Origin of the sequence: Paenibacillus sp. DMB20 (assembly GCF_000987955.1) — a bacterium.
Taxonomy (GTDB): domain Bacteria; phylum Bacillota; class Bacilli; order Paenibacillales; family Paenibacillaceae; genus Paenibacillus_AQ.
Window position 1 is genome coordinate 1 of sequence record NZ_LAZU01000015.1, and the last position, 115,343, is coordinate 115,343.

The following is a 115,343-nucleotide window of genomic DNA, read 5'->3' on the forward strand; positions in this document are numbered from 1 at the left end:
CCGCTGATAACTTATAAATTCTATATCTACAAGAAAAACGTCTATCGACGTACTTCACAGAAGACAGACCGCATTTAGCGGAAGTTTTTCTTGCGATATAGAATCCAATCAGCTCCGCTGATAACTTAAAAATTCTATATCTACAAAAAAGGCGCTCTTATCATAAGAGCGCCTTTCCATTCGGAACAAATGTTCGTTTTAAGGGTCATTTCAATTAAAGGGTACGATTTCGGCTTTCATATTATTAGTATAAACCAGGGCTCATTATAAGTCTATATTTTTCCATAAAGTTGTTTTATAGTTTGGAATACCCGGTCGGGGAAACGAAAGAAGACTTCAATATTTTCGCTGTTGCAGGAAGAGAGGTAACCTCGTGCAGTTCCGAAATTGGGATAACAATTTAAAAGTACGGTTACTGGGGGAAGCCTTGTTCAATATGTTGTTTTGGATGTACTTCCCTTTTATTACGGTTTATTTCAGCGGGGCGTTGGGCAGTCACGTCGCAGGGATGTTAATGGCGGTTCCCCCGATCTTCAGCATGATAGGCAGCATGGTCGGCGGGGGGCTGGCGGACCGGCTGGGGCGGCGTCCCATCATGCTGCTTGGCGCCTCCCTTCAGACGGCGATGTTCGCGCTGTTTGCCATGTCTTCCTCCTACTGGCTGGATTATGCCGCATTTATCGGCATCGGGCTGGGAGGGGCGATCTATAGACCGGCGAGTGCCGCTATGGTGGCGGATCTAACACCTAAAGAGGAAAGGAGGCAGGTATTCGCTACGTTTACGACCGCCAACAATATCGGCGCGGTGCTTGGCCCCGGGCTGGGGGCCGTCTTTTTCTTCCATTACCGGCATGAGCTTTTGTGGACTTGTACGGTAATCTTACTGGTTTACGCGTTCGCCATATTTTTCATGATTCATGAAACGAAGCCGGAGTCCGCCAAAACCAAGGAGGGCTCGGTCACCGTCGCCCATATGTTAAGAGACCAGTGGAACGGATATGGGATCATTTTTCGGGACAAAGTGTTTTTGTTGTACATTCTTGCGGGCATTTTCTCGCTGGTGACCATCATGCAGTTGGACCTTTACCTGGCGGTGTACGTGACGGATTATGTTCCTTCCCAGTCCTTGTTTGCCTGGAACGGAGTATCTTTTAAGCTCACGAGCACGGAGATTTTGGGATGGGTGCTGGGGCTGAACGGCCTAATGTTCGTCCTGTTTGTCCTTCCAATTACGAAATGGCTTCGCCATTGGAAAGACCGGAATATATTTATTCTTTCATCGCTGCTGGCGGGTGTCGGTACCTTTGCTCTTGGACTGGGCACCAACATCTGGTTTTTGTTCGGGTGTACCATCGTCTTTACTTTCGGCGAAATCGTACGTTCGCCGGTGACGCAGAGCTTCATAAGCCATTATGCGCCTGAGCATGCCAGAGGGCAGTATATGGGAGCGGATAATTTGCAATATACGATCGGCAGGTTTTTGGCGCCCATGACCGTTTTTTTATCGACATGGATTCCGCCTATGGGTGTTTTCAGCGTTATCCTGCTTTGCGCGTTCATCAGCATCCTTCTGTATATTCGATTGTTTAAAATCTTCGTGGAGCGTCCTGACGCGGCGGTTTCATCGGATCGCCCAGCGAGTTGATAGATTCTCCCATTCTATTGACTTACGGCTCCAAAGGACTATAATTCATACAATAACAAAAAAGATTTTTATGTATATGCCGGAGAATAGGGCTCGGGCGTTTCTACCAGGTTACCGTAAATAACTTGACTACATAAAGATAAGAGATGGGATCTAAGCGCATACTGCAAAAATCCATAAGCGTCTTCAAATCTTCGCCATTTGGAGGCGGGTTGAACATCTTTCTCCATGGAGCGGCCGAACCGAATTTTGCAGGGTGCCCTAGAAAAAAATAGCTTATGAGCCGCTTAGGCATATATTGCCTTGGGCTTGCAGGATAAATTTCCGTTTGACGAGCCTGCTTGCATGAGCCCGGCCGAGCCGGACGGTTGGAACGCGTCCGATTGCGGTCTCGATAAACTCTCTTATTCCTTTATGAACAGTCAGGCAACCCGGGGAAACACCGCCCGGGTTGTTTTGCGTTTATAGCCTGAAGGGAATCCTGAAGCTAAGTTAACTAATAAAGGGAGAGTGCCATAGATGGGTTTGCAGCAAAGACAAAAACGTTATGAAGTGAGCAGACGGTTGGGACAGGTCGCCATGGGGCAGGCTGCCGCGGAAATGGTCATAAAGGACGGCATTCTGGTGAACGTATTTACGGGAGAACTGCAGGAGCATGTGGATATCGCCATAGCGGGCGGAAGAATCGCGTATATCGGCCAGGCGGACCACGCGATCGGAGAAGGGACCCGGGTCATTCAGGCCAATGGACGTTATATAACGCCAGGTCTGCTTGACGGTCACATGCACGTGGAGAGCACCATGCTGACGGTGACGGAATTCGCCAAAGCGGCAATGGCCAAAGGGACGACCGCCGTCTTCATGGATCCGCATGAGATCGCAAACGTGTTTGGCGCCGAGGGCGTGCGCTGGATGCATGAGGAAGGACAGCAACTGCCGCTCAAAGTGTTTACGACGTTCCCGTCCTGCGTTCCGGCGACGACCGATCTGGAGGATGCCGGCGCAGCACTGGGCGTAGCCGATATCGAAGCAGGATTGAAGTGGGATGGCGTAGCCGGACTCGGGGAAGTGATGAATTTCCCGGGCGTCGTATTTGGCGATCCTACCATGTGCGGAGAAATCGAGGCCACGCTGAAGGCGGGCAAAACGGTAACGGGGCACTTCCCGTCCGAAGATGAGCGAATGCTTCAGGCGTATATTGCTTCAGGCGTCAGTTCCTGCCATGAGACGGTGACCAGGGAGCAGGCGCTGCAGAAGGTGCGGCTCGGCATGCACCTGATGATCCGCGAAGGCTCCGCATGGCATGATGTGAAGGAAGTCGTCAAAGTGGTGACCGAGGATAAGGTGCGGACGGACAATATTTCTCTTGTTACCGACGACGTCTATCCGATGACGCTGCTGAATCTCGGACACCTGAACCACGTTGTACGCCGAGCGATCGAAGAGGGGGTTGAGCCCGTGACCGCCATTCAGATGGGCACGATCAACGTGGCCCGTTACTTCGGCATGGAGCAGGAAATCGGCAGCATCGCCCCAGGCAAAGCGGCGGATATTCTGCTGATTGACGATCTGAAGCAGATGGTGCCGTCCGTCGTCATTGCCGACGGGGAAGTGGTGGCCGAGTCCGGGAAGATCGTGAAGGAATTCCCGGCATATGAGTATCCGGCGGAAGCCCGCAGCTCCGTGAAGCTGCAGCGTGTACTGACCGAAGGCGATTTTCTGCTGCGCAGCAAAGGCAGCGCGGCCCAAACCGGGGTGAACGTCGTGCGCGTCATCGAGAACAGCGCCCGCACGGCCAAAATGACCGCCTTACTCCCGGTAACGGACGGCGTGATCCAGCCGGATCCGGCCCAGGACATCGTGCGCATGGCTTGCATCGAGCGCCATAAAGGGACAGGCCAGATCTCGCTCGGCTTTGCGAACGGCTTCCAGCTGCAAAACGGCGCCGTTGCTTCCACGGTGGCGCATGACAGCCATAACCTGCTCGTCATGGGAACGAGTCCCGAAGATATGGCGCTCGCTGCGAATGAGCTGGCCGCCTGCGGCGGGGGACTGATCGTCGTGCAAAACGGCAAGGTTCTGGCGAAAGTCGAGATGTCGATTGCCGGCTTGATGGCGGATCGTCCGGTCGAGACGGTAGCCCGGGAGGTATCCGCGCTCGAGGAAGCCTGGAAGGAAATCGGCTGCCCGATGAACGCGCCGTTCATGACCTTCTCGCTGATCGCGCTGCCGGTTATTCCGGAAATCAGGATTACGAACCGAGGGCTTGCCGATGTGACCGAATTTAAGCTGATCGAAACCGAAATTGGAATTTAGGCAGTATAAAAAAGTTTGTTCATAGCGACACTTATCATTGCAAAAACCAGGGAGATCAACCGCGATCCTCCCTGGTTTTCGTTCTTTTTTACCGACAAAGTGATTTTCGTCACAAATTTATAAAGAATTCAGGCCATTTTCCCCATATGAATGTGATAAATATCACAATTATTGCTCTAAGGGTCTGAGAAAATAATAAAAGATTAATTTTGAAGGTTTACTACGTGATACAAAGGAAGGGGTATATTATGGATCCGGTTATGCTTGGGCGCATCCAGTTTGCATCAACCACCATCTTTCATTTCTTGTTTGTTCCGCTGTCCATAGGCCTGGCGTTTCTGATCGCCATCATGGAGACGATGTATGTCGTCAAGGGCAACGAATTATACAAGAAGATGGCCAAGTTTTGGGGAAAGCTGTTCCTTATCAACTTTGCCGTCGGTGTAGTCACCGGCATTTTGCAGGAGTTCCAGTTCGGCATGAACTGGTCCGAGTACTCCCGGTTTGTCGGGGACGTATTCGGCGCGCCGCTTGCGGTTGAGGCGCTGCTGGCGTTTTTCATGGAGTCGACGTTTATCGGGCTGTGGATTTTCGGATGGGACCGCCTGTCCAAAAAGCTTCACCTGATGAGCATTTGGCTTGTCTCCATCGGCACGGTCATGTCCGCGTTCTGGATTTTGGCGGCCAACTCGTTCATGCAGCGTCCGGTCGGCTTTGAGATGAACAACGGGCGTGCGGAAATGAACGACTTTTTCGCTCTGATCACGAACGGGCAGCTGCTCGTCGAGTTCCCGCATACGATTTTCGGGGCGCTTGCCACCGGCGCATTCCTCGTGGTCGGCGTGAGCGCGTATAAGCTATTGAAGAAAAAGGACATCGAGTTTTTCAAAAGATCGTTTAACATCGCGATTATCGTCGCTTTCGTATCCTCCGTGCTCGTTGCGGTGTACGGGCACCAGCAGGCACAGTATCTGGTGGATACCCAACCGATGAAGATGGCCGCGGCGGAAAGCCTCTGGGAAACGAGCGACGATCCGGCACCGTGGACGGTTGTGGCCGCCATCGATTCGGACAATCAGAAGAATACGATGGAGTTCAAAATTCCGTACTTGCTTAGTTTCCTGTCTTACAGCAAATTTTCGGGCGAAGTCATCGGGATGAAAGAACTGCAGGCCCAGTATGAACAGCAATACGGTCCCGGCGACTACATTCCTCCGGTGCGAACGACGTTCTGGAGCTTCCGCATCATGGTGGCCGCAGGCACCGCGATGATATTGCTCGGCATGTACGGCGTATGGCTGATGTACCGCAAAAAAGTGGAGAAAGCCGGAAAATGGTTCCTGAAAGCCCTGCTTTTCAGCATTTCCCTGCCGTTCATCGCGAACACCGCAGGCTGGATCATGACGGAGATCGGGCGCCAGCTTGGACCGTGTTCGGCCTCATTCAGACGCAGGACAGCATTTCGCCGAACGTGAGCGCCGGCTCGGTATTGTTCTCGCTTATCGCGTTTAGCGCTATCTATGCCGTACTGGCTGCGGTAATGGCTTATCTGTTCGTCAAAGTCATCAAGAAGGGACCGTTCGCGGCGGATAACGAAGCGGATCATGCATCTGACCCGTTTAACAACAAGGAGGGAATCGGCCATGTCTCTTAATGAACTTTGGTTTGTCCTGGTTGCGGTACTGTTCATCGGCTTTTTCTTCCTGGAAGGCTTCGACTTCGGGGTGGGAATGTCCACGCAGTTTTTGGCCAAAAATGATACCCAGCGGCGGGTGCTCATCAATTCCATCGGCCCGTTCTGGGATGCGAACGAAGTATGGCTGCTGACGGCGGGCGGGGCGATGTTCGCGGCCTTTCCGAACTGGTACGCCACGCTGTTCAGCGGATTTTACATCCCGCTCGTCGCGCTGCTGCTCGCCCTTATTGCCCGCGGGGTCGCGTTTGAATTCCGGGGCAAGGTAGGCGACAAGCGCTGGAAAAAGGTATGGGACGGAGCCATCTTTTTCGGCAGCATCCTGCCTCCGTTCCTGTTCGGCGTCGTGTTTGCCTGCCTGATCCAAGGGCTGCCGATCGACAAGGATATGCAGATGCGCGCAGGTTTCTTCGATGTCGTGAATGCATATACGGCAGTAGGCGGAATCACGGTTGTTATGCTATGCTTACTGCATGGACTGATGTTTACCACGCTTCGCACGGTGGGCGATCTCCAGGAGCGCGCCCGCGTTATGGCACGCCGGCTGCTTATTCCGGTTGCGGCGCTGCTTGCGTTGTTCGGCATCATGACGTATTTCATGACGGACGTGTTCAAGGTTCGCGGCGGATGGTTGTCGGCCGTACTGGTGCTCGGCGTGGCAGCCTTCGTGCTGGCCGGATACTTTATGAAGCTTAAGAAAGACGGATGGGCGTTCGGCATGACGGGCGCGGTCATGGCTCTGTCGGTCATGTCCGTATTCATCGGATTGTTCCCGCGGGTGATGATCAGCTCGATCGACAGCGCATTCGACCTGACGGTCTACAACGCGTCTTCCGGGCCGTATTCCCTGAAAGTCATGACGATTGTGGCGCTTACGCTGCTGCCGTTCGTATTGGGTTATCAAATTTGGAGCTACTTCGTTTTCCACAAACGGGTACATGAGAAGGAGCATCTGGAGTACTGATGGGAAAAGATCTGCTGGGATACAAAGGAGTCAAGAGCGTTTTTCTTGTCGTCGGACTATGTACCCTGGCACAGAGCATGGCCATCATATTGCAGGCAAAATGGCTGGCGGAGGTTCTCTCCGCCCTTTTTGCCGGATCCTCTTTACAGGAACAATACTTGAACATGGTATTGTTCCTGCTTGCTTTTCTGGCACGCCACGGCATCAGCCTGCTGCAGCAGGGCATCGCGCAGCGGTTTGCCGAGGAAACGGGTACGGACCTGAGAAAGCAGCTGATGGATAAGCTGTTCCATAAGGGCCCGAGATTTGTCCGGTCCGAGGGAACAGGCAATGTGGTCACGCTCGTGCTGGAGGGCATCGCAAAATTCCGCAAATACGCGGAGCTGACGATACCGCGCATGATGGGGATGGCCTTCACGCCCGCGCTGGTATGGCTTTACGTATTTTCGATTGACCGCATATCGGCGGTTATTCTGCTGGTAACGCTGCCGATTCTGATCGGGTTTCTGATTCTGGTGGGCTTGGCCGCGCGGAAGCAGACGGAACGCCAGCTTCATACGTACCGCATGCTGTCCAATCATTTTGTGGATTCGCTGCGGGGGCTTGCGACGCTGAAGTTTCTCGGGCAGAGCAAAAAACACAGCGAAAGCATCGGGCAGGTCTCCGAAAGCTACCGCAAAGCGACGATGCGAACGCTGCGCGTGGCGTTCTTGTCTTCGTTCGCGCTCGATTTCTTCACCATGCTGTCGGTTGCCGTGGTCGCGGTCAACCTGGCTTGCGCCTGATTAACGGCGGCCTTGAGCTGCTGCCGGCACTGACGATCCTTATCCTGGCGCCGGAATACTTCCTGCCCGTGCGCATGGTGGGGGCGGATTTCCATGCCACCCTGGACGGAAAGCAGGCGGGCGAAGCGATCCAGTCGATGCTAAAGGACGAGATTAACCCTACTACGGGAGGGTGATAATGGGGTTGCCGGGGTTGATAAAACCCGTGAAGGTCAACAAGCCGAACCGGTGACCGAGCTTCGCTGGAAGGATGACAGCGTGCTGGAGCTGTCGGGCATCGGCTTGAAATATGAGGACGGCGGGCCCGCTTCGCTGGAGGGCGTCAGCTTTCGACTGAAAGGGCGCGGCCGGATCGGCATCGTCGGCGAAAGCGGGGCCGGCAAGTCGACGCTGATTGACATCTTGGGCGGGTTCCTTGAGCCCACGTCGGGTGAGATGAGGCTGGACGGGGTCATCATGGACCGTGCCTCTTTGGGAGAATGGCGGAAGAATTGCACTTATATTCCGCAGCACCCGTATTTATTCGGCTGCTCGCTGGCCGATAACGTGAGGTTTTACGCCCCCGACGCTACGCGCGCGGAAGTGGAGGAGGCGGTAACCGCCGCCGGGCTGTCGCAGGTGGCAGCTGCCCTGCCGAACGGGCTGGACGAAATGATTGGCGGCGGGGGCCGGACCTTGAGCGGCGGGCAAGCCCAGCGGGTAGCCATGGCGAGGGCGTTTCTGAGCAAGCGCCCGGTGCTGCTGCTGGATGAGCCGACGGCCCATCTCGATATCGAAACCGAATATGAGCTGAAAGAGACGCTGCTTTCGCTTTTTCGGGACAAATGGGTGTTTCTTGCGACTCATCGCCTGCATTGGATGACGGATATGGATTACATTCTGGTGATGGAGCAAGGACGCCTGGCCGAGGCGGGGACCCATGAAGAGCTTATGTCGCGCAAAGGCGTGTACCACGGTTTGATTACAACGCAAATGGAGGGAGTACAATGAAGCGGGAGCCATGGTTTCGTCCGTATGTCACGGCGCATTTCTGGCGCTTTCTGCTCATTGTCGTCCTGGGCGTGCTGACCATTCTGTCCGCGTCGATGCTGATGTTTACCTCCGGATTTTTGATCTCCAAATCGGCCCTCCGGCCGGAAAACATACTGATGGTATACGTGCCTGTCGTGGGCGTCCGCACCTTCGGCATCAGCCGGGCGGTCATCCATTATGTCGAACGGCTGGTCGGACATGATACGATTCTCCGGATCTTATCCAAAATGCGCGTCCGGCTTTACGCGCTGCTGGAGCCGCAGGCGCTCCGTTTTTCCTCCCGGTTCAAGACCGGCGACTTGCTTGCGGTGCTGGCGGATGACATCGAGCATCTGCAGGACGTTTACATCCGTACCGTGTTTCCCGCCATTGTCGCCCTGGTGCTGTATGGCGGTGCGATTACGGCCATCGGCTTATTCGATCCGCTGTTCGCGCTGCTGATGGCGGGCTATGTATTTTTGCTGCTGTTCGTGCTGCCGATTACGTCCTTGCTCTTGATGAAGCAGAAAAACAGGGAGATCAAGCAGGAACGGGCGGCCCTGTACCAAAAGCTGACGGATGCGGTGCTCGGCATGGGCGAATGGTTTGTCAGCGGCCGCCAGAAGGACTTTCTCACCGGCTACGAGCAGGATGAAGCGAAGGTGGACCGGGTTGATCGTTCGCTTAAAAACTGGGGGCGGCTTCGCGGATTTATCAGCCAGTGCATTGTGGCGGCGACGGTGCTGTCCATGGTGGTTTGGTCGGCACAGGAATATGCGGGCGGCCGCATCGAGGTTACGTTCATCGCGGCGTTTGTGCTCGTCGTGTTTCCGCTGATGGATGCGTTCCTGCCGATTTCGGAAGCGGTGGAGCGGATCCCGCAGTATGAGCAGTCGGTGAGCCGTTTGAACGGGATCGCCGATGCCGGTGCGGACAGTCGGGAAACCGGAGGCACGGAAAAAGGCATGGCGAGAGAGGAAGCGGCGGCCGCGGTTTCCGGCGGCGTCCATGTGAAGCTGGATCATGTATCGTTCCGTTACGGAGATGACCGGGCAGACGAAGTCCCGACCGTCAGCGGGTTGTTCCTGGACGTGCCGAAGGGGGCGAAGGTAGCGGTGATCGGGCGCTCCGGGGCCGGGAAATCGACCATGCTGAACCTGATCCAGGGGGTGCTGTCGCCTTCCGGCGGCCGCGTTACTTTAAACGGCATCGACGCGGAGCGTTTCGGCGACGGCATCGCCTCGGTCGTATCGGTGCTGAACCAGAGCCCGCACCTGTTCGATACGACGCTTGCCAACAACCTCCGGCTGGGCCGGATGAACGCCTCGGAAGAAGATTTGCGGCATGCCGTGGAGCGTGCGCGGCTAGGTCCGCTTGTCGACTCTCTTCCAGAGGGTTTGGGCACCCGGATGCAGGAGACCGGCCAGCGCTTCTCCGGCGGAGAGCGGCAGCGCGTCGCGTTGGCTCGCATCCTGCTGCAGGACACGCCGGTGGTCATTCTTGACGAGCCGACCGTAGGGCTGGACCCGAAAACCGAGCGGGAACTGCTCTCAACGATGTTCACCAGCCTGCAGGGCAAGACGCTGATCTGGGTTACGCATCATCTGGTCGGCGTGGAGCAGATGGACGAGATCGTGTTTATGGAAGAAGGCCGCATCGTCATGCGCGGCACCCATGACGAGTTGATGGAGCGCTACCCGCGTTACCGCAATTTGTACCGGTTGGATCGGCCGGTTCAGGTTTAACCCGTGCACCTTTAAGCCATGCTTAGGCTTAAGGGTGCTTTTTGCTGTGCGATGAGGCAGAGGGGCGTTTTTCTTCTGAATCGGAATATGCGATAATATTTGAGAACATGGAATATAAAGGGTATTTAGCATTCCTGTTATTTGTATGCAGAGGAGGATGAATGAGATGGATTACCGCATTGAAAAGGATACGCTGGGCGAGATGAAGGTGCCTGCCGATAAGCTGTGGGCGGCGCAGACGCAGCGCAGCCTGGAGAACTTCCGGATCGGCACGGAACGCATGCCGCAGGAGATCATCCGGGCCTTTGCCGTTTTGAAGAAAAGCGCGGCTCATGCAAACGCGGAGCTGGGCAAGTTGGATGATGACAAAGCGTGGGCGATTGCAGCCGCAGCGGACGAGGTTCTGGCAGGCAAGTGGGACGATCATTTTCCCCTGGTCGTATGGCAGACCGGCAGCGGCACGCAGTCGAACATGAATGTGAACGAAGTGATTGCCGGACGCGCCAATCAGCTCCTGCAGGAGAAGGGCATCCAAAAGTCCATTCATCCGAACGACGACGTCAATAAATCGCAAAGCTCCAATGACACGTTTCCTACGGCGATGCATATGGCCGCCCTTGTGGCGGTGGAGGACGGCGTTCTTCCGGCGCTGCAGAAGCTGAAGCATACGCTCGCGGTAAAGAGCGAGGAATATAAGGATTTGATCAAAATCGGACGCACGCACCTTCAGGACGCGACGCCGCTCACCCTGGGGCAGGAAATCAGCGGCTGGCACCGGATGCTCGAGAAATGCGAGCTGATGATTGCGTCTTCGCTGGAACCGCTGCGGGAGCTGGCCATCGGCGGAACGGCGGTGGGCACCGGCATTAACGCCCATCCGAAATTCGGGGAGATGACAGCCGCGGCAATCAGCTCGGAGACCGGCAAGAGTTTCTCTACCGCAAGCAACAAATTCCACGCGCTGACAAGCCATGACGAGCTGGTGTTCGCTCATGGGGCCTTGAAGGCGCTGGCGGCCGATCTCATGAAAATCGCCAACGACGTGCGTTGGCTTGCGAGCGGTCCCCGTTCGGGCATCGGCGAGTTGACCATTCCGGCTAACGAGCCGGGCAGTTCCATCATGCCGGGCAAGGTGAACCCGACCCAGAGCGAGGCCCTCACCATGGTCGTCTGCCAGGTAATGGGCAATGACGCGGCCATCGGCTTTGCGGCAAGCCAGGGCAACTTTGAGCTGAACGTGTTCAAGCCGGTCATAATCTATAACTTCCTGCAGTCGGCCCGTTTGCTTGGCGATGCCATGGCGTCGTTCGACCGGAACTGTGCGGCCGGCATCGAGGCCAATCTGGAGGTGCTTCGTGCCAACATGGAACGCTCCTTGATGCTCGTTACCGCGCTTAACCCGCATATCGGCTACGAAAATGCGGCGGCCATCGCGAAGAAGGCGCATAAGGAAGGGCTTACTCTACGGGAAGCGGCGCTGCAGAGTGGACTGCTTACGGGCGATGAGTTTGACCGGATCGTCCGTCCGGAGGAAATGATTCGGCCGAAAGCATAGAAGGGAGAACCGATTCCGGTTGACTTCCGCCTAAGGGTAGGAATACCTGTCTCATCTTGCCTGGGAACCTGTTATCTTTTCACGGAACGGGTTCCTTTATCTTACTCTCGAAAAACGCCATGGTTCTTTAAGAAGGACGTATGGTGTTTTTTTGCTGTGCGGCTAATCGCAATTGAGGTTAATCGTTTTGCTCCGGCATTTGGGCTGGTATAATATGACTGAGCTTGACCTGTTTACTTATCAGAGGAAGGATGATCTCTTGAAAAAACATCAGTGGACCGCAACGTTGCTATCACTCCTGTGTACCGGGCTCGGCATGTTTTACATCGGCACGCCGTTAATGATTCTGGGAGCCGTTATGCTTATGGCCGTACAGGGATTCTCCGTCATCGTTTTTTTCTTCACGCTCGGTTTTCTGGGAGCGGTCGTTCTGCCTGTCATGCTTGGGGCTCACATTACGGGTCTGATCATTACGGCGGCATACTTCACCCGAAAACCGAATGACCCGGTCAGACAGCAGAAAAAAGAGAGGCAGCTCGCCACCCCATGGAAGATCGCGCTCCGTACTGCCATCGGATTGGCGTTGTTCGTCGGTGCGCTTGGTTACGGGTATGAGAGCGGCAAGGAACCTTTTACCAAAACACCGGCTGAAAAGCAGGCCGTACGGGAAGCGGCTGTAACTTACCTGGAGCAAAAATACAATGAGCCGTTCGAGGTAACGGAAGTGAACTATACCTGGGCTGTCGGTACGTACTCTCTATCAGCCCATCCGAAACAAGATCCTCGAATGGAGTTCAGAATGACGGCCAGCGACCGTGAGCCGACCCGGTTTTCCGAAGATTATTACCTTAGCGCCCTCTGGTCCTTCCAGCTGAAGGAGATGCTGACTTCGCTTGTGAATGAACTCTACCCGGACAGCGGATTCGTGGATGCCATGGTATATCAAGGGGAAGAAGGGGAAGTTGTTAAAAATTACAGCGACCTGACCCGCGGCGGCGATCAAAGGGTACGCAGCCAACTCGTGGAATTGATCGTGTTTGCCGACCTGACTGCTGACAATCTTGCTGCGGAAAAAGGACGCACCTTGGCATTGATCCGGGAGCTGCCGGAAATGATGGTGCAGTCCAAAATCGATGTGAAGATCGATTTTTATCCGGGAGCCTTGAATACGGAAGAGAACAGGGCCAAGATCAAGGCGGATTTCAAATCCTTCGCGCGCCAATTTTCCGATGACCCCATCACCCATGAAGCCTATATTTCCGATATCATCCATATCCGGTCTGCGGATGGGATCGAAATCAAAAAGCTGGAAAAGAATACGGAGTAGAGAGGCCGCTCTGGTAAAATGGCTGGGACGTGATAAGGAGGGAGCGGGGAGGACTTCCTCGTTCCTCTTCAGTCATGGTGAATGCGGAGGTTTCATGGGGATATTGCGTATAAAGTACTATGATTCGGTCTTTTTTATTTGAAGCAGCTCAAGGATGACGGTCAACATCTCCTCCAACTGAATCCGTTCATCGACAAAGTGCTGCAGGTTAATGCCATTAAACAGCGCCATGGATGCCGTAGCCAGGGTTCTCGCCTCCAAAGGGCTTCCCACAATTCCTTCATCCTTCATGACCTGGAAAAAATGCGTGAGAAATTGTCTCCATTCCTCCATTTGCGTAACGAGCCTTTCCTTAACCCTGGGAAGCTCATTAGAGTTCAAACATCCTTGAATAAGCAGCAGCGAGGCTCCTTGTTCATACGCCTCATTTACCAAGCGCAGCGAATAGTCCTGGAAATTTTCAAGCAAATTTCGATCCTTTTGCTCCAAAGCGGATTTGAGATCATCAAAGTAAAAATCGATTCCATCTTTAATGATTTTAAGCAGGAACTCTTCTTTACTGGGGAAATGAGCGTAGAAGCCCCCCTTGGAATACCCGGCATGCTTTACGATTTGTTCAATGCTTGTATTGGAGTAGCCGTGGCGAGAAAACAATTCTACGCCGGACCTCATTAACTTTTGGATCGTTTGCTGCGATTGCTCCTGATTTCCCATCCAAAAATCCCCTTTTTATAATTCTGATGCCCTATTGATTATAACATATTCTCTTTAATATAATGTTCCCGTATATACCGACTGGTTGGTATCTAATTTGCGGCAAATCAAGATGACAGAAGCAGCTTCCGGTCTCTTGCTTTGTCAAAAGGGAGGGAATTTATGAGCCAGGCAACCAATCCTGGGATGAGTCCGCAAACGAAGGGGGGGATATTGAAGAAAAAGCCAGGGATGATCATTGCCATTATCGCGGTTTGTTTGATCTTGGCATTCATGCTCTCATCAAGCTCGGCCGGGGATAAACAAGCATCCGAGGTGATCCGGAAATTTGAAAATGCCATTGCCATAGAAGATACGAAAGCGCTGAAAAAGCTGCTTTCCGTCGATGACGAGGCTATGGAGATGACGGATGACCGCCTGCACAAACTGATTCAATATGCTAAGAAAGAACCGGACTATTACGAAGAAACGCTTCAAATCATGATTGGCCAACAAGCGCTGCTAGAAGAAGCCGATCATGTCAACACCGGTTTGCTGGATACGATGTCCCCTGACCAATTGCTGAAATCGGGGGAGCTGTATTTAAAGAAAAAGAAGGGGTTCCTGTCTGACACCTTCACGATTGGCGTTCGTCCGCAATATTTGAACGTCACGCTGGAAAACGATAACGGCACGATCACGGTGGACGGCAAGGAAGCCGGGTCCGTAAGCAAGGGAAATCACTCCGTTAAGTTGGGACCCCTTTTCCCGGGGGAGTATCAGGTTGAATTTAAAACCAAGTTCGATTATGCCGGCAAAGAGATAACCGAGAGCGAAACGGTCAGTCTGTTCGGAGTGGAATCCGAAACCGACTATTCGAGGTTCGTTACCGGCGATCAGGTTAGGATCAACAGCCGATTGGGAGAGGTGCAGGCGTATGTCAATGACCAGCCGACTCCTTTTATCGATCGAAGCCATATCGAAGATGCCTCCGGGGATTACTTTTATCCTGCTTTGAGCGACGGATCGCAGAAGATTTACGGGGTTGCGAAGTTTCCTTGGGGAGAATCCAAGAGCGAGCCCGTCATGATTGATGATTTGTCCGCCGAATATGACATAACGCCGCCTCTACAAGAGCAGACGCGGAAGGAAGTGCTTGATTTTGTGAAGTTGTTTTTGGAGACTAGAGCGAAGGCCTATGCCTCCAAGGATGTCAGCGCATTAGAGAAAATGTATCCTCATCACGAAGGAGACCTGTTAGAGGAAGTGCAGGATAGCCTTGACAATTTATATTTCTCCGGACTTTCTGAAACGACCCTAAAAGCAGTAGAACTGCGAGAAATGAGTATTTCAGGTGATCCAACCGAGGAAATAGAAGTATATTACGATACGGAAAAGGGACATTATTTTGTTCAAGTTACGGATGTACTCGCTGATCATACTTTGACGTTATCGGATGGGGATGTCGATGATTTCGATAATACCCAGCTATTGAATTTTAGCTTGATCTATACCGATGGAAAATGGGCGGTATCGAAAATATTCTAGCCGGCGTTCTGATATTTATCCTTGCATGGGCCGCAGGGAGCATGCAGCATGCGAAAAGACACCTTGTGCTACGAGCACAAGGTGTCTTGCGTTTGCCGTGGTTGCCAAGACGCTGCTGGCTGAGGATATTTAGGGCAGCCATTATTATACGGATACAGGCTCCTGTTGCCGGGCATTCCGTTCATTCCCGGGGTACAGATGGATATGCCATTCCGGCTTCTTTTTCATGAAACGACTGTAACCCGACAGGGCGACGACAAAGTTCCGGAGATCGACGAACTTTTTGATTTCATGATCACACGCCATAAAGTGGCTCCCGGCCGTAAAACCTGTCAAGTAGTCCTCCCACCCGGCATAAGATCGTTGGAGAAGCTCTGCCGCTTTGATTTTAAGGGCCCAAGCCTCTTCCTTGGACAAATAGCCATACACTTGGCCGATCCGGCAGAAATAGATGGCCCATCCCGCTCCTAAGGCTGCAATTTCCGCGGTGGGCAGCTGGTTCATCATTTTGTGAACGACGGCCAGTTCGGCATAGTCCGGCTCTTCCTTCGAAGCTTCCACGTACTGCCTGCGGGCGGCTTGGGGCAGCGCGGCGAGCCGCGCGTGCACGTCCTTGTACTCCTTGCGGAAACCATCCTCCAGCAGCCAGCCTATCCTTTCCTTCAAGGAAGTTGCGTCGGTAATGTTCCAGTACTTCAAGGCTTTTTTCATGGGAGATTTGCGCCATACGCGTTCGCCCTTGTAGAAATTATAAACGAGATAATAATAACCGAGCAAACCTTCGCCGCAGACGCTGGACAGGCAGCGGAAATATAGATTCAGCTGCTTCAGGTGTTTTCGGTTGTATTGATTCAGCATAGGACCTCCTTATGGGTTGATTAACCGAGTTTATACATGATGCGCCAGGTTTTCCATGCGTTCAGCAGAAAAATTCCCGAGAACAGCGCCTTGTAAACAGGATCCAGTCCGAAGAACAAAAACATGCCCAGGCACAGGAACAGGAACAGCCAGCTAAGCCGCAGGAATAAAAACAAAGAGAAATAAAGCTGGCCCAAGAAAAGTTTTATTTTTTGATCTTTAGGAACAGGTTCTTGGACGTAAAGATCTTTGTTCCTGCTCTTCATCAGGCCGATGATCGTCCGCACATGCATTCTGTCCAGCTCGTTGCCCTTTTTCAGGCATTCCCGGGCTGCCTCCGCTTGTCCCAGACCCAAACGGCAGCTTCCCGCCATCCACAATGCATCCAGGTTTTCCGGCTCCCGGTCCAGAATGAACTCATAATGCCTGAGCGCTTCCCCGTACTCTTCACGGTCATGCAGAATCCGGGCGAGCAGCCATCGGGCGTCCCCATCATCGGACCTAAGGGATAGCACCGTTTCAAAGCATTGCAGGGCGGCCCGCGTTTCGCCGGTTTCCGCAAAATATTTTCCCCTCATCAGCTCCAGATCCGGGTCCGCCGCAAACATTTCGTGCGCCTCTTCAAGATACTCGGCGGCTTCCTCCAGTTCGCGATTCATCAGCATGTCCCGGGCATCCTGCCGAAGCTCCAAATACGCCTCGAAATCAAAGCCTTCCGGAAGGCCGCTATTTCTAAAGCAATCGTACCCCATTTCCATAGAGCCGCTGATCTCGTGCAGCATGTATTTGACAAAATACTCAGGGTGTCGCTCCATCAGTTCATTCCGGTTTTCGGTCCAATGGAACATCATGTCCATCAGCTCCCATACCGGCCGGGGAAGATGATGGCAGTCCTCCAGGAAAGAGATGAGCGCATCCTGAAGTGCCTCGCTGTGCTCCACATTCCACACAATGTCCGAGTTCAGGAGCGTTTCCCAGTTGGACGTGTCGATGCGTGCGTAAAAATCGCTGTACAAAGCATCCAACCGGGCCATGAAGCCTTGGATCGGATGAACGGGGGGCTGTTCCGTAAGGGTCGTTTCATGGACGGGATTTCTGTAAAGCTCGTACTGTTCATACGGCACGTCCATGCCGTCGGCAGAATCCGGATCGTTGGAATACTGTTGTGCATAAGGACGAAGTTCTTCTTGCTCCCGGTAGGGAGCACTGACAACCGCCTCGCTATTCCTGTACTCGCCTGCCAAACGCTTGGCCTGCTTCATGGCGCCGTCATAGGCTTCTCTTAACCGCTGATAGCCTTCGGGATCATCCTCGGGATGATGCAGCTTGAGTTTTTTGGCATAGGCTTTCTTGATGGCCGAGACGTCCTCCGTAGGATCAATCTCCAATACCTCCCACACGCTCATGAAAAATCCATCCACCCTTCCATCTGCTCCAGCCGCTCTTTCAACTGTTCGGCGGCTTTTCCGATCTGCCTGTCATCCTGGGTTTGCAGCGCGCCCTCGAATTGCCGGAGCGCCGCCGCTATGTATTCCCGTCGTTCTCCAAGCGCCTCCTCGTACAGCCTTTCGCCTCTGGCGATCAGGAGCCGGTTCTCGGTGCGGTCCCGGGGATGGATTTTGATGCTTTCGAGTTCCTTCAACCGGGCCTCGATTTGCTCCGGCGTGAGGCTCCCTTCATTTTTTTCGATGATGGCCCGTTTCTTTTCCCCGGTGGAAACGCTGGTCACCTCAACCTCAAGGATGCCGTTAATGTCATACGTGTAACGGACATCGATGCTTTGCTCCCCGGCAGGCGCGGGCGGAATTTTGATATTCAGCTCTCCGAGCTTGATATTGTTATCCACGCGCCGGCTTTCGCCCTGGTAGACATCCACGGTGAGCTGCTTCTGTTGATCCCGGATCGTATAGAGACGTTCCACGCGGCTAACGGGAATCGGCGTGTTACGTTCGATGATCGGGAGATAGTGACCGGTTGAATAGGCGCCGTTCGACATCTCTTGCGCGACGCTGGTTCCCAAGGTGAAAGGGCAGACATCGGTTAAAATCATTTCCTCCAGCGCCTGGTCTCGCTGCTTTAGGGCCGTCTGTATTGCCGTACCCAGGGCTACCGTTTCATCGGGGTCGATGTTTGTGTACGGCACCATGCCAAACATGCGGCCGATGACGTTTTTGATCAGCGGCATTCGGGTCGCTCCGCCGATCATAATGACGGCGTCCAGGTCGGAAGGGGAAAGCGAAGCGTCCCTCAAGGCGCGTTCGATCGGTTGGCGGAGGCGCAGAAGAAGGGGTTGAGCCAGTTTTTCGTAGGTCTGGCGGTCCAGCGGGAGCTCATGCAACTCCTTGCCGATCCGGACGTTCATGACAGCCGAAACGTCTTTGCCCAGATTCAGCTTGCACTGCTCGGCCTGTTTATAGATGACGGATAAAGCTTTAGGATCGAGCGATTCCGGAGAAAGCCCGAAGGTTTTCAGGAAATGGGACACAAGCAGACCGGTAAAATCCTCTCCGCCGAGGAAGTTGTCGCCGGCAATGGACTTGACGTCCATGATGCCTTCGAACAGCTCCAACACGGATACGTCAAACGTTCCTCCGCCAAGATCGAACACGAGAAACTTGGTCTCCGGCTTTTCCTGGTGAAGGCCGTAGGCGATGGCAGCCGCCGTCGGCTCGCTGATCAGCCGTTCGACTTTGAATCCAGCGATCTCCGCTGCGCGCTTGGTGGATTTTCGCTGCATATCATTAAAATATGCCGGGACGCTGATGACCGCTTCGGTAACCGGTTGGCCAAGGCAAGCCTCCGCATCGGCCTTCAGCGATTTCAGGACGAAGGAGGAGAGCTCTTCCGGGGTAAATGAAAATTTGCCCAGCTTATATATTTTTTCAGTTCCCATAAAACGCTTGAAGGTGGATGCCGTCAGATGGGGATGGGTTATGAGCCGTTCCTGGGCGATGCGCCCGACCACGATCTCGCCGTTATCGTCCACGCTCACGATGGAAGGAGTCAGATGCTCGCCGAGGATATTCGGGATGATCACCGCCCGGTCGTCGGACCAGTAGGCGGCCAGACTGTTGGTCGTGCCCAGATCAATGCCTATCGTTGCCAAGTAAATCCCTCTTTCTCCGAGTGTAGGTTCATTTAACCATTTCTCTTTAACGGATTGAATAGTCATATCAAATAGAGCCAGAAATCGGGCCCTGTCTCTTATTCTACCAATATGACGAAAGCAAGGCCAGTCTTGCAAGATTGTTCATATCAAAACAAGCGGTTATAAAGGAAGTCTAGCGGGGATTCTCATAACGGCAATATCCCGTGCCTGGGAAGGCACGGGATTACGGTCTATCGTATTTCGGGTTTTATTTTACATGCTGACCGTTTGCTTGGCATCCCTGTAAAGGGAAAGTTTATTGACGAAAAACGTAATCAGGAATGAACAGAGCATGCTGGCCGTCATGGAAATGAGAAAGCCGGTTGTATTATTGGAGGTGACAGGTCCCAGAAAAGACGGGACATAAGCGGTTCCGCGAACGCCGAACATCCCGACGAGCAGTCCCCCGAGACCGGCCGATGCAATGGCGCCCGCAAAGACAAGCTTGTTCGAGAACATGAACGGGTAGGCGGCCTCCACAAAGGTACCGAAGCCCATATTGATCGCGAACCCCGGGGCGGCTACGGCCGCTTCTCCTTTGTCGCGGGGAGCGATGATATTGGCAAGCGTAATGCCGGCGGATACCATCACCAGACCGACCATGTCGACGGCGCCGAGGAAGCTGTTGCTTGTCAGCTCCATTTCCAGCAGAACGATCGGCAGAATGGCGGCATGGTACACGCCTCCGATAATGGCGGGCCAGATCAGGAGCCCTGCAATCAGCCCCGCAATGGCCGGGCTCCAGGAAACCAGCGTTTCGATGAGGGAACGCACCGACTCTCCTGCCGCCAGCGCAACCGGGGCAATCAGGAAGTAGACGAACAACCCTGCAATCAGGCCCGATATGCCCCCGGCGACAATATTGACCGTCGTCGCGGGGAAACGCCATTCCACGCATTTACGGAATACGTAATGGACAATGATGCCGGCGCCGATGCCGCCGATCATCCCGCCTATGATTCCGCCTTCCACGGAAAGGATGCCCGCCACGATCCCGGCGACGATGGACACCTCGTCCAGCTCGGAAATTTGCTTGGCGGCAATGACGGCAAGAATGACGGGCAGCCCTTTGATCATGAGATCAAAGACAGCGGTAAGGGAGGAGAGCCCGGGGATTTTGCTGGCTGCGAGTATCAGCGCCATTCCGATAAAGCCGGGCAGGGAGGCCATCATCATTCCGCGGAGGTTGATCCGTTTCCATGGCGACTGAGGATCGGCTGCTCCCGCCGCGGCAGCAGCCGATCCTCCAATGACGGGACGATAGGGTATCCGCCAGTGCTTGCTCAGTGAAGTCACAAAGGCCACGGCACGCGTGCGGTTGGTTGTACCGGTCGTTCCGGAGGCTGAAATCACGTATGCGCCTCTCGATTGGAGGAGTGCCATGGAGGTGCCTCCGGTGCCCGCGACCGGCAGCTTGTGATCGGCAGCGGCCTCAAAGGCAAGCCGATTGCAGCCCTCGGGATCGGCACTCATCGTTATGATGCCGTCGATTTCCCCGAGTTCGATCTGCTCGGCGATTTCCGCGTCCAGTCGTTTTGCTGCCTCATTGACCTCTTGAAGAGTGCCTTTCGCCAGGATGACCGGCTCCCCCTGAGACATGTTCCAGCTATATAAGGCGGCTTCTGTTTCGGCCTTGGCGGAGTCCATTGAAGCGTCTGCGGCGATAAACTGAAGCGCGGTACAGATGAGGCCCGCACTTTCCATTTGAAGCAGGATTTCTTGCAGAAGCTTCCGCGGATCCTTGCCGCCCAGGTTGTATAGATTCCCTCCGCTGCTTCCGATTATGGCGATTTGTCGATTCATCTCTTTTCGGCCTCCCAATCATATTGACCTTCACGTTTCTATATTACATTAACGGATTATCATATTAAAGCGACGAAATGGTGCGCAGCATGCTCCTAAGCTTGATGACCTCCTTTTTTGAATCGTTTCGGATAAATCGCGTGGCATGTGTTTTTTCATGGTAACCCCCGGTTCTTGAATACCTCTAAATATGTTATATTCTACCATTCATCTCGCTCCATGGAATAGAGTGAAATGAAAAATAGGATAACATGTTCCATGAAGCTCGCTCCTACCAGAACGTCCCGGAGGGAGGGAATTGAACGCGAAAAAGCGACGCCCCTTGAGGACGTCGCTTTGGTTAATCAGATCAATACTCCAGTTCTTCGGCTGCCGCTGCTTCCGTTTCGGAAGCCTCTTCCGTGTTCTTTACAATTTCGAGCTTCGTATACCGATGGGTTTTCTTCTCCAGCACCGTAAAGGTAAGGTCACGGTAGGTCCAGGTGTCGCCTTTGACCAGCTCCGAATTATGGCCGTACAGCCATCCGCCGATCGTATCCAGCTCATCCGTGCTGAGATCGCTGTGCAGAAGATCGTTTACGCGATTAATCGAGACCTTTCCGTTTACGATAAGACGGTTCGGTTCCGGTTGCACAAGATCCCGTTCCTCGTCGTCGTCAAATTCGTCGCGGATTTCGCCGACGATTTCCTCCAGAATATCCTCGATGGTAATCATGCCGGAGGTACCGCCGTATTCGTCAATCAGGATGGCCATGTGCGTGCCTTCCTGCTGCATTTTTTTCAGCAACTTTTTGATCGGTATCGCCTCGGACACCGTCATGGCCGGGTGAATCAGCTTGGTAAGATCAATGTTGGAATTGTCGTCGAATTCCAGGAAGAACTGCTTTGTGTTCACCATGCCGACCACTTGGTCCTTATCCCCCCGAACGACGGGGAAACGGGTGTACTGCTCACGCTTGATAATCTGCAGGTTAGCCGCCAGCGGCTTATCTATATACAGACATACCATATCGGTACGCGGGACCATGATTTCCTTGGCGAGCAGATCATCGAATGCGAAAATGCGGCTGACATAGCCGTATTCGCTTTGATTGATCTTGCCGCTTTCGTAGCTGTCGCTCAAAATCATCCGCAGTTCCTCTTCGGAGTGGGCTTCTTCATGCTCGCTGGCCGGGTGAAGTCCGAAAATGCGGACAAGACCGTTCGCGGAACCGTTCAAGAGCCAGATAAACGGATACATGATGCGGTAAAACCAGATAATCGGCTTTGCCGTCATGAGCGTGATTCGTTCGGCTTTTTGGATAGCCAGCGTTTTTGGCGCGAGCTCGCCGATCACGACGTGAATATAGGTCATAAAGATAAATGCAAATACAAAGGACATATACCCGGCGAACTCAGTGGGCAGACCCAATGCATCGAAAAGGGAATGGAATATAACTTCAAACGTACTTTCCCCAAGATAACCAAGTCCGAGGGCAGTGATCGTAATGCCCAGCTGGCAGGCGGAAAGATACCCGTCAAGATTCGTAATGACTTTCTTGGCGTTAAGGGCATTTTTGCGTCCTTCCAGTACCAATTGGTCGATCCGGCTGGTACGAATTTTTACAATAGCAAACTCTGTCATGACAAAAAAGGCCGTAAAAGCGATAAGTAATACCACTAAGAAAATATTTAAGCCTATACTGTCGTCCAATCTAAACACATCCTTTATGATTTTTGGCCCGAATATACGTTTTAATAGCTTACTGCAAAGCAAGGCGTAAATATGCATGGCTATTCACATAATTCGACCTGAACTTTAAAGGTTCTAGCAGCATGTGCTTTAAAATCAGAAAGATATGAGCGGTCTGCTGACTGAATACATTCATGCGCGTGGACATCAGATAAACCGGTTTAGTCGTTTCAAACGTGGTCCGTTCCGGCAGAGGAGTTGTCGGGACCGGGGCGGGAACCGTACGGGCCACCTTCGATAATGCCAATTCCTGCTGCGGTACGGCCGATTCCGATACATCGTCTCCTGTCAGGGATATGGATGAGATCAGCATGAACCATCCAAGTGCCCAATATATGACTCTGCTTCTCCTTCGAATGGGGTCGTCCAAATCGTCACTCCTATTAGCTTAATGGGTTTGATGTATATTAAACGAAATGATTGCCGTTTGACTAATCTTGTCCGAAAATATTTAAAAAAAACGTCTTTATTGACCCTAAAAAACCTGTAACCGAAAATAAGGTATATTATACTTATAATAAAAAAAAAGTAAGTGCTGATGTCAAACGGACGGATCCAAAACCTGTCAGCCGTCGGCACGAGAGGAGACTCGAAAGTGGACATACGATTTAAGCGGGCAAGCGAATTGAGCATGGAAGAGCTTTTAAGGATCTGGAATGCATCCTTCGAGGAATATCTCGTCAATATGAAGATGGACTTGACTCCTTTTATCCGCCGGGCCGCCTTTGAAGAACTTGATCTGGAAGGCTCTGTCGTGATGTACGTGGATGATGAACCGGCAGGCTTGACGCTGAACGGATACCGCAAATACGGGGAGGAACAGAGAGTCTGGAACGGCGGTACCGGCATCGTCAAGGCCCGGCGCGGCCAGGGGCTCGGAAAGCCATTGATCGAAGCAAGCCTGAATACATACAAAGCCCGGGAAGTGGATACGGCATTATTGGAAGTTTTTACGCAGAACGAGCCGGCTGTGAGGTTATATAAGTCATGCGGCTATGAAGAGGTCGACCAGCTTCGGGTCTTGACGGGGCCGGATCAGCTTGAGGCTTCGGCTTTTGGCGGCGAAAGCAGCGCATTCGATTATAAAGTCGGCGTTCCCGCCGAGGCTGGCGCTTTGGATATTTACGACCACAGCGGTCCATGGCAGACCCACTGGCAGTGTTTGAAAGAGGGGCAGTCGGTCATTTTGACGGACGGAAATGAACCGCTGGGTTACGCGCTTTACCGGAACGGGTTTGACTCGGAAGGCAAGCATGTGTCCGTTGTCATCACGAACGTTGGCATCCACCCCGGAACGGAGGATCAAACGGCCGTCCTGAACGGGCTGCTGCGGTTCGTCATGAAACCGGGAGTAGAGCTGAAGCGCCATGCGAACCATGTCCGTTCTTCGCGTCCTCAACTGGGCGTGCTGTTAGAGCAGGCAGGGTTTAAGACAAGCTTGGAGCTGCTGCACATGAAACGGAATATGATGGAAGGATAATTGTTAGCCACAGAAATATAGGGCGAGTGTAAGCAATGAAGGTACCTGATAAAAAAGACTGTTCGTCGGAAAGGCATAAATTTCCGGAACAGTCTTTTTTAAAGAATTATATGCTTGCCTGGCATTTCTTGAGGAGGCTCTCTTGACGAAAGTCGGAAAGACGTATCTGCTTGGGTCGATCCATCTCTTCAATAAACCTTTTTCGTGGCATGACCAACCGATTCGCCTTCCACCAAAGTAACGTAAATGCGTTCGTTTTCAACCGTCTCACCCGCGATCAGCTTGATTAGCTGTTCGGCGGCAAGGGCTCCCCATTTGCGTTTGGAATAGTCGATCGTTGCCAGACGAGGCTGAAGATAACGGGTCAGCTCGATATTATCGAAGCCGATCAAATGAATGTGCTCGCCGATCGCAAGTCCCGTATCCGTTACCCGGTTGCACAGCCCTACTGCCATTTCGTCGTTCAGGCAAAAGACGGCCACAGGCTCCTTATACTCCTTTATAATCCGTTCGGCCGCTTTTTCCCCGCCGCTCTTTTTGAAGTCGCCCTCGATTTCGATCCATTCGACGTGATCTACCCGGTCCAGCGTCTGCTTGACGGCCTTCATCCGCTGGTTGGAGTCAAAAGAGCCGGAGGGCCCGGACACGATATAGATTTTTTTATGTCCCCGGTCCAGCAGATATTCCGTTGCCAAAGTGGCGCCTGCTTTGTTGTCCAGAAGCACCTGATTGATGTTTTTATGCTTGAGCTCCCGGTCGAGAACGACGATTTTGTGATTGCGGTCCGCATATTCCAGCAGTTCTTCGCTTGCAAATGCCTGATCCAGAATAATGGCTCCGTCAATCGCACGCTCGGGAAGCATCCGGTGGGATTGCTTGCCGCTGCATACGATAAGGTCATATCCTTGCGCATTGGCCAATTCCTTCATGCCATCGAGAAGGTCTCCGTAGACGTCCCCCTTAAAATCCGTCAAGAAAACGCCCAGTATTTTGGTTTCCCTTTTCTTTAGCGTTCTCGCTGCCGCATTCGGGATATAGTTCATCTCTTGGGCAATCGCCAATATTCTGGAGCTCGTCTCATCCGTTACTTTACTGCTTCCGTTGAGGGCATAAGATACTGTTGATATGGAAACGCCAGCTTTTTTTGCGATATCCTTAATACTAACCAATTTTCTCGCTCCTCTGCTTGTAAACCAATCCATAATCCTGTAAAGATACGATCTTTAAAGGCTGTGGAAGTGTTATGGAAAACGGCGATCCTTATGGGATCGCCCTTAAAATTACATGAAGATTTCAATAACGTTCCGTTCCTTCACCATTTGGTTGAAGTTATCCCTGGAAATACGCAGCCCGCCTTGGCGATAAGGGTTCGCGATGCGCTCCGCAGGCAGCTCTTTACCGTTCATGAGGACTCGGTCGGCTGCTTTTCCTGTAATGCGGTAGACAAAGGTTACCTTGACGCCGGAAAATTCATAGTCGAAATGCAGGCCGTTCAGGCTTGCAGGCACAACCGGATCCAACACGAGATCGCCTTGGATCTGGCGGATGCCGAGGGCATTGGATATAAGCTGGTTCATATAGATTCCCGGACCGCTGGAATAGATCCGCCAGCCGCCTTTGACTTGAACGTTGCCGTTCCGCAGTTCGTCAAAATGGTCCTGGGCGTCGTAACGGGTATTGAATTTGCCGTCGGAGCTGCTGAAGTAAGCATTGCTCTGACGCAGTTCGGCATTGGGAACCACGTCCCGGATACCGACAGGGTTTATGGTTTCCAGCCCCTTCCATACATCCTCCGCTTTGCCCAGCTTCGCCATGGCCTCCACATAACGGATATGTGCGTGTACATATTGGAGTCCAACCTCTCGTCCGAAGTTAGCTGCTTGCTCGGCTCGTTTGAAGTGCGTGCTGACGCCGCCCTCATAGGAAGCCGGACGATTCATTAGCCGGACGCCGTCCGGGAACAGCAGTTTGTTGTGAATTAGTTCATAATGAGCACGTGCCTGCTCCGGATCAAGCAGCTCCGCGATCATACTGCGAGTCATTGGAAGCAGCCGATACTGAATACCGGTTTCCTGATCCTGAGGATGCAGCATCAGCTTCGCTTGTTCCGGATCTTCAAGATAGAGGAATCCCGGGATAACATCATTGTTCAGCATATAGCGCTCGAAATCCTGCTTGATGCCCGAAGCCATTTTGACCAGTTCATCGGAGAGGCCTTGATCAAACGATTGCAGCGCGGAAGAGAGCTGGCTGACCGTTTGATAGGTCAAGGCTACCGTCCAACTGCTGACCATGTACTGTTTCAGCTGTGCATTGGCCGGCTGAAGAGTGTCGTCCCAATCGCCGTCCCCGTAGGAGGACAAGTGGGTATCATGCAGGAAATGACCTCGGATATACTCAATCTCTTTTTTCGCATGTTCCAGAATGGAAGCCTTGTTTTCCGTAAACTGAAAGGAATGTCTAATTGTGTAAGGAACCTTTTCATTTAAAATACCGAAGTCCTTCGTTACCGTCAAATAATCGCTCAGTACTTTCAGCGGCCAGACGATGATATCCCCGTGGCTTTCTTCCTGCTGCACGGCATAATATCGGTCGAACATGAACCATTGCGGCCAGTTGCCTTCGTCCTCATATTGATGACAGTATACCATTTTGAGGATATCCTTGACCTGCTCATACTTCTGGGTTGCCATAAAGTATTCAACCGGCCCCTGGCAGACGTCACGGGTTCCCCAGGCTGCGCCGCCGTATTGTTCCAGGCCGTGAGGAACGGAATAGTGGACCAGCATATTGTGCGTGTACCACCAAGCCAGAGCGTTTACCTTAAAGAGTTCTTCGCTGTCTTCGTCCGGGCGGGAAAGGCGGAAGCCGTTCATGACCTGGCTATAAAACTCGCGGTATCGAACGATCTCCTCTTCCGCAGTAACCGGAACGCTCGGAAGGTCCTCGCCTTCAAGCAGCCCCTGCATCGTGAGCGTCCAATCGCTGGAGCCTTCAATCTGCATGGTTACAAGGGAAGCCGATCCGGATGCTGCGCCGTCGGCCAAAAGCGTTTCGTCACCGATGGAAACATCGGCCCCATCCACCCACAGACGGTATTTCAGTTCGGGATAAGCCTGCGCAACCATCGGATTGCTGTCGCCATGGAACGTGAGCACTCCGTTATCCTCGGTCATGCGAATCGCCGTTTCGTATTCGTTAACGTTCATGGTGACTTGGCTCGTCACGAGATACTTGTACGAAATACCCTTTTCGGAGCGGACGTGAAGCCGTACCTCCGGCGTGTCCAATGTCGTGAAATTCGTAACGATGATCGTGTCCGTGCCGGTTTTGTAATACCATCGTACATAGTTAAATCCGATTTCAAACAACGAAGGCATGGTCAGCAGCTGGTATATTCCGTCCTGTTCGATATAAATACGCTGTCCGGAGGTCTTCGGCACATTCAGTGCACTGCGGGCGTTGCTCATCATTTTGTTCATATTGGTATTGCCAACAACCAGATGGGAGTTGAAAATGCCATACATAAAAGAGGTTGTCGTAAGGACCTTGGCCCCCAGTTTCACGTTGCTGCCGGTCATCAAAATATGACCGTGCGGGCGTTCGACCAGCATTTCTTTCTTTTGAAGCACGACATGTTCAAACGTTTTCGTGAAGAAGGCCAGCAGGCTGCCGTCCTTGCGCTCTTCCTGATGTCGGTCATGCTTAGGAAAACGGGCGTTGATTTCCTCCTCCGACAGCTCTAAGCCTTGGAGAGGCTCGCCAATCACAGACTTAAGGCGAACGGGGCTGAGGGAGCGCAACGCGCTGTCAGAAGACCGGCTTTCATATGCCTGCCATGCCTGCTGAATCTCTTCGGCGTATTCGAGCTCCGTTACCGCCATAGGGTGATCGGCTTTGAACAGGCCATAAAACACAAAGCGGGCTTCGCCGTCCAACTCTACCTTTACGGATTGGAGGCCAGTGTACGCGAATTCATACTGATAGATTTCATTGGCAAGCTGCTCCCGGCTCAAGCAGGCGGGCATATTCGTTGCTTTGTAGGACAGGCCGAAAAACTGGAAGCCGTCCGTAGAATAGCCTGCTGCTCCTGTAAGAGCCCCTTGCTGCAGATATGGAAAAAATCCGCCTTGAGGCTGGTTTTGCCGGGAACACACAACATAGCCCTTTTCCTGAGCTTGAAAGACGCTATGGTCGATATATTGGGAAAGATAGGCCTCGTTGCTGCGAACGGCTCCAATGTCGGCGACGCCGAGATCCTGTCCATAAACGATATCCATCACGACTCCGTTGCCGCGTGCTTTGATGTCCCAGAACCAGATGCCGGACACTGCCGGCGCAAAGGTAACTTCATAATCGACGCCTTCAACGGTTCCTTCCCATACGATTGCGCTTTCGCTCGCACTCACCTTGCTGTCGGATTGAATGCCGAGCAGGGGGTAGAAACGGATGCCGGATTCATCGTGAATCCGTAAGTACAGATTGTTCATGGAACCGTCAACCGGGTTCGATACCAATTGATTAATCATGGTGTTGCCGCTTACGGCCTGGTATATATCGCCGCTTTGCCAGAAGGTAAAGCGGAGGTTGCCCGCCTGCAGGTTGATTTTGTCTTGGGTTATCGTTGTCATAGGTAGCTCACTCCTCCTATCCCGGGCATAACCGCGGCCAATTGTGCACTAACGGTTATGCTCGAGGCAGCTTTGCTGTTTTTGTCAAAAATATAAGAATGTCTGGGACGTCTATATAAGTCTGAATGCACCTTCAAGAGTATCTCGGCTGTTCGGTCCGACAAAGACTTGAAAGAGGCCGGGATCGCTGGCGAAGCTCAGATCGCTGTGGTGGTAACGCAGCTGTTCTTCCGTAATCGTAAACGTGACCGTTCGGCATTCTCCCGGCTGCAGATCAATCCGTTCAAAAGCTTTAAGCTCGCGGAGCGGACGAACCACTTCGCCTACAGCATCGCGGATATATAGCTGAACGGTCTCCACGCCCGCTCTGGCTCCCGTGTTCGTTACGGTTACGTTGACGGTGAGCGGCTGCTCCGCAGACATTTCATCGCTCGAAACGGTCAAGCCGCTGTAGTCGAAGGTCGTATAGGATAAGCCATATCCGAACGGCAGGAGAGGCTCGTTGGGACTGTCGATATATTTGGATACGTAACGTTCGCCGGTTTTGGAAGGATCCATCGGACGGCCCGTATTGAAGGCGTTGTAATATACCGGAACCTGGCCGACCGATTGCGGGAACGACATGGTCAGCCTTCCTGACGGGTTCACGCTGCCGGTAAGGATGTCCGCGACCGCAGCTCCGCCTTCAGTTCCAGGGAACCAGGCTTCCAGTACCGCGTCCGACTCGTCAAACAGGCCGTTCAAATCAAGCGGCCGGCCATTAAAGATAACAGCTGCCATCGGTTTGCCCAGCCGCTTTAACTGCCGCACCAACTCCAGCTGCGCTTCCGGAAGGGTGATATCCGTCCGGGAGCCTCCTTCTCCGCTCATATCGGAGGCCTCGCCCAGCGCGAGAACAAGGACGTCCGCTTCGCGGGCCGCGGCAGTCGCCGCCTCCAGCTGCTCCGCCGTCATGCTGTCGATGCCGCAGCCGGCAGTTACGGAGAGCTTGCCGGTGAAGCGTTCTTGCAGTGCAGGCCCTAGCTTGACGGCATCTTCCTTCTCTCCGACGCAGGACCACCAGCCCAAAATATCCTCATGATCGGCAAACGGCCCGATCAGGGCCACGCGGGATTCCGGCTTCAGCGGCAAGACGCCGTTGTTTTTAAGGAGCACGCAGGATTTGGCGGCAGCTTCATAAGCGGCCTTCCGGTGCTCCCGGCACAGAAGAAGCTCACGCTCGCGGTTTGGATCGGCGCCACGCAGCGGGTTTTCGAACAAGCCGAGTTTGTTCTTCAGCTGCAAAACGCGGAGGACGGCTTCGTCAATAAGCTCTTCATCGACGCGCCCGCTTTCGATCAACTGAGGCAGGTGCCGGACATAACACGGCGTCATCATTTCGATGTCCACGCCGGCGCGGATGGCCCGGTAGGCTGCCTCGCAGTCGTCCTCGGCCGCCCCGTGGGCGATCATTTCCCGGATCGAAGCCCAGTCGGAAATGAGCACCCCGTCAAAATTCCATTCATCGCGCAGAATGCCGCGCATCAGCTTTTCATTGCCGGAAGCCGGTATGCCGTCAACGGTGTTGAACGAGGCCATGACCATTTCACAACCTTCCTCCAGTGCGGCTTTATAGGCCGGGAGGTAGTACTCTCTCAGCTGTCTTTCCGACATATCCACCGTGTTATAATCCCGGCCTCCCTCAGCGGCGCCATAGGCGGCAAAGTGTTTCACGCAGGCTGCCAGACGGTCTTTATCTTCGGCAAGGTTGCTTCCTTGATACCCGCGAACAAAAGCGCGGGCAAACAGGCTGTTCAGATACGGGTCCTCGCCGGTCGTTTCCATGACGCGTCCCCAGCGGGGATCTCGCACCAGATCGACCATCGGCGCAAACGTGACATGGATGCCGGATACCGCCGATTCCTTTGCGGCAATTTCCGCGCTTTTTTCGGCCACGCCGAGATCCCATGAACAGCCGAGAGCAAGTGGAATCGGAAAAATGGTCTTAAATCCGTGAATCACGTCCGCCATAAACAGGAGGGGGATGCCCAGCCGGCTTTTTTCCATATAGCTCTTCTGCAATGCGATGATCGAAGCCGCCCCCGACAAGCCCAAAACCGAGCCGCTGGCATTCACCATCTCGGCGGTAACCCCCATTTCCTCCTTCGGGCCGGTAATTTGGCCTTTGTCCTCGGCCCCTTCATGAAGATGTGCCGTAAGCTGCAGCAGTTGCGCAACCTTTTCCTCGAGCGTCATTTCATTTAAAAGACCGGCTATTTGCTTCTGGTCCATATGATTCCCTCCACATCTTTATATCTAAGAGAATAGTAGGTTGAAGATGGACGAAATACTGTATCCTTCTCCTTCTCAGGAGCCTGCACAATGGTCTTTAAGCGTTGTGCAAACTCCTCATTCAGAAGAATGAGGGCGGCAGAAGCGAAGAACCCGGATGCATCTTAAATCCTGCACACCGGGTTCAAAGGACTTGTACCGCTGGCGAATGCCTCAGGCCAACTCTATTCTTAGATGCTTTTTATTTCTTTAGGTTGTTCAGTTCGTCCAGAACGGGTTTGACGAGAGACTGCTTGCTGTCCACCCATTTCTTCCAGTTGGCTTCCAGATCTCCGTCCTGCAGAATCAGGTTGGTGTATTCTTCCTCGTAAGCGAACGTAGCTTGGTTTTTGGCTTTGGAGTCATACAGCTGAACGTCCCAATCGTAGGTAGCCAGCTTGCCGCCTTCCTTGCCGAGTTTCGCTTTGTTTTGGTAATGTTTAACGGCCGTATCGCGATATTCCTGCTTGATGGCCGGATTGATCATGCTGAAGTCGTCCCCGAGCAGGTACAGGCCTTCAAAACGGCTTGGATATTTGTCCTCTAGCGAGGTTCCTTCGGGCAATAGGCTTACAAGCTCATTGTTTTCACCGTATTTCCAGTCCTTGCCTTCAAAGCCCATGTTGAGCAGCATTTGTCCTTCCTTGCTTGTCGAATAATCCACCAGGTCCATGATGCGTTCGAATTTTTCTTCGCTGATGTTCGGGGAGAAGACCAGTGCGGACCAGAAGTTGACCTGCTCCAGGTTGCGGTATTTTCCGTCGTCTCCAAGCACGATCGCGGTGTGAACGACATCGTCGCTGTTAAGGCCAAGGTTCTTCTTCATGTCTTTGTCCACGTCGCGACGGAAGGAGGCCAAACCGCCGAGGCTCATAACCGCAGCCGTTCCTTTTATTCGGAAGTTGTCGCTGCCTTCGCTGTTTTTCCAGGTGTAGTATTCAGGGTTCAGGAGTCCTTCTTTGTATGCTTTTTGCATCAGTTTCAAGCCGGTAAGCGTCTCCGGATCCGCTGGGCCCCAGTGGTACTTGCCGTCTTCGCCTTTATAGAAGGCGGACTCGACCCGGGAATGCTCGCTGTTAGGCATCATGATATTAGTCAGCACGTCGCCTGCGTTGTAAGAGATCGGAACGAGCTTGGAGCCAAGTTTGCCCGGGTCCTTCTCTTTTACCAGCTTGGCGTATTCCATGATCTCGCTGGTTGTGTACACGTCCTTGATTTCGAAGTTGACGGCTTTCGCCCAGTCCTTGCGGATGGCGATAACGCCGATTTGGTTCACGAGCGGATCGGCAGGCTTGTTCTCGAAGTAAACCGGTCTAGGCAAAATGTACGTGCCGCCGCTCAGTTCTTCGAGTTTTTCGCCGAGGCCTGTCAGCTTGTAAGCCGCAGCCACGTTCGGCCAGCGTTCCTTCCAGTCGTCCGGGAACTTGTACAGAAGTCCCTGATCGATGTAGTTCATGCATCGCCGTGAATATAGTTCCAGGTTGCGACATCCGGCAGGTCGCCGGAGTTGATCCAGAGACGGAGCTTTTCAGCCCAAGAATCCCATTCCACGAAGTTGTAGTCCCACTCGATGTTGTACTTGTCCATCCAGTACTTATGAAACTCGTTTTCCATCTGGCCGTCCTTCACTTGAATGGTGCTGGCGACGGAAATCTTCAGCTTGTCTTTGTAGCCTCCGTTCTCGTCTTTTTCGTTGCCGCTCGAAGCTTCTTTGCCCGAGCAGGCGGTCACCATGAGCATGACCAGGCACATGGTAAGCAGAAGGATGGATTTTGCCGACAGCTTTTTGTTCGTTTTCATGTTTTACCCCCATGAATGATCAGATTTTTTTGCAAAATCTATTGCATTATCAGGTCTTGATAGCCCCTGTTAATACCCCTTTTGCGAAGTGCTTTTGCAGCAGCGGGAAGAAACACATGATCGGCACCATCGTGACGAATACCGCCGCCATTTTCATCCCCGTCGAGAAATTGGCCTTGCCGACGGAGTCTACGCTTGAAGCGTTAGATACGTTGGTCTGCGACTCTACAATGATCGTCCGGAGTACGTTTTGAAGCGGCAGTTGCTCTGCCTTTCGGAGGAAAATCATCGCGTCGTACCAGCTGTTCCAGAATGCTACGCCGTAAAACAATGTAATCGTGGCCATGATGGGAGCCGCAAGCGGAAGCACCACGGAGAACAGAATCTTCCATTCGCCCGCGCCGTCGAGCCGTGCCGATTCCATCAGCGATTCCGGCAGGCTCTGGAAATAGTTCATCATCAGTATCATGTTGAAGGCGCTGAAGCTTCCCGCCAGAATGACGGACCACAGCGTTCCCGTCAGGTGAAGCGACTTCATGATCAGGTAAAGTGGAACGATACCGCCGTTAAAAATCATCGTGAAAAGCACCAGGAAAAAGATCAGTTTTTTGCCCGGAAATTTGTTTCTGCTGAGCGCATAAGCCATGCTGCTCGTTATAAAGAGGCTGAGCGGAAGTCCCACGATCAGAAGCTTGAAGGTGTTCCAGTAGCCGGTCAGAATGCTTCCGTCCGCGAACAGCGCTTTATAGGAATCGAGCGTCGGATTCTTAGGGAACATCATGAGCGGATTATCCGCGTATTCTTTAGGCGTCGAGAAAGAGATCATGATGACGTTCCAGAACGGGATCAGAATCAGTAAGCTAAGTACAAGAAGCATCGCGAACAGGAAATAGTCCAGCCCCGTCATGTTTCTTTTCATTTTGCGAGCCTTGGGCTGCTGCTTTAGGGTTGAGGTTGTCGTGCCCATCCCTTTTTCACTCCTTTCTTCATAGATATAGAATTTATAAGTTATCAGCGGAGCTGATGGAATTCTATATCGCAAGAAAAACTTCAGCTAAATGCGGTTGTCTTCCGAGAAAGTACGTCGATAGACGTTTTTCTTATCGGAATAAACCGTCTCCGCCCAGTTTTTTGGCAATTCTATCCGCAGCAAGCAGCAGAATCATGTTCACCAGGGAGCGGAACAAGCTGACCGCCGTGGAGAACGAGAAGTCGGTTGACGATTGGAAGGTAATCCGGTAAATATAAACGTCCAGAACTTCCGATACATTTTTCGTGGCCGCGTTGGCCAAGTTGAAAATCTGGTCAAAGCCCGAGGACATCAGTCCGCCCACCGAGAGGATGAACATAATGGTTACGGTAGGGAGGATGTTGGGCAACGTGATCCGGAATATTTGCTGGATTCGCGATGCGCCGTCAATCTGGGCCGACTCGTATTGGTCCTGGTCGATGCCGGAAATGGCGGCCAGATACACTATGGCTCCCCAACCGGCGGATTTCCAGATGTCCGTAAGGAGGAGCATCGGGATAAAGGTGCTTTCCGATCCCAAAAAGTTGATCGTCGGCAGGCCGAACAGGGACAGCGTGCTGTTGACCAGCCCGTCGTAGGACAGAACGTTGATGACGATCCCGGATACGATAATCCATGACAGGAAGTGCGGGAAGGTTAGCACCGTTTGGAACGCCTTCTTCATCCGCTTCATCCGCAGCTCGTTCAGCATGAGCGCCAGGATGATCGGAACGGGGAAGGTGATAGCCAGCTTAATGATGTTGATGTAAAGCGTACGCCATACGGAATCTATGAACGTAGGGTCGCGGAATACATATTTAAAGTTTTCAAATCCGACCCACGGACTGCCCCAGATTCCCATATTGGCTTTGTAGTCCTTGAAGGCCAAGGACAGGCCGCCCATCGGCATGTAGGCAAACAGGAACAGCCATACCAGGCCGGGCAAGAGCAGGGTGTAAATCATTCTGTTTTTACGGATTTCGGCCCATAGTCTTTTGGATCTCTTACGGCCGCTCAGTTGGTTGTCTGGCCCTAAGGCTTCGGATTTCAAGTGGCATCTCCTCACTCTATTGGGTTCTAGTCGTTAAAAAGAAAATCAAACGTCGTCTTCAAATGCTCTTCCCAGAAGATCCAGTCATGCGTGCCGGGTCCTTCCACATAGCGGAAATCGAAGCTAGTGCTCTGCATGTATTCCGCGAAATCCCGGTTCATTTCGATGAACGGGTCGCTGGATCCGCAGCAGCAAAGTACGGAAGGGAGTTTTCCGGATTCCTCCAGCCTCCTGGCGGCTAAAGCGTATATATCTTGCTCCGGCGTCACCTTCAGGTCCCTGCCGAACACCGCCTGCATTTCCTTCAACATTCCCGGCGGCATCTGGGGATCCAGAAGACGCTTTTGAATATCCGTCACACCGGAAAGGGATACCGCTTTGGCATAGCGGTCGGGGTAAGTCAGCGCGCATTTCAGCGCACCGTATCCGCCCATGGACAGCCCTGCCACGAAAATGTTGTCCGGATCGGGATTCAGATGAAGCAGCCTGCTGCAGAACTCCGGCAGTTCCTGCGTGATGTAATGGAAATAATTCAGCCCGTAAACCATGTCGGTGTAGTAACTCCGGTTCGCCTCGGGCATGATGACCGTGCATCCGTACCGCTGAGCATACTGCTCTATTGTGGTCAAACGCTGCCAAGTACTTGCGTTGTCGCCGGCTCCGTGAAGCAGATAAAGCGTGCTTCCCGAAGGGTTTCCAGATTCCGCAGGAGAGACCACGTGGATGCTGGTCGTCATGCATAAAGTGGGCGATCCGGTCTCTATGGTGATATGCGCCATATGTAACCCCTTTCATTTATGAATGGTTGCGGTAAGGCCTTTCCGGCAGAAATCCTTCAGACTTTCCCGGATTCGATCGTAAAACCGCTGGACATGTGTATCATTTCATAGCTCTAACAAGCTAAATCGAAAGGCCAGGTTACATGAAAGCGATTAATCGAATCGTTTCGATAACATCATAATTCTACTTCATAACCATGTCAATAACCTTTTTCTAAAAACTGATTTTCGAAGCTGTTTTGTGTCGTATTTTCGGTTTTTTCTGTATTTATATAGAAATTAACTATAAATTTACTCAGGTAAACGTTTTCAATAAAGGGTTATATTTCTGCGCGTAGAATTAATGTATAGGGTGAATTGAAGGAATGTTATAGAAACGTTTCAATAAGGTAGTGTACATGTTCTTCCATTCGTTATACAATAGGACTCATTCCAAATATAAGTTCGGATAAGAACCGGATGTCCAATTGCAAAGGAAAGAAGGAAAACGATATGGCTCGATCATTGGCCGGCTTTGTTAACCGGATCACGGGAAGCGGTCTGAACGTATTATCCGTCCGGGTTCGCCAAGGCGGAGAACTTCTGAGAGAATGGGATTTGGAACGGGATGCCCGGCGGTTGCAGCACTCCGTAAGCAAGACTTTCACATGTTTGGCTGTTGGAATGGCCGTAGAGGAAGGGAAGCTATCGATGGATACGCGGCTGGGGCATTATTTCGAGGGAGAGGCTAGGGCTGAAAAGGCGTCCGATCCGCGTCTTCTTCCGGAAGGCATCACGCTATACAATCTGCTCCGTATGTCCACCGGGCATGATGCACCGCCCTTATGGGCGGAGGAAAGGGCTTCCCTGAAGGAGAAGGACTGGGCGAAGCACTATATGTCTTTGCCGCTTGACCGGATACCCGGTCAGCGCTTCACCTACAGCAGCGGCGATACCTTCATGATCTCGGCCCTGTTTCAGGCCGCGACGGGCCAAACGGTCAAGGATTACTTGATTCCTCGCCTGTTTCAGCCGCTCGGCATTGAGGACGTAAGGTGGGATGGGTCACCGTTGGGAGTTACGCTCGGATGCACGGGATTATATATCAGCAACGAGGAGTTGAGCCGCTTCGGCCAACTGCTGCTACAAAAAGGACAATGGGAAGGTAAACGGCTGGTCCCTGAGCAGTGGATCGATTTTATCACTAGCAAACAGATTGATACTGAAGGAAGCTCTGATTGGAACCAGGGATACGGCTGCCAGCTGTGGATGTGTACGCATGATGCTTATCGGGCTGATGGGGCTCAGGGCCAGTTGTGCATCGTTATTCCCGGACGCGACGCCGTTATCGCGGTGAACAGCAATGAGGAGCGGATGCAGGACATTATGGATGCGGTATGGGATGAGATTTATCCGCTGCTTTAGCAACAATTACGGAGATTCGCGCCCGGTGCATGCTGATCGGTTCGGTAATAGAATAGCGGGATCTACAGATGCATAGTGCGCCAAACCTAACGACAAAAAGAGGCGTCCCCCAAGGTCATGGAAGACCTGGAGGACGCCTATTCCGCTAGATTTCCCACAGAATCGCTACGGTCCAATGCGGAAGGGCAAAGGAGTCGATTCTACTTATGCTCAGGCAGCTGGCGCAGATAGCTGTCCGACAGATGCAGCAGCTTCAACGCCCGGTCGAATTCCGTTTTGGAGGCGGCGGTTTCTTCTTGGGTGCTGCCCGGAAGAGGATGGCGCGTGCCGTCCTCAAACCCGTTGCCCGGGATAAACAGCGTCGACTTGTTAATAAACGTGCCGGAAGGCAGATAATAACGCTCGGGCAGCAGATTGTTGTCCTTCTGGTTTAATAAATCCTGGCCGAAGTGAAGCTGGTTCTCCAGTGACAAGCCGGCAAGGTTGGCAACCGTCGGCAGAATATCCACCTGGCCGCCGACCTGCTCCATAACGGCCGGCTTCAGGCCCTCTCCATGGATGATCAGCGGAATGTTGATCATGTCGGAGGACGAGTATTCACGGCCGTAAATTTCTTCCATCAGCTTTTTATCGTCATTCGTTAAGGAATAAATCGGCAGCCCCAGGTGGTCGCCGTATACGATGACCAGGCTGTTATCCCAGAGGCCGTCTTTTTTCAGCTGCTCAATAAACTGCCCCAGAGCGAAATCCGCGTAGTTCTGGGAGCGGATGTAGTCGCCGACGAAAGTTCCTTCATAACGCTCGGGGAGCGTCATTTTGTACTTGCTGTCCGGGATGGTGAACGGATGATGCGCCGTCATCGAAATGATCTGGGCATAGAAAGGTTTGCCCGATTCGTTCATTTTCTTCAGCTCTTCGGCGGTTTTGTTGTAAAGTATCTCATCGGAGGAGCCAAAGAACACTTTATCCGGCTCTCCGAAGAAGGCCTTGTCGTAGTACCGGTCAAAGCCAAGCGCTTTGTAAAGCTCGCTCCGGTTCCAAAATTCCACGACGTTCGTATGGAACGTGGCGGAGTGGTAGCCCTTCGTTTTTAGCAGCTTAGGCAGGCTGGGAAGCTCCTTGTCCGCATAATGCTGCGTTGCCGCCCCGCGCGGCGGAATATAAAAGGACGTATTGACGACAAACTCGGCATCCGACGTGTTGCCTTGGCCGACGTTCTGGTAAAAGTTAGGGAAATACAAGCTTTCGCGGGCCAGCTTGTTCATGTTCGGGGTGATTTCCTGGCCGTCAAGCTTCAGATCCATCAGGAATTCCTGAAACGATTCCATTTGGATGATAATGACGTTTTTCCCTTCGGCAGTTCCCCGATAGGCTGGAGAAGCCGTGGGCGTAATCCCTTTTAATGTATTGATTTCGTCCTGGTTAATCGACTTGGCGTTGACCAGGTCCGTATCTTCCTTTTGAAAAATGGTATAGGCTTCATAATTCAGTATCCCCATTTCCTGCGCCTTTACGATTTCGTTCATGCTGGCCCGGTTCGGCATGATCTGAAAGAGGCACAGCGTTAGGGATACGGCGAAAATGACAGGGACAAAAGGGCGTTTTTCCTTTTTGTTATGCTTATGTTTCCATGTCTTGACTCGGTCGCTTCTCCAAAACAGGACAAACAAGACAATAATGTCCGCAAAAATAAGCAAATAGTACGGATGCATAAGTGAAAATACGCTGTTGCTTACGGCCGTCACCTGGTTGACCTGCTCCAAGGCATGGTACGTCGGAATGACGCCGTAGTATTTGTAATACATGATCGCCGCGAAAAAAATGGCCGTCAGCAGCAGATTGATCGCCATGTAAGCCGCCATTTTGCGTTTGGAGGCAAACCATTCAATCAGGCTGAACAGCAGCCAAACGAAAGGAATCTCAGCCAGCAGCGGGCTCCAAGGCGTCACATCGTCAAAAATGACCACCCAGGCCAGATAACTTTTCAGTACTAAAAGGACAGAGAAAAAAACAAATGGTTTCGTTATCGTAAAGCGAAACCGGTTCATCGAGAACACGGATGACCGCCTTCCTTTCATACCGCAGACAGACCCCGAAAAGTCCTGCGTTTTGTTAAGGATATGTAAACGATTAACAAATTAATTATGCCTCGTCCTGACCTTGTATGTCAAAAAAGCTCCAGCCGCCTTTTCGGGCAAATATGAGAAAAACCCCCGCAGAAACGTTGTTCGTCCCCGGAAAAGAACGTTATAGCCGCTTCTCCTAGTTCTAACAAAGATTAACCCTACCGGCCGCAAAATAAAACCGGAATAAAAAAACCGGCTGGTAAGCCGGTGGAGGAAACCTAAAGAACATTTTAAAACAGAAACGACATGAGCAGCGGGGCCGCGCAAAGCGTAAACAGCGCCGCGAGAATCATCGATATGCTGGAAATGGTGCCGGACAGCGAGCTGAACTCGAATGCCTTCGAGGTGCCGGTACCGTGTGCGCTCGTTCCGAACAAAATTCCCCGGGCGATATCGCCTTTGATCCGGAATACCTTCATCACGGACGGCCCGATCATGGAGCCGAGAATGCCGGTCATGATGACGAATACGGCGGTCATGTTGGGTACGCCGCCGATGACCTGCGAAACATTCATGGCAATAGGCGTCGTAATGGATCTTGGAACGAGGCTGGTCGTCAGCGAACTGCTCAAATGCAGCCATTTGGCGAGGAACGCCGATGAAATAATCGCCATGACCGAGCCCGAGATGACGCTGACCATAATTTCGGCCGCGTGCTTTTTCAAGGTTTGAAAGTTTTTGTAGAGCGGTACCGCAAAGGCTACCGTAGCCGGCTGCAGCAGATCGCTGAGCCATCCGGCTCCTTCGTTATAGGATTCGTACGATACTCCGGTCTGCATCAGGATGACCACGATGATGATCGGCGTCAGCAGGAGCGGGGAGAAGTACACTTTGTTTTTCCGTTGATAAAGCTTTTTGGCCGCCCAATAAATGATCAGGGTCAGAGGCAGGCCAAACCATGCAATCAGGGGTATCATGGGTTTTTCCGATCCTTTCTTTTAGATATGACCATGGCTACGAGTCCCGAGCTGACCATAACGGTAACGGTGCTGAACAGGACGACAGCCACGATTTGAATCCCGTCGCTCTCGAGCATCGGGAAATATTTCATCACGCCGACGGCGGCAGGAATAAAGAACAGCAGCAGTTCGGCAAGGAGCCAATTGGCGCCAAGCTCGATCCATTTGAGCTTCAGCACGCCCGTTTCAAGCAGAATAAAAACGACGGCAATCCCCAAGATGCTGCCGGGTATGCTAAGGTGAAGCCATCCGGCCAGATGATCCATCAGGATCGATATCAGCATAAAACCGGCCACTTGGAGGCTTCCCTTGATCAGTTGCTTCATGTTGACCGGTATCTCCTTTCGATTTTCATTGCTATTGAAAGTTTACACTTATTATTTTCATAGGTAAAATGCATATATCGAATCGTTGTCATTCCATTTGTCTATGGAAGAGGCGTCTATCGACGCACATTCAACGAAGACGACCAACAGAAACCGAAGGAGTTGGACCGAGAGTGGACATCCGGCATTTGCAGTATTTTTTGGAAGTGGCGCGTCTAGGCAGTTTTACCAGGGCGGCCGAGACGCTGTACATTACCCAGCCCACGATAAGCAAGACCATCCGGAACATGGAGGACGAATGGGGCGTAACGCTGTTTCACCGGCAGGGGAAAAGCATCGAGCTGACTGACGCGGGCCGCATCATGTACCAGCAGGCACAGCATATGGTAGAGGCGTTCGAGCGGGTGTCCGCCGAGCTGGAGGATTTGATGAACCTGAAGCGCGGGCATTTGCGTATCGGATTGCCGCCGATGATCGGCTCCAGTTTTTTCCGGAGGTCATCGGCCAGTTCCATCACAAATACCCGCAGATTACGATTCAGCTGTTCGAGGACGGAGCGAAAAAAGTGGAGGCGGACGTGGAAAGCGGACAGACCGATATCGGCGTAGCCGTGCTGCCGGTCAATGAGGAGGTATTTCACTATTATTCCTTCGTTAAGGAGAATCTGCGGCTGCTTGTGCACCCGTCGCACCGCTTGGCGGGGCGTAAGGCGGTCTCTCTTCCGGAACTGGCGGAGGAGCCCTTCGTCCTATTCCGCGAGGATTTCACCCTGCATGACCGGATTATCCGGGAATGCGTTCAAGCCGGATTTGAGCCGCAGGTCGTGTATGAAAGTTCGCAGTGGGATTTAATCAGCGGCATGGTTGCCGCCAATCTTGGGATTGCACTCCTACCGGAAACGATCTGCGGAGAGATCGACGCTTCCCGGGTGGCGATTCTGCCTTTGAGCAATCCGTCGATCCCTTGGCAGCTGGGCATGATCTGGCGTAAGGACCGGTACCTGTCCTTTGCTGCCCGGGAGTGGATCTCCTTCACTCGTTCTTTGCTTGGAGAGAAGTAAAGTTTTTTTCGTATCCTAAAAAGAGCTGTTCCCGGCGTCTTGGGCAGACGCGGGACAGCTCTTTTAACGTATGGAATTTTCGCTTTTTCCTTCACCTTCCACGAAGGACGTCGAAACGGTTCCTGATTGGTTTTGTACCGAGGGAAGGGGTCGGGCAGCGGCTTATTTCTGCACTGCCGCCGTTTGGGCAGACGGGCTGCGCCGTGCGGCCCAAGCTGTGCACAGGAATACGCCAAGCACGAGAATAACGGCTCCGAACAGGTAAGGAATGTTCATCTGGATATCGAACAGGTTGCCTGCTATGGCCGGACCGATGATATTGCCGATGCTCATGTAGGCGTTGTTCATTCCGGCGACGAAGCCCTGCTCTTCTCCGGCCATTTTGGACAGCAGCGTGTTGATGGCTGGCCGCATAATGGCCGTAAAAATAAAGAATAGAAGAGAGATGCCAAGCACGTACCAGAAGTTCCCGGACAGAAGCAGCAGCACCATGCAGACGGCGGCGGCCAGGAGCTGACGCTGATGAGCTTGACTTCCCCGAAACGGCGCAGCACCTTGTCGATGACCACGGCTTGGATGACCGTTCCGGCCAAAGCGCCGACGGTGATGACGACCGATATTTGTTCGGGCGAGAAGATATAGCGGTTTTTAGCATACAGCGGGAAAATCGCTTCAAAGTTCATCAGTCCCAGCGTGAGGGTAAACACGAGAAGCAGAGGCACGAAATAAGGCGCCTTGGCGGACATGATGAATTGCTTGAAAATATTTTCTCTTTTGACGTTATTCGACCGGGCGGCAAGCTGCTTCTCCTTGGTCAGCGTTTCCGGCAGGACCAGCAGCGACAGGATCAGGGCGATCCCCGCTACGGCCGCGGATACGTAAAGCGGCGTCCGCAGGCTCACGCCGGCAAGGAATCCGCCGATCCCGGGACCGATAACAAAGCCGAGGGACATGGCGGCACCGAGCATCCCCATGCCCTTTCCCCGTTCCTCTTCGGTGGTAATGTCCGCAACAAACGCCATCATCGGCGGAATCATCGCCGCGGCGCCGATGCCTCCAAGCAGCCGGGATACATAGAGCAGCCAGACCGCGTCCGCTATCGCGAACAGCAATTGGGACAGCGTGAACAGGGAGAGGCCGATGACGATCATGATTTTGCGGCCCCGTTTATCCGATAACTCTCCGACGAGAGGAGAGAAAATAAACTGCGTGAGGCCCGTTGCAGCGATCAAGTAGCCCGCCGTCTGGCCGCCGGCTCCGAATTCCTCAAGAAAATCGGGTAAAATAGGAATAATAAGTCCGATGCCCAGCATGGCGATGAACATGTTGATCATCAAAATAATGAGTGGGCCGGTTGTTTTATGCAATGCAGACATGATTCCTCTCCTTATAAATCTCTCTGTAATTTGTCGCGTTTGCAGAATGTCCAAAAAGCGCTTTTGGCTATATTAACAGCGGACGGGGATTCAGCGCAATAGAAAATATAAATTTTTACATATATTTTCTGAAAATTTTACATATGCCGATATGACGCGTCATATCGCTGTTCGCAGCCCGATTATTGCCGCGTAACCGGAGCAACGGTTCGATTGTGCGTCGTGTCATAGGCTTTTCGGTGCTTCTTTGCTGAAATTAGAGTTGAAATGATAATATAAACAAAGCTATCTTTTCAATGTTCGGTTATATAAAGAAATGGAAAGCGGGGATTACAGATGAAGATTCAAGTGGGCATCATTGGTTTCGGATTATCGGGCTCGACCTTTCATGCGCCTCTCCTGGCCAGCATCCCGGACTACCGGATCCGGACGGTCGTATCCTCCGATCCGGACAAAGTGAAAAAAGCTCTTCCCAAGACCAGGGTCGTAGGCACGGTGGATGAGCTGCTTCAGGAGAAGGATATTGATGTCGTGATCGTAGCCAGTCCCAACGCGACGCATTTCGAATATGCACGTCAAGCGATTGAAGCCGGAAAGCATGTGGTTGTGGAGAAGCCTTTCACGGTCACTTCGGAGGAAGCCGATCTGTTGATCGCTTTGGCCGAAGAAAAAGGGGTCCAACTGACCGTCTACCATAACCGGCGCTGGGATAATGACTTTCTTACGGTGCGGAATTTGCTCGAGACCAAAGCTCTCGGAAGGCTCTCGTTATACCAAGTGCACTTCAACCGGTATCGGCCGATCGTGCAAAAACGGTGGAAGGAGCAGGAGGGACCGGGGGCCGGAGAGCTGTACAACCTGGGTTCCCATCTCATAGATCAGGCCCTGTTCCTGTTCGGCAAACCGAAAACGGTATGGGCGGACTTGCGCGCCGAACGGGAGGGCTCGGAGGCCGTCGATTATTTCCACCTCGTATTTGGATACGAATTTCACCGCGTCATCCTTCACGCGGGTTCCCTCGTCCGTCAGGCGGGGCCGCGCTTTGAGCTGCACGGCGATAAGGGAAGCTTCCTGAAATACGGAGAGGACCCTCAGGAAGCTCAGCTGAAGCAAGGCCTTCATCCCGGGGACGCAGGCTGGGGCGAAGACCAGCCGGATCAATACGGGGAGCTTGCGACAGAGCTGAGCGGTTTGGCCGTCCAGGGAGAGATTGAGACCCTGCCAGGGAGATATCAGGCCTTTTACCAAGGCTTGGCCGAGGCCATTTTGAAAGGAGCCCAGGTTCCGGTCAAGCCCGAGGAAGCCCGGGATACCATCCGCATGATCGAGTATGCGATAGAGAGCCACCGCAAGGGCAGTACGATTACCGTAACGGAACATACATAAGTTTTTTCCGGCCGTGGGATAGTATCCTGTAACCGTTCTGCCGAGGGAACCTTTGGCGGGACTGATGATTCCATGAGCAAAGGAGAGGACTGTGATGAACAAATGCCGCGTTTTTCGGGTAACGTCCATCGCGATGCTAGGTCTGGCGCTGCTGTTGGCTGTTTCGGCACCGATTATGGCCGAGGGAAGCGGACCGTTTCATTTCGGCTTTAAACGGAGTGTGAACGGCAAGCTTCCGTCCATCGACCAGGAAGGTTTCAAGGAACTGCTGAAGAAACACGGGGCTGTTTTTATGGGCGATCCGGCGAAGAAGGAACTGTACCTGACATTTGACAACGGGTACGAGAACGGGTACACTTCAGGGATTTTGGATACGCTCAAGACGAAAAAGGTGCCGGCCACTTTTTTCGTAACGGGGCATTACGTGAAGACGCAGGCCGAGCTGCTGAAACGGATGACGGCCGAAGGGCATATTATCGGCAATCACTCCTGGAGTCATCCGGATGTTTCCGCAATCTCGGAGGAAAAACTGACCGAGGAGCTGAATCGGGTTAAAACCGAGGTTGCCAAAATTACGGGCCAGCAGGAGATGAAATATCTCCGCACCCCGCGCGGAATATTCAATGAGCGCTCTCTTGCCGTCAGCAAGAAACTCGGCTACACGAACGTGTTCTGGTCGCTTGCTTACATGGACTGGAATGTGAAAGCGCAGCGCGGAGCCCAGCATGCATACGAGAAAGTAACGACCCAGCTTCATCCCGGCGCGGTCATGCTGCTGCATTCCATTTCCCGCGACAATGCCGAGGCGCTTGGAAGGATTATAGACGAAGCCCGCAGTCAGGGCTATGAATTTAAAAGCCTGGATGATATGGGCACCAAACTCCCATAGTCACAGGCTGCACAAAAGGCAGATACCGGCGCAAAATTCAGACCGCGCCGAGTCTGCCTTTTTTGTATGGGTGCCGTTCAAGGCCGGATATGAAAATTACGCTCTGGAACAAATGTTTGGTATAATACGGACTTAGAAGAATTATATAAAGTGCGAGAAGTTCGAGTTCAAAGAGCCGCTTTCATATCCGATTCGCTCGTGATCAGGCTATTTTGAGACAATCTTCACAAAGGAGACCGATATGGCTCATATCATTCAAATATCCGTCCGTCCTCTGGTCGAATATGTATTCCGGAGCGGCAGCATCACTTCGGGCTTCCGGACGGCGGCAACGCTGACCGAAGGAACGAAGGCGCACCAACAGGTGCAGCGCGGATACGGAGAACAGGATCAGAAGGAAGTTCATCTCGAAGCCGAGATTCTTTATGAGGACATGATATTTGCCGTGGAAGGCCGCTGCGACGGCCTGATTTTCGGCGATGGCCCCGTAATGGTCGATGAAATCAAATCGACCTCCGGCAGCCTGGACGATATTGAAGAGGACACCTATCCCGTTCACTGGGCCCAGGCCAAAATGTATGCATATATGTACGCCAAACTGCATCATGCAGCCCATATGGCGGTCCAGCTGACTTATGTGCAAATTCCGACCGGACATGAGAAAAAGTTCCGGCGGGACTTCAGCGCGGAGGAGCTGAATGCTTTTGCGCAGGAAGTAGCAGCGGCCTATGCCCCCTACGCGATTCTGCTGCTGGAGCATGTGAGGCGCAGAGACGAAAGCATCCGCAGCCTTTCGTTTCCGTTCCCCGATTACCGGAAGGGACAGCGGAAGCTGATGGGCTCCGTGTACAAAAGCATCGGGGAAGGACGCAAGCTGTTCGCCAAAGCTCCGACCGGCATCGGAAAAACGATCTCAACGCTGTTTCCTGCCGTCAAAGCGATGGGAGAAGGAACGGTCGGACGCATTTTTTACCTGACGGCCAAAACGATTACCCGGACGCCGCCGAGGAAGCGGCCGTCCTTATGGCTTCCCGCGGGCTGCACATGCATACGGTGACGCTGACAGCCAAGGATAAAATCTGCTTCGGCGAAGAAGAGGGGTGCGGGCAGGATGCCTGCGTTTTTTCGGAGGGCTATTATGACCGGATCAACGGAGCGATCCTTGACCTTTTACAGCATGAAACGAGCATAACCCGCCCGGTCATTGAAGCGTATGCGCGCAAGCACCGGGTCTGCCCGTTCGAGTTTTCACTCGATGCGGCCTATGCGGCGGATGCCGTCATATGCGACTACAACTATATTTTCGACCCGCGCGTCTCGCTGAAACGTTTGCCGGAGGAGGCCAAGAAGTCCAGCGTGCTGCTCGTTGACGAGGCCCACAATCTGGTTGACCGGGCCCGGAGCATGTTTTCCGCGGAGCTCAAAAAGTCGATGTTTCTTGAAGTGCAGCGGGCATATAAGGAAACCAATCCGAGTTTGTATCAGGCCGCCAAAACGGTAAACAACCGTTTTATCGTTCTTCGCAAGGTCAGCGGGGAGGAGGAGCGGATGGTCGGCTCCAGTCAGCCGGAGCTGATGGACGAATTGCTGGAAACCTTCGTTATGCATGCGGAGGCCGAGTTGATGACCGGGAAAGGCGGGGAAGAAGCCGAGCACCTGCTGGAATGCTATTTTGCTGCCCAGGCGTACCTGCGCATATCAAGGCTTTATGACGAGCGGTTTGTTACGTATGCGGAGATGGACCGGAACGAGGTCTTTCTGAAGCTTTTTTGCCTCGATCCCTCCTATTTGCTGCATCAGGCAGGCAAAAATTTCCGCTCCGCCGTGTTTTTCTCGGCCACATTGACGCCCCTCATGTACTACAGGGACATGCTTGGCGCCGAAGAAGAGGACTACAGCCTTTCCATCCCGTCGCCGTTCTCCCGCGAGCAGATGGACGTAAGGCTGCTGCCGGTATCGACCCGATATAAAGACCGGGACCGCAGCAAGAACGCCATCATCGATATGTTGAGCCACCTGGTGAAAGAGAAGCCGGTAAACACCCTCGTTTTTCTCCCGTCCTATCCGTACATGCAGGAAATCCATGAAGGCTTCACTCTATTGAATCCAGGCGTACGGACACTACTCCAGGGCCATGCCATGCGGGAAGAGGAACGGGAGACGTTTTTGGACTCGTTTCAGGCGGATGCCGCCGATCCGCTGATCGGCTTTGCCGTGATGGGGGGCATTTTCTCGGAGGGGATCGACCTTAAGGGTGAACGGCTGTCAAGCGTGGTTGTCGTCGGTGTCGGCTTGCCGCAGCTTTCCTTCGAGAACGATATCATTAAGGATTACTTTGACCGTAATGCCAAAAACGGTTACGACTATGCCTACGTTTACCCGGGCATGAACAAGGTGCTGCAGGCCGGAGGCCGTCTGATCCGGTCCGAGTCGGACCGGGGGACGCTCGTGCTGGTTGACGATCGCTTTCAGAACCGTCAGTACGGCGCATTGCTTCCGGAAGAGTGGCGGGACTATAAGCGGATCTGATCGTTTGTTGAATGATTTCGGTTTGGCGCATGGAAAATGTTGACACGCCGGATTTCGAACACTATAATACGAATATACTTTTATGAAAAGGAGGCTGATGTCAAATGAGAAACGAAAAGATGCTTCAACCCACCCTGATATCGGTCTCTACGGACGGAACGAGATAAGCTGTCCCCTTGCATTCGCTATTGGAATGACAGGAACAGCGCCTGACCGCAGGAGACCTCATATGGTTTCCTGCGGTTTTATTGTTTTTGCAAGAAAAACTCCGCTGCAACGCGGTCCGTCTTCGTAAAACGAACGTCGATGGATAGTTTTTCTTGACGGATCGGCTGGCAGAGGGGCTTTCGGAAAAAGCGTTTACCGGGACCACCCATTACTCTGAAGGCGTAAAGAAGCCATTGGTGTTTCGATGCCTATGGTACGTGACCTGCCTAGTCCAGGCCATTCTTTGCATCCCGATACTGGGCATCGAGGATGCGCCTGCCTGATCCGGAAAGGTACCGCAGAACAAGTTCTGCGGTTTTTTGCGTTAAAAATTAGGATGGCTTGTTAAACCGGAGGATCAGATCCTCCATAACTAAAATAACAAAGGGGTTAATCTCATTGAATTTGAATTTTACGCAATTGAAGGCTTATGGATGGAACGAGCATTGGCAGCAGCTGATGGAGCGCGAGCTTGCACTTGTGCCCGGGTACGGGAAAACGCTGGTACCGGCAAGGATTGCCGCCCAATTTTCCAAGCAGTACCGCATTGTGACGGATGAAGGAGAGAAAACCGCAGCCGTAACGGGAAAATACGAATATTCGGCTATGAGCCGGAGCGATTTTCCGGCCGTCGGGGACTGGGTGCTGGTTGAGCCGCTGCCTGGCGAGGCACGGGCCGTCATTCACGCCCTGCTGCCCAGGACTTCGGCGATGACGCGAAAAGAGGCCGGAAGCGTGCCGGACGAACAGGTGATTGCAGCCAACATGGATACCGTGTTTATCATCAATGCGTTGAACCAAGATTTTAATATTCGCAAAATCGAACGTTATCTGATCGCGGTGTGGGAGAGCGGCGCGCGGCCGGTCGTGGTGTTGACCAAAGCGGATTTATGCGACGATCCGGAGGATTTCATATCGCTGGTCCGGTCTTCGGCTCCGGGAGTGCCGGTTCATGCCGTCAGCTCGATGCTCAGCCAGGGAAAGGAGGAAATCGCTCCTTATCTCGTTCCGGGTGAGAGCGTGGCCATAACCGGTTCGTCGGGAGCGGGCAAATCGACGCTGCTCAACTGGCTTTCGGGGGAGGATGTGCAGCGGGTTCAAGGCATACGGGAAGAGGATGCACGCGGCAGGCATACGACCACGCACCGCGAGTTGTTCCTGCTCCCGGGAGGGGCCATCATGGTGGATACCCCCGGCATGCGTGAATTGCAGTTGTGGGACTCGGAGGAAGGATGGGGAGAGGCCTTCGCCGATATCAAAGACCTTGCGGGGAAGTGCCGTTTTCACGATTGCCGTCATGAATCCGAGCCGGGATGCGCTGTCCGCCTGGCACTGAAGGAAGGAACGCTGGATGCAGGCCGGTATGCCAATTACAAGAAGACCGAGAAGGAGCTTGCCTTTCAAAAGCGCAAAGAGAACGCGGCCGTGAAACGGCATGCGGTGGGCAGCCGGGGGCGCTCGGCGAAATCCATGAAAGACCGCAAATCCGGGGGTTACTCTTTCTCCCGCGAAGGCTACGATGCGGATTAATCCGCTCGTTGGCAGCCGCCGGACCCGTGAAAAGCTGAAGCCAAACATTTGACTTCGGCTTTTTACGGGTATATAGTTAGGGTACCTAATAAATTGGTGTCCTAACTATATATTTGGAGAGGGAGGTGCGTCATGACAGACTCAGACAAGCGGAAAGCCTGCGGCTTTGCGGAAGGGGATGAAGCCCAGGAAGAAGAAGGCAGGGACTGCTTTAGTCGGGATGCTGCAGGAAGGCTTGCACGGAGCTTTAGTCTGTTTCACAAAAGAGATTGGGATAAAGTGAACATCTCCGGGTATACCACCGGTGAAATCAAGGTGTTGATGACGCTGAAGTTTCAAGCGGGGGCACAAGGGGAATCCGGCATGAAGGTGTCGGAGATCAGCCGGCTTATGCGGGTCACCTCGCCGACGATTACCCAATTTTTGAACGGTCTCGAAGGGAAGGGGCTCCTGGAGCGCGTAATGGATGAGAAAGACAGGCGGGCGGTCCGCGTTCGGCTGACACCGGAAGGCGTTACGATCGCGGTAAGAGCTCGCGAGGCTTTCAAAGCCAACTTCAGAGGCCTGGTGGATTTTCTGGGAGAAGAGAGCAGCGATGAGCTCGCCCGGCTGCTGACAAAGGTATACACCTATATGAATGAAAATGAAATCCAGTTCAATGTGACCGAATCGAACACCGAGGGGATGAAATGATGCTGAAATTATTCCGGCATATGAGACCGTACCGGACAGCGGTCCTGCTTGTACTGCTGTTTACTTTTTTCCAGGCGATGTCCGAACTTTATTTGCCTACCCTTATGGCGGACATCGTTGACGTCGGCATTGTAAAGGGAGATATTCCTTATATATGGAAAGTAGGCGGATTTATGCTTGCCGTGGCGGCAGGCGGAATGCTCTGTTCTATCGTGGCCAGCTATTTGGCGGCCAAGTCCGCTTCCGGCTTTGGCAAGCTCCTGCGCAGCAGGGTGTTCTCGCATGTCGAGAACTTTACGCTGCAGGAGTTTGATAAGATCGGCACGGCCTCGCTGATTACGCGTACCACGAACGACATTACGCAGGTGCAGCAGGTTACGATCATGATTTTGCGCATGCTGGCGCTGGCGCCGATGATGTGCATCGGAGGCATTATCATGGCGGTCTCGCGCGATCCAGGCCTGACCACCGTGCTGATAGCCGTACTTCCAATCCTGGCACTCGCTATTTTTATGATCGCCAAAAAAGGGATTCCGCTCTTTAAAGTGATTCAGGTAAAAATCGATACGCTCAGCCGGGTCATGCGCGAAAGCTTGACGGGGATCAGGGTTATCCGTTCATTTAACCGGACGGAGCATGAGAAGGCCCGTTTCGATGAAGCGAATGAGGACTTAACCCAAATCTCCATCAAAGTCAATAAAATCATGGGCGCCATGATGCCCGTCATGATGCTTATTATGAACTTTGCAACGCTGGCCATCGTCTGGTTCGGCGGCCATCGCATCGAGGAGGGACATATGCAGGTCGGCGATCTCATGGCCTTTTTGCAGTACGCCATGATGATCATGTTCTCGCTGATCATGGTATCGGTCATGTTTGTCATGATTCCGCGCGCCCAGGCTTCGGCTGTCCGAATCAACGAGGTGCTTGGAATGATGCCTGAGATGAACGATCCCAAAGAGGCGAGCGGAATTTCCGCGCGCAAAGGTTACATCTCGTTCGAGGACGTGACGTTTTATTACCCCGGTGCGGAAGAGCCGGCGATATCGAATATCTCCTTTGCAGCCGGCCCCGGGGAAATTACGGCGGTGATCGGCGGCACCGGCTCGGGAAAGTCGACCCTGATCAGCCTGATCCCGCGGTTCTATGATGTGACGTCAGGCCGCATTCGAATCGACGGCACGGACATCCGGGAGATGAAGCAAGAGGAGCTCCGTTCCAAAATCGGATTCGTTCCCCAGAAGGCCCTCCTCTTTACCGGCTCCATAGCGGACAATATCCGTTACGGTAAAGAAGATGCGACGGATGAGGAGATTCGCTATGCAGCGAAGGTGGCTCAGGCAGACGAATTCATCTCCTCGATGGAAGGCGGTTATGACGCGGAGATTTCCCAAGGAGGCAGCAACGTTTCCGGCGGGCAAAAACAGCGCTTGTCCATTGCCCGTGCGCTGGTCCGGCGGCCGGAGATCTACGTGTTCGACGACAGTTTCTCGGCACTGGACTTTAAGACCGACGCCAAGCTTCGAGCGGCCTTGAAGCAGGAGACGACCGAGTCCAGCGTTCTGATCGTGGCCCAGCGGGTCAGCACGGTCATGGATGCGGACCGGATTATCGTGCTGGATGAAGGCAAGGTGGCTGGGATCGGCACCCATGCCGAACTGATGGATAGCTGCACGGTATACCGCGAGATCGTATCATCCCAGCTGTCAGAGGAGGAGATCGCATGAGTGCACATAAAAAAGAAGGCGGACATCCGCGCGGCGGAGGCCCTTTCGGCGGCGGTCCCCATGGACCGGGCATGCCGGCCGAGAAGGCGAAGGATTTTAAAGGCACGTTCCGCCGGCTGACGGGGTACCTGAAGCCGCACAGCGGCAAGCTGCTTGCGGTCCTGGTTGCGGCGATCCTCAGCACGGTGTTCAGCATTGTCAGCCCGAAAATTCTTGGCGAGGCGACCACCAAGCTGTTTGAAGGCCTGATGGCCCAAAGGCAGGGAGTGCCCGGCGCGGGGATCGATTTTGCGGCTATTCAGGAAATCATGCTTTGGTTGGCGGGCTTGTACCTGTTCAGCGCCCTATTCGGCTATATTCAACAGTACGTTATGGCGGGCGTAGCCCAGCGTACGGTCTATAATTTGCGAAAAGAAGTGAGCGAGAAGCTGAACCGGCTGCCGCTCAAGTATTTTGACGCCCGTACGCACGGTGAAACGCTCAGCAGGGTGACGAACGATATGGACAATATCAGCAGCACGCTTCAGCAAAGCCTGACCCAGTTGATCACCTCGGTCGTTACGCTGGTCGGCGTCACGGTCATGATGTTGTCGATCAGCCCGCTGATGACGCTGGTTGTGTTCCTTACGCTGCCAATGAGCGTCATCGTGACGATGACGGTGGCAAAGCGTTCGCAGAAGCAGTTCGCGGACCAGCAAAAGCATCTGGGCCAGTTGAACGGCCACGTGGAAGAAATGTACACCGGTCACAAGGTCGTCAAGGCTTTCGGGCGCGAGCGCCAGGCGATCGAGGAGTTCGATGAGGTGAACGACAAGCTTTATAACGCAGGCTGGCGTGCCCAGTTCATTTCCGGGACGATTATGCCGCTGATGGGATTTATCGGCAACATCGGTTATGTGATCGTCAGTATTATAGGCGGTGTGCTCGTTACCCGCCGTGCGATTGAAATCGGGGATATCCAGGCGTTTATTCAATACTCCCGCCAGTTTACCCAGCCGATTACCCAGCTTGCGAATATTGCCAATGTGATCCAGTCCACGATCGCTTCGGCGGAGCGGGTGTTTGAAGTGCTGGACGAGGAAGAGGAAGTGGCTGAAGAGAAAGCTCCGAAAGAACTTGGTCATCCGCGGGGAGAGGTGCAGTTCGAGCATGTGAAATTCGGCTACAATCCGGATAAAACGCTGATTGAGGACATGAACGTGGATGTGAGACAGGGGCAAACGGTCGCGATCGTCGGTCCTACCGGAGCAGGCAAAACGACCCTCGTGAACTTGCTGATGCGGTTTTATGAGCTGGGCGGCGGCCGAATTACGATTGACGGCGTGGATATTAACCAAATGAGACGCAGCGACCTGCGCAGCCTGTTCGGCATGGTGCTGCAAGATACATGGCTCTTTAACGGCACGATCCGCGACAATATCGGATACGGCCGGGCAGGGGCTGCGGAGAGGGAAATCGTGCAGGCGGCCGAAGCGGCGTTCGCCGATCATTTTATCCGTACGCTGCCGGAAGGTTATGATACGGTACTGAACGAGGAAGCCTCCAACATTTCGCAGGGGCAAAAGCAGCTGCTGACGATTGCCCGGGCGATCCTTGCCGACCCGGCCATTCTGATTTTGGATGAGGCGACAAGCAGCGTGGATACGCGGACCGAGCTTTACATCCAAAAGGCGATGAAGGAGCTGATGCAGGGCAGAACGAGCTTTGTCATTGCGCACCGGCTGTCAACGATCCGCGATGCGGATCTGATCCTGGTCATGAACGAGGGCCGCATTATCGAGCAGGGAACGCATGAAGAACTGTTGATGAAGGGCGGATTTTATGCGGATCTGTACAACAGCCAGTTCAGCGGTGCCGCCTTGGAGGTAGGGTGAAGCGCGAGGCTGCTGTTGGGATTGGACGCCTTGGCCGTCGTCCATGTCAAGGCTTCTAGCTCTCGTAAAACAAATCAACCACTCCTTGTAGGAGCTGGTTGATTTGTTTTGTCGAGTTTGATGGGGGAATGCCGAAATTCTGGCACAGCATGCGCAACCGCGGGGACACTTTTCGTGTTAGATGATGGGGGTGCGCCGTTGTGTGAATAGTGGCTGAAAGTATGAGTAGTGTGATTCGTTTTCGCCAAGTAGCGGGAGAGCTCCAGTAATTTCATCTAAGCTCAATAAGGAGCGGTAATGTGTTGGGAGTTTAAACCCTTGAGCTCAGGATTCAATGTACAGTGACACCAGTTCCGTTATTTCAAGAAAATCAGCCCAACTGGCCCTTTTTCGGACAGAGGTTCCGTTAATACCGGTAATTTGTGTGGACTTCGTACTGAAACGAGTAAATAACGGAACTCTGTCCATTAAAGTCAAAAAAGTAGCAAAATGAACAAAATAGCGGAACCAGTGTCAATTTACGATAAGCTTGCAGGCATTAGTAAGATCAAGGACTACAGATCTCATAAAAGAAACTGGTGTCCGCCGAAAAGTGCATTCGGTCCTCAGTTCATTCTGATTTTGTAGGTCCGATATCTTTGTTGACCGCTAACGACTTCCAACAGCTGAAGGTCAACGAGTCTGTACAAGATGCGTCTAACATGTCGATCGGTGACTTTTAGGTGAGCGGCTGCTTCCGCAATAGTAAACGGTCTGAGCAGCCGCCTGCCGAGTCTCAAGATCTCTGCTTCCAACCAGGATAACGAAGATGGCACATCGGATGTTATGAATCTCCCGATGAATGAAAGCACCAGCTGTTGGCATTGCTTGGGCTCGTCGGTAATGGAGGGGTACGCTATAGGGAGGAAAATCCAACCGTCTAATGCCAACAAGCAATGTCTTGTACACAGATCCTTGAAGCGCCTAACATCGAGGTCCCGTGCATGGGAGGCATATCCTTGAATTTCAATGCCGCCTTTTGAGCCGCCGGGCATATAGGCCAGGCCAAATACCGGTATCCGTTGTTGAAATCTCGGACCTCCCATTCCGGATGCAAGTGATCAAAGTTACCGACAATGGGAAACCATATCGACCGCAGAAACTCCATCGTTCCATGACCAAGCCCCTTGCCGAGCAGTTCCCGTCTTCGGTGATTTTTCTCTGCTACTAAGCAGGCGTGCAGCCATTCTTCATACTTTTGCTGGAACGTAGTAAACCGAACCTCCCTTTACTTTTTTTCAAGAGTCATTGGGGCAGAGCCTTAACAAACTTGCTCACCGCCCCCCTACAAAACAAAAAGCCGCTCCATCGCAGCGTCCCTGATCCTTGTGTCAGGGAGCTGTAATGGAGCGGCGTGTGCTTCACGGCCTATGTGGCCAGTATAACGTGCAGCGTTTATTTCAGCAATGGTTTATGCACGAAAAACGAGGCCTAGCGGTTCATCCAACAAGGTTGCTTCCTAAAACGCCGAATTTACGGAGCAGCTTGCGACCGCCCCCTTATATCATCCGATCCCGTTCCAACCAGACCCTTCCTATGCCCTCTGAACTACCAGATCGGCAAAAGCGCCGTATAACCCGCCGTTATTCCGGTACTGCTCTTTCAGCGGCGCGACCGGGCCCGCGTAACGGACATAACCGGCATCCAGAAAAACAACCCGATCCGCCGCTTGCTCCGCCACGTTCAGCTGGTGCGTGGAAAAAACGACGGCCAGGCCGTCCTCCGCGCTTTGGCGCACGAGAGCCGAGAAGGAGTCCATCCAGTAGGGATCCAGCCCATTGGTGGGCTCATCCAGCACGAGCACCGGAGGCTTGGCCAGCATGGCTTGCGCAAACAGAAGCCGCTGACGCATGCCTTTGGAGAAGGCCGATACCTTTTTGTGGCGCACTTCCTCCAGTCCGGTCATCCGCAGAAGCTCGTTCACGCGTTCCCCGGAGGCGTCCCTGAGGGAACCGTAAAACCTCAGCGTCTCGAGGGCTGTCAGGGCGTCCCCGAACTGAAAATCATCCGGCATGTAGCCGATGCTGCGCGCGCATTCCTTCCGGTGCCGGGCCCATTCCATTCCATTTATCCGGATCGTTCCGCCGCTTGGCCTGGATATGCCGGCAATCATCCGCAGGATGGTGCTTTTGCCGGCCCCGTTGCCGCCGCACAAAGCGAGTACCCGGCCGGGTTCAAGCGTGAAGCTGACCGGCTGCACCAGTGTCTGTTTTTTGATTCTTTTGGTGACCTGCTCCAGCTCTAATGCGTTGCGATCAGGCACGTCTTCTCCTCCTCTCCAGAATTACTATGGCGGCGATGAGCAGTACCGCGATCCACAATAGGCTGCTCGCCAGAAAAGTGACCGTGCCCTCGGGACGGTACATCCAGTTCACCCATTTATAATATTCGGGGCCCAGAACCGATCCGCCCCCCAGCTTCACGACAAGAAACAGGCGGGACAGCTCCGCCGGATTCAAGAATACCAGCAGCATCAGGAGCGGCTTGATCAAGGTATACGGCACCAGACCGAGCAGGGCCACCAGCAGCGTCGGCCAGCCCAGCACGAGGAAGAACCAGACGGCCACCCCGAACGTCAGCGCCTGCCAGCGATTTTTGCATAATGTTCCGATAAGGAGGGCAAGGCTGAGAAACATCAGCACCAGCATCGCGGAAAACATTAGAAACAGCATAAAGGATGTCCATGAATAGCTGTGGGTGACAAACGAGCTGACCAGCCCGGAAAGACCGAAGCCGACCGCAACAATAACGAGCAGCACGTAAGTCATTCCCGCAAATTTACCGATCATGTATGAAGACGAGCCCAAAGGGTAGGTCGACAGGAGCTGCCAACCTCCTTCTTCCTTTTCCGCGGTAATGGAAAAGGAACCGAGCAGAAGGGTCATCAGCGGCAGCAGGTAGAGGATCAGGTTAATCATCGCGCCCGTCGTGCCGGAGTAATCCTCACCGCCTTGACGGGTTTGAATGGACAGAAGCGCCAAGCCGAAGAGGGCGAACAGCACCATGAACGAATAGGACCACGGATTGCGGAAGCCAAGCTTGATTTCACGGCGGGTAATGGCCCCTATGGCGCGCAGGCCAAGGAAGTCCTCGTCGCCGCTGTTATGGTTATTTATGTTCCTGTTGTCCCTGGGTTTCGTCATGTCCCATGTGCTCCTGGTCTTCGTTATGGGTCTTGCCGTTATCGGAATCCTCCCCGTGAGCGCTGTCCCCGTTTTCATCATGTTTGTGGCCGCCATGCATTTCCTTCATCATGTCCGGGTCGGCTTCCCATTTGTGCTGGTCAAGTTCGGCACTGGACATCATCCGGCCGGATCCATGCTCGCTGACGAATTTTTCGGCGTCTTCTTTTTTCTGAAAGGAGATCACCCCGAAGGCCATCGGCGTGCGGATTCCTTTATCGTACACATAGGTGGCGTCTTCAAGATGCATCCATTCCTTGGTGTTGTAATCCCTGACGAACTGCGCGCCGATTTGATCGGTACCGTTTTTCTGCTTCCACACGAACAGATCGCCGAGATCGTCGAATTTCAGTATCTTTTTGTCCTTCAGCTGGATCTGGGTCGCAAACGGGTTGTCTTTAACCTGCATGTTGCAGACCTCGCATTTGTCGACGTTTTCGTCGATGTCGGCGGCTTTGTACTCCTCTTTGCCGCCGCATGCTGCGGATAGTGCCACTAATAGGCTCAAGGTGATCATCATAAGCATTTTTTTCATGTCGTTTTCCCCCTGCATAAGAATATGGAATATAGACTGGCTGCCAGCAGCAAAACCGAAACGGCCGCGATTTTATAATCGGCGCTTTGATCTGCGGAACCGCCCGGCTGTTTAGGCTCCAGCAGCGGAGACTTGTCCTTCAGCCATTCCTTGGTGTCGGTGTGAAAAAGCTGTTCCAGTACCGGCATCCCCGGGGAATGGAACAGAAGCTGGAATGCAGGAACCGATCCGGTGATCCGGAGAAAGAACGGATTGATCTCATAAGGCAGGTTGCTGAAGCCGGACCCGTCCAGGTCAAGGACCTGGGCGCCGTCCCAATAGTTCCCGTCCGCATCGTTCCCCGAACTGTTTACGGATTGAGCAGGGACGACATTGGATACAAAACTGTTTTCGCGCAGCCGGTTATCGCTGGAATCGAGCATCTGCAGACCTATGAAATTTCCGGTGATCTCGTTCCGGGACAGCAGGTTCCCTTCGGATTGCTGAACAAACAAACCGACCCGGTTCCCCTGTACGGCATTTCCGTCCACTTCGGACTGCTTGACGTCATATAGCAGAAGCCCTTGCGAGTTTACGTTGCTGTTTTGCTTTTCAAACCGGTTATCCCGGATTGCCGCCCCCGTGACCCCCATGACCATGGCGCCTGTCACATTCTTCGTTCCTTGATTTCCGCTGAATAGCAGTTCCTCCGTAAACATGAAGTGAAAGCCGTATCTGGAGCGGAAAGTCTTGTTGCCGCTGACTACAGAAGACTGGCCGCCTTCAATGTAGATGCCGTCCTGCATAAGGTCAACGCTGTTTCCTGTGATCGTATTCCGGCTGGACTCATAGACATCGATGCCGTTGCCCCGCAGGACGGTTGACGGATTCTGCCCGGTCAGCTTCCCGCCGGCGATGGCGTTGTCCTTCAGGATGTTGTCATCCGCCTGCCGCAGCTGAATGCCGGTACCCAATGATTTGACCGTCAGCGCTTCAAGCCGGTTGTTCGAGGACTCCACAAGGACAGCCGGGACCGCCGCATTGCGGTACATCTGAACAATAGTGAGACCCTCAACCGCGACGTTATCCGATTTAACGGTCAATGCGGGCTGGTCGCTGTCGTTCACAATTTTGCCTTTTTTCGCGACTAAAGTGAGCGGTTTGTCAATGACAGCGGGGCCGCTGTAACTTTTTTCGTCATCCAGCGTCAAGACTTCACCGCTGGCCGCCCGGTCGATGATCGGCTGCAGCGGAACGGAAACCTCGACGGCTTGGGCAGTCCCCAAAGGCCCGTGAAATACGGCAGGGAAAACCGCCAGCATAAAAAAAGCACGGATCACCGTGCGTCGTCGTGAGTTGCCTCGCATCATCTTCCCCCTTTAAAGGCGGTTCAAAAAGCGGCTTTTTCCAACCTTCTGAAGCTAAAAACCCGGCTTTTCGAACACGTGCATGATAGACTCCGGCTGGTCCGTCTCTATCCTATAAGAAATGCGAAGGGAATGGGTATGGCCCTAAAGAGTCATTTGACCCACCCCTGGTCGTAAGCATAACGGGTCAGCTGGACCCGGTTATCCAGGTGGAGCTTTTGCATGATATTTTTCAGGTGATTCTTGACCGTGTTCTCGGAAATAATCAAAACTTCGGAGATTTCCCGGTTGGTCTTTCCCTTGGCGACCTGTTCCAGGATTTCCTGTTCACGTGCGGTAAGAGGGGAATGGACGGGCGCCCGGGGCTTGGTGGAAAACTCCATGAGCAGCTGGATGGCCAGCTCTCTGGACAGCGGGGCCTCATCCAGGGCGACAGCCTTCAGGTATTCCAGCCAGGCGTCGGGATCCAGGTTTTTCAGGAGATACCCTTGAGCTCCTTTTTTGATCGCCTCGAATAGATGGGTAATATCGTCCGAAACCGTTACGATAATAATTTTGACGTAAGGGTAGTCATTCTTGATTCGCCGGGTAGCTTCCAGTCCGCTCATATCCGGCATATGGATGTCCATGAGAATCATATCGGGCATATATTTCCCCGTATATTCCAGAGCCTCATGGCCGTTCCAGGCCTCCGCCACCACCTCAAAAGCCGGATCCGGCTCCAGGATCTCGCGCATGCCCTCCCTTGCATGCTTATGGTCGTCTGCGATCAACACTCGAATCGGCTGCACATTCGTCATCCTCTCTTTTTTTCGATGGATAAAATGGTACGGTCGCGTTTCCGAGCCAGCTGCATTTGCCAGCCAAGCCTTTCGGCGCGCTCTCTCATGATTTTCAGGCCGAACCGGTCCGGCTGGTCCAAAGGCTGTCCCGTGAAGCCCCGGCCGTCGTCCGTGATCAGCACGCGGAAACCGCCTGGGACGGCGGAGCCTTCGATGGATACGTAATCGGCATCGGCGTGTTTTCGTATATTTTGCAGACCTTCCCGGATCGAGGAATACAGCTCCACCTTTTCTTTTGTGGAGAGGCTTTCCTCCGGTATGGACCAGTCCAGCTCCACGGTCTTCCCGCTCTCGACCTCAAACTGGCCAATAAGATGACGGACGGAGCTTTCCCATACGAGGTCGGGACTCCGGGGAGGACGGCGCAAACTGCTGATGGCTTGCCTAACGTATTCGTTGATTTCCTGAGCCGTTTTGCGCAGGCTGGCATAGAGGGCGGAGTTCTCCGTGTTATCGGCATTTTTCATCCGGTCGACCTTCACGGACAAAAGAAACAGGGATTGTGCAATCCCGTCATGCAGCTCTTGGGCCATAGCTTCGCGTTCTTCCAATACCGCCTTGGCGGCTTGCTCCTGCTGCAGCTGTTTTTGAAGCTCCTCCATCTTGCCGAACAGCTTGAGGAGCAGGGTGATGCTGACGAGAAACACCAGCATCGGGGCAAGCCAGTTGCCGAGCTCCATCGATATATACGGAAGCAGGTATTCGTGCCGGACGAATTCCCAGACGCCGATCGTGAGCGTGGGGATAACCAGAATGAGGATTTTAATCGTTTTATAATTCATGACCGTCACCTTCGATTTCATTGAAAATAGGCTGGCTTATATCTACTAATCGCAAGCTTATCGTTATATGAGGTTGACGACAAAGCCGCTTTTAATGCAGTGAGCCATGATCCTTTATCTAATCTAATTCGAATCCGAAGCCTTTTCAATCCCGAGGATGCTTTGCATGGCAAATGCCGGGGTAAAACGAGGCTGCCAAGTTACTTGACGGATAAACAGGGTAATAATAATGAAAAGGTTCATGTCTTCCAGTTTTGAAACCCGTCTGGTTGAACCATGTATTATTGGTACTGGCGAGGGAGTGAACTTCCCAAGGAGGAAAGAGGTATGTATGATCGCGCGATGCTGGTTTATAACGGGAAGGCGGGACAGCGGGGGATCGATTCCGCGTTGGGGACGGTTATGGGGATCATTGCGCCGGAAATCCGGGAGCTTGTCCTGTTTCAGACCATGGGACCCGGCGACGGGGAAAGGGTCTGCCGGGAACGGGGAGAGGCGTTTGATCTTGTCCTTATTATGGGCGGCGACGGCACCGTTCACGAGTGCGTGAATGGGATCGCATCGCTTAAGAAGCCTCCGTTGATCGGCATACTTCCGGCAGGGACCTGCAATGATTTTGCCAGGTCGCTGAATCTGCCTGCAGATCTGGCGGAGGCTGCCAGGCAATTGATGCAGGGGATACGCCAAAAAGTCGACATTGGAACTGCGGGTGAACGCGTATTTACGAATTTTTTCGGCATCGGACTGATTACGGAGGCTTCGGAAAATATCCATGACGGATTAAAAGGAGCGCTGGGCCGAATCAGCTATTTTATCAGTACGCTTCAGACGGTACGAAAAGGGGAACGTTTCCAATATGCGCTGAAGTGGGATGAAGGCACCTTGGAGGACGAGGCTGTAATGGTGTATGTGTCAAACGGACGTTATCTCGGAACGCAAGCCCTGCCTTTTCCGGCAGAAGCTCTGACGGACGGGCGGCTCGATGTTTTGATTATACGCGAAGCCGGGCTGCCGCTGCTCAAGGAACTTCTGAGCCGCAAGGAGGAGGGGGAATGGGTGCCGAAGGATGACAGCATTCATTATTTCCAGACTACTTCTCTCAGCTTGGCCACCAGAGAGCCGATGAAGGCGGACACCGACGGAGAGAAGTATCTTGAAACGCCGGCGCTGCTTACGGTGAGGCCCCGTTCGCTTGAATTTTTAACCGGAAATTGATCAGTATTCCTGCATATCCCGGATGGCCAAGTCCGGAGCTTCATCGGACAGGCGATTGTAAAAATCGACGGTATTCTGTTCGTCACGGAACGATAAACAGCAGTCCGGCACGGTATTGGTTGGGACATTCCTCAATCAGCCGAGGGTATGCCGGATGCGTACATAACCAAAAACCTCCTTCATCATTTTTGCATAGCGTATGCAGGATAAATGCCTAAGGTACGCGATAAGGAGCGATCCCGCTGTATTCTTCGGTAACCCTCGTCCATAAAAACGGCGAGGCCGTTTCTGCTTGAAGGAACATAAGCGTTTTATTATTCGTGCCTTGTGCTCTACAAAGGGAAAATCACAGCCGGAAGGGATGTTACCATGTTCAAGTTGAAAGAGCGCGACACAACGGTTAAAACCGAGGTCCTGGCCGGGCTTACCGTCTTTTTGACAGTCGCATATATTATCATCGTGAATCCGATGATTCTGAAGGACGCCGGAGTTCCATTCGATCAGAGCTTCACGGCGACGATTGCCGCAACCGTGATCGGAACGATGTTTATGGCGTTTTTTGCCAATTACCCGATCATCATCGCACCGGCCATGGGACTTAACGCATATTTTACCTACTCCGTCATTGGAGGGCATGATATCCCTTATACGATTGGTTTTTCAGCCGTGTTCGTTTCCGGTATCGTATTCCTGTTCGTTTCCCTGACCCCGCTGCGAACCAAGCTGATCCACGCCATCCCCGAAAATCTGAAGCATGCCATTGCGGCGGGCATCGGCCTATTCATCGCGTTTATCGGCATGCGGCTGTCGGGAATCATAACGGATCATGAAACGAATCTGGTCACGCTGGGCGACTTTACGGAGCGGGGGTCGCTTTGACGCTGGTCGGCATTGCCGTGACGATTGCGCTGCTTGCGCTTCATGTTCAGGGCGCGCTGTTCATCGGCATGATCATAACGGGAGTGATTGCCTGGGCGACGGGACAGCTTCATTTTGACCAGGGGCTCGTGTCCCTGCCGCGGCTACCTGAAGGCATTCTTATCTATAATCCGGTAACTTCTCTCGGGGATATCATTGGATACGGCCTGTACAGCGTCGTGTTTTCATTCCTGCTCGTCATGCTGTTCGATACGACGGGCGCCATGCTCGCCATATTAAAGCAGGCCGGATTGATTAAAGACGGAAAGCTGGAACGGGCCGGCAGCGCCTTTGCCGCCGACTCGGTGGGCACCATCATCGGCTCCATGTTCGGGACAAGCCCGACGGCGGCTACGGTGGAATCGGCAGCCGGCGTAGGTGCCGGAGGAAAGACGGGCCTCACGGGAATGACCGTTGCCGTCCTGTTCATTGCCGCGGCTTTTTTCAGTCCGCTAATCGGATCGCTTTCGGGGGTGGCGGCAATCACGGCGCCTAGCTTGATCATCGTCGGCTGCATGATGATCCGCAGCGTATCGGACATTCAGTGGAACGACTTTGAAGAAGCCTTTCCGGCATTTCTGGTGATCATCAGCATGCCGCTGACCTCCAGCATCGCGAACGGAATTGCGCTCGGTTTTATCTCCTATCCTGTAATGAAAATCGCTAAACGCAAATTTCGCGAAGTGCACCCTTTCGTATATGTGTTTGCGGTGTTATTCCTGGTGCAGCTCATCTTTTTTGCCCACTAAAAACGGTTAGAGACACGGCGAGCTACGCAAAATTTTCATATTTTCTGTAAATAATTCACTGTTTTTCGTTGCATATTTTCATGAGGTTCTCTTATAATGATTTGTATATTTGCTAAGGGAGCCATGATGAATTGAAAAAGTCCGTACTGAACCGAATCGTTTCGGAATTGCTTAGTCGGTCGGGCAGCGGAGTTGCGGTGAAGATGGAATCGTATTTTCCGGGGGGCCGTTTGATCGGGGGAAAGTACGCCATGAATACTCACAGCGTAACAATGTATACCGAAGTCATTAAACAACAGTGCCTGCAACTGTTCGGTTCTCTTGAACCCGTCTATGATTATTTCGCGGTGGTGTTTGCGCACGAGCTTGGACACGCAGCCGATCTCAGCCTTGGGAAGCTGTGCGACGAGATGGAGAACACGGCCGATGAACGGAAACGGAAAGAGATCGCGCTGCAGATCGAAGAGAATGCGTGGAACAATGCCATGCCGTGGATGCTGGACGTGGACCCCGCTTTCATCAACGTTATTATTGACCGGTCGCTTGAGGCATACCGTGAAGTTCTTGCACCGGTGACCGCATAAATATATAGAGGTTTGGTTGCCTACGAATTTGACGGTCCGGCGGGCGGATCTTTCGGATTGCCAGGGGCAACGACATGGAAAAAATAAAGGCAGGACGCTGCTGACCTTAACGGTGAGCGCGTCCTGCCTATTATTTTTTCCTCCCGGTCTCTTCGAAAAACCTTTGGACCGAAAACGAAAAAAGCAGCAGCTGACTTGGTCTTAGCCTTCATCAGGGTCCAGTTTTTTTAACGGCTCTATCGCAGGACCTTCAAGAACTTTTCCGTCGTATGCGTAGCGGGAACCGTGGCAAGGGCAGTCCCACGAGCGTTCGCCTTCATTCCATTCAACCTCGCAGCCCATATGCGAACACGTGGTATCGACCAGAAAGAGCTTGCCCTTCTCGTTCTTGTAGGCTCCCGCCCGCTGACCGTTATGCCGCACGACCGCGCCTTCACCGGCTTTCAGGTCTTCGATGTTGGCATGGCTCATTTCGAACTTTCCGGCGATAAAATCTTTGGCGACGCCGGCATTCTGAACGATAAAGGTTTTGAGGGCCGGATCGGCGTTAAACCGCGAAGGGGTATACAGACCGGAATAGCGGTTTTCCTTTTCCAGAATCTGATCGGTCAGAATGATGGCTGCCGCGGTGCCGTTGGTCATCCCCCATTTGCGGTAGCCGGTGGCAACCAGTATGCGATCCTGTTTGGAAGTGATCGGTCCGATATAAGGGAGTTTATCGAGGGTAATCAAATCCTGCGTTGACCACCGGAACGGGATTGCCCGGGCACCGAGGAGTTCCCCGCCGAATTTCTCGAGATTCTCGTAATGCTGGTGGGTGCATTCGCTTTTGCCGGTCGGATGGTTTTCGCCGCCGACCAGAACGAGCTGTTCCCCGTTATAGGAAACGGAGCGGAGAGAGCGCGTAGGCTGGTCCACGCTCAGATACATGCCGCCGGGATAATCGGTTTCCGGTTTGATGGCCACCGCGTAGGAACGCTCGACATGCAGCCTTGCAAAATACATCGCTCTCCCGTCATGGAACGGAAAATGGGATGCCGATACCGCAAACTGGCACGTGATGCTGTGATTTCCCCGCCGGGTTTTGATCGTGATCGGCCCCTCTGTTTTTGCTTCCCCGCCGATCGTTGTATTTTCGTAAATCCTTCCGCCCATCTTCAGAAACTCCTCCACCATCCGCTTCAAATAAGCGAGCGGGTGAAACCGGTACTGGTTCGGCATCTTAATGGCGCCTTTGATCGGCATCGGCAGCGGAAGGCTTTCCAGCCACTCGCCGGGAATGCCAAGCTTCTTATATGCGCGGAACTCATCCTCCAGTTTGGAACGCATGTTTTCATCGTCCTGCGTGTAAATATACGCATCCTCTTGCTCCAAGTCGCATTCGGCTCCCATATCTTCTGTCCGGCGGCGGATAAAGTCCATGGCCTCGCTGCAGGCATCATAGTAGAGACGGGCCTGTTCTTCGCCAAAGTGATTCATGAACTCATGATAAATCATGCCGTGCTGGGCCGTTACCTTTGCCGTCGTAAATCCCGTGGTCCCGTTCAGAATCCGTCCTGCTTCCAGCAACACCACGTCCTTGCCTGCCTTTGCCAACAGATAGGCGGCTGTAATGCCGGTAATGCCGGCGCCAACGACCGCTACGTCGGCCTCAATATCCTCTGCGAGCCGAGGAAAAGCGGGGAGCTCCGTGGTTGCCCTCCAGAATGATTCCGGGAACCGCGGAAGACCCTGCTGCCCCGTATATTGCTCTTTCATACACATCCTCCTTCGTACAGTAACTTGATAAATGCCTGTCCCATTTGGGTTTGTCTACCATTATTACCACCTTGCCGAAAAAAGAAACGAGCCGGGCTTGATGGATGACCAATAATCCGGAAAACAAACAGGGTTATACAGGTTGGCCTGCATCTTGGAGATATATTTGGAGGTTTATAAATAATTTGGGACATTTTCGCAAAAAATAGCTTTGGCATCGTTATTCGATACGAAACCGAAGGGGAAGCGAGTGATTCAAATGGACAGTCGTAGAAGCAGGTCGGCTAAGGACATAAAGCAACGGCTGCTCGAGCAGTTGGAGAATATGGGCGACAAAGAAACGCGGGACCTGGTCATGGGGAATGAGCAGGTTTCCTTGGTTTATTTGAAAAGCATGTGTGATCCATCCCTTGTAACCGAAAATTTGATTAACCGTTTCTATGAGCTCAGAGACGTATCGGAATACGAGACGTACGTGAAGTCTTTCCCTTCCAGCAAAGAGGCCAAGGATGCGGAGGAGACGCTGGAAGGCATCCTTACGGGCTATACATCCGTTTTTATCAAAGATCATGTATATTTGTTCGATGTTTTGCTTGTGGAGGGGTCCATTGTTTTGCCGGCAGAGACCGAGAATGTGATCCAGGGACCTACGGATTCGTTCACGGAAAACATCGATACGAATATGAATCTGGTGCGGCGCAGGTATAAGACTGCCGATTTGAAGTCGGAGTCTATGACGATCGGGCGGGTGTCCAAAACGCGAATCGCCATTCTGTATGACATTACCCGGGTTGAGAAAAAAGTGCTGGACGAGCTGAGGAAGAGATTGTCCGGGATTGATGCGGACATTATCCAGACCGCCGCCGATATCGAAAGATTTACGATGAACCCGAAATTCCGCCTGTTCCCGACGGTAATGGTCAGCGAGCGTCCCGATCGGACGGTGCTGAATATATCGCAGGGCAAAATCGCGGTCATGGTCGATACGACAGGCTACGTCATTTTGCTGCCCGCGATATTCAACGATTATTTCACGGCGATGGATGATAAGGTCCAGCTGCCTCCGATAGGCTGGTTTCTGAAGGTGATCCGGTATATCGGTTTGTTTCTGACCGTTCTTCTGCCTTCGCTGTACGTTGCCTTTACCTCCTATAATCCTGAGATCCTGAAAATGCAGATTACCCTTCTCATTGCCGGCAGCCGGGCTACGGTTCCATACCCTTCCTTCTTCGAAGTCTTGTTCATGCTCCTGGCGATGGAGTTTCTGACCGAAGCCAGCGTGCGGCTGCCGAAGGCGATCGGTCCGACGGCCACGACCGTAGGGGGGTTAATATTGGGAACGGCGGCAACGGAGGCGGGATTGGTCAGCAACATCATGATTATCCTTGTGGCAGCCGTAGCGATTACGAATTTTGTCATCCCTGTAACGATGATGAGTTTCGGAATCAGGCTGTCCAAGTATATTTTCATTTTGCTCTCCACGTTTTTCGGGCTGGTCGGCATCGTTTTGGGGATTATCGCCATGATTATGTATTTGTGCAGCCTTCGGAGTTTCGGGAAGCCGTATCTGAAAATGTTCGCGGTGGAAAGGAACGGCAAGGAGGGACAGAGGAGTGGTTAGAAACAAGTATTTTTATTACCTCTTCCTGCTGAATGCGCTCATTAACCTCGTCAATTACGTGCCGCGCATACTGATTCAGGACCGGTATAACGGCGCCCTCCTTTCCACGATCATCGCGCTTGGGATCGGCATGGTCCTGCTGCTCCTTTTCGCCAAGCTGCTTGCCAAGTTTCCGCAACAGGGACTGCCGGAAATCATGCACAAGTTTTTGCCGAGATGGATTGGAAGCCCCCTGCTGATTCTGATGAGCAGCATATGGTTTACGTCCAGTGTCCTGACCCTGGTCGGCTTCGTCGATGTGACGAACCGGTTTATCAGCCCGGACGTATCGCCATACCTCGTTCTTGTCGGTTTTTTGACGGTGGTTGGACTAAGCGCAAGGCTGGATTCGGAGTCGATTCTGTATGGGCTGGAAATCGTGTTGTACATGACCTTTCCGCTGATCGTTTACATGGTGTTTCGCATATTCAGCAGTCCGTACTACAGCTGGGATGCCGTCCTGCAGGTCGTCACGTATTTGTGGAGAGTCCCTCAATATAAGACGGTAGCGGCAGCTACTTATGTGTTTGCCGGTTATACCAATATGGTTATTTTCAACCGTGTGTTCAAGAGACTGAGGGTCAGGCATTTCTGGCTGATCGTTCTGCTGGGCATAAATACGCTTGTCATTTCCATGTTCGCTCCAATCGGCTTTCTGGGGGCGGAAGGAGCCGGGGAGTATGTTTATCCGGCGTTCTCCACGATCGATTCGCTGCGGATCCGTTATTTTATTATTGAACGGATGATCTATGTGTTTTACGTCGTATACATGTGTCTCTCTCTGGTCAATTCCATCGTCCACTGGCATGTATCCAAGGAATTGCTTATGGGGGCATTCAAAAAGGTATCCCTTAGCGGGGTCAACACGCCAAAGGAAGTCAAGGGCAGAAAGAAAATGGAATGGTGGATACTCGCCATCTATTCGGTGATCGTTTATAGCTCGTCGCTCTTATTGGACCAGTTCACGCTCGCTGAACTGGCGGTGATTTTTCTGGACACCCGATTGGTCGGAGAAATCGTTCTGCTTGCGCTGATGTTCTATTTTGCCATGCGGAGGAGGCGGCATGCATGAAGGGAATAAAGAGGCTGCTTGCCGGCTTGATGTGCGCCGCGCTCCTGCTTTTAAACGGCTGCGAGTTTCGCGATATCGACCTCCGGCTGTTTGTGGTTGCCATAGGCGTGGATTTGATAGAAGACAACCCGGGCATGACCAGGTTCAGCTTCAAAATTTCCATTCCGATCGGCGATCCGAAGTCCGGCGAGGAAAAGTCCATGGTTATTACGCAGGACTCATCAACCATTGCCAATGCGGTTCGTCAGTTAAAATCGAAGGTGGATAAGGAGGTCGACTTCGGCCATTGCAAGGCCATTCTGTACGGGGAAGCTTACGCCAGGCAAGGGGTCGAAAAAGTCGAGGATTGGGCGATCCGGCGGAGGGACATCCAGTTGCTCTTGTATCCGGGGGTGGCCAGGCCTTCGGCGGAGGCGGTGTTGAATGTCGTGCCCCCCACGGAACGGATCGCTGGAAATTCCCTGTTCTTGGCGTTGAGCTCAGACGGAACGGAATCTCCTTTCATCGTCAAGACGTTTTCCTTTGAACTATCCCGGCGGATGCGGGAGAAGGGCAAAGACCCGGTTATTCCGGTCGTTGAAGCGGAAGGCGACACCATGTTGATCATTGATAAGGCAGCTCTCCTGGACAAGAAGAAAGTGGTTGAAATATTGTCTCCAGAAGAAACCAAGCTGTTGAACCTGCTGACCAGGAACGATCTGAGAACCAATTTTCCGGCGATGACCGACGGAGTCCATTATGACCTGAACATCATGACGACAAAAGCCCGATACCAGATCATGCTCCTGCGCCGGGAAAAGAGGTTGTCCGTTACAAGGTCCGGGTCGGGGGAAACATTGAGGAAAAGGATGAACCGGGGCAAATGTCCAAGCGGGAACAGCAAGAAATTGAGCAGGCTCTGAATAAAAGCCTCTCGGAAGACCTTGTCAAGTTCCTGGAAAAAATCCGCGATACCGGGCTGGATCCGCTGGGCTTCGGACTCCGTTTTTACGGTACCCACTGGAACAACCGCACGGAGGAGGAACAGTGGAAAGAGATCTATCCTCGAATCCGGTTCGAGGTAAAGGTGAATACGAGCGTCAAATCTACCGGCTATAACCGTTAAGGGGAGACTGAAAACCCGATTTTATGCACCGTACCTCAAAGGCTATTCATTGTGGGAATTAGTGTTAAAATGAAGGAGGGTATCTATTTTGCGTTAAGGAGGGTTTTGGAATATGGAATTCCGAAGACTGGGCGGCAGCGGGCTGAAGGTTAGCGAAATCAGCCTGGGCAGCTGGCTTACGTACGGCGGTTATGTGGAGCGCGAAAATGCCGTCAAATCCATACAGACGGCTTACGGGCTCGGCGTTAATTTCTTTGATACGGCCAATGTCTATGAACAAGGTGCCGCGGAGGTAGTTGTCGGTGAGACGTTGAAGGCCTTTCCCCGGGAATCTTACGTATTGGCCACGAAAGTGTTCGGCAAAATGGGGGACGGCCCGAATGATCAAGGCCTTTCCCGGAAACATATCATGGAGCAGTGCGATGCCAGCCTGAAGCGGCTGGGCATGGACTATATCGATATATATTACTGCCACCGTTTTCATCCCGAAACGCCGGTGCAAGAAACCCTACGGGCCTTGGATGATCTGGTGCGCCAGGGCAAGGTGCTCTATGTGGGCGTCAGCATGTGGACGGCGGCGCAGATGGAAGAGGCCCTTGCGGTTGCGGACCGGTATCTGCTGGACCGGATCGTGGTGAATCAGCCCCTGTACAATATGTTCGAGCGCAGCATCGAAAAGGAAATCATTCCGCTTGGCGAGAAAAAGGGGATCGGACAGGTGGTATACTCGCCGCTGGCACAGGGCGTCTTGACCGGAAAATACGCCGTCATGGAAAGCGTGCCGGAAAACAGCCGCGCCTCCAAACTGGGAGCCGACCGCCTCAAAATCAGTGAAGATCGCCTTCACAAAGTCCGGCAGCTTGGCGAGATCGCACAGGATCTGGGCATAACGGTCGGGCAGCTTGCATTGGCATGGATTCTCCGCCAGGGCAACGTTGCCAGCGCACTGGTTGGCGCAAGCGCCCGGAGCAGGTCGAAGAGAACGTAAACGCTTCGGGCATAAAGCTGACTGCCGATACGCTTGAAGCTATCGAGCAAATTTTGGAGTCCAAGGATGCTTAGTGCTCAGAAAGCGCATTCCCGGGCGGAACAAACACGGTTTCGGCCGCTGTTCTTGGCGCGGTAAAGCTCGGCGTCGGCCTGTTCAAGCAGGTCTTTCCCGTCCTCGGCGCGAATCGTGTCGGGATGCACCGCTACCCCGATGGAGATCGTAACTTGCAGCCGCGTACCGTCTTCCATCTCAAAAGAGTGGCGTTCGACCGCGGCCCGCATTTTCTCGGCAAGTGCCGACGCTTCTTCCAGGGAGGCGTTCGGGACAAGCACCGAGAATTCTTCGCCGCCATTCCGGGATACTTCGTCCACGGAGCGGGATTGATGTTTCAGCAGTCTGCTGATCTGCCGCAAAACGGCATCTCCGGCCGCATGGCCGTAGGTGTCGTTTATTTTTTGAAGTGGTCGATGTCGATGAGCAGCAAGCCCAGTTTTTCCCCGTGATGGTTTACCTCCAAAAAACGTTCGGAAAGCAGCTGTTCGAACTGGCGCAGATTGTTAAGGCTGGTTAAATAATCGGTTTCCGCGTTTTTTTTCATTTGCAGAAAAAGCATGTTGGACGCGTTGATGTATTCGGCAAGAGCATAAATAACGAAAGTACCGAGCACCGAGATGATGAACTGGGTCGTAAAAATCCCCGCTAAGCTGTCATGGTCCTTGAGGTTGATCAGCAACAGGGCCAGAATAATAAGCATGGCCGCAACGTTCATGACCATCATCTTCATTAACTTGTCCGCTTTCATCCTCGAAATCAGACCGCACAGGATACCCGTCAAAAGCATGCTTGCACCGACCATGACGGAGGAATGGGTTAGCCCGAACAGCAGCATGCGTCCGGCGGCGATGAGGATGCCGGCTATCAAGGAGGGAAGCCAGCCCATATAACAGGCGATGACGACGATAGCGAGATGTCTTAGATCGGCGAAGAACAGCGGAGCAATGGGATATGAGTAAAACATCAGAATGATGCCGTACACGCCAAACAACAGCCCGGCGTTCACTTTAACCAACAAGGAAGGGGAACGGCCGACGACATACTTTTTGGACAGCAGCCCCGAGACATACAATAAGGTGACCAGAACGCAAAAGTTGGTAAACAGAATGTTGATCATGCTGGCAATTCCATTCCTTTCAAAAGACGGAAACACGATTTCTTATCATGCCCTATTTTATCCGAAAATGGAATTGCATGTCGAATCGTTTAGCTACCGGGCCTCTGAAAAGAAGGGGGGCTGAACGGCAGCCGAACCTCGAAAACCGTACGCTCCGGCGAGCTGTTTACGACGATTTCGCCCTCGTGGGCATCCACGATGCTCTTGACGATGGCCAGGCCTAGACCGGCTCCTCCCGTCTGGGCTGTTCGCGATTCATCCGCACGGTAAAAACGCTCGAACAAATGCGGAATAGCATGGGACGGAATCGCCGGGCCGTAATTTATGATCTTCACGACAGCATGCGTCTTCTCCTTCGAAACCGTCAAATCGATCCTTCCCGCTTCTTTGCCGTGACGGATGGCGTTGGAGATCAGGTTCTCGCAAGTGCGCATCAGCTTGTCTCCGTCGGCAAAAACCATCACCTTTTCCTCCGGGGCCGAAAATCGGATTTGGACGCCTTCTGCATCCGCGGGGCCGGCCAGGGAAAAGTCCGCCGCAAGCTGTCCCAGCAGCTCCACCAGATTGATGTCGGTCCGTTGCAGAGGAGAGTATCCCATCCTGGTGTAATCAAACAAATCGTTCACCAGCCTGCCCAGCCGGAGGGACTTGTCATAGGCGATGTCCGTGTAGTAGCGGAGTTCCACCTCGTCTTTATACCGGTCTTCGCTGACCAGTCTCAGATAGCCGATGATGGAGGTGAGCGGCGTTCGGAGATCGTGGGATACGTTGCTGATGAGTTCGTTTTTGGCTTGCACGGCCATGCGTTCTTCTTCCAGGGAAAGCTTCAGCTTCTTGGCCATCTGGTTGATTTGCTCGGCCAGAAGGCCGAATTCATCGTTGGATCTGACTTTGATTTCCTGATCCAGCTCTCCTCGGGAGAGCCGTTCGGTGCCTTCCAACAACCGCTGTATCGCAACGATCGAGCTCCGGCTCAGCAGCAGCACGATGAGGACAAACAGCGCGATGCCGCTGAGCGTGGGGATCAGGGGAAAACCGAAGAAGCGATCCAGCTGGTTGTTCAGCCGAAAGAGCTCCAATACCCAAGCGATTGCCAGAATTCCCGGCCTAAAAACCGCATGGTTTGCCGGAGAGTAAACAGAATCACGAGGGTAAGCGCCCCACTGGTAAAGAACAGGGTGATGATTTTCCATTGGAGTTTACGCATGGATTTTATACCCTACGCCCCAAACGGTCTGGATCAGTTTGTAGCCGAGCTCCTTTTCGAGTTTGTCCCGCAGATTGCTGATATGGACCATGACCGTGTTGTTGGAAACATAATATTTTTCTTTCCAGACCTGCTGAAAAATATCTTCGGCGCTGAAAATCCGCCCCGGCTGCCGGGCAAGCAGATACAAGATATCGAATTCCCTGGCCGTTAGGACAATGGGCCGCCCATTCGCCGTCACCTCATGGGTGTCACGGTTGATTTCCAGCCCGTCCACCGTAAGCGTTGACCGTTCGGCGGCCTGCGCTTCGGCGTTATATTGAAGCGAGCGTCGCAGCAGGGATTTGACGCGCGTTGTCAGCTCCAGCGGGTTAAAGGGCTTGATCATATAATCGTCGGCTCCGGTCATAAGCCCGAGTATTTTGTCCATATCTTCGCTTTTAGCGCTCAGCATCAAAATTGGAATGGCCGAGGTCTCCCGTATTTTCCGGCAAGCATCCAGCCCGTTCAGCTTCGGCATCATTACGTCAAGGATAACCAGGTCAACGGGTTGCTCCCCGGCGGCCAGTTTTTGCAGCGCTTCTTCACCGTCATGGGCCTGGATGACCCGGTAGCCTTCGTTCTCCAGATAAATCGAAATCAGTCCGGCGATTTCCCTATCATCATCTACAATCAGTACACTTCGCATAATGCTCCCCCAAAAATTAATGGCGATTGAAGCCAAAAGGTCTATGGCATAACATACCTCCAGTTTATCCTAAAATTGCCGTCAAAGCGTCCCAAAAATCATTTTGTCTGCGGAAACCGTAGTCCATGAGCTTCCGGGTCTCGGTAAAGCGCTTGTTGCTGTCTTCTGCGCCCATCACGACGGAAATCAGGCGGCTTCCTCCGCGTTTGGCGCTGCCGGTAAAGCAGTAACCGGCTTGACGTGTGAATCCTGTTTTGAACCCGTCATTTCCTTTATAGGCGTGGGGCTCCCCGGGAAGCATAAGGTTGGTGGTGGGGAGCGAGATTTCCTTTTGCGGTATGGGCACAACCTTCAAGCGGGTTACCTCGGTCACCTCCGGATACGACCGAAGCAGCCATCTTGCCAGTGCAGCCGCATCCCGGGCCGTCATGACCGTATCCGCTCCGGAAGCGGCTTCGGGGAAATCCATCAGATCGCCCGACGACAAGCCCGAAGCATTGGCGAAATAGGTTTTGCCGGACAGCCCGATTTCCCGGGATTTTACGTTCATTAGTTCCACGAATTTCGATTCGGTTCCGGATAGGTACTCGGCGATCGCGACCGCGGCGTCATTGGCCGAATGAACGACCAGAGCATCAAACAGCTGCTTCAACGTATAGATTTCGCCTTTGTTCATGCCGATCCGGGAACCGGGCACATTCGCGGCGTAGCGGCTCACCCGTACGTTTTCATTCCATTCGCGTTTGCCGGATTCTACGGCCTCAACTACAAGGAGCTCGGTCATCATCTTGGACATGCTGGCAGGCGGCAGCGCCTGATCCGCATTGCGGGAATACAGGACTCTACCCGTATCGGCATTGATCAGCAAGGCAGCACCCGCTTGGATATTCGGAGGGATGAATACTCTGGTTATGTATGTGGAAATAAGGATTATGCCAAGGGCCAGCACCATGACACAGAGGCCCGGGCAGCAACGCTTCTTCCGCCGCAGTTTTTTTTTGCCTCCGGTTGGCGGGCCTGTTTTCGTAAGGTTGCGGGGCGGTTGAATATCTTGAAGCAGATTCCATATTCGATGAATCTCCTTTCGGATGTTAGTGTTCCAAGTTCATATGGTCTTAGTATAGACGGGCGGGTTTAAGTATTTTTTAACGGATTCTTAAGAAATGTTAAAGATTGCAGGTAGCGTTTATCCAGAGGAAAGGTTGACCTGAAAGCAATTAAGATTTATACTTGATCTAAAAATAAATTAAAAGGGTGAATACCTTGAAATCATTAAATCTAACGACTCAGCGACAGGCGGTTTACGATGTCGTTCGGGAATCGCACGATCACCCGACCGCATCGGATATTATGAACCGTTTGGTGGAGAAAGGTTATAACCTGGCTTACGGCACGGTATACAATTCCCTGCGCTATCTGACGGATAAACAGTTGATCCGGGAGTTGAAGCTGGGTGAGAGCGCCAGCCGTTACGATGCCCGGACCGACGAGCATCAGCATATTATGTGCGAAGTTTGCGGCAAGGTGGACGAGGTCATGACGGAGGTGCCCGAGGATTGGGCAAAGACGGTTGCCGAAGAAACGGGGTATTCGATAAACCACGCTCACGTTGTGTTCGGGGGGGTGTGTCCGGAGTGTCAAACCAAGCGGAACAAATGACCGGCGGCTTGCCCGGTGTTTATCCGATGAGGGGATGGCAGTCGGGAAGCCCATACGACCGTCCTTTGGAAGAAGAGCCATGGCAGGATGCTTGTCCGGTATCCGTGTTCAGGGCGGCGATGGTGAGCCGGTTTCCGGGTCGCATGCACGAGCTGGTCGGAGTACTGTCGGAGAACTGTTTTGACGTGATGGTGCTGCGGCAGTGGGAATCCCGTCTGCAATCGGCGATGAACACGGGTTTGATTATCGCGGATATGACGGCCTGCCGGAATGAGGAGGACTTTGAAAGCGAGCGGAAAATGCTTTTACCGATAGCGGACTCCATATGTGTTCCGGTCATGTACCTCGTCACTGAGGAATGGATGAGCCGCGCAAGCGGAACCCTGCTTCAGGAGGAATTGATGGTGTGGCCTGCTCGCTCGCGCCAAACGATGATGTACCAGATTCAAAGAGCGATCCGAGTCCATACCCAAGCCGTACCGGCAGCGGCGGACGGGGCGGACGCGAGCCGCAGCATCTACAAGGATCTGTGGATCGATCGGGACAAAATGACCGTGCAGCGGGGAAGAACGCCGATTCACCTGACCAAGACGGAGTACAATCTTCTGGTTCTTTTGCTGGACAGCGAGGGGGCCGTGCGAACCCGCGAGGAATTGATGAGCGAAATCTGGGATACCGATTTCCTCGGGGGCAGCAATGTGGTGGACGTTCATATCAAAAGCTTGCGCAAAAAAATCGGCGACAATGCGGGCTCGCCCCGTTATATCGCCACCGTAAGAGGAGTCGGATACCGCCTGGCGGACTGACTCCTTTTTTTCTATGAAAAGTAGGGCGGAGTCGTTTCTGTTTTGTTGCCGGCAGTGCCTAAGCATTCACTTGATCTTCATTTAAAGCTCACTCAAGGCTCACGGCATGATCATGAAAGGGAATGTCACCGATGATACAATTACTTCATAAACTTAGATTGAGTCTAAAATCAATTGTAGAATCTATGGAGGTACGGATATGGATCATCGCATGACAACCAATCAAGGAGCTCCGGTAGCCGACAACCAAAATTCAAAAACGGCGGGCCGGCGAGGCCCCGCATTGTTGGAGGATTATCACCTGATTGAAAAAATCGCCCATTTTGACCGGGAACGCATTCCGGAACGCGTGGTGCATGCACGAGGAGCCGGCGCTCACGGGAACTTTATGGTGGAAAACAGCATGAAGGCTTACACCCGTGCAGCTTTTTTGCAGGAAACCGGCCAGGAAACGCCGATATTCGTCCGGTTTTCGACGGTGATTCACGGTACGGGCTCCCCGGAAACGGCGCGCGACCCGCGCGGATTTGCGGTGAAGTTCTATACGGAGGAAGGGAACTACGATCTAGTGGGAAACCATTTGCCGGTGTTTTTTATTCGCGATGCGATCAAGTTCCCGGACATGGTGCACTCCCTGAAACCTTCACCGGAGACCAACATTCAGGAGCCGGGACGGTACTGGGACTTTATGACCCTTACCCCGGAGTCGACGCATATGATGACATGGCTGTTCTCCGATCATGGAACGCCGGCCAATTACCGCGAAATGGACGGATTCAGCGTTCACGCCTTCAAATGGGTAAATGCGGAAGGAAAAGTGACTTACGTGAAGTACAAGTGGGAATCCCTGCAAGGGGTGAAAACCTTGGATGCGGACGGTGTCGTGGAAATGCAGGGCCGGGATTTCAACCATGCTACCCGTGACCTGCACCAGCACATAGCCGAGGGGCATTTCCCCAAGTGGCGCCTGCTCGTTCAAATGATGGCTCCGGACGACATGGACGCTCTGCCTTTTGATCCGCTGGATCCGACCAAGATATGGCCCGAGGACCGCTTCCCGTATACGCCGGTGGGGACCATGACGCTGAACCGCAACCCTCAAAACTTTTTTGCCGAGGTGGAGCAGGCTGCATTCTCGCCAAGCGCGCTTGTGCCGGGAATTGAACCGTCAGAGGACAAATTGCTGCAGGGCCGCCTGTTTTCTTACCCCGACACGCAGCGTCACCGTCTCGGCGCGAATTACTTGCAGATTCCCATTAACTGCCCGTATGCACCTGTACGAAATCATCAACGCGATGGTCTGATGAATGTGAATCAGGATCCCTCTCCGGTAAACTATGAGCCGAACAGCTATACGACAGGTCCGAAGGAGGAGCCCTCCTACCGTGAAAGCGAAACGCCCCTTACCGGTCATACCACCCGCAGCCGGATCGAGAAGACGGATGACTTCACCCAGGCAGGGGAGCTGTATCGTTCTTTTACGGCGGGACAAAAAGACAATCTTCTTCGCAATCTCGTTCATGATCTGAGCGGAGTAAAGCAGGATATTCAACTGCGTGCGCTGTGCAACTTCTTCCGTGCGGATGCGGACCTTGGCAGCCGTTTGGCTGCAGGCTTGGGCGTAAACATAGGTTCATTCATGGCCGGCCCGCCGGAAGCATAATTTTCAAAGGCTCGTACCCAGTCCCAGGCCCCCGGGACTGGAAAGGATCTTCTATAAACTGGATTATTTTATCCGAATCGGAAGCAAGCGGAAACCATAGACGGTTTCTGCTCTTTTTTTGTTTTCAGAAAATATAATTTACATTTTTCAAAGGGCTTCCCATCTTCAAAAAAGCCCCTCATTGTGCCGATAAAAACAACACAGGCAAAGTTTATAGCAGGGTGGATATTCTCCACCACAGCTAGGAAGGACAGAACATATGAAGAAAAAGGGAGCACACATTTTAAGAAGAAACATGATCATCACGTACCTGCTCGTACTTCTCGTCCCAAGTGCAACGATCGGCTTTATGACTTACAACAAGGCGCAGCACACGGTGGAAGATGAAATTATGCGCAGTGCGCGCCAGAGCGTCCAGACGGCTGATCGAATGATTACACAGAACATCAACGCCAAGAAAAGCGACCTGGATTACTTCAGCGGAATTTTTAAAGCTGAAGACATCAATGCCGAATTGGACGGTCAGAGTAAAGGCATTGCCAATAAATTAAAGGAGTATTTAGCGCTCCACCCAGAAATCTTGGAGATTTTCATAGGTACTTCCGATGGGGGCATGTTGTCGTCGTCATCTTCTCCGAAAGATAAAAATTACGATCCGAGAAAGCGCGACTGGTACGCTTTGGCGATGAAGGAAGCAGGAAAAACGGTACTGACGGCTCCGTACAAAACTGCTTCCGGCGGGGGCGAAATCGTCGTTACGATCGCCCAACAGCTTCCGAACGGAAAAGGCGTCATCGGGGTGGACCTGAATTTGCATAACCTGAGAAAGCTGATGGAGTCCAAGGTTGGCAAGGAAGGTTATACAACGGTGCTGGATCAAAACGGAAAGTACTTGCTTCATCCGGAGTATGAAGCGGGTATCGATGCGATCAAGGAGGAACAATGGATCTCCAAGCTGTATGAGAAGCCAGATGGGCAGTTGGAGTACGAGAATGGCGGCAAGTCCAAACAGCTTGTGTATATGACCAACGACTTGACCGGCTGGAAGGTCGCCGGAACGATGTTTACCCAGGAAGTAACGGATGAGATCAGCGGCATCCGCAACACGATGCTGACGGTTGTCGGATTGGCTCTTTTGGCCGCAGCTCCCCTTGTCACCTGGAATATCAGTTCGGTCATGCGGCCGATCCGGCGTTTGCACAAGGCTACGGAAATTATCAGCGGCGGGGATTTAAGCCAGCGTCTGGAAGGGTTCAAGCGTAACGAGATTGGGGATTTGGCCGACAACTTCCAGCTCATGGTCGACAATCTGCGAAACATGATTTTGAATGTCCAGGAAATGACGGCGAATGTATCGGCTTCTTCCGAACAATTATCGGCAAGTTCCGAGGAAAGCACGAAGTCGGTCGAGCATGTCACCCAGTCCATTCAGGAAGTGGCTGCGGGGAGCGAAAGCCAGCTGACTGCGGTCGAGGAGGGGCTGGAGAGTATGGGGCTCGTAGCGCGGAACGCCGCTTCCATTGCGGACATGACCACCCAGGTATCCGGTGTTATGTCCGATACGAACATGCTTGCCCAGGAAGGCAATACGGCCGTAGCCACTGCGGCTGAAACCATGCACGGCATCCATGAAACCGTTGGCGGCCTGGGGCTGGTGATCGATCAACTCCAGCGGCGGACGGAAGAAATCGGCGGCATCGTCGGAGTCATCGCCGAAATTGCCCAGCAGACCAACCTGTTGGCGCTGAACGCCTCCATTGAAGCCGCGAGAGCCGGCGAACACGGAAGGGGCTTTGCTGTCGTAGCGTCGGAGGTTCGACGCCTGGCCGAAGGCTCTGAAACGTCGGCGAAGCATATCCATGAGCTGATTTCCGGAATCCTGCACCAAATGCAGCAGGCGATCACCGCGATGGACAATGCGAAGCAAAAAGTGGAAGAAGGCGTCGGATCCATCGATGCAACGGGCAGATCCTTCTCGCGGATCCGGAAAGCGGTCAAGAACGCGTCGGCTAAAGTGGAAGATGCCGCTGCCGCGGCTCAAGAGCTGGCACAGGGCGCAGTGGCCGCGGAGCAGTCGATCCATGCGATTCGCGGCATATCCGAAGAGACCGCCGGCAGTACCCAGAGCATATCGGCCGCTTCCGAGGAGCAGCTGGCATCCATGGAGGAGATCGCCGCTTCAGCCACGGATCTTAGCCGATTGTCCGAGCAGCTGCAGGAGCTGGCGGGACGGTTTAAAATATAAGGAGCGCGGAATGTTGACAGCGGAGCAGGAAAAAACATATCCTGCCCCGCTGTTTTTTTCGTCTTTTGAAAAGGATGGGAAACCGTTTTTGCTTGTAGATAATAGAATTTATAAGTTATCAGCGGAGCTGATGGAATTCTATATCGCAAGAAAAACTTCCGCTAAGTGCGGTCTGTCTTCTGAGGAAGTACATCGATAGACGTTTTTCTTAATTAAGACCAAAGCGGCTTTCTATTCTGCCATGGGGAAAGTATACTGTATTAAATAAAATGATTAAGCGAAGAGATCATAGAGGGAGGCGAAACATGGCACAGCATATGAGGGGAAAGGTCGTGGCCCTGACAGGTCCGCGGAAATCTTCCGATATGGCCAAGCTGGTAGAAAAAATGGGCGGCACGCCGCTTCTTCGGCCTGCTCAAGGGACCGTATTTCTGGATGACGAGACGCTTCGGCAATCCATTGCGGCATGGGTGGAGGACCCTCCGGCATGGTCCATATTCACGACGGGAATCGGGTTTGAGGCGATCATGGATATGGCCGAGCAAATGGGATTGTCCGAAAGGCTGCTCACCATTCTGAAAGAGACTATGGTTGCGGCCCGGGGGTACAAGACGGTGAATGCCCTGAAAAAACACGGCCTGCAGCCGATTGTCAGAGATGACGACGGCAGCACGGCAGGGCTGATCCGCTCTTTCGAATCCCATGATTTGCATGGGAAAAGGGTGGCCCTCCAGCTGCACGGGGAGTCGGCCCCCAAGCTGGCCGAGTGGTTGGTGGAAAGCGGGGCGGAGATCGTGCAAATCCTGCCGTACAAGCATATACCGCCCGAGGCGTCGGAGCTTGAGCTGCTGCTGAACGAAATTGTGGAAGGAAAAATCGATGCGGTTGCCTTTACAAGCGCGCCCCAGTTTCGATTCCTGGCGGATTATGCCCGGGAACGGGGAAAGCTGGATCCGTTGATCGAAGCGTTTTCCGGGCGCGTCGTCGCCTGCGCCGTCGGCAAGGTTACGGCGCAAGGACTTCGCGAGGAAGGCGTGGACGTCAAGGTCGTTCCAGAGGAGGAACGGATGGGAAGCATGATGGTTGAGCTTGGACGCTATTTTGCCCGGACCGGGATATCTTCTTGAGATTCGTGATTACGATATGGACAGAACGGGAAACTTGATGGTATCGGAAGAGAGCGTTATGCGTGCGTCAGCATAACGGAAACGGACAGCTATCCAAATGGTAAGGAGGACAAGTCATGGATAAGAGAAAAGCGCTTTTGCTGGGAAGTTATACACACCCTAAGTTTCATCCGCTGCAGGGGATAGACAGCCAGATATCGCACTTGCTGATCGATATGTTTACCGTGCAGTGCAGCGAAAACCTGAAGATGCTGAAAGAGAGCAATTTATATCCGTATGACCTCTGCATCGCATACAGCGATCTGTGGGATGAAAAGGTATCCCCACAGCAAACGGCCGGTTTGCTGTCCTATGTAAGCGGAGGAGGCGGCTTGCTGGTGCTGCATAACGGAATCACGCTTGCGAACCGCTACGAACTTGCCCAACTGATCGGAGGCCGGTTTAACGGTCATCCGCCGATGGAGAAGCTGTCATTTACTCCGGCTGCGCAAGGGCATGATATCATGGAGGGCGTCGAGCCTTTCGAAATGGAAGAAGAGCCGTATCGGTTTATCTTTGACCCGTTCACGGACAAAACGGTGCTGCTTCAGTATGAGCACGAAGGACAATATTGGCCGGCGGCCTGGTGCCACACCTACGGAATCGGGCGCGTCGTGTTTTTGATGCCCGGACATAGCGAGCCGTCTTTCCTGCAAGCCCCATTCCGGAGGATGATTGTTCAGGCGGCCAAATGGGCTTCCCGTTTTCCGGGTTAGGAAGCTGGCGCAGGGCTCCAAAGTTTGGTGTCCGGGGTCTATGCGGTTTATAATGAAAACGAATATAATGACCGGGAGGTAAAAAGACATGAGTGATCTTTTTAAAAAAGCAATCTCGCTAGGATTGGGCCTTACCGTAGTCAGCAAGGAAAAAGTCGAAAAAATCGTGGACGATCTCGTTAAAAGAGGCGAACTTGCTCCCCAGGAATCGAAGGAACTCGTCAATCGCCTGATCGAGCGCGGAGAGGAAGAGCAGTCGCAGATCAAAGCGGTCGTCTATGAGCAGGTAAAGCGGGTCCTGTCGGAGCTTGAGGTTCCTTCGGAGAATGATATCGCCAGCCTGGAACAGCGCATAGCCGCTCTGGAGCTCAAAGTGGCGGAGCTGGAAGCGCCGCGGTCGGAATAATATGGGAGTCCGGATCAGACACGCCGGCCGATACCGGGAAATCGCCATGGCGCTAATGCGTCATGGCTTTGGCTATATGGTGGAGGAGCTCGGGCTGTTTCATATCCTTTCGCTTCCGGTGCGCTGGATATCCCGGGAGCAGCCGGAGAGCATGACGCTCGGGGAAAGAATCCGGAGGGTGCTCGAGGATCTGGGGCCGACATTCGTGAAATTCGGCCAATTGGCCAGCACGCGCTCCGACCTGCTGCCCGAATCCATCATCAAGGAACTGGTGAAGCTGCAGGAGCGGGTTCCCCCGTTTCCGGCGGAGAATGCCAGGGCCCTGATCGAGCAGGAATGGGGCGCCCCAATCGGTGACGTGCTTCTTTCGTTTAAGGATGAACCGCTGGCTGCGGCTTCCATCGGCCAGGTCCATGCCGGAGTCCTGAAGAACGGGAAGTCCGTAGCGATCAAGGTTCAGCGTCCGGGCGCCCAGAGGATGATCGGAAGGGATCTGGAAATATTGCGGGATCTCGTTTCTCTCGCGGAAAAGCACTGGGATTGGGTGAAGCTGTACCGGGTGGACCGCATGGTCGACGAGTTTGCCCGCGCAGTCATGGCGGAGATGGATTACAGCCATGAGGCGCGGAATGCGGAGAAGATTGCCGCTCAGTTCAGCGGCAGCGATTGGATAGGCGTACCGGCCATTTACTGGGAATATACCACTTCCCGTGTGTTGATGATGGAATACGTTGAGGGTATCACGCTTAGCCGAAGTCTTGAGCTTCAAGAAAAAGGGCACGATCTTAAAACGGCTGCCGAGCATTTAATTGAAGGCTTGCTGCATCAGATATTCATCGAGGGATTCTTTCATGCCGACCCCCACCCGGGCAACCTGCTCATCCAGGAGAACGGCAGGCTGGTGTTTCTCGACTTTGGCCTGGTCGGGCATTTGAGCGAGGATATGAAGGACAATCTGTCCATGCTGATTATCGCTTTGATGCGGCGAAATACCGAAGGGATGATTCGGGCTGTTCTGAGGATGGGGGTCGTTCCGGAGGACTGCGACCTGGAGCTGCTTCGGGCCGATCTGGAACGGCTTCGGAATGAATATTATGACGTTCCGTTCTCCCAGGTACAGATCGGCAAGGCGCTGACGGACCTGTTCGGCGTCGCGCAGAGGCACCGGATCGAGCTGCCTCCGGATTTAACGCTGCTGGGCAAGTCCTTGCTAACGCTTGAGGGCGTCATCGAGCATTTGGACCCCGGTCTTAGCATTATAGATATGGCCGAGCCGTTCGGACGAAAGCTGCTCAAGGAGCGCTATAATACGAAGCGGCTTGGACGGAAGGTGCTTGACGGGTTTGCGGGTATTGCCGAGAGTCTTCTGGACCTTCCGGGCCAGGCCAGGCAGCTTTCGGCCTTGATCAGCAAAGGAAAGCTGAGGGTGGAGATCAGCGTGCCCGAGTTGCAAAGCCTGATGCGCAAGCTGGACCAGATCAGCAACCGGTTGTCGTTCAGCATTGTGCTGCTCGCCTTCAGCATCATTATGGTAGGGTTGATCATCGGCTCCTCCTTGAGCCGGCAGCCGACCGTGCTATGGAATTTTCCGGCGATCGAGATCGGTTTTATCGTAGCGACGCTGATGGTCGTATGGCTGTTGTACTCCATATTCAAGTCGGGGAGGTTCTAGGACACGCCTTTGGTCCTTGCAGGTTCCATCTCCGGACCGCTTCGCTTGCGGCGTTGAACCCAGGTTTGAATACCGATCAGCATCCACTCCATGAAATGATAAAACAGCGAGATGGAAAGCGACTGCAGCAGGCCCCGGAACGGCAGGCCAGGGAGGATGAGCGGAAGCGCGTACAAGACAAGCGTGTCGGCAATCAGAGTGACGGCTTGCTTGATGTAAACCGGAACATCCCGGCGCAGCCATAGACGAAGTAAAGCGATGCAGACGGGATGAACGATGCTCTCGCAGAGCAAAAATCCGGCAAGCACGGTCAGCGACAGCGTAAGAAGACCAACGATAAACTCTGGACTCATAAACGAGGGAGAGGTCATAACCCTTTGAAAGGCAAAGGCAAAGGCAAAGCCCATGGAGAACAGTCCGACCGGCACGACAATCAAAATGGACAGCAAAGGAATCAGCCACAGCTTTTTTTGCAGCGGCAAAATCTGTCCGCCGTCCCTGCGGGAAATATAATTTAGGGAGAGATTCAGCAAGCCTGGCAATACTGTAACTATGATAAAAGCGAGCACAAGCTGAAATGTATGCACGATAGGAACCTCCTTGCCTTATAATAGCCGACTATGTAAGAGTTCAAATTGCAAAAATAGTAACGCTCCATTGTCCCTTGAGAAGGACGATGGCGTTATGGCAGAAGTAATGTCCGTTTTTCAGCCGCAGAACCGTTTATTGTTTCAAAGATGAAGATGTGTATATATTGACATTACCAGAGGCAGGGCAATTTGTCAGTTTCTTTCGAAATCCCTGCCGCCATAACCGGTTCAACCCGGGAAATATCATAAATGAGGTGGAACGTTTGCCGAACTTTCAACAATTGGGCATTGACGAACAAATGGTACGGACGTTAAAAGAACAGGGGATCGCCGTACCGACGCCGGTACAGCTGGAGAGCATTCCGCTGCTGCTGGATGGAAAGGATGTCATTGCCCGCGCACGCACCGGGACCGGCAAAACGCTGGCCTTTTTGCTGCCGATCCTGCAGCATATCGATCCGGCCCGCCCTTATCCGCAGGCTCTTATCGTGGCGCCGACGCGCGAGCTGGCCTTGCAGATTACCGAGGAGGCACGCAAGCTCGCCAAGGGCGTGCCGGGCGACGTTAAAATTTTGGCCGTATACGGCGGCCAGGACGTCGAAAAGCAGCTCCGCAAGCTCGAAGGCGGGCGCCATTTGATCATCGGCACGCCGGGAAGGCTGCTGGATCATCTTAGACGCGACACGCTGGAGCTCGGGGGCGTCAAAAAACTCGTGCTGGACGAAGCCGATCAAATGCTGCACATGGGTTTTCTGGATGAAGTGGAGGCCGTCATTGCAGCGCTGCCTTATCGGCGACAGACCATGCTGTTTTCGGCAACGATGCCGGATGGCGTGAAACAGCTGGCCGGCAATTATATGAACAAGCCGGTGGACATTGTGGTAAAGGGCAATTCCCCGATTCCGCTGGAGAGCATCAAGCAGATTGTGGTCGAATGCAGCGATCGGACCAAGCAGGATGCGCTGCGCGGAATGATCGAGCAGTACAGGCCCTTTCTGGCGATTATTTTCTGCCGCACGAAACGCCGGGCCCAAACGTTGAATGAAGCGCTGCTGGCCCACGGTTATGCGTCGGACGAGCTTCACGGGGATTTGTCTCAGGCGAAGAGGGAAGCGTGATGAAAAGGTTCCGCGAAGCCAAGCTGCAGCTGCTTGTTGCGACCGACGTCGCCGCAAGGGGGCTGGATGTTGAAGGCGTTACCCATGTGTTCAATTATGATATGCCGCATGATGTGGAAAGCTATATTCACCGCATCGGACGAACGGGCCGTGCGGGCGGAAGCGGACTGGCCGTGACCTTTGCCGCGCCGAAGGACGGTTTTGATCTGGAGAAGATCGAAGGGGGAATATCGATGCGGCTGAAGCGCGTCCGCTGGGATGGGAAAAGCGGGGAAGCGCGTGAAACATCGGGGACCGACTTCGTAAAGGGAGAAAGACCGCGGCGATCCGGAGGCGGTTCGGCGGGCGGCCGCGATCGCGGAGCCGGTGACGCGGCAGGAAACGCAGGCGGCCGTAAAGGCAAGGCACGCGACACTTCGGCCATGAAGGATCGTGAACGCGGCGGAGGACGCGGGCGTTCCGAAGCCGGGGGCGGCCGCAGCCAAGCCCGCGCAGGGAGCCCGTCTCAGGGAGGAACAGGGTCGGTAAGGAACAGCCGATCGGGCTCAGGCCAAGGCAGACAAGGCCGGGGCCCAAATAGCAGTTCCCAAGGGCGTCAAGGCAACAGAGGCCAAGGCGGCGGCCGCAGGGGCCGAAGCCGTTAATTCCATGGGGAATATGCGGTGAACCATTTTGATTCAAGAAGGGGTCCGACCGGTTAAGTACAGTACGTTACCATAGTCAATAATTACAAGGAGGCGTTTCCATGTCTGAACATAATCATGTTGTGAATAAAGAAGGCGAACTGGATATGAGTAAGATGGATGACGCAATAAGCCGGATTGACGATGGGGAAAGGGATCGGATTCTTTCCAATTTCGATTCCTTCAAATCGTATTTGCACAAACGCATACAGCTGGCGCAAAGCATCGGGCTGGACGAAGAGCAGATTGCCAAGGCTGCCGAGAAAGTGGCCGGTTATCTGGCTGCGAACGAGGAGCCTCGCAACAGCGAGGAGAAGCTGCTGCAGGAGCTGTGGAAGGTCGGCTCGCAGGAGGAGCAGCACAAGCTGGCCCACTTGCTCGTCAAGCTAGCCCAGGGTGGTACGGACCATAAAGCATGACCTTAAAAAACCTTCCCCGGTTCCGCAAACGGGGAAGGTTTTTTTTAATGATCGTGAGAGACGGCTCTCGTCCATTGAGTAAGACGACGAAGCGGTTACTATCCATACTAGCGCATAGTAAGCGGTAGACTTTTTATATGCGCAGGGAATAACATGATATTATACAGAAACGGTCTACTGAGAAAGGAGTTGCCTGATGTCGGCGATGATTCATAAGCAGCGACAGCGAAAGATGCAGCCTTTTTATTGGATTCTCACGTTTGAAATGATCACGCTTGGAATGCTGGTCGGTCTGGCTTTGGCCGTAGGGCCGCTTTTCCTGCTTTCGCGTTGGCCATCGGGCTGGATGCTGCTGACGCTGCCTGCCGTGCCTGCGGGCGTATGGATCTTTTATAAACTATTTAAAAACTTGGCGGAACGTATCTGGCTAAACAGGCATCTAGATCAGTACATGCTTTACGACGACAGAGTAGAGTTTCTCCTGTGGAACCGGGAAACCAAGGAAGCGATACGGGGCAGCGTGCCGGTCCGGGATATCAAGGAAATGTATTACGGAAGGCATCTCATGCTGTACAGCTATGCCTATAGGGAAATGAAAATGACCGAGAGTGCCCCCATGGCGGAGCTGCTGCCCGTACTGCACCTGATATACAATGAAGGCTTGAAGGATAGGCTGCTGGCCATTCCTTTCATCGACATCATGGAAGCGAACCGGTGGCTTGAGGTTCTCGCCCCAAGGGGCATCCCGCTGTGGTTGTCTTCCCTCCTCATTCACGACCCGCAGGACGAATCCGCTCCGGCCATGCTCAGGGAAGACATGAACCGGGTTCCTGCGGAATTCGACGGCAATATCGAGCGTGAGTTCCGTCCCTATATGGAACGGAAGATCCAAGAGCAGGAAGAACGCGAGCCTACCCCAGAGGAGCTTGAAGAGGAAATCCGGCAGCGTGAATACATAGAGAATGAGAGGAAAAGAAAAGCCGCGTTTCCCAATATCGGTCCGTTTGCCTGGTTGACATTTCTGCTGCAATACGGCTTAGGCTGGTGGATATTCGATAAAGCCGCCAGCGGGGACATCGAAACGGCCGGGCCAATCTATCCCATGAGTCTTATGCTGGTGACCAGCGTGATCTTTTTTGTCTTGGTGAAAAGAATGCGTTGGCTTCAGATGCTTATTTTTCAGGGAATATCCTTTGCCACCCTATTTATTCTTGACCTTCAACTCGGCTCGTGGAATGAGAATGACCCTTTATATGATACGGGAGGGTCATTGCTGGGTTCGGTTTTTCTTTATACCGCATTCATTTGGATTCCCTATTTGATCCTAAAATTTTTGCGGCGCCGCAGGGATGCCGATGACCGCCCTTCCGGGAAGGGGGGCGGAGAAAAGACGGAACAAGGGGAGTCGGTCGTCGCGGATCAGAGCCGCCTTCCTATGTAAGCCGGGGAACATGCAGACAAAAAGCGCAGCCGCCGTTACCTGGGCTGCGCTTCAAATATGTACGTGTAAGTATCCATGGGACGCGAGGTGAATGTGGAGTCGATTTTCCTTTTTTCACCGGGTTGAAGCGAAATGTCCCTGTAGGTTTCGGTAAAGACCTCTTCATCATTTTGATCGTATACGGTAACGGAAATGCTGCCTGTAAAGGGCTGGGCTTCATGATAATTGCCGGCGTAAACCAGAAGGGCGTTGTCATCGTCTTCATCGGCGAACGCTCCGACGTGAACGATCACTTTTTCCTCGGATCCGGCACTCTTGGCTTTCTCGTATTTCTGGTCCAGCGCTCCCAGCATTTTTTCCTCTCTATGAAGGTTTTCCTGGGTTATCAAACCGACGGGGATCGTGACGATGCAGTAGAAGATCAGGAGCGAACTGCCGGTGCTTTTCAGAATCGTCCTTCTGTCATAACCGCCTATAATCAAGGCGATGAAGGCAATAAGCGTGAGGATGAGCGCGGCCAGATGCCAAACGGAGAAAAACATTTCGGGATATAATTTCATCGGGGAACCTCTCGTTGGAATTGATTTTTTACCGGGCTTTGCCGAGTCGAACACTTTTATATTAATGCACATTTGCTGCACAGACAATCGGACGAAGGGACCCAAACCGTGCAGTGCTTATAAAAATGGCCTTTTTCGGGGAGTTTCCACCCGAGAAAGCGGAAGAAGCGATCGGTCTGTATGTGAACAGAAGCCGGTCATTTGGATATACGAATTCTTTCGGCTATGATGGAATTAGGTACTGACGGTGCCGTTCAAAGCTGCATATCGCAGAATCTATACATACGGGGAGGGAAAACATGTCAATATTTCAATTGAATGCGGCCGATCCCGCAGGCCGCGAAGTATCCCTTGAAAACTACAAGGGCAAAGTTTTGGTCGTGGCGAATACCGCAAGCGAGTGCGGTCTGACACCGCAGTATGGGGAGCTTCAGAAGTTGTACGATCAATACCGCGGATTGGGGTTGGAAATTCTCGCATTCCCATGCAATCAATTCGGCGGTCAGGAGCCGGGTACAAGCGACGAGGCAGCTTCTTTCTGCCAGCTGAACTATGGCGTCACATTTCCGGTGTTCGCGAAGGTTGACGTGAACGGCGAACAAGCTCATCCGCTCTTCGGTTTTCTCAAGAACGAGAAGCCCGGCGAGACGCCGAATGGCGATATTGCCTGGAATTTCACGAAATTTCTCGTTGACAGGGAGGGACGGGTCGTTCATCGATTCGAGCCGAAGGAATCGCCCGAAACCATGAAAGCCGCAATTGAGGCGCTGCTTTAAGCCTGGACATTAGGATTCTAATTCTCGGTTCTATATTATGCAAAAGACCACCGGGTCGGCTCATCGCCGCTTTCCGGTGGTTTTTTGGTTGTTAAAACTTATGGATGAAATGAATCATCACCGCCGGGAATACCCGTCCGCAAGGTTCCCCGTCCGCAAGGTTCCCCGTCTGTCAAGCCGCCGGGACGAATACAGGATTGTACAGAGGACACTCCAACGACAATGGTTCCTGATATTGTCAAGTTGTTAGCTCATAAAATGATTGTGAAAATGTGAACAATATGTGAGAAGTGATATGGAACTATTGTAATGTGAAATAAATCACACTATAATAGGATCCATACAAGAAGTGAATAAATTCACAAATCGATTGAACTAGCATGAATCGTTCCCGTTCAGATCATCTTAAACACATCACATAAAGATCCATTGGAGGAGGAACCCTAATGAAAGTAGCAGTGATTGGATGTACCCATGCCGGAACGGCAGCCATCGTGAATACCGCCAAGCTTTATCCCGAAGCGGAGATCACGGTCTACGAGCGCAATGATAACATCTCCTTTTTATCCTGTGGTATCGCTTTGTATGTCGGAGGCGTGGTGAAGGACCCTCATGGGCTGTTTTACTCTTCGCCTGAGAAACTCGCCGAGCTCGGCGTTACCACGAAAATGAGACATGAAGTCGTTTCGGTGGATGCGGAAGGGAAGACGCTGAAGGCGCGCAATATCGTGACCGGAGAGATTTTTGACGACACATTCGACAAACTGATTGTCACGACAGGCTCATGGCCGATTGTTCCGAAGCTGGACGGAATCGATCTCGAGAATATATTGCTGTCCAAGAATTACCGCCACTCCAATACGATTATTGAAAAAGCGCGGCAGGCCAAACACATTACGGTCGTGGGGGCAGGCTACATCGGCGTGGAGCTGGTGGAAGCGTTCCAGACCAATGGCAAGCAGGTTACGCTGATCGACAGCGCCGACCGGATTCTAAACAAATACCTGGATTCGGAGTTCAGCGCCAAGATCGAAGAATCTTTCCGGGACAAAGGGATTGAGCTGGCACTCGGTCAGACGGTGAAATCGTTTGAAGGCATGGACGGCAAAGTCAGCCGGGTAATCACGGATAAAGGCGCCGTCGAAACCGATCTGGTCATCCTATGCATCGGCTTCCGCCCGAATACGGAACTGCTGAAGGATCAGGTCGACATGCTGCCGAACGGAGCCATTATCGTGGATAAATACATGGAGACCAGCAAAAAGGACGTCTTCGCTGCCGGAGACAGCTGTGCGGTTCGTTACAACCCGACCGGTAAAGCCGTTTACATTCCGCTGGCTACCAACGCGGTCCGCATGGGTACCCTCGTGGCCCGCAATCTGGTGCGGAAAACGACGGAGTATATGGGAACGCAGGGAACGTCGGGCCTCAAAATATACGGCCTTAACATTGCTTCGACCGGCTTGACGGAAGGGGCGGCGCAGGATGAGAAATTGAACGTGGATACCGTAACGATCACGGATCATTACCGTCCGGAGTTTATGCCTACCTCGGAATCCGTTACCCTGAAAGTCGTATTCGATAAGGAAAGCCGCGTGATCGTTGGCGCCCAAATCATATCGGAGGCCGATCTGACCCAGTCGATGAACACCCTGTCGGTATGCATACAAAACCGGATGACCATCGATCAGCTGGCTTTCATCGATTTCTTCTTCCAGCCGCATTATAACAAGCCTTGGAATTTCCTGAACACCGCCGGGTTGGAGGCGCTGCCGGAGATTAAGACCGAGCCGGTTTATGTTTAATCCGGATCACGTTAAGTTCATACGATGACGACAGTCCCCCTGCAAAGGGGGGCTTTTTGTTTTGAAATTGGCAGGAATCTGGAAGTTTATGGCGAATTAAATAGTGTCGGCAGAGAGCGTAAACGGAATAGGAGGAATAAGAGACCATGGAAAAGCGTAAATGGTTGCTTTATACAGCCGTCATTTGCGGGCTGCTGCTTACATCGGCCTGCTCCAACGATAAAGGAAAGGATGATGCCGAAGCCCCGCCCGTTGTTTCGGAATCCGGCGGCAACAGCCAGGAAACGGGCACGAAGCCTCAAGACCAAGAGGAAGGGAATGCCGGTGCCGAGGACAAACAGGAAGTTCCGGAAGACGTCAAAAAGGCATCCGATGAGCCGGCGGCGATCGGCGAGGCCTTGAATTATCACGGCATGATCGTAAAAGTGAACGGAATCCGGGATTCGAACGGAGACGATTATTTGAAGCCTAAAGCCGGGAATACCCTGAAGGTACTCGATATTACGGTGGAGAACCGAAGCGATGCCGAACAGGTGGTATCGTCCGCGAACTCTTTCGATTTGACGGATGAAAGCGACAAGAGCTACATGGAGGCCATTACATCCGACATTAAGCAGAGCCTCGACGGCACATTGGCGCCGGGTCAGAAGCTGCAGGGGGAAATTGCTTACGAGGTGGGCAAGGACGTCAAAGGCTTAAAGCTTTCCTATGGAGATCCGCTTAAGGAAGGCCGGGCTTATTGGGCTTTGAACTGAACGGGTCATGAATGGATTTCACAGCGGAGGGATGCCGGAAGCGGCATCCTTTTTGCTGTAACCCGTGTAATTCGCAAAGTCCGGGAAAGGATAAGCCTGTACGGCATTGACCGGAAAATCAGGGTGGACAAAGAGGACGCGACCCCGCTTTACAAGATGATAATCATCGATTAAAATTAAACCGTACGGTCGGTTTTTTTAAAAGAAGTCCCGGTTACGTTATCAGTTTCGGGATAAACCCATGGAGGATGATCATGACTACGGATAAAGCGCAGAAAAAACGCGATCTGATCCTCGACAAAGCGAAAGAGCTGTTTATCCAGCGGGGATATGCCGCTACCTCAATGGATGAGTTGGTTCGGTATATCGGAGTCAGCAAGGGAAGCATATACTACCATTTCAAGAGCAAAGAGGAGCTGTTTATTCAGCTGCTCGCCCGGCAAAACCGGGAGTGGATCAACGCCTGGATGGAGAAATCCAGCGTCTTTTCGAGTTTTGAAGAGAAGGTATACGGCATAGCCGATCATATGGTGGATGATTTTCAGAATCCGCTCGTTAAGGTAGGGGAAGAGTTCTATATCAGCCAGCCGGAGAACCAAGACCTGCTGAACCAGATTTTGCAGATAATGCAAGGGCCGCGGATGCTTTACCGGGACATTTTTGCCGAGGCTGCAAAAGAAGGGCTTCTGCCGGAAGAGGATCTGGATGAGATCGCCGTCATTTTTTCCTCGATGCTGGACGGTCTGTCCACCTCGTATTATGAACGCTCCAGCGACGAGCTTCGCGTGTTATACCGGAGGAGCGTCGGTTATTTTCTATATGGCATACTAGATGCCAATAAAAGCAAGTAGACCTGAATGGGAAAGACCGGGGATATGAGTGAAAGCTTGATCGGTCGGAAGGCCTTATTTTTTGGAGTAAGGCTGCCCTTCCGTCGACACATACTAAACCGACTGGTCGGTTTGAAAAAATGAAGAAAGAATGAGGTACCCTATGAAACATCTGTTCTCAAATCGTTCGTTCGTCCTCCTGATGCTGTCGGATTTGCTCCAAAATGTCGGGATTTGGATTCGCAACATGGCATTGTTGTTTTTTATTATGGAAAAAAGCGGAGGAGACCCGGTCGCGGTCTCCTTGATCACCGTCATTGAATATGCTCCGATTTTTCTGTTTTCCATCGTAGGCGGCGTTTTGGCCGACCGGTGGCGCCCCAAACGGACGATGCTGTGGGGGGATATCCTAAGTTTTCTGTCCGTACTGCTTATCTTTTTTGTCGTCGCTGCAGGTTATTGGCAGGCCGTCTTTGTCGTAACGCTGGTATCGGCGATCGTCTCCCAGTTTTCGCAGCCGTCCTCCATGAAAATCATCAAACGGTGCTTGCCTGACGAACATGTTCCAGCCGCCACGGCTTTGTCGCAAACGATGATGTCGCTCTTTGTGATTGCAGGCCCGATTGCGGGCACCGCGATTTTCCAGTCGTTTGGCCTGGAAGCTTCGCTTCTCAGCCTGTTGGCCGTTTTTGGAGGCTCGGCCCTTCTCGTGGCTTGCATTCCGTCTTCCATCGATAGTTCAGTGGACGGCTCCGCCGAAGAAAAGAGCTCTTTCGTGAAGGAGCTGCGCGAGGGAATGTCTTATGTTGGAGCCAGCCGGATGTTGAAATTCATGCTGATTATTTATGTGATCCTTGCGCTCGGATCGGGACTGATTCAGCCGCTGGATATATTTGTCGTAACGAACCGCCTTCACCTGGACATGACCGGCGTGCAGTGGTTCACGGCGTTGGAGGGCTTCGGCATGCTGGTCGGGGGCGTTACGGCGGCCGTTATTGCCGGACGGCTGAAAGGCTCGGTGCTATTGTTCAGCGGGTTGGCATTTCTGGGGGTGTCTACCTTTGTCGAGGTCCTTTCCGTTTGGCCGCTGCTGACAGGGACCCTGCGGTTCCTTACGGGGTTCCTTCTGGCACTGGCCCAGACGGCCTTGACGGCGGTCATGATCCGGCAGGTCGACGAGAAATTCGTAGGCAGACTGAACGGCCTGATGACTCCGGCATTTACCGCGATGCTTCTGATCGGGTCCGGAAGCACGGGCGTGTTTATGGCCTCCACTTCGATATTCGCGGTGTACTTCACCGCCGGGATCCTTTTCCTGATGGCATCGCTTATCAGCCTCAGGCTTCCTTTCTCGGCCGAGCCGGCTTCTACTGCTTCGCCTGCGGTGAGGGAAATTTGAAAACTTTCGCAGGTGAGGGACACTGATAATAAAAGGGACTGCCTCGTTCAGGCCGGATGATCCGGCTTTGGGAGGAGTCCCTTTTTCGTTGGATTCAAATCCGGATGCGCCTACAGCAGCAAGATCATACCCTGCGATACCGAAATGAGGCAAGAAGAGATTCAAACGTGACATAGTTTACGTTGCAAAAAACGAGGATGCGTTAGAATAAAAAAAAACGTCTTTATCGACGTACTTTCAACGTCGACAGACCGCATGAGCGGAAGCTCTTTTCGTGCTATCGGAATGAAGGGAACTTTCGACGCTTGACCTTTTGATATTATGAAATAAAAATAGACTATTTTCAGAAAATAACGCCGCCGCTGGGAAATAGAGAAAACAGTAAAAGGGGATGGAGAGATGGCATACTATAAACCGCATCAAATCGCGGAAATTACGGTAGAAAACGGGGTGAAAAAGGCGCATAACCGCCTGCCCGCGGTACTGATTCTCGGCTTTTTGGCAGGGGCGTTTATCGCGCTCGGTTTTCTGCTCGATATCCGGGTTATTGCCGGCATGCCGAAGGAATGGGGCGGGCTGCCCGGATTTATCGGGGCCGCGCTGTTCCCGGTCGGGCTCATACTGGTGCTTCTGGCGGGGGGAGAGCTTCTTACAGGCAACATGATGGCCGTTTCCCTGGCCAAGGCGGCCAAGCGCATCTCCTGGGGCGAGCTGTTCAAAAACCTGGCGCTGATCACGGTCAGCAATTTTATGGGCGCCTTGTTTGTCGCTTACTTTTTCGGCCACGTCGTCGGTTTGACCGGCAGCGGCGTTTATCTCGACAAGCTGGTGGATATGGCGGGACACAAGCTGGATGACGGGTTTTTCCAAGCCTTTATTTCGGGGATCGGCTGCAACTGGCTCGTAGCGCTTGCGGTGTGGCTTTCTTACGGGTCCGAGCAGATGAGCGGCAAAATCCTGGGCATCTGGTTCCCGACGATGGCGTTTGTCGCCATTGGATTTCAGCACGTGGTGGCCAACATGTTTCTGATTCCGGCGGCCATTTTTGAGGGCTATTACAGCTGGGGCGAGTATTTGAAAAACTTTGTTCCGGTATGGCTCGGCAATATGACAGGCGGAGCCGTGTTTGTGGCGTTGGCCTACTGGACGGTTTATTTAAAGGACGCCAAACCGGCGGGCGCAAAAGGCGCAGCTTCACAGCCACCGGCCAAGGCCCAAGCTTACCAAGCGGAAGCGGCAGCCTCCATGACTCAAAAGCACGCTTAGAATCGCATGAAAATACGGCGTTAAGCAGCTTGACTACAGCGGCTTCGCGCCATCATCATAAAAAAACGCCTATCGACGTACATTTTCAAAGAAGCAAGACCGCATTTAGCGGAAGTTTTTTCTTGCGATACAGTATTCCATATCTATAATAAATTCGCCATGCCGGGTCTCGGGGGAAGAAACGCGGCATGGCGAATTTTTTTGGGAGTGGTCCATGATACGGCATCAAAGAGGAAGGGTCTGGGTTCCTCTTCGCTGCTCTTGTTACGAATTTACCCGGCCTCCGGTGAAGTGAAACACCTTTAAACAATATTTTTTGAGAAAATCAAAATCGCCCCACGTTCCAACGCCCGCGTCCGGTAATCCGGCCTTTAAGCACGTGGTCCTCGGGGGTGATGAGTTCCGCCGCCTTTACGCGAAACGTTCTTCGCTTTAAGATAAAGGGAACGGATATGACCATCATCAAAGGGGAGAAGGCGAAAATGATAGAGGAGTTAAACGGCGTGTTTCCTGCGGTCTGTCCGCTCGACTGCCCGGATACCTGCGGGCTGTTGCTGCATAAGAAGGATGGAAAAATCGTTAAAGTTGCGGGCAATCCCGATCATCCCGTTACGCAGGGCGCGATTTGCAATAAGGTACGGAACATGGCGGAACGGGTATACCATCCGGAGCGGCTTTTGCATCCCCTGCGGCGGACAGGTCCGAAGGGCGAAGGGGCCTTTGAGCGGATCAGCTGGGATGAGGCCATTCAAGAAATTACGGAGCGCTTTAAGGCGCTGTCCGAGGAATATGGACCCGAGAGTATTTTGCCTTACAGTTTTTACGGTAACATGGGTGTACTCAGCGTAGACGGCATGGATCGCCGCTTCTTCAACGCCCTGGGTTCGAGCAAGCTGAAGCAGAGCATCTGCAATTCCGCAGGCACTGCCGGCTGGAAGTCGGTCATGGGCTTTAACGGCGGCACGATCCCGGAGGAAACGGTTCACGCGGATGTCATTATTGTCTGGGGCGGAAACATTGTCAGCACGAACATGCACCAGGTGGTGTTGACGGAGAAGGCGCGAAAGAACGGGGCTCGGGTCGTGGTCATCGATGTGCACCGGAATCAGACCGGGCAGTGGGCGGACTGGTTTATCCCCCTTCACCCCGGAACGGATGCGGCCCTTGCCGTGGGGATCATGCATATTCTGTTCCGGGACGGTCTCGTCAATGAAGAGTTCATGCGGCGGTACACCCTGGGCCACGAGGAACTGCGGACCCATGTGAAGGAATATACGCCGGAATATGTTTCTTCCGTTACAGGCATTCCGGCGGAGGATATTGAAAGGCTGGCCGCCATGTACGGCGGGGCGGAAGCGGCCTATATCCATATCGGAAACGGGCTGCAGCATCATGATAACGGCGGTTTGGCCGTGAGAAGCATCGCCTGCCTGCCGGCCCTCACCGACCATTGGCTGAAGCGCGGCGGCGGGGCGTCGAAATCGAACGGCGGCTATAACAGCATGAACGACGAAGCCCTGGAACGGCCGGATCTGCGGCCGAACCCCGAGGCGCGGACAATTAATATGAACCGGATCGGCGAGGCGCTCGCGATGACGGACAAGCCGATCAAGGCGCTGTTCGTCTACTGCAGCAATCCGCTGGTCGTAGCGCCTGATACCGAACGGGTGCAGAGCGGATTTGCCAGGGAAGACCTGTTTACGGTCGTGCATGACCTGTTTATGACGGATACCGCCAAATATGCGGACATCGTGCTGCCGGCGACGTCATCTTTTGAAAACACCGATGTGTACAGCTCTTATTGGCATCAGTACATTCAACTGCAGGAGCCGGTCATCCCGAAAGTCGGCGAGGGCAAAAGCAATGTGGAGCTGTTTTCCCTGTTGGGACGGGCCATGGGCTTTAACGATGCGGCATTCTCCGAAACCGAGGAGGACATGATCGCGCGTGCGCTGGATCATCCCGCCAATCCCTACCTGAACGGGGTTACCCTGAGCGGTCTGAAGGAGTTTCGTTACGTGAAGCTGGATATGACGCCTTATGCTTCCTATCTGGACAATCTCCCGACGCCGTCGGGACGGATCGAGCTGTATTCCGCCGCCTTGGAAAAAGCCGGGCTGCCGTCGCTCCCGACCTATGTGCCGCTGAAGGAAGGCTATGACGGAATCCGCCGCGGGCGGGGGCGGAAGTATCCGCTGATGTTCATCTCGCCGCCAAACCATAATTTTTTGAATTCAACGTTCGCTAACGTGCCGAAGCATCAAAAGCTTGAAAAAGAGCCGTTTTTGCAAATCCATCCGGAGGATGCGGAGGAGCGCGGCATTCACGACGGCGATGAAGTGACCGTATGCAACGACCGCGGAACGTACGAGGTGCGTGCCAAGGTGACGGCCAAAATGCTGCCCGGCACGGTTGTCAGCCAAGGTCTCTGGTGGGAAAGCGAGGGCCGCAAGCAGCGGGCCAACGCCCTAACCTCGGACAGGCTGGCGACCTTGGCCAAGGTGCCACCTTCTTTTCTACGGTGGTTGAGGTTAAACGGAAATAGATTGGGTTCGGTCGGAACCGGAGATCGAGCACCCAATCCATCTCCCGGAACATGGCACATATAGCTTTGCAATAATTTAAAACCGTCAGGGGAACGAAGCATTCGATGAATTCCTGACGGTTTTCTTCAAATATGTGCTATTTGCGGCTACGGACTGTCCTGCGGGTTGATAAAACCTCGGGGCAGTTTTTATTTTTTCAGGATGCGTGAACCGCTAAACGTCCTGTAGAAGTATAAAAAATCAGTTTTTTGTTATATAGTTTGAACTATTTTCCAAATGTAGAATGATCTTAAGTCCGGGGCCCGGCGGCTGTTTGCAAAGATGGAAGCGTCTGCAAGAGACAGCCGAACGAGGATGATCAACATAACACGGGAGGGAGAACATGTCCCAAGCCAGAACCAATCCCGGCAAATCGCCGGTACAGCCACAGTCACAAACGCACAGCAAAAGCCTCTTCCTGCGTTTTTTGAAGCAATGGGATGTCCAACTGATGGTCATTCCCGGAATTATTCTCGTTTTTATATTTTCCTACCTGCCGATGTACGGGGTGCTGACCGGATTTATGGACTACAACCTGTTCACCGGCTCAAACATCTGGGAAAATCCCTGGGTAGGTTTTAAGCACTTTGAAGCCTTTTTTAACGCGCCGGAGTTTGAGCGGTTGATCCGCAACACGATTATTATCAGTTTGCTGAAGTTTGTCATCGGTTTTCCGGCACCGATCATCCTAGCGCTCATGCTGAATGAAGTCCGGCACATGTTTTTCAAAAGGATCATTCAAACGATTACCTACCTGCCTCATTTTCTTTCGTGGGTTATCGTGGCAGGTCTGACCATGGCGATGCTCTCCACGGAAAATGGAAGCGTAAACATGGTTCTGCAGCAGGTGGGAGCGATAGACGAACCGATCAACTTCCTCTCTTTGAAAGAATATTTTGGTCCATCCTCATTTCGGTCAATGTGTGGAAAGAAATCGGATTCGCTTCGATCGTGTATTTGGCGGCGATCGCCAGCATCGATCCGCACTTGTATGAAGCTGCGGACATTGACGGGGCCAGCAAGTTTAAGCAGATCTATCTGATCACGCTGCCATCCATTATGCCGGTTGTCGTTATCTTCATGATTCTTGCCATTGGCAACCTGCTCAATGCGGGCTTCGAAGACATCCTTCTTTTGGCGACCAATCCGGTGCTTCGGCCGGTATCCGACGTCATTGACACTTACGTTTATCGTGTGGGCCTTGGGACGCATCGCTATTCCTATGCGGTTGCCATCGGCTTATTCAAGGCAATTATCAGCATCGGATTGCTTACGATTGCGAATTATCTCGCCCGCAGATCCGGTAACAGCTTATGGTAAGAGCCAGTCATCGTCCGCAGGAGGTGCGACATGTTAAAAAGAATCAGCTTTAGCGACAGGGTCATGCTTGTCGTGATCTATATCTTGCTCAGCCTACTCGCCTTCTCGGCGCTGTATCCGTTCTGGAATGCGATCGCCGTATCGTTCAACGTGGGCGTGGATACCGCAAAAGGCGGGATTACTTTCTGGCCGAGGGAGTTCACATTGGAAAATTATGAGATCATATTGAAAGACGACCGTCTCATCAACGGATTTCTGATCTCCGTAGCCCGCGTCATCGTCGGGACGGTTAGCTCCATATTTATGACTGCCCTCCTGGCGTTCGGAATGACCCGGACATACCTGATCGGACGCAGCTACTACATGGTGTTCTTCGTTTTTACGATGTACTTTAGCGGGGGATTGATTCCAACCTATCTCCTGATCCGTTCACTGGGCATGATGGATACTTTTGCGGTGTTCATTATTCCCTCTTTGATCAGCGTGTGGAACATGATCATTTTCCGTACCTTCTTCAAGAGTCTTCCGGCCGGGTTGGAGGAATCCGCCAATATTGACGGCTGCAGTACATGGGGCGTATTTTTCCGGATTATTCTTCCTCTGTCCGGACCGGTCATCGCAACGCTGGCTCTGTTGACTGCCGTCGGGCACTGGAACGACTGGTTTTTGCCGAGCATTTACATCACCAACGAGAATTTGCTGCCGATCCAGACGATATTGCGGCAAACCTTGAACGCCAACATTGTAACCGGGCAGAGTTCCGCGCTGGATAGCGCATCGCTTGCGATCATACAGAAGACAAAGCAAATCACGTCGAAATCGCTTACGATGGCGATGATGATCGTGGTAACTATGCCGATTATTCTCGTCTATCCTTTCTTGCAAAAATATTTTGTCAAGGGCGTGCTGGTAGGCTCGCTGAAAGAGTAGGGTGGGGAACGGTTTAAGGCGAACAGCTTTGAACATATATATTCAGGAATGAGAGGGGTTAAGCGAATGAGAAAGACGAAAAAGCCGCTGTTGATCATGGTATCGCTGTTTCTGGTACTGGTTACGGCATTAGCCGGATGCAGCAAGTCAGGGGACGGCAGCACGCCCAATCCTGGAACAACCGTGAACAACGAAGGCAAAAAGGAAGGAAATGAAGAAAAACCAGCCGAAAATACCGGCGGCAAATGGGTGCTTGGAGAAAAGCCTTTGGAGTTTTCGGCTTATGCACACTATGCAAATACGGACTTTCCGAAATGGGAAAGCACGCCTGTCGGTAAATGGCTTAGCGAGAACAAGCAGGTCAAAATCAATATGATCGCCGCGGCAGGAGCTCACACTCAAAAGCTTAGCGCGATGATGGCTTCGGATGAGCTGCCCGACATGATCTGGACCGACCGCGATCATCCGGATATGGAACGGCTTCGCAAGGCGGGAAAGCTGGTGCCGTTTGATGATTATCTGGATAAGTATCCCAACCTGAAAACCTGGATGGGCGACGATCTTAACTTGCTGCGCGCGGAAGACGGCAAGCTGTACAGGTTCCCTAACTGGTATTCATCCAATCCTTACGGTAATGCAGGTTATGTCGTCAACAAAAAAATCTATGAAGAGCTGGGATCGCCCAAACTCGAAACGACCGACGATCTATACGACTATCTGGTCAAAGTAAAAGCGAAATACGGCGACAGCATCGTTCCGTTCGAGCCGCATCGGGCTCAGGAAATGCAGGGACTGGGCGTTCTGTATACGGCATTCGGCGAAGGCGCGCTTTACACGCATCTCAACAGCGGCTTGCGTGCGGTTCCGAAAGACGGCAAGCTGACGTCTCTGCTTACCGATCCGGTATTCCGGGAAGCCCAGAAATACATCGCGAAGCTGTACAGAGAAAAACTTATTTCTCAAGATGCTTTTAACCAAACCGAAGACCAGGTATTGGAAAAAGTCATGACCGGAAGAGTAGCCGTGTTTGCCGGCGCCAGTCCGACAGACTTTGCCGGCAAAGCCCAAGAAGAATTGATCAAAGAAGATCCGAACGGCGGATATTTCATGATCTGGCCAATACACAAGCCGGGACTCGACAAGAATAAAATTTACCCGGGCACGTACACGAGCTTTGGATGGAATGCAGCCTATATTACTACGGCCGCCAAAGACCCGGAAGCGATCTTCGCCTTTCTTGACTGGTATACAGGTCCCGAAGGCATGAACGTTCAATTCTTCGGTCCGGAAGGCAAGAACTGGAAAGGCTTTGACGCTGAAGGCAAACCGAATTTCCCGGATACGTATGATCCGAAAGAAGTAGCCGATATTCAATCCAAGAATACGCCGGTTATGTTTGTAGGGAATACGAGTTACATCGATCCGGCCAAATACAAATACATGGCAAAACTTCCGTTCGAGCAGCAGGATTGGAGAACGCGGTATCAGCAAACGATCACTTGGCCTACCCAGTATAACGTTACGGAATTCACCAACCTTAACCCGGAACCGGAGTCTGAAGAAGGCGTCATTCAGGCGTCCGTAGATGAAATGTTCCTGGAGATTTACGCCAAATCGGTTATGGCGGGAAGCGACGAAGAAGTCGACAAAATTCTCGATCAAGGCAACAAGGATTTGATGGACCTCGGTTATGAAAGGCTGCTGGAATGGCGTACGGTTAAGTGGCAGGAAAATGTTGAAAAAATGAAGCAAAAATAATGTAATCCCATGGAGCCATCCCAAATAACCCTTTGCGGTTTTTTGGGATATCTCCGTTTTCGAGACAATATATCTTTAAACTGATACCCGGTTCGATATCTTTCGTGTATGATGATAGACAAACTCTGCGAATTTCAGTCGGAAAAATAGAAGGCTCGTTGGTTACGATCTTTTGGGGGGATTCGCTTGTATAACGTATTGTTGGTGGATGATGAAGAACTCGATCTGGAAGGAATGAAACGGTTCATCCCCTGGTCCGAGCTGGGCATGGAAGTGAAAGGAAGCGTAAACAATGCCTTGTCGGCTTGCGAGATTATAGAGAAAGAGCCGATCGACATTTTGGTCAGCGACGTCAATATGCCGTATATGTCCGGGCTCGAGCTGGCGCGCGTTGCCCTGGAGCGAAAGCCCAATATGAGGATTATCTTTGTCAGCGGCTATCAGGAATTCAGTTATGTCCAGCAGGCGTTATCTTTGAAGGCGTATAACTATGTCCTGAAACCGATGAATGACAGCGAACTGGTTTCTTCGCTGCTTAAGGTGAAGCGGGATCTGGATGAAGAGTCCAAGCAGCGCGAGGTGGAGATGGCTTACGAGGAAATGATCCCGATCGTGAAAAGCGATATCCTCATCCGGCTGCTGGAACGAGATGAGCATGGGGATAACGAATCGTTATCCAAACTGTACCATTCCTTTGGTTATGGCCAAATGAATTGGCCGATCCGCGTTGCGGTAATGGAGCTGGACAATTTGCCGTGGAAGCAGGGAGGCTTTATCTCGCAGCGGAAAATGTCGCGTATTTTTCTGGAGCAGCTGTTTGAGGCGATCGGGAGTTTCGGCATGATTCCGTACTGCAAGCTGTCGACCCAGCGGGTCGCGCTATTGCTGGAGGAACGTCATGCAGGCGCGATGGTGAAGAAGCTGTGCGATGCGGTACAGTCTCATTTGCCGGCATCCATAACGACGGGACTGGGGGAGCCCGTTCATGAGGCGGAACAGCTTCAAATGTCCTACCGGCAGGCTATTGAAGCCGTGGAAGGGAAGATGTTCCTGGGAAAAGGAAACGTGATCAGGTACGAAGACGTCAGTACCGAGCCGGGGATGGTCGATGCCCGCATGCTTGACGAGCGAATGAATACGCTTTTGAAGGCGATGGAGGAGTACGAACTGGTCAAGATCTGCGATGAGACGGATAAATTGTTCGGTTCCATCTCCGGCTTGCGTTCCCGTTTTACGGTTCAAAATATGTCCAGCTACATGATCTGGAAGCTCGACCAGCACCTTAGCAGCGTGAATGAGGACCTGTTCGAGCTGCTGGGCATGGAGATTCAACATTTGGATATTTTGATGCAATTCGAGACGGTGAGCGATATTCGCTCCTGGTTTATTCATCGCATTTTTGAAATCTCCGAGAGGCTGTACGAGAAATCGAACAGCAAGGACGGCAAATTCATCCGGAGCGTGATCAGCCACATGAAGGAACGGATGAGCGAAAATATAACGATCAAGGATATGGCACAACATTTTTCATTTTCGCCGAGCCACATCGGTTTTCTGATCAAGGAAAAGTCGGGAAGCACCTTTAATGAGCTGCTGGTCCAGCTCCGCATGGAGAAAGCCTGCGAGCTTTTGAAACAGCCCGGCATCAAAATCTATGAGGTGGCCGACCGGGTCGGGTACCGGTACCTTCCTTATTTCAGCAGGCAGTTCAAGGAAAAATTCGGCATGACGCCCATGGAATACCGAAAGAGAGAGAGCTAATGGTGGAACGCTGGAAGCCAAACCCGAGGGAAAACCAAGCAAAGCGCGGTTATATACCGATCGGATATAAACTGATGCTGACCTTTATGGTATTTATCCTGATCCTGGTATCGGTAAATTTTTATATATCGAACTCCATGTATGACGCTTCCATGCGAAGACAAACCCGTACGAACATCCAGGGGACGCTGATGCAAATCCGGGACAACGTGGCTTATAAGGTGAACGATATCATTCAAACGTCCGCCACCTTGTACGATGACCATTCCTTGGTGCAAAGCGTAAGAAGGAACCAGTCGGGGCTTAACAACTATAACCGCATGAACAAGGTGATCATCCCGAAACTGGAAAGCGCGGCGAAGGCGATCGGGTTGAACCTGAGGTTGTCCGTCTATTTTCGAAACAAAACGGTCGATGAAAGATACCGGATCTGGGAGGACGACGATGATAACAAGGATTTTTCCGAGCAGACCTATGATATTTACCATATGAGCCGGATTCTCGATAAGTCTTGGTACCTCACGCTGCCGAGAGAGAAATATAACGTGACGATGCAGTGGAAGCAGGTGGAAGAGGATCAAAGAGACGGACGGATCTCCCTGATCAGGCGGATGGTAGATATGAGCAATCCCTTGAAAATAGAGGAAGTCGGCGTCATGCGGTTCAGCGTGCGGCTGAATGAGCTGTTCGACAGCGTGGATTACGCCAAATTGGGAGAAGGCAGCATGCTTTCTGTCATGGACCCTGCAGGCAGGATCGTGTTTACATCCGGAAAGATTCCGGAGGAGTATGACGGGGACGCCGATAAGATGAGCAAGTATTACTTGTCGACGGAGATGGCCGGACAGCGAAAGCTGACCATTGAGGAGGAACTGCCGCAGCAAAATTGGAGAATCGTCGCCCATGTTCCTCTGGACATTATTGAGCAGGAAGCCCAGCGGGTTCGATACTATTTCATCATGATCTGCATCCTGTGCGTTGTACTGTTTACCTGTACCGGATTTCTGATTTCTCGCTATTTCTCCAAGCGGATTACCAAAATCGTGTCGGTGCTTAACGCCTTTCGCGAAGGGGATCTGCATAAACGGATCACTTACCGGGGAAAAGGGGAGTTTTCCCAGATCGCGGTCGCGCTGAACGAAATGGGAGAGGACATTGAGTCGCTAATTAATAAAGTGTACTTGACCCAACTGCAAAAGAAAGAAGCGGAGCTTGAAATGCTGCAGTCGCAGATCAATCCGCATTTTCTGTACAACACGCTGTCCTCGATCAACCAGCTGGCGAAATTCGGGGAAATGGAGAAGCTGCAAAGCATGGTGATGCAGTTGGCGCAGTTTTACCGATTGACTTTGAATTCAGGGAAGACCATGATTCCGATCGCTGCGGAGATTGACCAGGCTTCGGCATACTTGGACATCCAAAAGGTGAAGTACGGTCGGCGGATGGAGGTAACCTTTGATATTGACGCGGATATTTGGCCTTATGAAACCGTGAAGCTGATCCTTCAGCCTTTCATCGAAAACGTGCTCAAGCATGCCTGGAGCGGAGACCGAATCCACATCGGGATTTCCGTCAGGAAGGAAGGGGACTCGATTATATATCGGGTCATTGATGACGGATTGGGCATGAAAAAGGAGAGAATTCATAAAATATTCGACCCCCGGGATGACAGCCATACGGGCTGCGGCATTCGCAATATCGACCAGCGGGTGAAGCTTCATTATGGCAGTGAATACGGGGTAACGATCTATAGCCGGGAGGGAATAGGCACGACCGTCCAAATTCGTATTCCGGCCAGAAAGAGGGTTCTGCCGGTCCGAAGCGGAGGATGAGGAGAACGGCTGCTGCCTGGTAGCAGCCGTTCTTTTTCAAGATATAAGAAAGTATAAGCTTCGCAGACGCGGCTTCCTTATACCGCAAGAAAAACTTCCCCAAATGCGGTCTGTCTTCCATTTTCTTATGGATTGGTTTAACCATCCTGGCCTCCCGAGTTTGGCGGCGGCGCTGCCGCGCGACGGTCAGACCGGTAGTGATGGGATGTTTCAAAAGATTGGGACATTGCCGCGCATTTCGTGACTAGGATGTTATGCCCGGGAGCGCCTCATTAGCGTAGAGCTTGTATCGCGGGCCGCGTGAAGGAAGCGAGATTCTCCGGCAGCCGAGACAGCGGGAACCAACGCACCTCTTGAATGGCCCCGCCTTCCTCGCGATTGCTGGCTTCGCCCGAGACGACCCGTGCCTCGAAGATCACGGAAATCCAATGCTCATTCCGGCCGGGATCGATCGTCTCGGCGGTGCAGAGCAGCCGTTTTACTTGGATATGAAGCCCGACCTCCTCCATGATTTCGCGAACGGCCGTGTCTTCAAGCGTCTCATACAAGTCTACCTTGCCGCCGGGAATGCTCCATTTGTCCTTCTCCGGCTGACGCCCCCGGAGCACAAGCAAAATTTCGTCTGCTTCATTTAGAATGACGGCGCCAACGCCTACTCTTGGTTGGGATTGTTCCATCGTGGTTCTCCTATTCATTTATAGTATTCACATCAATGGCATAGGTCGATATCTTACTGACCTGCCTCGTACTACTATACAACCGAGCGTAAATCCTATCAAATGAAGGATAGCATGAATTTCTGGCGATAGGGTCAAAAGAGAGGACTTTCAATGTTGTGTCCTAGTTCAATGCACTTTTCTAGTTTATCCCGAAATGAATTCGGTTTGTAACCCCGGGGACGGCGTCCGCCCAAATCGTTGTCAAGGTAAAGCGTCAATGAAAGTGCTTGCGCGAATCAGCCGATTGAGCAATACTGTATTTCGTGGCAAGAACGGCTTCTTTTTATTAGAGGGAGTCTTGTTACATACAGCTTTAGTTTAAAAGCCCGAACGGGCTTTTTTTAGATGGAGCAAGGCATTCTGCTACCGGCTGGATAATCGCAAAACCAGCCTTATAAGATTCGCTGAAAGTTCTGTTAAGGCAGGAGCCAAACCGCCCAATGTAAACAGCAGACCGATCCAGGCTTGCTATTGCTACAATAAAGGCTTTACGGAATTCTAACGGACTTCAGTTCCGTTATTCTTGTCTATTACGCCATTAAAAAACTCTAACGGACTTCAGTTCCGTTACATATGTTTTTGGTGCTTTTTTCACCTAAATTCACCCATTAACGGATCCTGTGTCCGTTAGGTAGAGAAAGCCCCGTTGTTGGAGCAAATAACGGATTCAGTGTCCGTTAGCCACGGCAGTATGATAAGCTAGTGATTGATGCCCGTTGAGCGGCGGAAGTATGGTAAACTATCGATTGTTCCGTAAGGGACGGCGGCATGGTAAAGCTACTAACCGGTACCCATACGCAAAAGGCATTGCGGGGCAGGGAAGTGGACTCCGTTACCCGGACGTTAGCTTCCATTGAGAAGGGGAGGGGCTTTTACTTCCTAGATGCCTTCCAGAACGGAAAATCAGAGATTTTTGAAAGACGCGGGAGAGACATTCATGAGATTACTACAACAATATCCGAAGGAAGTTAGAGGCTTCCTCGTTGCAAGCCTGGTCAATTCCGCCGGCGGCTCCCTGATGTGGCCGCTGACCACGATGTACGTGTATGACGAGCTCGGCCGAAGCATGCAGGACGCGGGACTTGTCATACTGCTGCAGTCTGCGGGCGGCATAGCCGGACAGCTGTTCGGCGGGGCGCTGTACCACCGGATCGGCGTTAAGAAGCTGATCGTCGGTTCGCTGCTTTTGAACGCGCTCGGCCTCTTTTCCCTGCCGTTTATTAACGGCTACTGGCCGTTGCTGCTTCCGATGATGCTGTTTATCGGGTTTTGCAATTCCGTATCGCTGCCTGCCATACAGGCTTTCATCGGCTTCCGCTTCGCTGACCGGCGGGGCGAGCTGTTCAACGTCATTTATGTGGCGAACAACATCGGGATCGCGCTTGGCACGGCGCTCAGCGGATTTTTGGCGGAGATTTCCTACCATCTGAGCTTTGTCGCCAACGGTTTAACCTCCGTCGGCTTTGCCGTGTTCTTCCTCTCCTACTTATCCCGTGTTGACGTGCCGGAGGAAGGGCAAGAGGAAGAGCACAAGCATCCGAAAGTCAAAATGCCGCTTCCGGCAGGGCCCGGAACCTGGGCGCTGCTCTGCAACATACGGATCTATCTGTTTATGGGCCTAGGATCGCTGTTTATGTGGTTTGGCGTATCGGTATGGAATACAGGGGTATCGCCACGCATTATTTCCGAAGGCATGTCGAAAGCCGCCTTCAGTTATCTATGGACGCTGAACGGCATTCTCATCTTTGCCGCCCAGCCGCTTACAACGCTGATCAAACGGTGGTTCGCGCGCACGGACACGGCTCAGATGACCATCAGTGCCGTGTTTTATACGGCAGCTTACATGGTCATTGTGGCGATGAACAATTACCCCGGGTTTATTCTGGCGATGGTTCTGGCGACGCTCGGCGAAATGCTGGTCTCCCCGGCGATTTCGGCATTCATTGCGGACCGTGCGGGAAAAGACGCTCCTTTTTATATCGGGGTAGCCGGAGGGATGGGCTCCGCAGGGCGGGTTGTCGGACCTTTGGCAATGGGTACCCTTTATGACAGCGGCGGTTTGCCGCCGGTGGCCTGGCTGGCCGTCGGCACGGCCGTGATTTCGTTTTTGTCTTTTATAATACATGCACGTTTGAACAAGAGCGGGACGCTGCGAAAAAACAGCACGGTGTAGATATAGGCTCTATGTAGCGACACAACGTATAGAGCATATAGAACGGCAGACTGATATAATAAAGAGAATCGGGAAAACTAACGGGGGGTATAACGATGAGCATCGGTCAACATACCGTAACCATCCGGTTCTCCGAATTGAAGGACGCCGCGCGGCTGATGGAGCTGGACAACTTGGTGTGGGACAAGAATACCGCACCCGAACCGCTTCAATGGGATTCAAGAGACCAATATCTTCTGCACTGTCCTCCCGGGGCGCAGCTTGTGGCCGTCGTCGGGGATGAGGTGTGCGGATATGTCGGGTTCCGGCCGCCGACCGGGCTTGAAAGCAACCTTCACGTGTACGAGCTGAATATAGCGATTCATCCGTCCTACCGGCGGCAAGGGATCGGTTTAAGGCTGATCGGGGCGCTCAAGGATTTGGCCCGGCTGGAGGGCAAACGAAAGCTGAGGCTGCGAGTACTTTCCTGCAACCCCGGAGCGGTTGCTTTTTACAAGGCCTGCGGATTTCGGGAGGAAGGCAGGCTGGTCCAAGAATTTTTTGTGGACGGGCGTTATGTCGACGATATTTTAATGAGTTATTTTTTAAGAGATAAGACAGTATAAACTTCAGAGGTTTGCCATCCTAATCTCGCAAGAAAAACTTCCGCTATATGCGGTCTGACTTCCGAGAAAGTACGTCGATATACGTTTTTCTTAAGAGATAAGAAAGTATAAACTACAGAGGTTTGCCATCCTGATCTCGCAAGAAAAACTTCCGCTATATGCGGTCTGACTTCCGAGAAAGTACGTCGATATACGTTTTTCTTATAAATGTAAAGCAAACAGTCCGGCTCGCCGGGCTGTTTGCTGTTGTAAAAGCACGGCGTAATGTATATGTCGGCACGTATAATTTCCCGCCGGTTACATTTACTTTGGCCTTCGGGAGCTGGGGATTGGGCAGGTTGGCGGATCTGGAGTCCGTTCAAAGCCGATTGGAAGAGGCAGCAGCCAAACGGAACCGGGTCCGCTCCAACCTGTCAAAATGGGGTTTAATACTGGAAAAGGAATGAGTCCGAAACGATTTCTGCATTGATAGTGCCGTCTGCGGTCAAGGAGCATGACTCACGGCTTACCTCAGCCTTTTCCATTCGCTTCGGATCATGCCGTATACCGCATGGTTCACGTATCCCTGCGGGAGCTTTTCCGCCTCGCGGATGATTCCCTCCAGGACAAAACCCAGCCGTTCCGGAATGGCGCGGCTGCGGCGGTTTGTGGTGGCACAGCGGATTTCAACCCGGTTGAGTCCCATCCGCATCAGCGCGTGATCCGTAAAGACCCGGCAGGCGCTCGTCATCAAGCCTTGGCCCTGGAAAGGTTTATCCAGCCAATAGCCGATCCCGACCGAACGGTTATTCCAGTCGATCTCATGGAAGGAAATCGTTCCCGCAAGTTCATTGCGAACCCAAATCCCTGCGGAAAAGCCGCCGTTCTCGGCAGCCTGCTTCAGGGCTCCCTTGATATAGTCGGCACTGTGGCTGACCTCCGTTACGGAGTCAACCCACGGAAGCCACTGGCGGAGCCAGTCCCGGGACCGGTCCGTCACCTCAAAGAGCGCGCGCGCATGCTCGGGGGCAAGCGGGCGCAGCTCCACATGATCATCCAAGACGTATGTAAACATGATACAGCTCCTTTTTCGCCAAGTTGTTGTGGAAGCAAAGCACGCGCTAACGGGTCCGCTTTGCCTTTTGCTCAAGTGCGTAAATGTCCTCCTCTAAGGATACCATGCGCTGGGTAACCAGCTGCCTGCAATCATCCAATGCTTGATTGTATATGTACGGGCTGATCCGAGCCATAAAAAACTCCAGCATGCTGTCCGCCGCCAGATGACCGATACTTTCTCCGCGCTCGTTCTCAAAATATTCCCGGATCTCTTCAATCAGTACATCCCGCTGCTCTTTAGGCAGTTTTACCGGTTTCATCGGTTGTTTGGCCTCCTTTAGCGCTATTTTCTTCCATGCTAACCTAAAAGAAAAACGTCTATCGACGTACTTCTCAGAAGACAGACCGCATATAGCGGAATTTTTTCTTGCGATATAAAAATGGCAAACCTCTGAAGTTTATACTATCTCTAAAAAAAGCCCTAGTCAAAGCTGTTTTTGTCGATTTATGAAAGAAGTTTTCCGACTCGGGGCCGGCGGGGATGGAACAAAGGGAGGATGCCTTATCCGGAGCCGGAATCCCTGCGGATTCCTTGAACAATCCCGGTCGAACAGGTATATTTAAAAGAAACGCGTTTATACAGGAGTAGAGAGACTAAACAGGATGAAAGGTTGATTAACGTGGAGAACCATCATGGAACACCCTCCAACTTTATAAAAAACATCATTACCGAAGACCTGAAGTCCGGTAAAGTGAAGGAAATCGTTACCCGTTTTCCGCCCGAGCCGAACGGCTATCTTCATATCGGCCACGCGAAGGCGATTTGGATCAACTTCACGCTGGCTGATGAGTTCGGCGGCAAAACCCATCTTCGTTTCGACGATACGAACCCCGTCAAGGAAGACATCGAGTATGTCAACTCCATCAAAGAGGATGTGAAGTGGCTCGGGTATGACTGGGAAGAGCTTCGGTTTGCGTCGGATTATTTCGAAGAGATGTACAACCGTGCCGTTCTTCTGATCAAGAAGGGAAAGGCGTATGTGGACGACCAATCCGCCGAAGAAATTCGCGCCACCCGCGGAACGTTGACTTCGCCGGGACAGAACAGCCCGTACCGCGACCGCAGCGTCGAGGAGAATCTGGATTTGTTCGAGCGCATGCGAGCCGGCGAATTCGGAAACGGGGAGAAGGTCCTCCGGGCGAAAATCGATATGTCCTCGCCGAACATCAATCTGCGCGATCCGATCATTTACCGTATAGCTCACGCCCATCATCACAACACGGGCGATAAATGGTGCATCTATCCGATGTATGCATTCGCCCATCCGATTGAGGACGCGATCGAAGGCGTAACGCATTCCCTCTGCTCGCTGGAGTTTGAGGACCAACGTCCGTTCTATGACTGGGTCATCGCCGAATGCGAAATGCCCGCCACCCCGCGCCAGTACGAATTCGGACGGCTGAACGTTTCGCATACGGTCACGAGCAAGCGCAAGCTGAAGCAGCTTGTGGATGAACAATTTGTGGACGGCTGGGACGATCCCCGCATGCCGACTATTTCAGGTCTTCGCCGGCTCGGATACACGCCGGAAGCCATCCGTAATTTCGTGTACGAGGCAGGGATCTCCAAGTCGTACGGTCAAGTGGACCGTCAAGTGATGGAGCATTTCATCCGCGAGGACCTCAAGCTGAAGGCGCCCCGGACGATGGCGGTGTTGGACCCGTTGAAGGTGGTTATCACCAACTATCCGGAAGGACAGGTCGAGTGGCTCGAAGCCGAGAACAACTCCGAAAATCCGGAAATGGGCTCCCGGCAGATTCCGTTCTCCCGCGAGATCTACATTGAGCAGGAAGACTTTATGGAGAATCCGCCAAGCAAGTATTTCCGCCTGTTTCCCGGCAATGAGGTCCGCTTGAAGCATGCCTACTTCATCAAGTGCAACGAAGTGATCAAGGATGAGAACGGCAAGGTGATCGAGCTTCATTGTACGTACGATCCGGAGACGAAAAGCGGAACGGGCTTTACCGGCCGCAAGGTCAAAGGCACCATCCACTGGGTGGAAGCGACGCAGGCTGTCCCTGCCGAGTTCCGTCTGTATGAGCCGCTCATTGCCGATGAAGAGCCTGAAGAGGAAACGGAAGTTCAGCAGGAGATTGCCGGCGACATCGGGGCTGACAACGAAGCGGGCGAGACCGAAGCAGCCGCAGGAAAATCGTTCCTTGATTTCGTGAACCCGAATTCGCTGCAGATTGTTCACGGCTTCGTAGAGCCGAACATGAAGGAGGCGAAGCCGCAGGATAAGTTTCAATTCTTCCGTCACGGCTACTTTAACGTCGACTCCAAATATTCGAAGCCGGGCGAACCTGTTTTTAATCGGGTGGTCTCTCTGAAGAGTTCCTTCCAGCTGCCTAAATCGTAGCTGCAGCCGGCCGCAGGCTTCTTTAATCGAAAACAAGGCCCGAAAGCTCCGCTAAGGTTAGCTTTCGGGCCTTGTCCTATATTAAGCTATCTGTTAACGGTTAGGCAGAGAGACTTCCTCGTATTCTTCTTCCAACTCGTCTACCGGTACCGGCCGGTAGCCTTGTCTCCGGAGTACATACCACATCCAGCCAAAGCCGAGCGCACCGATCAAAGCAAGCATCATGCCGGTGCGGTACATGGTCTGGGCTCCGAAGTTCTGGAACATCCAGCCCCCGACGATGCCGCCGATCACGCCCGATATTCCGCTCCAGGACAAGGTGTATATCGCCTGGCCGGAAGCTCTGAACGGACGTGGAACAAACAGCATCGTGAGCTGGGTGCCGACATAGAAATATCCGCCAAAGGTGATGCAGTGCATAAGCTGGATCAAGGCAACCTGCATCGGAGTCGAAGCCTCGGCCATCAGCATCCAGCGGAGGGAGAAGAGCAGGCTGACGATCGCAAGACAAGCGATCATTACACTGATTTTTCGCTTTAAGTACCGATCGCAGAGGAGGAAAACCCCTACCTCGAAAATGGAAGAGAAGAAAATCGCAAGCCCAACGGTCTGCTTTGTTCCCCCAAGTTCCAGAATGTAAAGCGACATAAACGTGTTGTTCATCGTGTTTGGAACGGAAACGACGATTCCGAGCAGGATGAAGCCGATAAAATACGGATTGAAAAACAGCTTGCTGAGTCCCCGGACGCTTACCGTTGCCGAAGCCGTTGTTTTTTGGGTATTCGGAAGCGTCAGCATAAACACGGCGGCTACAATCAGCATGATGGAAAAAACGATGGAAATCCGCCCCGATCCGAGCCTGTCGATGACAGGACCCGCCGCAACGGCGGTCAGCGCCCATCCAAGTGAGCCCCACATCCGGAAGGAACCGAATTTGTGCCCGGTGCCTTCAATGTAACCGAGAATCAGCGTGTTTGTCTGCGAGAACATCGGTGTTTGAAAGAAATAAAAGAAGATCATCGTGAGATAGATCATCGTGTACGTATTCGCTTGAAAAACGAATTGGACGAGCAGCAAAGTACCCGTCAACATGAAGAGAAGGACGCGCTTCATGTTTTGGGCGCGGTCACTCCAATACCCCCAAAAAGGGTTGGCAAAAATAGAGACAAAGGGAGCGATCGCCATCAGGCTGCCGATTTCCACCTTGTCCAGGCCGATATCCTGAAGATACAGTTGAAAGAAACCGGTGAAGATGACCATGGTTCCGTAGATGAAAAAGTTAAACAGTTTAAGCGATTTCAATGAGGGCAGATTGTTATCCTTTTCCCGCAAGTGGGTCATTCCTTTCAAACCGAATGCAATACGAATAAACAGCCGGAACAGCCGATTATCCTCTCTCAATGTATCACGCATTGTAAAGGGATACAAACCATCTTCTATGTCATATTACATTTATTAACAATGTCGTTGGAGCGTAACCCATTTTATAGGGGAGGCGGTCGATCGGCTTACAAAAAAACGATAATGCTGAAATTTTTCCGTTCCAGCGGATTACCAAATGCGAACTGTCCCGGCTCAAAAAATAAATAAAATTTAAGAAATTGGCTTTTTATGTGAAATGAATCACAGAAAACGTTTTCATCTAACTTTATACTGTGGTTACAGGCACATGCTTCTCCCCTGAAAAGTGTGCCGATAAAACCAGCGGAGCAGCCGACCCCACAGGACGGTTACCGTGTTTGCAGAATGATTTCCGAAATTTTCCGAAATTTTCGGGAATCATTTTTCACAAATTCACCCCATGATGAGACTTTTGCGATATAATGTGAAGGATATCACATCCAACAAGAGATCACCATTAGGAGGTTCGATATGGCGATATCAACGGTTCAAACATTGGAGGTACCTGACGTCTGCCACAGATGGCTGGAAAATCGGGGAACGGTGTATCAACTGCTTACGGAGTTTTTGGGTCACTGGCCTACTTTGTCCTTGGTTGCCCAGTGGAGCCGCGGCAGCGGGATCGGCAAAGCGGCGGAGCTTACCCGCGGAGGCCGGGAACTGATGCAGTACTTGAGCGGACGCCTGCCGGAGGAGCTTGTGCGGATTTGCGAACGCGAAGGAGCGGAGTACCGCAGGCTGCTGCAGTATTCCAAGCAGCGTCCGCTGGCGGAATCGCGCTATTCGCCTTATGCCTGCCAGGCGCAGGAACTGTCCGATTTTTACGCATCGGCCGGTATTGCATTTAAAAAAGTAAGCGGAGAGTCTGACGATCATCTGGCGATCGAGCTCGAGTTTATGACAGTCCTGCATGACCGCATGCTGAATAGCACTTACAGTGAAGAAAGCATGCTGCAATTGATGGATATTCAGATAAAGTTTTTGCAGGAGCATCTGCTTACCTGGATTCCGGCACT

General features: G+C 52.7%; 81 protein-coding genes, 13 pseudogenes and 1 riboswitch (1 of these 95 running past the window's edge). Of the genes and pseudogenes, 56 read left to right on the forward strand and 38 right to left on the reverse strand.

The window, feature by feature from the left end:
* Positions 1-373: 373 nt before the first annotated feature.
* From XI25_RS04965 to XI25_RS05000, 8 genes and pseudogenes are all read left to right on the forward strand, one after another.
* Positions 374-1,645 carry an MDR family MFS transporter gene (locus tag XI25_RS04965; RefSeq protein ID WP_046677635.1) on the forward strand — a complete coding sequence of 424 codons (1,272 nt, stop codon included), beginning with the start codon at positions 374-376 and terminating at the stop codon, positions 1,643-1,645.
* Positions 1,646-1,695: 50 nt separating this feature from the next.
* Positions 1,696-1,797, forward strand: a riboswitch (purine riboswitch).
* A 367-nt stretch (positions 1,798-2,164) separates the two neighbouring features.
* On the forward strand, positions 2,165-3,961 hold the full coding sequence (ade, locus tag XI25_RS04970; protein ID WP_046677636.1) for an adenine deaminase: 1,797 nt from the start codon (positions 2,165-2,167) through the stop codon (positions 3,959-3,961).
* 248 nt (positions 3,962-4,209) lie between these two features.
* Positions 4,210-5,615, forward strand: a pseudogene (locus XI25_RS04975) (cytochrome ubiquinol oxidase subunit I).
* Positions 5,605-6,618, forward strand: coding sequence for a cytochrome d ubiquinol oxidase subunit II (cydB, locus tag XI25_RS04980; protein ID WP_046677637.1), 1,014 nt, complete (start codon positions 5,605-5,607; stop codon positions 6,616-6,618). The pseudogene XI25_RS04975 and the gene cydB overlap by 11 nt, the downstream one beginning before the upstream one ends.
* A pseudogene (cydD, locus tag XI25_RS04985) lies at positions 6,618-8,393 on the forward strand (thiol reductant ABC exporter subunit CydD). Before cydB ends, cydD begins: the two are co-directional and overlap by 1 nt.
* Entirely contained in the window at positions 8,390-10,159 is a 1,770-nt protein-coding gene (gene cydC / locus XI25_RS04990) for a thiol reductant ABC exporter subunit CydC (RefSeq protein ID WP_046677638.1), read from the forward strand. The pseudogene cydD and the gene cydC overlap by 4 nt, the downstream one beginning before the upstream one ends.
* Positions 10,160-10,325: 166 nt before the next feature.
* On the forward strand, positions 10,326-11,714 hold the full coding sequence (gene fumC / locus XI25_RS04995) for a class II fumarate hydratase (protein ID WP_046677639.1): 1,389 nt from the start codon (positions 10,326-10,328) through the stop codon (positions 11,712-11,714).
* 259 nt (positions 11,715-11,973) lie between these two features.
* Positions 11,974-13,041 (forward strand): NADH-quinone oxidoreductase subunit J, encoded by a 1,068-nt coding sequence (locus XI25_RS05000; RefSeq protein ID WP_046677640.1) that lies wholly within the window; start codon positions 11,974-11,976, stop codon positions 13,039-13,041.
* Between the two features lie 117 nt (positions 13,042-13,158).
* On the opposite strand, the gene XI25_RS31865 is transcribed toward XI25_RS05000, so the two are convergent.
* Positions 13,159-13,755, reverse strand: a complete 597-nt coding sequence (locus XI25_RS31865; protein WP_082112214.1) for a TetR/AcrR family transcriptional regulator — start codon at positions 13,753-13,755, stop codon at positions 13,159-13,161.
* A gap of 162 nt (positions 13,756-13,917) precedes the next feature.
* On the opposite strand from XI25_RS31865, the gene XI25_RS05010 reads away from it, so the two are divergent.
* Positions 13,918-15,282, forward strand: coding sequence for a TcaA 3rd/4th domain-containing protein (locus XI25_RS05010; protein WP_046677641.1), 1,365 nt, complete (start codon positions 13,918-13,920; stop codon positions 15,280-15,282).
* A gap of 144 nt (positions 15,283-15,426) precedes the next feature.
* Here the strand turns inward: XI25_RS05010 and XI25_RS05015 are convergent, their stop codons facing one another.
* From XI25_RS05015 to XI25_RS05040, 6 genes are all read right to left on the reverse strand, one after another.
* The gene (locus tag XI25_RS05015) at positions 15,427-16,140 is read right to left on the reverse strand and encodes a DUF1266 domain-containing protein (RefSeq protein ID WP_052759452.1); all 714 of its coding nucleotides are present in this window, start codon (positions 16,138-16,140) and stop codon (positions 15,427-15,429) included.
* 20 nt (positions 16,141-16,160) lie between these two features.
* Entirely contained in the window at positions 16,161-17,546 is a 1,386-nt protein-coding gene (locus tag XI25_RS05020) for a tetratricopeptide repeat protein (RefSeq protein WP_052759453.1), read from the reverse strand.
* Positions 17,543-19,246, reverse strand: coding sequence for a molecular chaperone HscC (locus XI25_RS05025; protein WP_046677642.1), 1,704 nt, complete (start codon positions 19,244-19,246; stop codon positions 17,543-17,545). The genes XI25_RS05020 and XI25_RS05025 overlap by 4 nt, the downstream gene beginning before the upstream one ends.
* Before the next feature lie 255 nt (positions 19,247-19,501).
* A complete protein-coding gene (locus tag XI25_RS05030) occupies positions 19,502-21,091 on the reverse strand; it encodes a PTS sugar transporter (RefSeq protein ID WP_046677643.1) in 1,590 nt (529 codons plus the stop codon).
* A gap of 349 nt (positions 21,092-21,440) precedes the next feature.
* Positions 21,441-22,784, reverse strand: coding sequence for a hemolysin family protein (locus XI25_RS05035; protein WP_046677644.1), 1,344 nt, complete (start codon positions 22,782-22,784; stop codon positions 21,441-21,443).
* A gap of 49 nt (positions 22,785-22,833) precedes the next feature.
* Positions 22,834-23,193: a hypothetical protein gene (locus XI25_RS05040; protein ID WP_235439665.1), complete on the reverse strand. Its 360-nt coding sequence runs from the start codon at positions 23,191-23,193 to the stop codon at positions 22,834-22,836.
* Between the two features lie 225 nt (positions 23,194-23,418).
* On the opposite strand from XI25_RS05040, the gene XI25_RS05045 reads away from it, so the two are divergent.
* Positions 23,419-24,303 carry a GNAT family N-acetyltransferase gene (locus XI25_RS05045; protein WP_046677646.1) on the forward strand — a complete coding sequence of 295 codons (885 nt, stop codon included), beginning with the start codon at positions 23,419-23,421 and terminating at the stop codon, positions 24,301-24,303.
* Positions 24,304-24,491: 188 nt separating this feature from the next.
* On the opposite strand, the gene XI25_RS05050 is transcribed toward XI25_RS05045, so the two are convergent.
* From XI25_RS05050 to XI25_RS05080, 8 genes are all read right to left on the reverse strand, one after another.
* On the reverse strand, positions 24,492-25,472 hold the full coding sequence (locus XI25_RS05050) for a LacI family DNA-binding transcriptional regulator (protein WP_046677647.1): 981 nt from the start codon (positions 25,470-25,472) through the stop codon (positions 24,492-24,494).
* A 111-nt stretch (positions 25,473-25,583) separates the two neighbouring features.
* Positions 25,584-28,934 (reverse strand): GH36-type glycosyl hydrolase domain-containing protein, encoded by a 3,351-nt coding sequence (locus tag XI25_RS05055; protein ID WP_046677648.1) that lies wholly within the window; start codon positions 28,932-28,934, stop codon positions 25,584-25,586.
* A gap of 111 nt (positions 28,935-29,045) precedes the next feature.
* Complete coding sequence (locus XI25_RS05060; RefSeq protein ID WP_046677649.1) at positions 29,046-31,205, reverse strand: glycoside hydrolase family 3 N-terminal domain-containing protein; 2,160 nt, start codon at positions 31,203-31,205, stop codon at positions 29,046-29,048.
* Positions 31,206-31,446: 241 nt separating this feature from the next.
* Positions 31,447-32,700 carry an ABC transporter substrate-binding protein gene (locus tag XI25_RS05065; RefSeq protein WP_235439666.1) on the reverse strand — a complete coding sequence of 418 codons (1,254 nt, stop codon included), beginning with the start codon at positions 32,698-32,700 and terminating at the stop codon, positions 31,447-31,449.
* On the reverse strand, positions 32,697-33,044 hold the full coding sequence (locus XI25_RS34130) for an extracellular solute-binding protein (protein WP_235439667.1): 348 nt from the start codon (positions 33,042-33,044) through the stop codon (positions 32,697-32,699). The genes XI25_RS05065 and XI25_RS34130 overlap by 4 nt, the downstream gene beginning before the upstream one ends.
* Positions 33,045-33,093: 49 nt before the next feature.
* A complete protein-coding gene (locus XI25_RS05070) occupies positions 33,094-34,011 on the reverse strand; it encodes a carbohydrate ABC transporter permease (protein ID WP_052759454.1) in 918 nt (305 codons plus the stop codon).
* A 133-nt stretch (positions 34,012-34,144) separates the two neighbouring features.
* On the reverse strand, positions 34,145-35,104 hold the full coding sequence (locus XI25_RS05075) for an ABC transporter permease (RefSeq protein WP_046677650.1): 960 nt from the start codon (positions 35,102-35,104) through the stop codon (positions 34,145-34,147).
* Positions 35,105-35,130: 26 nt separating this feature from the next.
* On the reverse strand, positions 35,131-35,883 hold the full coding sequence (locus XI25_RS05080) for an alpha/beta hydrolase (RefSeq protein ID WP_046677651.1): 753 nt from the start codon (positions 35,881-35,883) through the stop codon (positions 35,131-35,133).
* 492 nt (positions 35,884-36,375) lie between these two features.
* Between XI25_RS05080 and XI25_RS05085 the strand changes: the two genes are divergently transcribed.
* Positions 36,376-37,287, forward strand: a complete 912-nt coding sequence (locus XI25_RS05085; protein WP_046677712.1) for a serine hydrolase domain-containing protein — start codon at positions 36,376-36,378, stop codon at positions 37,285-37,287.
* Between the two features lie 200 nt (positions 37,288-37,487).
* Here the strand turns inward: XI25_RS05085 and XI25_RS05090 are convergent, their stop codons facing one another.
* The 3 genes from XI25_RS05090 to XI25_RS05100 all read right to left on the reverse strand — a co-directional run bounded on the left by XI25_RS05090 (position 37,488) and on the right by XI25_RS05100 (position 40,698).
* The gene (locus XI25_RS05090; RefSeq protein WP_046677652.1) at positions 37,488-39,344 is read right to left on the reverse strand and encodes an LTA synthase family protein; all 1,857 of its coding nucleotides are present in this window, start codon (positions 39,342-39,344) and stop codon (positions 37,488-37,490) included.
* A 299-nt stretch (positions 39,345-39,643) separates the two neighbouring features.
* Entirely contained in the window at positions 39,644-40,330 is a 687-nt protein-coding gene (locus XI25_RS05095; RefSeq protein ID WP_046677653.1) for a CidB/LrgB family autolysis modulator, read from the reverse strand.
* A complete protein-coding gene (locus tag XI25_RS05100) occupies positions 40,327-40,698 on the reverse strand; it encodes a CidA/LrgA family holin-like protein (protein ID WP_046677654.1) in 372 nt (123 codons plus the stop codon). The genes XI25_RS05095 and XI25_RS05100 overlap by 4 nt, the downstream gene beginning before the upstream one ends.
* A gap of 173 nt (positions 40,699-40,871) precedes the next feature.
* On the opposite strand from XI25_RS05100, the pseudogene cidR reads away from it, so the two are divergent.
* Positions 40,872-41,758, forward strand: a pseudogene (gene cidR, locus XI25_RS05105) (cidABC operon transcriptional activator CidR).
* Positions 41,759-41,920: 162 nt separating this feature from the next.
* Here the strand turns inward: cidR and XI25_RS05110 are convergent.
* Positions 41,921-43,134: pseudogene (locus XI25_RS05110) on the reverse strand (MFS transporter).
* A gap of 336 nt (positions 43,135-43,470) precedes the next feature.
* Here XI25_RS05110 and XI25_RS05115 point away from each other — a divergent pair.
* The 8 genes and pseudogenes from XI25_RS05115 to XI25_RS05145 all read left to right on the forward strand — a co-directional run bounded on the left by XI25_RS05115 (position 43,471) and on the right by XI25_RS05145 (position 53,969).
* Positions 43,471-44,520, forward strand: a complete 1,050-nt coding sequence (locus XI25_RS05115) for an oxidoreductase (protein WP_046677655.1) — start codon at positions 43,471-43,473, stop codon at positions 44,518-44,520.
* 133 nt (positions 44,521-44,653) lie between these two features.
* On the forward strand, positions 44,654-45,409 hold the full coding sequence (gene pdaA / locus XI25_RS05120) for a delta-lactam-biosynthetic de-N-acetylase (protein ID WP_442950359.1): 756 nt from the start codon (positions 44,654-44,656) through the stop codon (positions 45,407-45,409).
* 241 nt (positions 45,410-45,650) lie between these two features.
* Positions 45,651-47,938: pseudogene (locus tag XI25_RS05125) on the forward strand (ATP-dependent DNA helicase).
* Positions 47,939-48,258: 320 nt separating this feature from the next.
* Positions 48,259-48,429 carry a hypothetical protein gene (locus tag XI25_RS33260; RefSeq protein WP_160308879.1) on the forward strand — a complete coding sequence of 57 codons (171 nt, stop codon included), beginning with the start codon at positions 48,259-48,261 and terminating at the stop codon, positions 48,427-48,429.
* Positions 48,430-48,604: 175 nt separating this feature from the next.
* Positions 48,605-49,675 (forward strand): ribosome small subunit-dependent GTPase A, encoded by a 1,071-nt coding sequence (rsgA, locus tag XI25_RS05130; RefSeq protein WP_046677713.1) that lies wholly within the window; start codon positions 48,605-48,607, stop codon positions 49,673-49,675.
* A gap of 132 nt (positions 49,676-49,807) precedes the next feature.
* Entirely contained in the window at positions 49,808-50,368 is a 561-nt protein-coding gene (locus XI25_RS05135; RefSeq protein ID WP_082112216.1) for a MarR family winged helix-turn-helix transcriptional regulator, read from the forward strand.
* A complete protein-coding gene (locus XI25_RS05140) occupies positions 50,368-52,095 on the forward strand; it encodes an ABC transporter ATP-binding protein (RefSeq protein WP_046677657.1) in 1,728 nt (575 codons plus the stop codon). Before XI25_RS05135 ends, XI25_RS05140 begins: the two co-directional genes overlap by 1 nt.
* A complete protein-coding gene (locus tag XI25_RS05145) occupies positions 52,092-53,969 on the forward strand; it encodes an ABC transporter ATP-binding protein (protein ID WP_046677658.1) in 1,878 nt (625 codons plus the stop codon). Before XI25_RS05140 ends, XI25_RS05145 begins: the two co-directional genes overlap by 4 nt.
* Positions 53,970-54,574: 605 nt before the next feature.
* Here the strand turns inward: XI25_RS05145 and XI25_RS34140 are convergent.
* From XI25_RS34140 to XI25_RS05180, 7 genes and pseudogenes are all read right to left on the reverse strand, one after another.
* A pseudogene (locus XI25_RS34140) lies at positions 54,575-55,191 on the reverse strand (transcriptional regulator).
* Between the two features lie 351 nt (positions 55,192-55,542).
* On the reverse strand, positions 55,543-56,271 hold the full coding sequence (ccmA, locus tag XI25_RS05155) for a heme ABC exporter ATP-binding protein CcmA (RefSeq protein ID WP_046677659.1): 729 nt from the start codon (positions 56,269-56,271) through the stop codon (positions 55,543-55,545).
* Positions 56,264-57,151 carry an ABC transporter permease gene (locus XI25_RS05160; RefSeq protein ID WP_082112217.1) on the reverse strand — a complete coding sequence of 296 codons (888 nt, stop codon included), beginning with the start codon at positions 57,149-57,151 and terminating at the stop codon, positions 56,264-56,266. The genes ccmA and XI25_RS05160 overlap by 8 nt, the downstream gene beginning before the upstream one ends.
* Positions 57,117-57,725, reverse strand: a complete 609-nt coding sequence (locus tag XI25_RS05165; RefSeq protein WP_046677660.1) for a nitrous oxide reductase accessory protein NosL — start codon at positions 57,723-57,725, stop codon at positions 57,117-57,119. Before XI25_RS05165 ends, XI25_RS05160 begins: the two co-directional genes overlap by 35 nt.
* Positions 57,722-59,074, reverse strand: a complete 1,353-nt coding sequence (locus XI25_RS05170) for a right-handed parallel beta-helix repeat-containing protein (RefSeq protein ID WP_082112218.1) — start codon at positions 59,072-59,074, stop codon at positions 57,722-57,724. Before XI25_RS05170 ends, XI25_RS05165 begins: the two co-directional genes overlap by 4 nt.
* A 149-nt stretch (positions 59,075-59,223) precedes the next feature.
* Positions 59,224-59,871, reverse strand: a complete 648-nt coding sequence (locus XI25_RS05175) for a response regulator (protein WP_046677661.1) — start codon at positions 59,869-59,871, stop codon at positions 59,224-59,226.
* On the reverse strand, positions 59,868-60,695 hold the full coding sequence (locus XI25_RS05180; protein WP_046677717.1) for a sensor histidine kinase: 828 nt from the start codon (positions 60,693-60,695) through the stop codon (positions 59,868-59,870). The genes XI25_RS05175 and XI25_RS05180 overlap by 4 nt, the downstream gene beginning before the upstream one ends.
* 327 nt (positions 60,696-61,022) lie before the next feature.
* Here XI25_RS05180 and XI25_RS05185 point away from each other — a divergent pair, with 327 nt between their 5' ends.
* From XI25_RS05185 to XI25_RS05195, 3 genes and pseudogenes are all read left to right on the forward strand, one after another.
* Positions 61,023-61,910: a diacylglycerol/lipid kinase family protein gene (locus XI25_RS05185; RefSeq protein WP_046677662.1), complete on the forward strand. Its 888-nt coding sequence runs from the start codon at positions 61,023-61,025 to the stop codon at positions 61,908-61,910.
* Between the two features lie 369 nt (positions 61,911-62,279).
* Positions 62,280-63,577: pseudogene (locus XI25_RS05190) on the forward strand (NCS2 family permease).
* A 131-nt stretch (positions 63,578-63,708) separates the two neighbouring features.
* On the forward strand, positions 63,709-64,161 hold the full coding sequence (locus tag XI25_RS05195) for a hypothetical protein (protein WP_046677663.1): 453 nt from the start codon (positions 63,709-63,711) through the stop codon (positions 64,159-64,161).
* Positions 64,162-64,362: 201 nt separating this feature from the next.
* Here the strand turns inward: XI25_RS05195 and XI25_RS05205 are convergent, their stop codons facing one another.
* Entirely contained in the window at positions 64,363-65,919 is a 1,557-nt protein-coding gene (locus XI25_RS05205) for an FAD-dependent oxidoreductase (protein ID WP_046677665.1), read from the reverse strand.
* A gap of 259 nt (positions 65,920-66,178) precedes the next feature.
* Between XI25_RS05205 and XI25_RS05210 the strand changes: the two genes are divergently transcribed.
* The 5 genes and pseudogenes from XI25_RS05210 (at position 66,179) to XI25_RS05225 (ending at position 70,818) form a co-directional block, all read left to right on the forward strand.
* Entirely contained in the window at positions 66,179-67,540 is a 1,362-nt protein-coding gene (locus XI25_RS05210) for a spore germination protein (RefSeq protein ID WP_046677718.1), read from the forward strand.
* Complete coding sequence (locus XI25_RS05215) at positions 67,533-68,651, forward strand: GerAB/ArcD/ProY family transporter (protein ID WP_046677666.1); 1,119 nt, start codon at positions 67,533-67,535, stop codon at positions 68,649-68,651. Before XI25_RS05210 ends, XI25_RS05215 begins: the two co-directional genes overlap by 8 nt.
* A complete protein-coding gene (locus XI25_RS05220; protein WP_235439670.1) occupies positions 68,648-69,553 on the forward strand; it encodes a Ger(x)C family spore germination protein in 906 nt (301 codons plus the stop codon). The genes XI25_RS05215 and XI25_RS05220 overlap by 4 nt, the downstream gene beginning before the upstream one ends.
* Positions 69,487-69,756 carry a Ger(x)C family spore germination C-terminal domain-containing protein gene (locus XI25_RS34145; protein WP_235439676.1) on the forward strand — a complete coding sequence of 90 codons (270 nt, stop codon included), beginning with the start codon at positions 69,487-69,489 and terminating at the stop codon, positions 69,754-69,756. The genes XI25_RS05220 and XI25_RS34145 overlap by 67 nt, the downstream gene beginning before the upstream one ends.
* Before the next feature lie 112 nt (positions 69,757-69,868).
* Positions 69,869-70,818, forward strand: a pseudogene (locus XI25_RS05225) (aldo/keto reductase family protein).
* 3 nt (positions 70,819-70,821) lie between these two features.
* Here the strand turns inward: XI25_RS05225 and XI25_RS36715 are convergent.
* From XI25_RS36715 to XI25_RS05245, 5 genes and pseudogenes are all read right to left on the reverse strand, one after another.
* A pseudogene (locus tag XI25_RS36715) lies at positions 70,822-71,360 on the reverse strand (GGDEF domain-containing protein).
* An 84-nt stretch (positions 71,361-71,444) separates the two neighbouring features.
* Positions 71,445-71,918, reverse strand: a pseudogene (locus XI25_RS05230) (LytS/YhcK type 5TM receptor domain-containing protein); the annotation flags it as partial.
* Positions 71,919-72,007: 89 nt separating this feature from the next.
* On the reverse strand, positions 72,008-73,111 hold the full coding sequence (locus XI25_RS05235; RefSeq protein ID WP_235439673.1) for a sensor histidine kinase: 1,104 nt from the start codon (positions 73,109-73,111) through the stop codon (positions 72,008-72,010).
* A gap of 6 nt (positions 73,112-73,117) precedes the next feature.
* The gene (locus XI25_RS05240; protein ID WP_046677667.1) at positions 73,118-73,813 is read right to left on the reverse strand and encodes a response regulator transcription factor; all 696 of its coding nucleotides are present in this window, start codon (positions 73,811-73,813) and stop codon (positions 73,118-73,120) included.
* Positions 73,814-73,877: 64 nt separating this feature from the next.
* Positions 73,878-74,681 (reverse strand): D-alanyl-D-alanine carboxypeptidase family protein, encoded by an 804-nt coding sequence (locus XI25_RS05245; RefSeq protein ID WP_235439674.1) that lies wholly within the window; start codon positions 74,679-74,681, stop codon positions 73,878-73,880.
* Between the two features lie 395 nt (positions 74,682-75,076).
* Here XI25_RS05245 and XI25_RS05250 point away from each other — a divergent pair, with 395 nt between their 5' ends.
* The 9 genes from XI25_RS05250 to XI25_RS05290 all read left to right on the forward strand — a co-directional run bounded on the left by XI25_RS05250 (position 75,077) and on the right by XI25_RS05290 (position 84,146).
* Entirely contained in the window at positions 75,077-75,472 is a 396-nt protein-coding gene (locus tag XI25_RS05250; protein ID WP_046677669.1) for a Fur family transcriptional regulator, read from the forward strand.
* A complete protein-coding gene (locus XI25_RS05255) occupies positions 75,448-76,278 on the forward strand; it encodes a winged helix-turn-helix domain-containing protein (protein ID WP_046677670.1) in 831 nt (276 codons plus the stop codon). The genes XI25_RS05250 and XI25_RS05255 overlap by 25 nt, the downstream gene beginning before the upstream one ends.
* A 199-nt stretch (positions 76,279-76,477) precedes the next feature.
* Positions 76,478-77,941, forward strand: coding sequence for a catalase (locus XI25_RS05260; protein WP_046677671.1), 1,464 nt, complete (start codon positions 76,478-76,480; stop codon positions 77,939-77,941).
* A 259-nt stretch (positions 77,942-78,200) separates the two neighbouring features.
* Positions 78,201-80,186 carry a methyl-accepting chemotaxis protein gene (locus tag XI25_RS05265; RefSeq protein WP_046677672.1) on the forward strand — a complete coding sequence of 662 codons (1,986 nt, stop codon included), beginning with the start codon at positions 78,201-78,203 and terminating at the stop codon, positions 80,184-80,186.
* A 10-nt stretch (positions 80,187-80,196) separates the two neighbouring features.
* Positions 80,197-80,385, forward strand: a complete 189-nt coding sequence (locus XI25_RS05270; protein ID WP_046677673.1) for a hypothetical protein — start codon at positions 80,197-80,199, stop codon at positions 80,383-80,385.
* Between the two features lie 106 nt (positions 80,386-80,491).
* Positions 80,492-81,313 carry a uroporphyrinogen-III synthase gene (locus tag XI25_RS05275; RefSeq protein ID WP_046677674.1) on the forward strand — a complete coding sequence of 274 codons (822 nt, stop codon included), beginning with the start codon at positions 80,492-80,494 and terminating at the stop codon, positions 81,311-81,313.
* Positions 81,314-81,429: 116 nt separating this feature from the next.
* A complete protein-coding gene (locus XI25_RS05280) occupies positions 81,430-82,068 on the forward strand; it encodes a ThuA domain-containing protein (RefSeq protein ID WP_046677675.1) in 639 nt (212 codons plus the stop codon).
* 88 nt (positions 82,069-82,156) lie between these two features.
* Positions 82,157-82,474 carry a phasin family protein gene (locus XI25_RS05285; RefSeq protein ID WP_046677676.1) on the forward strand — a complete coding sequence of 106 codons (318 nt, stop codon included), beginning with the start codon at positions 82,157-82,159 and terminating at the stop codon, positions 82,472-82,474.
* A gap of 1 nt (position 82,475) precedes the next feature.
* On the forward strand, positions 82,476-84,146 hold the full coding sequence (locus XI25_RS05290; RefSeq protein WP_046677677.1) for an ABC1 kinase family protein: 1,671 nt from the start codon (positions 82,476-82,478) through the stop codon (positions 84,144-84,146).
* Here the strand turns inward: XI25_RS05290 and XI25_RS05295 are convergent.
* Entirely contained in the window at positions 84,143-84,733 is a 591-nt protein-coding gene (locus tag XI25_RS05295; RefSeq protein ID WP_046677678.1) for a hypothetical protein, read from the reverse strand. The genes XI25_RS05290 and XI25_RS05295 overlap by 4 nt on opposite strands.
* Before the next feature lie 266 nt (positions 84,734-84,999).
* Here XI25_RS05295 and XI25_RS05300 point away from each other — a divergent pair.
* From XI25_RS05300 to XI25_RS05310, 3 genes and pseudogenes are all read left to right on the forward strand, one after another.
* Positions 85,000-86,498: pseudogene (locus XI25_RS05300) on the forward strand (DEAD/DEAH box helicase).
* Between the two features lie 101 nt (positions 86,499-86,599).
* Positions 86,600-86,956 carry a DUF3243 domain-containing protein gene (locus XI25_RS05305; RefSeq protein WP_046677679.1) on the forward strand — a complete coding sequence of 119 codons (357 nt, stop codon included), beginning with the start codon at positions 86,600-86,602 and terminating at the stop codon, positions 86,954-86,956.
* Between the two features lie 196 nt (positions 86,957-87,152).
* Positions 87,153-88,397, forward strand: a complete 1,245-nt coding sequence (locus XI25_RS05310; RefSeq protein WP_052759457.1) for a hypothetical protein — start codon at positions 87,153-87,155, stop codon at positions 88,395-88,397.
* Positions 88,398-88,432: 35 nt separating this feature from the next.
* Here the strand turns inward: XI25_RS05310 and XI25_RS05315 are convergent, their stop codons facing one another.
* Positions 88,433-88,957, reverse strand: a complete 525-nt coding sequence (locus XI25_RS05315; RefSeq protein WP_046677680.1) for a hypothetical protein — start codon at positions 88,955-88,957, stop codon at positions 88,433-88,435.
* Between the two features lie 299 nt (positions 88,958-89,256).
* Between XI25_RS05315 and XI25_RS05320 the strand changes: the two genes are divergently transcribed.
* From XI25_RS05320 to XI25_RS05375, 12 genes and pseudogenes are all read left to right on the forward strand, one after another.
* Complete coding sequence (locus XI25_RS05320) at positions 89,257-89,733, forward strand: glutathione peroxidase (RefSeq protein ID WP_046677681.1); 477 nt, start codon at positions 89,257-89,259, stop codon at positions 89,731-89,733.
* Positions 89,734-90,179: 446 nt separating this feature from the next.
* On the forward strand, positions 90,180-91,538 hold the full coding sequence (locus XI25_RS05325) for an FAD-dependent oxidoreductase (protein WP_046677682.1): 1,359 nt from the start codon (positions 90,180-90,182) through the stop codon (positions 91,536-91,538).
* Between the two features lie 146 nt (positions 91,539-91,684).
* A complete protein-coding gene (locus tag XI25_RS05330; protein ID WP_046677683.1) occupies positions 91,685-92,293 on the forward strand; it encodes a DUF4352 domain-containing protein in 609 nt (202 codons plus the stop codon).
* Between the two features lie 254 nt (positions 92,294-92,547).
* Positions 92,548-93,144 carry a TetR/AcrR family transcriptional regulator gene (locus XI25_RS05335; RefSeq protein WP_046677684.1) on the forward strand — a complete coding sequence of 199 codons (597 nt, stop codon included), beginning with the start codon at positions 92,548-92,550 and terminating at the stop codon, positions 93,142-93,144.
* A gap of 142 nt (positions 93,145-93,286) precedes the next feature.
* Positions 93,287-94,522 (forward strand): MFS transporter, encoded by a 1,236-nt coding sequence (locus XI25_RS05340; protein ID WP_046677685.1) that lies wholly within the window; start codon positions 93,287-93,289, stop codon positions 94,520-94,522.
* Positions 94,523-94,921: 399 nt separating this feature from the next.
* Positions 94,922-95,788 (forward strand): formate/nitrite transporter family protein, encoded by an 867-nt coding sequence (locus XI25_RS05345; RefSeq protein ID WP_046677686.1) that lies wholly within the window; start codon positions 94,922-94,924, stop codon positions 95,786-95,788.
* A gap of 482 nt (positions 95,789-96,270) precedes the next feature.
* Positions 96,271-98,333: pseudogene (locus XI25_RS05350) on the forward strand (molybdopterin-containing oxidoreductase family protein).
* Positions 98,334-98,716: 383 nt separating this feature from the next.
* Positions 98,717-99,693 (forward strand): annotated as a pseudogene (locus XI25_RS05355) (ABC transporter permease).
* Positions 99,694-99,723: 30 nt separating this feature from the next.
* Positions 99,724-100,623 (forward strand): carbohydrate ABC transporter permease, encoded by a 900-nt coding sequence (locus XI25_RS05360; RefSeq protein ID WP_046677687.1) that lies wholly within the window; start codon positions 99,724-99,726, stop codon positions 100,621-100,623.
* 66 nt (positions 100,624-100,689) lie between these two features.
* Positions 100,690-102,381 carry an extracellular solute-binding protein gene (locus tag XI25_RS05365; RefSeq protein ID WP_046677688.1) on the forward strand — a complete coding sequence of 564 codons (1,692 nt, stop codon included), beginning with the start codon at positions 100,690-100,692 and terminating at the stop codon, positions 102,379-102,381.
* 186 nt (positions 102,382-102,567) lie between these two features.
* A complete protein-coding gene (locus XI25_RS05370; protein WP_046677689.1) occupies positions 102,568-104,142 on the forward strand; it encodes a response regulator in 1,575 nt (524 codons plus the stop codon).
* A complete protein-coding gene (locus tag XI25_RS05375; RefSeq protein ID WP_046677690.1) occupies positions 104,142-105,974 on the forward strand; it encodes a sensor histidine kinase in 1,833 nt (610 codons plus the stop codon). The genes XI25_RS05370 and XI25_RS05375 overlap by 1 nt, the downstream gene beginning before the upstream one ends.
* Before the next feature lie 272 nt (positions 105,975-106,246).
* On the opposite strand, the gene XI25_RS05380 is transcribed toward XI25_RS05375, so the two are convergent.
* Positions 106,247-106,651, reverse strand: coding sequence for an NUDIX domain-containing protein (locus XI25_RS05380; protein ID WP_046677691.1), 405 nt, complete (start codon positions 106,649-106,651; stop codon positions 106,247-106,249).
* 979 nt (positions 106,652-107,630) lie between these two features.
* Between XI25_RS05380 and XI25_RS05385 the strand changes: the two genes are divergently transcribed.
* Both XI25_RS05385 and XI25_RS05390 read left to right on the forward strand, forming a co-directional pair.
* Positions 107,631-108,866, forward strand: a complete 1,236-nt coding sequence (locus XI25_RS05385; RefSeq protein ID WP_046677720.1) for an MFS transporter — start codon at positions 107,631-107,633, stop codon at positions 108,864-108,866.
* Between the two features lie 95 nt (positions 108,867-108,961).
* On the forward strand, positions 108,962-109,471 hold the full coding sequence (locus tag XI25_RS05390) for a GNAT family N-acetyltransferase (protein ID WP_046677692.1): 510 nt from the start codon (positions 108,962-108,964) through the stop codon (positions 109,469-109,471).
* Positions 109,472-109,976: 505 nt separating this feature from the next.
* On the opposite strand, the gene XI25_RS05400 is transcribed toward XI25_RS05390, so the two are convergent.
* Together XI25_RS05400 and XI25_RS05405 are read right to left on the reverse strand one after the other, a co-directional pair.
* Positions 109,977-110,525, reverse strand: a complete 549-nt coding sequence (locus tag XI25_RS05400) for a GNAT family N-acetyltransferase (RefSeq protein WP_046677694.1) — start codon at positions 110,523-110,525, stop codon at positions 109,977-109,979.
* 46 nt (positions 110,526-110,571) lie between these two features.
* Positions 110,572-110,826, reverse strand: a complete 255-nt coding sequence (locus XI25_RS05405) for a DUF2164 domain-containing protein (protein ID WP_046677695.1) — start codon at positions 110,824-110,826, stop codon at positions 110,572-110,574.
* Between the two features lie 351 nt (positions 110,827-111,177).
* Here XI25_RS05405 and XI25_RS05410 point away from each other — a divergent pair, with 351 nt between their 5' ends.
* Positions 111,178-112,926, forward strand: coding sequence for a glutamine--tRNA ligase/YqeY domain fusion protein (locus XI25_RS05410; RefSeq protein WP_046677696.1), 1,749 nt, complete (start codon positions 111,178-111,180; stop codon positions 112,924-112,926).
* Between the two features lie 93 nt (positions 112,927-113,019).
* On the opposite strand, the gene XI25_RS05415 is transcribed toward XI25_RS05410, so the two are convergent.
* The gene (locus XI25_RS05415; RefSeq protein WP_442950360.1) at positions 113,020-114,267 is read right to left on the reverse strand and encodes an MFS transporter; all 1,248 of its coding nucleotides are present in this window, start codon (positions 114,265-114,267) and stop codon (positions 113,020-113,022) included.
* Positions 114,268-114,798: 531 nt separating this feature from the next.
* On the opposite strand from XI25_RS05415, the gene XI25_RS05420 reads away from it, so the two are divergent.
* Positions 114,799-115,343: the 5' portion of a TorD/DmsD family molecular chaperone gene (locus XI25_RS05420; RefSeq protein WP_046677697.1), read on the forward strand. Its footprint extends 157 nt past the window's final position; the window shows 545 of its 702 coding nt (coding positions 1-545); it begins with the start codon at positions 114,799-114,801; the stop codon falls past the right edge of the window.

Excerpts from the sequence above, each read along its gene's own strand:
- XI25_RS05390 (WP_046677692.1), top strand. The coding sequence starts at position 108,962 with ATGAGCATCGGTCAACATACCGTAACCATCCGGTTCTCCGAATTGAAG.
- XI25_RS05065 (WP_235439666.1), bottom strand. The coding sequence starts at position 32,700 with ATGAACTACATCGATCAGGGACTTCTGTACAAGTTCCCGGACGACTGG.
- XI25_RS05305 (WP_046677679.1), top strand. The coding sequence starts at position 86,600 with ATGTCTGAACATAATCATGTTGTGAATAAAGAAGGCGAACTGGATATG.
- XI25_RS05275 (WP_046677674.1), top strand. The coding sequence starts at position 80,492 with ATGGCACAGCATATGAGGGGAAAGGTCGTGGCCCTGACAGGTCCGCGG.
- XI25_RS31865 (WP_082112214.1), bottom strand. The coding sequence starts at position 13,755 with ATGGGAAATCAGGAGCAATCGCAGCAAACGATCCAAAAGTTAATGAGG.
- XI25_RS05320 (WP_046677681.1), top strand. The coding sequence starts at position 89,257 with ATGTCAATATTTCAATTGAATGCGGCCGATCCCGCAGGCCGCGAAGTA.
- XI25_RS05415 (WP_442950360.1), bottom strand. The coding sequence starts at position 114,267 with ATGACCCACTTGCGGGAAAAGGATAACAATCTGCCCTCATTGAAATCG.
- XI25_RS05220 (WP_235439670.1), top strand. The coding sequence starts at position 68,648 with ATGAAGGGAATAAAGAGGCTGCTTGCCGGCTTGATGTGCGCCGCGCTC.
- XI25_RS05265 (WP_046677672.1), top strand. The coding sequence starts at position 78,201 with ATGAAGAAAAAGGGAGCACACATTTTAAGAAGAAACATGATCATCACG.
- XI25_RS05070 (WP_052759454.1), bottom strand. The coding sequence starts at position 34,011 with ATGGGCACGACAACCTCAACCCTAAAGCAGCAGCCCAAGGCTCGCAAA.
- XI25_RS05020 (WP_052759453.1), bottom strand. The coding sequence starts at position 17,546 with ATGAGCGTGTGGGAGGTATTGGAGATTGATCCTACGGAGGACGTCTCG.
- XI25_RS05235 (WP_235439673.1), bottom strand. The coding sequence starts at position 73,111 with ATGGAAAATCATCACCCTGTTCTTTACCAGTGGGGCGCTTACCCTCGT.
- XI25_RS05290 (WP_046677677.1), top strand. The coding sequence starts at position 82,476 with ATGGGAGTCCGGATCAGACACGCCGGCCGATACCGGGAAATCGCCATG.
- XI25_RS05055 (WP_046677648.1), bottom strand. The coding sequence starts at position 28,934 with ATGACAACGATAACCCAAGACAAAATCAACCTGCAGGCGGGCAACCTC.
- XI25_RS05170 (WP_082112218.1), bottom strand. The coding sequence starts at position 59,074 with ATGATGCGAGGCAACTCACGACGACGCACGGTGATCCGTGCTTTTTTT.
- XI25_RS05095 (WP_046677653.1), bottom strand. The coding sequence starts at position 40,330 with ATGATACCCCTGATTGCATGGTTTGGCCTGCCTCTGACCCTGATCATT.
- XI25_RS05360 (WP_046677687.1), top strand. The coding sequence starts at position 99,724 with ATGTTAAAAAGAATCAGCTTTAGCGACAGGGTCATGCTTGTCGTGATC.
- XI25_RS05210 (WP_046677718.1), top strand. The coding sequence starts at position 66,179 with ATGGACAGTCGTAGAAGCAGGTCGGCTAAGGACATAAAGCAACGGCTG.
- XI25_RS05160 (WP_082112217.1), bottom strand. The coding sequence starts at position 57,151 with ATGACGAAACCCAGGGACAACAGGAACATAAATAACCATAACAGCGGC.
- fumC (WP_046677639.1), top strand. The coding sequence starts at position 10,326 with ATGGATTACCGCATTGAAAAGGATACGCTGGGCGAGATGAAGGTGCCT.
- XI25_RS05340 (WP_046677685.1), top strand. The coding sequence starts at position 93,287 with ATGAAACATCTGTTCTCAAATCGTTCGTTCGTCCTCCTGATGCTGTCG.
- XI25_RS05030 (WP_046677643.1), bottom strand. The coding sequence starts at position 21,091 with ATGAATCGACAAATCGCCATAATCGGAAGCAGCGGAGGGAATCTATAC.
- XI25_RS05205 (WP_046677665.1), bottom strand. The coding sequence starts at position 65,919 with ATGAAAGAGCAATATACGGGGCAGCAGGGTCTTCCGCGGTTCCCGGAA.
- XI25_RS34130 (WP_235439667.1), bottom strand. The coding sequence starts at position 33,044 with ATGAAAACGAACAAAAAGCTGTCGGCAAAATCCATCCTTCTGCTTACC.
- XI25_RS05280 (WP_046677675.1), top strand. The coding sequence starts at position 81,430 with ATGGATAAGAGAAAAGCGCTTTTGCTGGGAAGTTATACACACCCTAAG.
- XI25_RS05165 (WP_046677660.1), bottom strand. The coding sequence starts at position 57,725 with ATGAAAAAAATGCTTATGATGATCACCTTGAGCCTATTAGTGGCACTA.
- XI25_RS05115 (WP_046677655.1), top strand. The coding sequence starts at position 43,471 with ATGAAGATTCAAGTGGGCATCATTGGTTTCGGATTATCGGGCTCGACC.
- XI25_RS05335 (WP_046677684.1), top strand. The coding sequence starts at position 92,548 with ATGACTACGGATAAAGCGCAGAAAAAACGCGATCTGATCCTCGACAAA.
- XI25_RS05315 (WP_046677680.1), bottom strand. The coding sequence starts at position 88,957 with ATGAAATTATATCCCGAAATGTTTTTCTCCGTTTGGCATCTGGCCGCG.
- XI25_RS05330 (WP_046677683.1), top strand. The coding sequence starts at position 91,685 with ATGGAAAAGCGTAAATGGTTGCTTTATACAGCCGTCATTTGCGGGCTG.
- XI25_RS05010 (WP_046677641.1), top strand. The coding sequence starts at position 13,918 with ATGAGCCAGGCAACCAATCCTGGGATGAGTCCGCAAACGAAGGGGGGG.
- XI25_RS05185 (WP_046677662.1), top strand. The coding sequence starts at position 61,023 with ATGTATGATCGCGCGATGCTGGTTTATAACGGGAAGGCGGGACAGCGG.
- XI25_RS05085 (WP_046677712.1), top strand. The coding sequence starts at position 36,376 with ATGGCTCGATCATTGGCCGGCTTTGTTAACCGGATCACGGGAAGCGGT.
- XI25_RS05380 (WP_046677691.1), bottom strand. The coding sequence starts at position 106,651 with ATGGAACAATCCCAACCAAGAGTAGGCGTTGGCGCCGTCATTCTAAAT.
- XI25_RS05135 (WP_082112216.1), top strand. The coding sequence starts at position 49,808 with ATGACAGACTCAGACAAGCGGAAAGCCTGCGGCTTTGCGGAAGGGGAT.
- XI25_RS05100 (WP_046677654.1), bottom strand. The coding sequence starts at position 40,698 with ATGAAGCAACTGATCAAGGGAAGCCTCCAAGTGGCCGGTTTTATGCTG.
- pdaA (WP_442950359.1), top strand. The coding sequence starts at position 44,654 with ATGCTAGGTCTGGCGCTGCTGTTGGCTGTTTCGGCACCGATTATGGCC.
- XI25_RS05180 (WP_046677717.1), bottom strand. The coding sequence starts at position 60,695 with ATGAATTATAAAACGATTAAAATCCTCATTCTGGTTATCCCCACGCTC.
- XI25_RS05080 (WP_046677651.1), bottom strand. The coding sequence starts at position 35,883 with ATGGCGCATATCACCATAGAGACCGGATCGCCCACTTTATGCATGACG.
- XI25_RS05175 (WP_046677661.1), bottom strand. The coding sequence starts at position 59,871 with ATGACGAATGTGCAGCCGATTCGAGTGTTGATCGCAGACGACCATAAG.
- XI25_RS05325 (WP_046677682.1), top strand. The coding sequence starts at position 90,180 with ATGAAAGTAGCAGTGATTGGATGTACCCATGCCGGAACGGCAGCCATC.
- XI25_RS05060 (WP_046677649.1), bottom strand. The coding sequence starts at position 31,205 with ATGGACCAGAAGCAAATAGCCGGTCTTTTAAATGAAATGACGCTCGAG.
- rsgA (WP_046677713.1), top strand. The coding sequence starts at position 48,605 with ATGGAGCGCGAGCTTGCACTTGTGCCCGGGTACGGGAAAACGCTGGTA.
- XI25_RS05140 (WP_046677657.1), top strand. The coding sequence starts at position 50,368 with ATGCTGAAATTATTCCGGCATATGAGACCGTACCGGACAGCGGTCCTG.
- XI25_RS05365 (WP_046677688.1), top strand. The coding sequence starts at position 100,690 with ATGAGAAAGACGAAAAAGCCGCTGTTGATCATGGTATCGCTGTTTCTG.
- ade (WP_046677636.1), top strand. The coding sequence starts at position 2,165 with ATGGGTTTGCAGCAAAGACAAAAACGTTATGAAGTGAGCAGACGGTTG.
- XI25_RS05345 (WP_046677686.1), top strand. The coding sequence starts at position 94,922 with ATGGCATACTATAAACCGCATCAAATCGCGGAAATTACGGTAGAAAAC.
- XI25_RS05285 (WP_046677676.1), top strand. The coding sequence starts at position 82,157 with ATGAGTGATCTTTTTAAAAAAGCAATCTCGCTAGGATTGGGCCTTACC.
- XI25_RS05385 (WP_046677720.1), top strand. The coding sequence starts at position 107,631 with ATGAGATTACTACAACAATATCCGAAGGAAGTTAGAGGCTTCCTCGTT.
- XI25_RS05270 (WP_046677673.1), top strand. The coding sequence starts at position 80,197 with ATGTTGACAGCGGAGCAGGAAAAAACATATCCTGCCCCGCTGTTTTTT.
- cydB (WP_046677637.1), top strand. The coding sequence starts at position 5,605 with ATGTCTCTTAATGAACTTTGGTTTGTCCTGGTTGCGGTACTGTTCATC.
- XI25_RS05310 (WP_052759457.1), top strand. The coding sequence starts at position 87,153 with ATGTCGGCGATGATTCATAAGCAGCGACAGCGAAAGATGCAGCCTTTT.
- XI25_RS05240 (WP_046677667.1), bottom strand. The coding sequence starts at position 73,813 with ATGCGAAGTGTACTGATTGTAGATGATGATAGGGAAATCGCCGGACTG.
- XI25_RS05145 (WP_046677658.1), top strand. The coding sequence starts at position 52,092 with ATGAGTGCACATAAAAAAGAAGGCGGACATCCGCGCGGCGGAGGCCCT.
- XI25_RS05400 (WP_046677694.1), bottom strand. The coding sequence starts at position 110,525 with ATGTTTACATACGTCTTGGATGATCATGTGGAGCTGCGCCCGCTTGCC.
- XI25_RS05260 (WP_046677671.1), top strand. The coding sequence starts at position 76,478 with ATGGATCATCGCATGACAACCAATCAAGGAGCTCCGGTAGCCGACAAC.
- XI25_RS05405 (WP_046677695.1), bottom strand. The coding sequence starts at position 110,826 with ATGAAACCGGTAAAACTGCCTAAAGAGCAGCGGGATGTACTGATTGAA.
- cydC (WP_046677638.1), top strand. The coding sequence starts at position 8,390 with ATGAAGCGGGAGCCATGGTTTCGTCCGTATGTCACGGCGCATTTCTGG.
- XI25_RS05015 (WP_052759452.1), bottom strand. The coding sequence starts at position 16,140 with ATGCTGAATCAATACAACCGAAAACACCTGAAGCAGCTGAATCTATAT.
- XI25_RS05375 (WP_046677690.1), top strand. The coding sequence starts at position 104,142 with ATGGTGGAACGCTGGAAGCCAAACCCGAGGGAAAACCAAGCAAAGCGC.